Origin of the sequence: Rhizobium sp. 62_C5_N11_2, assembly GCF_051811185.1 — a bacterium.
Classification (GTDB): Bacteria; Pseudomonadota; Alphaproteobacteria; order Rhizobiales; family Rhizobiaceae; genus Rhizobium; species Rhizobium leguminosarum.
On the sequence record NZ_JBPWPW010000001.1, the window covers coordinates 4,324,534 to 4,439,876 of the forward strand.

General features: G+C 60.6%; 99 protein-coding genes, 1 tRNA gene and 2 pseudogenes (2 of these 102 only partly in view). 49 read left to right on the forward strand and 53 right to left on the reverse strand.

The annotated features are described in order from the left end of the window. From AB8B31_RS21225 to AB8B31_RS21235, 3 genes are all read left to right on the forward strand, one after another. Window positions 1–1,321 carry the 3' portion of a glucan ABC transporter ATP-binding protein/ permease gene (locus tag AB8B31_RS21225; protein WP_113542554.1) on the forward strand. Its footprint begins 443 nt before the window's first position, so only the last 1,321 of its 1,764 coding nucleotides appear in the window; its start codon lies off the left edge, out of view; its stop codon occupies window positions 1,319–1,321. Between the two features lie 119 nt (window positions 1,322–1,440). Beyond that, window positions 1,441–1,770: a hypothetical protein gene (locus tag AB8B31_RS21230; protein ID WP_245510121.1), complete on the forward strand. Its 330-nt coding sequence runs from the start codon at window positions 1,441–1,443 to the stop codon at window positions 1,768–1,770. A gap of 222 nt (window positions 1,771–1,992) precedes the next feature. Next, window positions 1,993–2,346 carry a VOC family protein gene (locus tag AB8B31_RS21235; RefSeq protein ID WP_026230974.1) on the forward strand — a complete coding sequence of 118 codons (354 nt, stop codon included), beginning with the start codon at window positions 1,993–1,995 and terminating at the stop codon, window positions 2,344–2,346. Window positions 2,347–2,383: 37 nt separating this feature from the next. Here the strand turns inward: AB8B31_RS21235 and AB8B31_RS21240 are convergent, their stop codons facing one another. The 13 genes and pseudogenes from AB8B31_RS21240 to AB8B31_RS21300 all read right to left on the reverse strand — a co-directional run bounded on the left by AB8B31_RS21240 (window position 2,384) and on the right by AB8B31_RS21300 (window position 23,657). Beyond that, on the reverse strand, window positions 2,384–3,622 hold the full coding sequence (locus AB8B31_RS21240) for an OpgC family protein (protein WP_131605700.1): 1,239 nt from the start codon (window positions 3,620–3,622) through the stop codon (window positions 2,384–2,386). 100 nt (window positions 3,623–3,722) lie between these two features. Next, window positions 3,723–12,243 (reverse strand): annotated as a pseudogene (locus tag AB8B31_RS21245) (GH36-type glycosyl hydrolase domain-containing protein). A 567-nt stretch (window positions 12,244–12,810) separates the two neighbouring features. After that, on the reverse strand, window positions 12,811–12,975 hold the full coding sequence (locus AB8B31_RS21250; protein WP_018244083.1) for a hypothetical protein: 165 nt from the start codon (window positions 12,973–12,975) through the stop codon (window positions 12,811–12,813). 127 nt (window positions 12,976–13,102) lie between these two features. Beyond that, window positions 13,103–13,291 (reverse strand): hypothetical protein, encoded by a 189-nt coding sequence (locus AB8B31_RS21255; protein ID WP_018244084.1) that lies wholly within the window; start codon window positions 13,289–13,291, stop codon window positions 13,103–13,105. 162 nt (window positions 13,292–13,453) lie between these two features. Continuing rightward, entirely contained in the window at window positions 13,454–14,203 is a 750-nt protein-coding gene (locus tag AB8B31_RS21260; RefSeq protein WP_028733603.1) for an ABC transporter ATP-binding protein, read from the reverse strand. After that, window positions 14,200–15,033 carry an ABC transporter ATP-binding protein gene (locus AB8B31_RS21265; protein ID WP_018244086.1) on the reverse strand — a complete coding sequence of 278 codons (834 nt, stop codon included), beginning with the start codon at window positions 15,031–15,033 and terminating at the stop codon, window positions 14,200–14,202. The genes AB8B31_RS21260 and AB8B31_RS21265 overlap by 4 nt, the downstream gene beginning before the upstream one ends. Next, a complete protein-coding gene (locus tag AB8B31_RS21270; RefSeq protein WP_112905542.1) occupies window positions 15,030–15,965 on the reverse strand; it encodes an ABC transporter permease in 936 nt (311 codons plus the stop codon). Before AB8B31_RS21270 ends, AB8B31_RS21265 begins: the two co-directional genes overlap by 4 nt. Next, window positions 15,962–17,029, reverse strand: coding sequence for an ABC transporter permease (locus AB8B31_RS21275; RefSeq protein ID WP_131605702.1), 1,068 nt, complete (start codon window positions 17,027–17,029; stop codon window positions 15,962–15,964). Before AB8B31_RS21275 ends, AB8B31_RS21270 begins: the two co-directional genes overlap by 4 nt. 19 nt (window positions 17,030–17,048) lie before the next feature. Next, window positions 17,049–18,692, reverse strand: coding sequence for an ABC transporter substrate-binding protein (locus tag AB8B31_RS21280; RefSeq protein WP_131605703.1), 1,644 nt, complete (start codon window positions 18,690–18,692; stop codon window positions 17,049–17,051). A gap of 38 nt (window positions 18,693–18,730) precedes the next feature. Continuing rightward, on the reverse strand, window positions 18,731–19,789 hold the full coding sequence (locus AB8B31_RS21285) for a dipeptidase (RefSeq protein WP_131605704.1): 1,059 nt from the start codon (window positions 19,787–19,789) through the stop codon (window positions 18,731–18,733). 267 nt (window positions 19,790–20,056) lie between these two features. Further along, window positions 20,057–21,082, reverse strand: coding sequence for an ABC transporter permease (locus tag AB8B31_RS21290; RefSeq protein WP_018244091.1), 1,026 nt, complete (start codon window positions 21,080–21,082; stop codon window positions 20,057–20,059). 34 nt (window positions 21,083–21,116) lie between these two features. Beyond that, window positions 21,117–22,658, reverse strand: coding sequence for a sugar ABC transporter ATP-binding protein (locus tag AB8B31_RS21295; RefSeq protein WP_028733608.1), 1,542 nt, complete (start codon window positions 22,656–22,658; stop codon window positions 21,117–21,119). 69 nt (window positions 22,659–22,727) lie between these two features. Further along, a complete protein-coding gene (locus tag AB8B31_RS21300; RefSeq protein ID WP_018244093.1) occupies window positions 22,728–23,657 on the reverse strand; it encodes a sugar ABC transporter substrate-binding protein in 930 nt (309 codons plus the stop codon). Between the two features lie 374 nt (window positions 23,658–24,031). Between AB8B31_RS21300 and AB8B31_RS21305 the strand changes: the two genes are divergently transcribed. Then, on the forward strand, window positions 24,032–24,529 hold the full coding sequence (locus AB8B31_RS21305; protein WP_131605705.1) for a DUF1993 domain-containing protein: 498 nt from the start codon (window positions 24,032–24,034) through the stop codon (window positions 24,527–24,529). Window positions 24,530–24,557: 28 nt separating this feature from the next. On the opposite strand, the gene AB8B31_RS21310 is transcribed toward AB8B31_RS21305, so the two are convergent. After that, on the reverse strand, window positions 24,558–26,102 hold the full coding sequence (locus AB8B31_RS21310) for an alkaline phosphatase family protein (protein ID WP_131605706.1): 1,545 nt from the start codon (window positions 26,100–26,102) through the stop codon (window positions 24,558–24,560). After that, a complete protein-coding gene (gene galE, locus AB8B31_RS21315) occupies window positions 26,080–27,063 on the reverse strand; it encodes a UDP-glucose 4-epimerase GalE (RefSeq protein WP_018517028.1) in 984 nt (327 codons plus the stop codon). Before galE ends, AB8B31_RS21310 begins: the two co-directional genes overlap by 23 nt. 246 nt (window positions 27,064–27,309) lie before the next feature. Between galE and AB8B31_RS21320 the strand changes: the two genes are divergently transcribed. Both AB8B31_RS21320 and AB8B31_RS21325 read left to right on the forward strand, forming a co-directional pair. Continuing rightward, window positions 27,310–27,954, forward strand: coding sequence for a ThuA domain-containing protein (locus AB8B31_RS21320; RefSeq protein ID WP_028734124.1), 645 nt, complete (start codon window positions 27,310–27,312; stop codon window positions 27,952–27,954). 161 nt (window positions 27,955–28,115) lie between these two features. Further along, a complete protein-coding gene (locus tag AB8B31_RS21325) occupies window positions 28,116–28,685 on the forward strand; it encodes a GNAT family N-acetyltransferase (protein WP_131605707.1) in 570 nt (189 codons plus the stop codon). Window positions 28,686–28,719: 34 nt separating this feature from the next. Here AB8B31_RS21325 and AB8B31_RS21330 read toward each other — a convergent pair whose 3' ends face one another. Next, complete coding sequence (locus tag AB8B31_RS21330) at window positions 28,720–28,974, reverse strand: DUF2934 domain-containing protein (RefSeq protein ID WP_018448355.1); 255 nt, start codon at window positions 28,972–28,974, stop codon at window positions 28,720–28,722. A 198-nt stretch (window positions 28,975–29,172) separates the two neighbouring features. Here AB8B31_RS21330 and AB8B31_RS21335 point away from each other — a divergent pair, with 198 nt between their 5' ends. Together AB8B31_RS21335 and AB8B31_RS21340 are read left to right on the forward strand one after the other, a co-directional pair. Beyond that, the gene (locus tag AB8B31_RS21335; protein WP_131605708.1) at window positions 29,173–30,609 is read left to right on the forward strand and encodes a DUF6880 family protein; all 1,437 of its coding nucleotides are present in this window, start codon (window positions 29,173–29,175) and stop codon (window positions 30,607–30,609) included. A gap of 34 nt (window positions 30,610–30,643) precedes the next feature. Next, complete coding sequence (locus tag AB8B31_RS21340) at window positions 30,644–31,204, forward strand: DsbA family protein (protein ID WP_131605709.1); 561 nt, start codon at window positions 30,644–30,646, stop codon at window positions 31,202–31,204. A 201-nt stretch (window positions 31,205–31,405) separates the two neighbouring features. Here the strand turns inward: AB8B31_RS21340 and AB8B31_RS21345 are convergent. Continuing rightward, window positions 31,406–31,495, reverse strand: a tRNA-Ser gene (locus AB8B31_RS21345). A gap of 307 nt (window positions 31,496–31,802) precedes the next feature. Between AB8B31_RS21345 and rplU the strand changes: the two genes are divergently transcribed. The 4 genes from rplU to AB8B31_RS21365 all read left to right on the forward strand — a co-directional run bounded on the left by rplU (window position 31,803) and on the right by AB8B31_RS21365 (window position 33,789). Next, window positions 31,803–32,120: a 50S ribosomal protein L21 gene (rplU, locus tag AB8B31_RS21350; RefSeq protein ID WP_003543907.1), complete on the forward strand. Its 318-nt coding sequence runs from the start codon at window positions 31,803–31,805 to the stop codon at window positions 32,118–32,120. Between the two features lie 33 nt (window positions 32,121–32,153). Further along, window positions 32,154–32,423: a 50S ribosomal protein L27 gene (rpmA, locus tag AB8B31_RS21355; RefSeq protein WP_003567620.1), complete on the forward strand. Its 270-nt coding sequence runs from the start codon at window positions 32,154–32,156 to the stop codon at window positions 32,421–32,423. A 125-nt stretch (window positions 32,424–32,548) separates the two neighbouring features. Further along, entirely contained in the window at window positions 32,549–33,205 is a 657-nt protein-coding gene (locus tag AB8B31_RS21360; RefSeq protein ID WP_017966066.1) for a GNAT family N-acetyltransferase, read from the forward strand. Further along, window positions 33,202–33,789, forward strand: coding sequence for a GNAT family N-acetyltransferase (locus tag AB8B31_RS21365; RefSeq protein WP_018244103.1), 588 nt, complete (start codon window positions 33,202–33,204; stop codon window positions 33,787–33,789). Before AB8B31_RS21360 ends, AB8B31_RS21365 begins: the two co-directional genes overlap by 4 nt. 33 nt (window positions 33,790–33,822) lie before the next feature. On the opposite strand, the gene AB8B31_RS21370 is transcribed toward AB8B31_RS21365, so the two are convergent. Further along, complete coding sequence (locus tag AB8B31_RS21370; RefSeq protein WP_131605722.1) at window positions 33,823–34,689, reverse strand: endonuclease/exonuclease/phosphatase family protein; 867 nt, start codon at window positions 34,687–34,689, stop codon at window positions 33,823–33,825. 84 nt (window positions 34,690–34,773) lie between these two features. Between AB8B31_RS21370 and obgE the strand changes: the two genes are divergently transcribed. The 7 genes from obgE (at window position 34,774) to modC (ending at window position 42,129) form a co-directional block, all read left to right on the forward strand. Then, on the forward strand, window positions 34,774–35,850 hold the full coding sequence (gene obgE, locus AB8B31_RS21375) for a GTPase ObgE (protein WP_131605723.1): 1,077 nt from the start codon (window positions 34,774–34,776) through the stop codon (window positions 35,848–35,850). Then, window positions 35,837–37,006 carry a glutamate 5-kinase gene (proB, locus tag AB8B31_RS21380; RefSeq protein ID WP_131605724.1) on the forward strand — a complete coding sequence of 390 codons (1,170 nt, stop codon included), beginning with the start codon at window positions 35,837–35,839 and terminating at the stop codon, window positions 37,004–37,006. The genes obgE and proB overlap by 14 nt, the downstream gene beginning before the upstream one ends. After that, window positions 36,999–38,282 carry a glutamate-5-semialdehyde dehydrogenase gene (locus AB8B31_RS21385; RefSeq protein WP_131605725.1) on the forward strand — a complete coding sequence of 428 codons (1,284 nt, stop codon included), beginning with the start codon at window positions 36,999–37,001 and terminating at the stop codon, window positions 38,280–38,282. Before proB ends, AB8B31_RS21385 begins: the two co-directional genes overlap by 8 nt. After that, window positions 38,257–38,919 (forward strand): nicotinate-nucleotide adenylyltransferase, encoded by a 663-nt coding sequence (locus tag AB8B31_RS21390; protein ID WP_028734117.1) that lies wholly within the window; start codon window positions 38,257–38,259, stop codon window positions 38,917–38,919. Before AB8B31_RS21385 ends, AB8B31_RS21390 begins: the two co-directional genes overlap by 26 nt. A gap of 527 nt (window positions 38,920–39,446) precedes the next feature. Then, a complete protein-coding gene (gene modA, locus AB8B31_RS21395) occupies window positions 39,447–40,238 on the forward strand; it encodes a molybdate ABC transporter substrate-binding protein (protein WP_131605726.1) in 792 nt (263 codons plus the stop codon). A gap of 125 nt (window positions 40,239–40,363) precedes the next feature. Next, window positions 40,364–41,065: a molybdate ABC transporter permease subunit gene (gene modB, locus AB8B31_RS21400; protein ID WP_131605727.1), complete on the forward strand. Its 702-nt coding sequence runs from the start codon at window positions 40,364–40,366 to the stop codon at window positions 41,063–41,065. Continuing rightward, a complete protein-coding gene (gene modC, locus AB8B31_RS21405; RefSeq protein WP_131605728.1) occupies window positions 41,062–42,129 on the forward strand; it encodes a molybdenum ABC transporter ATP-binding protein in 1,068 nt (355 codons plus the stop codon). The genes modB and modC overlap by 4 nt, the downstream gene beginning before the upstream one ends. Here the strand turns inward: modC and AB8B31_RS21410 are convergent, their stop codons facing one another. Continuing rightward, a complete protein-coding gene (locus AB8B31_RS21410; RefSeq protein ID WP_130718339.1) occupies window positions 42,130–42,507 on the reverse strand; it encodes a winged helix-turn-helix domain-containing protein in 378 nt (125 codons plus the stop codon). It lies immediately after the preceding gene. Between the two features lie 204 nt (window positions 42,508–42,711). Between AB8B31_RS21410 and rsfS the strand changes: the two genes are divergently transcribed. The 6 genes from rsfS (at window position 42,712) to AB8B31_RS21440 (ending at window position 48,506) form a co-directional block, all read left to right on the forward strand. Then, window positions 42,712–43,161, forward strand: coding sequence for a ribosome silencing factor (gene rsfS, locus AB8B31_RS21415; RefSeq protein WP_018244113.1), 450 nt, complete (start codon window positions 42,712–42,714; stop codon window positions 43,159–43,161). Window positions 43,162–43,278: 117 nt separating this feature from the next. Further along, window positions 43,279–43,761, forward strand: a complete 483-nt coding sequence (gene rlmH / locus AB8B31_RS21420; protein ID WP_112905560.1) for a 23S rRNA (pseudouridine(1915)-N(3))-methyltransferase RlmH — start codon at window positions 43,279–43,281, stop codon at window positions 43,759–43,761. Between the two features lie 187 nt (window positions 43,762–43,948). Continuing rightward, complete coding sequence (locus AB8B31_RS21425) at window positions 43,949–45,349, forward strand: murein hydrolase activator EnvC family protein (protein WP_130718341.1); 1,401 nt, start codon at window positions 43,949–43,951, stop codon at window positions 45,347–45,349. Further along, window positions 45,339–46,661, forward strand: a complete 1,323-nt coding sequence (locus AB8B31_RS21430; protein ID WP_439007505.1) for a S41 family peptidase — start codon at window positions 45,339–45,341, stop codon at window positions 46,659–46,661. Before AB8B31_RS21425 ends, AB8B31_RS21430 begins: the two co-directional genes overlap by 11 nt. A 77-nt stretch (window positions 46,662–46,738) precedes the next feature. Continuing rightward, on the forward strand, window positions 46,739–47,935 hold the full coding sequence (locus AB8B31_RS21435) for a divergent polysaccharide deacetylase family protein (protein ID WP_047622489.1): 1,197 nt from the start codon (window positions 46,739–46,741) through the stop codon (window positions 47,933–47,935). A gap of 37 nt (window positions 47,936–47,972) precedes the next feature. Next, a complete protein-coding gene (locus AB8B31_RS21440; RefSeq protein ID WP_018244117.1) occupies window positions 47,973–48,506 on the forward strand; it encodes an RNA pyrophosphohydrolase in 534 nt (177 codons plus the stop codon). An 86-nt stretch (window positions 48,507–48,592) separates the two neighbouring features. Here AB8B31_RS21440 and bfr read toward each other — a convergent pair whose 3' ends face one another. The 5 genes from bfr to AB8B31_RS21465 form a co-directional block, all read right to left on the reverse strand. Continuing rightward, entirely contained in the window at window positions 48,593–49,078 is a 486-nt protein-coding gene (gene bfr / locus AB8B31_RS21445; RefSeq protein ID WP_017966050.1) for a bacterioferritin, read from the reverse strand. Further along, entirely contained in the window at window positions 49,044–49,442 is a 399-nt protein-coding gene (locus AB8B31_RS21450; protein ID WP_018244118.1) for a (2Fe-2S)-binding protein, read from the reverse strand. Before AB8B31_RS21450 ends, bfr begins: the two co-directional genes overlap by 35 nt. A 122-nt stretch (window positions 49,443–49,564) precedes the next feature. Next, window positions 49,565–53,029, reverse strand: a complete 3,465-nt coding sequence (locus AB8B31_RS21455) for an error-prone DNA polymerase (protein WP_131605729.1) — start codon at window positions 53,027–53,029, stop codon at window positions 49,565–49,567. After that, window positions 53,026–54,570 carry a Y-family DNA polymerase gene (locus AB8B31_RS21460; protein ID WP_281040552.1) on the reverse strand — a complete coding sequence of 515 codons (1,545 nt, stop codon included), beginning with the start codon at window positions 54,568–54,570 and terminating at the stop codon, window positions 53,026–53,028. Before AB8B31_RS21460 ends, AB8B31_RS21455 begins: the two co-directional genes overlap by 4 nt. After that, entirely contained in the window at window positions 54,482–55,426 is a 945-nt protein-coding gene (locus AB8B31_RS21465) for an ImuA family protein (RefSeq protein ID WP_245510120.1), read from the reverse strand. Before AB8B31_RS21465 ends, AB8B31_RS21460 begins: the two co-directional genes overlap by 89 nt. A 161-nt stretch (window positions 55,427–55,587) precedes the next feature. On the opposite strand from AB8B31_RS21465, the gene AB8B31_RS21470 reads away from it, so the two are divergent. Next, the gene (locus AB8B31_RS21470) at window positions 55,588–56,025 is read left to right on the forward strand and encodes a metallopeptidase family protein (protein ID WP_003589582.1); all 438 of its coding nucleotides are present in this window, start codon (window positions 55,588–55,590) and stop codon (window positions 56,023–56,025) included. A gap of 102 nt (window positions 56,026–56,127) precedes the next feature. Here the strand turns inward: AB8B31_RS21470 and AB8B31_RS21475 are convergent, their stop codons facing one another. After that, window positions 56,128–56,334 (reverse strand): DUF1737 domain-containing protein, encoded by a 207-nt coding sequence (locus AB8B31_RS21475; protein WP_018244122.1) that lies wholly within the window; start codon window positions 56,332–56,334, stop codon window positions 56,128–56,130. Then, the gene (locus tag AB8B31_RS21480) at window positions 56,334–57,254 is read right to left on the reverse strand and encodes an HpcH/HpaI aldolase/citrate lyase family protein (protein WP_131605731.1); all 921 of its coding nucleotides are present in this window, start codon (window positions 57,252–57,254) and stop codon (window positions 56,334–56,336) included. Before AB8B31_RS21480 ends, AB8B31_RS21475 begins: the two co-directional genes overlap by 1 nt. Window positions 57,255–57,392: 138 nt before the next feature. On the opposite strand from AB8B31_RS21480, the gene AB8B31_RS21485 reads away from it, so the two are divergent. From AB8B31_RS21485 to leuD, 3 genes and pseudogenes are all read left to right on the forward strand, one after another. Next, on the forward strand, window positions 57,393–57,626 hold the full coding sequence (locus AB8B31_RS21485; protein ID WP_018244124.1) for a hypothetical protein: 234 nt from the start codon (window positions 57,393–57,395) through the stop codon (window positions 57,624–57,626). Window positions 57,627–57,738: 112 nt separating this feature from the next. Continuing rightward, a pseudogene (locus tag AB8B31_RS21490) lies at window positions 57,739–58,163 on the forward strand (VOC family protein). Between the two features lie 134 nt (window positions 58,164–58,297). Continuing rightward, window positions 58,298–58,906, forward strand: a complete 609-nt coding sequence (gene leuD / locus AB8B31_RS21495) for a 3-isopropylmalate dehydratase small subunit (protein WP_003543984.1) — start codon at window positions 58,298–58,300, stop codon at window positions 58,904–58,906. 61 nt (window positions 58,907–58,967) lie between these two features. On the opposite strand, the gene AB8B31_RS21500 is transcribed toward leuD, so the two are convergent. After that, on the reverse strand, window positions 58,968–59,900 hold the full coding sequence (locus AB8B31_RS21500; RefSeq protein ID WP_026188559.1) for a pyridoxal-phosphate dependent enzyme: 933 nt from the start codon (window positions 59,898–59,900) through the stop codon (window positions 58,968–58,970). 170 nt (window positions 59,901–60,070) lie between these two features. Here AB8B31_RS21500 and leuB point away from each other — a divergent pair, with 170 nt between their 5' ends. Beyond that, the gene (gene leuB / locus AB8B31_RS21505; protein WP_018244127.1) at window positions 60,071–61,183 is read left to right on the forward strand and encodes a 3-isopropylmalate dehydrogenase; all 1,113 of its coding nucleotides are present in this window, start codon (window positions 60,071–60,073) and stop codon (window positions 61,181–61,183) included. A 263-nt stretch (window positions 61,184–61,446) separates the two neighbouring features. Continuing rightward, a complete protein-coding gene (gene lpxE / locus AB8B31_RS21510; RefSeq protein ID WP_131605732.1) occupies window positions 61,447–62,181 on the forward strand; it encodes a lipid A 1-phosphatase LpxE in 735 nt (244 codons plus the stop codon). Between the two features lie 166 nt (window positions 62,182–62,347). Here lpxE and AB8B31_RS21515 read toward each other — a convergent pair whose 3' ends face one another. The 5 genes from AB8B31_RS21515 to AB8B31_RS21535 all read right to left on the reverse strand — a co-directional run bounded on the left by AB8B31_RS21515 (window position 62,348) and on the right by AB8B31_RS21535 (window position 68,909). Continuing rightward, window positions 62,348–64,234: an MFS transporter gene (locus AB8B31_RS21515; protein WP_131605734.1), complete on the reverse strand. Its 1,887-nt coding sequence runs from the start codon at window positions 64,232–64,234 to the stop codon at window positions 62,348–62,350. Window positions 64,235–64,472: 238 nt separating this feature from the next. Next, window positions 64,473–65,780 carry an ABC transporter permease gene (locus tag AB8B31_RS21520; protein ID WP_131605735.1) on the reverse strand — a complete coding sequence of 436 codons (1,308 nt, stop codon included), beginning with the start codon at window positions 65,778–65,780 and terminating at the stop codon, window positions 64,473–64,475. Then, window positions 65,777–66,469 carry an ABC transporter ATP-binding protein gene (locus tag AB8B31_RS21525; protein ID WP_131605736.1) on the reverse strand — a complete coding sequence of 231 codons (693 nt, stop codon included), beginning with the start codon at window positions 66,467–66,469 and terminating at the stop codon, window positions 65,777–65,779. Before AB8B31_RS21525 ends, AB8B31_RS21520 begins: the two co-directional genes overlap by 4 nt. A gap of 6 nt (window positions 66,470–66,475) precedes the next feature. Next, entirely contained in the window at window positions 66,476–66,943 is a 468-nt protein-coding gene (locus AB8B31_RS21530) for a hypothetical protein (RefSeq protein WP_131605737.1), read from the reverse strand. 211 nt (window positions 66,944–67,154) lie between these two features. After that, window positions 67,155–68,909 (reverse strand): alkaline phosphatase, encoded by a 1,755-nt coding sequence (locus AB8B31_RS21535; RefSeq protein WP_131605738.1) that lies wholly within the window; start codon window positions 68,907–68,909, stop codon window positions 67,155–67,157. Between the two features lie 87 nt (window positions 68,910–68,996). On the opposite strand from AB8B31_RS21535, the gene AB8B31_RS21540 reads away from it, so the two are divergent. The 3 genes from AB8B31_RS21540 (at window position 68,997) to AB8B31_RS21550 (ending at window position 71,451) form a co-directional block, all read left to right on the forward strand. Beyond that, on the forward strand, window positions 68,997–69,209 hold the full coding sequence (locus AB8B31_RS21540) for a hypothetical protein (protein ID WP_047622475.1): 213 nt from the start codon (window positions 68,997–68,999) through the stop codon (window positions 69,207–69,209). Window positions 69,210–69,320: 111 nt separating this feature from the next. Further along, window positions 69,321–70,355, forward strand: a complete 1,035-nt coding sequence (locus tag AB8B31_RS21545) for an aspartate-semialdehyde dehydrogenase (protein WP_012759513.1) — start codon at window positions 69,321–69,323, stop codon at window positions 70,353–70,355. Between the two features lie 274 nt (window positions 70,356–70,629). Continuing rightward, the gene (locus AB8B31_RS21550) at window positions 70,630–71,451 is read left to right on the forward strand and encodes a lytic murein transglycosylase (RefSeq protein WP_026188561.1); all 822 of its coding nucleotides are present in this window, start codon (window positions 70,630–70,632) and stop codon (window positions 71,449–71,451) included. A gap of 68 nt (window positions 71,452–71,519) precedes the next feature. Here the strand turns inward: AB8B31_RS21550 and AB8B31_RS21555 are convergent, their stop codons facing one another. From AB8B31_RS21555 to pdxY, 3 genes are all read right to left on the reverse strand, one after another. Beyond that, complete coding sequence (locus AB8B31_RS21555) at window positions 71,520–73,139, reverse strand: GGDEF domain-containing protein (RefSeq protein ID WP_131605739.1); 1,620 nt, start codon at window positions 73,137–73,139, stop codon at window positions 71,520–71,522. 96 nt (window positions 73,140–73,235) lie between these two features. Next, on the reverse strand, window positions 73,236–73,877 hold the full coding sequence (locus AB8B31_RS21560) for a carbonic anhydrase (protein ID WP_018244137.1): 642 nt from the start codon (window positions 73,875–73,877) through the stop codon (window positions 73,236–73,238). A gap of 71 nt (window positions 73,878–73,948) precedes the next feature. Continuing rightward, a complete protein-coding gene (gene pdxY, locus AB8B31_RS21565; protein ID WP_026188562.1) occupies window positions 73,949–74,824 on the reverse strand; it encodes a pyridoxal kinase PdxY in 876 nt (291 codons plus the stop codon). A 276-nt stretch (window positions 74,825–75,100) separates the two neighbouring features. Between pdxY and AB8B31_RS21570 the strand changes: the two genes are divergently transcribed. Then, complete coding sequence (locus AB8B31_RS21570) at window positions 75,101–79,876, forward strand: NAD-glutamate dehydrogenase (protein WP_131605740.1); 4,776 nt, start codon at window positions 75,101–75,103, stop codon at window positions 79,874–79,876. 27 nt (window positions 79,877–79,903) lie between these two features. Then, window positions 79,904–81,292: an MFS transporter gene (locus AB8B31_RS21575; protein WP_018448388.1), complete on the forward strand. Its 1,389-nt coding sequence runs from the start codon at window positions 79,904–79,906 to the stop codon at window positions 81,290–81,292. A gap of 140 nt (window positions 81,293–81,432) precedes the next feature. On the opposite strand, the gene purH is transcribed toward AB8B31_RS21575, so the two are convergent. The 4 genes from purH to htpX form a co-directional block, all read right to left on the reverse strand. Further along, window positions 81,433–83,049 carry a bifunctional phosphoribosylaminoimidazolecarboxamide formyltransferase/IMP cyclohydrolase gene (purH, locus tag AB8B31_RS21580; RefSeq protein WP_018244141.1) on the reverse strand — a complete coding sequence of 539 codons (1,617 nt, stop codon included), beginning with the start codon at window positions 83,047–83,049 and terminating at the stop codon, window positions 81,433–81,435. A gap of 206 nt (window positions 83,050–83,255) precedes the next feature. Next, window positions 83,256–84,929, reverse strand: coding sequence for a heparinase II/III family protein (locus AB8B31_RS21585; protein ID WP_018244142.1), 1,674 nt, complete (start codon window positions 84,927–84,929; stop codon window positions 83,256–83,258). A gap of 216 nt (window positions 84,930–85,145) precedes the next feature. After that, window positions 85,146–86,534 carry an RsmB/NOP family class I SAM-dependent RNA methyltransferase gene (locus AB8B31_RS21590; RefSeq protein WP_131605741.1) on the reverse strand — a complete coding sequence of 463 codons (1,389 nt, stop codon included), beginning with the start codon at window positions 86,532–86,534 and terminating at the stop codon, window positions 85,146–85,148. Continuing rightward, on the reverse strand, window positions 86,525–87,487 hold the full coding sequence (gene htpX, locus AB8B31_RS21595; protein WP_018448392.1) for a zinc metalloprotease HtpX: 963 nt from the start codon (window positions 87,485–87,487) through the stop codon (window positions 86,525–86,527). Before htpX ends, AB8B31_RS21590 begins: the two co-directional genes overlap by 10 nt. Before the next feature lie 110 nt (window positions 87,488–87,597). Here htpX and AB8B31_RS21600 point away from each other — a divergent pair, with 110 nt between their 5' ends. Continuing rightward, window positions 87,598–87,822, forward strand: coding sequence for a DUF1674 domain-containing protein (locus AB8B31_RS21600; protein WP_018448393.1), 225 nt, complete (start codon window positions 87,598–87,600; stop codon window positions 87,820–87,822). A gap of 96 nt (window positions 87,823–87,918) precedes the next feature. Here the strand turns inward: AB8B31_RS21600 and acs are convergent, their stop codons facing one another. Then, window positions 87,919–89,874, reverse strand: a complete 1,956-nt coding sequence (gene acs, locus AB8B31_RS21605) for an acetate--CoA ligase (RefSeq protein ID WP_047622470.1) — start codon at window positions 89,872–89,874, stop codon at window positions 87,919–87,921. Window positions 89,875–90,106: 232 nt separating this feature from the next. On the opposite strand from acs, the gene AB8B31_RS21610 reads away from it, so the two are divergent. After that, window positions 90,107–90,811: a DUF1013 domain-containing protein gene (locus tag AB8B31_RS21610; protein ID WP_007632151.1), complete on the forward strand. Its 705-nt coding sequence runs from the start codon at window positions 90,107–90,109 to the stop codon at window positions 90,809–90,811. 79 nt (window positions 90,812–90,890) lie between these two features. Here the strand turns inward: AB8B31_RS21610 and AB8B31_RS21615 are convergent, their stop codons facing one another. The 3 genes from AB8B31_RS21615 to AB8B31_RS21625 all read right to left on the reverse strand — a co-directional run bounded on the left by AB8B31_RS21615 (window position 90,891) and on the right by AB8B31_RS21625 (window position 94,634). After that, the gene (locus AB8B31_RS21615) at window positions 90,891–91,826 is read right to left on the reverse strand and encodes a flagellin N-terminal helical domain-containing protein (protein WP_018244147.1); all 936 of its coding nucleotides are present in this window, start codon (window positions 91,824–91,826) and stop codon (window positions 90,891–90,893) included. 155 nt (window positions 91,827–91,981) lie between these two features. After that, on the reverse strand, window positions 91,982–93,892 hold the full coding sequence (locus AB8B31_RS21620) for a propionyl-CoA synthetase (RefSeq protein ID WP_131605742.1): 1,911 nt from the start codon (window positions 93,890–93,892) through the stop codon (window positions 91,982–91,984). Window positions 93,893–93,974: 82 nt separating this feature from the next. After that, window positions 93,975–94,634 carry a YggS family pyridoxal phosphate-dependent enzyme gene (locus AB8B31_RS21625; RefSeq protein ID WP_131605743.1) on the reverse strand — a complete coding sequence of 220 codons (660 nt, stop codon included), beginning with the start codon at window positions 94,632–94,634 and terminating at the stop codon, window positions 93,975–93,977. A 200-nt stretch (window positions 94,635–94,834) separates the two neighbouring features. Between AB8B31_RS21625 and leuS the strand changes: the two genes are divergently transcribed. Genes leuS through holA form a run of 3 tightly spaced genes read left to right on the forward strand, consistent with a single transcriptional unit; the run spans window position 94,835 to window position 99,027 of the window. After that, the gene (leuS, locus tag AB8B31_RS21630) at window positions 94,835–97,465 is read left to right on the forward strand and encodes a leucine--tRNA ligase (RefSeq protein ID WP_130653329.1); all 2,631 of its coding nucleotides are present in this window, start codon (window positions 94,835–94,837) and stop codon (window positions 97,463–97,465) included. After that, window positions 97,455–97,976, forward strand: coding sequence for an LPS assembly lipoprotein LptE (gene lptE / locus AB8B31_RS21635; RefSeq protein ID WP_018244151.1), 522 nt, complete (start codon window positions 97,455–97,457; stop codon window positions 97,974–97,976). The genes leuS and lptE overlap by 11 nt, the downstream gene beginning before the upstream one ends. Before the next feature lie 10 nt (window positions 97,977–97,986). Next, a complete protein-coding gene (gene holA, locus AB8B31_RS21640) occupies window positions 97,987–99,027 on the forward strand; it encodes a DNA polymerase III subunit delta (protein ID WP_130653330.1) in 1,041 nt (346 codons plus the stop codon). Between the two features lie 104 nt (window positions 99,028–99,131). Here holA and AB8B31_RS21645 read toward each other — a convergent pair whose 3' ends face one another. The 8 genes from AB8B31_RS21645 to hemE all read right to left on the reverse strand — a co-directional run bounded on the left by AB8B31_RS21645 (window position 99,132) and on the right by hemE (window position 107,926). After that, window positions 99,132–100,013, reverse strand: a complete 882-nt coding sequence (locus AB8B31_RS21645) for a ParB/RepB/Spo0J family partition protein (protein WP_018244153.1) — start codon at window positions 100,011–100,013, stop codon at window positions 99,132–99,134. Between the two features lie 32 nt (window positions 100,014–100,045). Next, window positions 100,046–100,840: a ParA family protein gene (locus AB8B31_RS21650; RefSeq protein ID WP_130653331.1), complete on the reverse strand. Its 795-nt coding sequence runs from the start codon at window positions 100,838–100,840 to the stop codon at window positions 100,046–100,048. Between the two features lie 19 nt (window positions 100,841–100,859). Further along, window positions 100,860–101,477, reverse strand: coding sequence for a 16S rRNA (guanine(527)-N(7))-methyltransferase RsmG (gene rsmG / locus AB8B31_RS21655; protein ID WP_131605744.1), 618 nt, complete (start codon window positions 101,475–101,477; stop codon window positions 100,860–100,862). Between the two features lie 25 nt (window positions 101,478–101,502). After that, window positions 101,503–103,380 carry a tRNA uridine-5-carboxymethylaminomethyl(34) synthesis enzyme MnmG gene (gene mnmG, locus AB8B31_RS21660; RefSeq protein ID WP_439007506.1) on the reverse strand — a complete coding sequence of 626 codons (1,878 nt, stop codon included), beginning with the start codon at window positions 103,378–103,380 and terminating at the stop codon, window positions 101,503–101,505. Between the two features lie 70 nt (window positions 103,381–103,450). Next, window positions 103,451–104,770, reverse strand: coding sequence for a tRNA uridine-5-carboxymethylaminomethyl(34) synthesis GTPase MnmE (gene mnmE / locus AB8B31_RS21665; protein ID WP_112905589.1), 1,320 nt, complete (start codon window positions 104,768–104,770; stop codon window positions 103,451–103,453). Between the two features lie 106 nt (window positions 104,771–104,876). Further along, window positions 104,877–106,142, reverse strand: a complete 1,266-nt coding sequence (gene rho / locus AB8B31_RS21670) for a transcription termination factor Rho (RefSeq protein ID WP_011654069.1) — start codon at window positions 106,140–106,142, stop codon at window positions 104,877–104,879. Window positions 106,143–106,340: 198 nt separating this feature from the next. Beyond that, window positions 106,341–106,877, reverse strand: a complete 537-nt coding sequence (hemJ, locus tag AB8B31_RS21675) for a protoporphyrinogen oxidase HemJ (protein WP_032994780.1) — start codon at window positions 106,875–106,877, stop codon at window positions 106,341–106,343. 2 nt (window positions 106,878–106,879) lie between these two features. Then, window positions 106,880–107,926 carry a uroporphyrinogen decarboxylase gene (gene hemE / locus AB8B31_RS21680; RefSeq protein WP_131605746.1) on the reverse strand — a complete coding sequence of 349 codons (1,047 nt, stop codon included), beginning with the start codon at window positions 107,924–107,926 and terminating at the stop codon, window positions 106,880–106,882. A 401-nt stretch (window positions 107,927–108,327) separates the two neighbouring features. Here hemE and AB8B31_RS21685 point away from each other — a divergent pair, with 401 nt between their 5' ends. The 5 genes from AB8B31_RS21685 to dnaQ are packed head-to-tail and all read left to right on the forward strand — an operon-like array spanning window position 108,328 to window position 111,958. Next, a complete protein-coding gene (locus AB8B31_RS21685; RefSeq protein ID WP_011649834.1) occupies window positions 108,328–109,149 on the forward strand; it encodes a pyruvate, water dikinase regulatory protein in 822 nt (273 codons plus the stop codon). A 33-nt stretch (window positions 109,150–109,182) separates the two neighbouring features. Beyond that, window positions 109,183–109,782 (forward strand): Maf-like protein, encoded by a 600-nt coding sequence (locus AB8B31_RS21690; protein WP_131605747.1) that lies wholly within the window; start codon window positions 109,183–109,185, stop codon window positions 109,780–109,782. Next, window positions 109,775–110,632 (forward strand): shikimate dehydrogenase, encoded by an 858-nt coding sequence (locus AB8B31_RS21695; RefSeq protein ID WP_130653335.1) that lies wholly within the window; start codon window positions 109,775–109,777, stop codon window positions 110,630–110,632. Before AB8B31_RS21690 ends, AB8B31_RS21695 begins: the two co-directional genes overlap by 8 nt. After that, the gene (gene coaE, locus AB8B31_RS21700; RefSeq protein ID WP_131605748.1) at window positions 110,632–111,243 is read left to right on the forward strand and encodes a dephospho-CoA kinase; all 612 of its coding nucleotides are present in this window, start codon (window positions 110,632–110,634) and stop codon (window positions 111,241–111,243) included. Before AB8B31_RS21695 ends, coaE begins: the two co-directional genes overlap by 1 nt. Further along, window positions 111,236–111,958, forward strand: a complete 723-nt coding sequence (dnaQ, locus tag AB8B31_RS21705; protein WP_131605749.1) for a DNA polymerase III subunit epsilon — start codon at window positions 111,236–111,238, stop codon at window positions 111,956–111,958. Before coaE ends, dnaQ begins: the two co-directional genes overlap by 8 nt. Before the next feature lie 67 nt (window positions 111,959–112,025). Here the strand turns inward: dnaQ and secB are convergent, their stop codons facing one another. Next, entirely contained in the window at window positions 112,026–112,508 is a 483-nt protein-coding gene (gene secB, locus AB8B31_RS21710) for a protein-export chaperone SecB (RefSeq protein ID WP_017995590.1), read from the reverse strand. A 101-nt stretch (window positions 112,509–112,609) separates the two neighbouring features. Continuing rightward, entirely contained in the window at window positions 112,610–113,116 is a 507-nt protein-coding gene (locus tag AB8B31_RS21715; RefSeq protein ID WP_032980783.1) for an FxsA family protein, read from the reverse strand. Window positions 113,117–113,247: 131 nt separating this feature from the next. On the opposite strand from AB8B31_RS21715, the gene AB8B31_RS21720 reads away from it, so the two are divergent. The 3 genes in view from AB8B31_RS21720 to AB8B31_RS21730 are tightly spaced (each overlapping or abutting the next) and all read left to right on the forward strand, a layout consistent with a single transcriptional unit that may run on beyond the window. Continuing rightward, window positions 113,248–113,952 carry a Tim44/TimA family putative adaptor protein gene (locus AB8B31_RS21720; protein WP_131605750.1) on the forward strand — a complete coding sequence of 235 codons (705 nt, stop codon included), beginning with the start codon at window positions 113,248–113,250 and terminating at the stop codon, window positions 113,950–113,952. Next, the gene (gene mltA, locus AB8B31_RS21725) at window positions 113,945–115,063 is read left to right on the forward strand and encodes a murein transglycosylase A (protein ID WP_131605751.1); all 1,119 of its coding nucleotides are present in this window, start codon (window positions 113,945–113,947) and stop codon (window positions 115,061–115,063) included. Before AB8B31_RS21720 ends, mltA begins: the two co-directional genes overlap by 8 nt. Beyond that, a protein-coding gene (locus AB8B31_RS21730; RefSeq protein ID WP_131605752.1) for a Smr/MutS family protein crosses the window boundary here: on the forward strand, window positions 115,063–115,343 show its start. It continues 286 nt past the right edge of the window; only the first 281 of its 567 coding nucleotides appear in the window; the start codon lies at window positions 115,063–115,065; the stop codon falls past the right edge of the window. Before mltA ends, AB8B31_RS21730 begins: the two co-directional genes overlap by 1 nt.

Below are 115,343 nucleotides of genomic sequence, written 5' to 3' on the forward strand. Positions count from 1 at the left end.
ACCGACCGCAATGTCGATGGACCTGCGCCTTTCCGCCGTACTCATGGTGCTCGCCATCGCCTACTGGCTGATCGGCCGCGTCGTCATGAGCCGCACCAAGGACGGCCAGGCTTCGGTCGAGAACCATTATCACACCGTCTTCTCGCATGTCAGCGACTCGATCAGCAACGTTTCTGTCCTGCACAGCTATAACCGCATCGAGGCCGAAACCAGGGCGCTGAAATCCTTCGCCGACCGTCTGCTCGAAGCGCAGTATCCGGTGCTCGACTGGTGGGCGATCGCCAGTGCACTGAACCGTATGGCGTCGACGATCGCGATGATGGTGGTCCTGATCATCGGCACCATGCTCGTCCAGGCCGGCCAGCTGCGCGTCGGCGACGTCATCGCCTTTATCGGCTTCGCCAACCTGTTGATCGGCCGCCTCGACCTGATGCGCCAGTTCGCCACGCAGATTTTCGAGGCCCGTTCCAAGCTCGAGGAATTCTATGCGCTGGAAGACTCGGTGCGTGAACGTGAAGAGCCGGCCGGCAACGGCGAAATCAAGGACGTCAGGGGTTCGATCGAATTCCGCGACGTCTCCTTCGGCTTCGGCAACAGCTCGCAGGGCCTGCATAACGTCTCCTTCTCGGTGAAGGCAGGCCAGACGGTTGCGATCGTCGGCCCGACCGGCGCCGGCAAGACGACGCTCGTCAACCTGCTGCAGCGTGTCTATGATGCCCAGGGCGGCAAGATTCTCGTCGACGGCACCGACATTACCAAGGTGACCCGCAAGTCGCTGCGTCGCCACATCGCCACCGTCTTCCAGGATGCGGGCCTGCTGAACCGTTCGATCAGCGACAATATCCGCCTTGGTCGCGAAGGCGCCAGCGAAGAGGAAATGCGCCGTGCGGCCGAAGCCGCCGCCGCCGCCGACTTCATCGAGACCCGTGAGGAGCGCTACGATACGCATGTCGGTGAACGCGGCAACAAGCTCTCCGGCGGCGAGCGCCAGCGTATCGCGATTGCCCGCGCCATTCTGAAGGACGCGCCAATCCTGGTGCTCGACGAGGCGACCTCGGCGCTCGACGTTGAAACCGAAGCCCGCGTCAAGGCCGCAATCGACAACCTGCGCCAGAACCGCACCACCTTCATCATCGCCCACCGCCTGTCGACGGTCCGCGAAGCCGATATGGTGCTCTTCCTGGATGACGGCCGTGTCGTCGAACAGGGCAGCTTCGACGAACTCAGCCACAGCAACGGCCGCTTCGCCGCCCTGCTGCGCGCCAGCGGCATCCTGACGGACGAAGAAGTCCGCAAGGCCCATACCACCGAAGCCGCCTGATCGGTTCGGGTTTCAAGATAAAGGCCGGAAGGGTAGCTCCTTCCGGCCTTTCTGTTTGCTCTGAGACCTGGCAGGCTTTCCTGGTCAGATTGAAGTATTCTTGGTCCAAAAGGAGCCGGATGATTGAGCGGCCGACGCCCGTCGCCGACGGCGGCAAAGGTCCAGAGATCCTGCGGCCGGCGGGCGATCTTGCGAGCCCCCAGGCCGAATGCTCGTCACAGATATCAAGCAACCGCATGTTCGAGATCGGCTCCCGTGCGCCATGGGCTGGCACGCGGCCGGCGGGAGCAGTCCTCCACCGGCTCGCCCGCCCGCAGGCGCCGCAGCCAGACGTAGCCGGTCTGTCGGCTGATGCAGTGGCGCTGGCAAAGCTCAGATCGTTCTCCCCCTCAAGCTCTGCCAGCCGGCAGAATTCCAAATATTCGTCCGCAATCGACCTCGGCCGCTAGAGCCTTTCCTGGTCAGATTGAAGCATTCTGCCGGAGCAGGTTTTCGTCAGGGCAAAGGCGATTGGCGAAGGGCATACCACTTGGTACGTCCGAGCCGATCGCCTCTGCCCTGGCGGAAAGATGCCCGGCCCTTCGGGTTGGCTCAAACGGAGTCGGAATGCTTCAATCTAACCCGGAAAGGCTCTAACCTCCGCCAGTCGAAGAGCAACGGGGAGCGAAGCCATGAAGGTCCTGCGCATCGTCGCGAATATTCAGGCACCGGATATCACTCTGGCCCGGCGCTTCTATCAGGATATCCTCGGTCTCGACGTCATCATGGATCACGGCTGGATCACGACGTTCGGCGCCCCGCGCTCGATGAACGTTCAGCTCAGCATCGCCAGCGAAGGCGGTTCCGGAACGGAGGTGCCCGCCCTCTCGATCGAGGTCGACGACCTCGATGCTGCTTTCGCGGCGATGTCGGCCTCAGGCTTTCCGATCGAGTACGGCCCGGCCGACGAGCCTTGGGGCGTCAGGCGCTTCTATGTGCGCGATCCCTTCGGCAAGCTGGTGAATATCCTCGTTCATAAAAATTGAGCCGGCGGCCATCGGTCATGTCGGGCAAATCCGAGCTCTATTTCCGATCGTTCTGGCGATAGACATTTGCCGTTCTGCCAATGCGGACAGGAACGGGGATGGTGGCGGTATCGGCGACAAGTTTCCCCTTGAGCCTGCCCTGCTGGCGCTTGCGTTCGAGATAATAGGCATAGGCGAATTGTGTCGCGACCCCAGCGATCACGAAGAGCGGACCGATCAGTTGGTCCTTATTGGTGATGTAGAGCACCACCTGACCGATCATGGCGAGGATCGTGCCGGCGACGAAGATGTTCAGCGAGTGGCGGCCGAGGATCGTCAGCGGATGGTCCGCAGGACGGCGCAGGATACGCGACAGTGCCGGGATGCTGATAACGAGATAGGTCAGCGCCAGCACATGCAGCAGCCGCGGCAGCGACAGGAAGGTCTTGTCGAAACCGGTGATGACAGGCGGCAGGCCAAGTGCTGCCAGCGAGTTGCCGAAAATCCAGAGATGGCCGGTCACCCAGATGAAGGACAGCATGACGTAACCGGCAGCAACCGTCAGCAGCAGCGGATGCTGCGGGACCGTGCCGCCGCGCTTGATATGCAGCATCGAGACGATGCCGATCGTAAACAGGAACTGCCAGGAGAGCGGATTGAGGAACCAATAGCCCTCGATCAGCATGTTGTGCGGCGCCACTTCGTAGATGCCCGCAAGCAGCCAGACCGTGCCCGAGACACCGAGCGCCAGCCAAGGGCTTCGCGCATTCAAGAGCAGGATGACCGGCACCATCAGCATCAGCGCCCCGTACATCGGCAGGATATTATTGTAGCCGATCTGGTGGCCGAGCAGCAGCAGCGCTGGAATGCCTTCCTTCAGGTTCATCAAAACCGCCAGGATATTGATCTCGACCAGCAACCCCGGCCTATGAAACAGCCACGCACCGCAGAGAAAGAGCGCCAGCGTCATGAAGGTGGTGATCATATGGGCGAGATAGAGCGTGAAGGCGCGCTTTGCCGACTTGATCGCCACCGTGAGCCGGTTGCCCGGCTGGAAGCGGCCCCCATAGGCAAGGCCGACGGCAATGCCGGAGATCAGCACGAAGGCCTCGGCGGCATCGGAGAAACCGAAATTCTTCGTCGTCACATATTCGAAAATCTGTCCGGGAACATGATTGATGAAGATCATGATCAGGGCCACGCCACGCAAGACGTCGAGCCTCGTGTCACGCACTGACGCAGCTGCGGATAGGGAACTGCGCCCCGTGACGATGGCTTGGGTCGGCGTGCTTGCCATTGGTCTCTCCTTATTATCCGATTTGCAAACGCGACGACGGCCAAAAGGGTTCCCTTTTGGCCGTCGCGAATCGCCGTCTTTTTCAGCGTGGAGAACGCTGTTATCCGAGCGGATATCCCTCTTCGGGATCGGTGACTTCGCAGCCGTTGATTGACAGAGTGTAGCCGCTGTCATTGGACGCTTTTGAGACCGAAATGCGGTATTTGCCGCCGCCTTGCTCCACCTCTGCCGCAAAACCGTCCCATTCCGAAGGGAGCGACGGGCGCACGTAAATCCGGCCGTCCTTCAGCCGGATACCGAGGATGCCCTCGACGGCGGCGCGATAGAGCCAGCCGGCTGACCCGGTATACCAAGTCCAGCCGCCGCGCGACGTATAAGGCTCGTTTCCGTAGACGTCGGCCGCAACGACATAGGGTTCGACGCGGTATTGCTCCGCTGAAGCCTTGTCGAGCGCATGGGTGATCGGGTTGAGGATCTGGAAGCAGCGGAAGGCATCGTCGCCCCGCTTCAGCTCCGCCAGCGCCATCACGACCCAGGTCGCGGCATGGGTATATTGCCCGCCGTTTTCGCGCACGCCCGGCGGATAGGCCTTGATATAGCCGGGATCCCTGGCGGAATTGACGAAAGGCGGCGTGAACAGCCGGATGATGCGGGCATCCTCGTCGACCAGCTGATCGAGCACCGCATCCATCGCCGTGACGGCGCGGGCTGGATCGCCCTCGCCCGACAGCACGCTCCAGGACTGCGCGATCGAATCGATCCGGCATTCGGGGCTTTCCCTGGAGCCGAGCAGCGCACCGTCGTCGAACGTGCCGCGGCGATAGTAGCCGCCATCCCAGGCCGCAGTTTCCAGCGCCTTCTTCAGCTCGGTGAGATGCGCCGACCAGCGCCCTGCACGGGCCGTGTCGCCGCGCTCTTCGGCATAGGGAATGAAGGAGCGCAATGCCCCCGCCAGGAACCAGCCGAGCCAGACGCTGGTGCCGCGCCCGCCGACGCCGACGCGGTTCATGCCGTCGTTCCAGTCGCCGCCAAGGAACAGCGGCAGGCCGTTGGCCCCCTTGCGAGCGATGGCGAGATCGAGCGCCAGCGCCGCGTGTTCGTAGACGCTCGCCTTGTTCTCGGAGATCTCCGGCTTGTAGAACGAGTCGTGCTGGCCTTCGAGCAGTGCCGGCCCTTCCAGGAAGGCGATCTCCTCGTCGAGCACGTTTTTGTCGCCGGTGACGCTGCAATAGTGGTGGATCGCGTAAGCGAGCCAGACGACGTCGTCGGAGATCAGCGTACGCACGCCCGCACCCGTTCCCGGCAGCCACCAATGCTGTACATCGCCTTCGCGGAATTGCCGCGAAGCGGCATTCAGGATCTGGCGGCGGGCAAGCGAGGGCTCGTGCAGCACGAAGGCCAGCGTGTCCTGCAGCTGGTCGCGGAAGCCGAAGGCGCCGCTTGCCTGGTAGAAGGCGGTGCGGGCCATGATGCGGCAGCCGAGGCTCTGATAGGGCAGCCAGGTGTTGACGAGATTGTTCATCCCGCGATCTGGAGTCGATATCTGCAGCCTGCCGGTGAAATCCCGCCAGAAGGCGCGGTTTGCCTCGACGGTCTCGTCGAACGAAACCTTGCGGATATCGGCGATGACAGTGCGCGCTTCTTCTTCCGTCGACGTATCGCCGAGGAAGAATGTGAAGTCGCGCTCTTCGCCGGCGCCGAGCTCGATGTCGATTGCAAGCGCCGCGGCCGGATCACCATCGAGTTCCGTCGCGCCGGAAAGAGCGGCGGCGGAAGTGACGGCCTGCGGTGCCTGGATCGTCCCCGCCTTACCGATGAATTCGCGCCGGCTTGCCGAGAAACTCGAAAGTGTCTCGCTCGCAGCGAAGAATGCAGTGCGGTTCGAAAAATCGATGCTGTAGGGATTGGTGGCAAACAGCGCCCCCGTCTCCTCATCATGGCTCGACAGGATGAAAGGCACCGTGCGTCCCGGATTGCTGCCGAGAATCCATTCGACATAACCGTAGAGACGCAGCTTGCGGCCAGTCGAACCGGTGTTGCGCAGGCGCAGGCGTTGCAGTTTCACCGGCTTTTCGCGGTCGATCGTCTGCGTCAGCTCAAGCGCGATATCGTGCTGAACGCTGGAGAAGACGGAATAACCGAGCCCGTGGCGGGCTTCGAAACGGATGTCCGGCCGGCGGGAAAGTGCTGCGAACGGCGTCATGACGGCACCGCTGTCCAGATCGGTGAGATAGAACGCCTCTCCCGAACGGTTGACCACCGCATCGTTCGACCAGGAGGTCAGCTGATAGTCGCGCGAATTGACGCTCCAGGTGAAACCCGAGCCCTCGGCCGAAACGTGGAATCCGAAGCTGTCGTTGGAAATGACATTGATCCAGGGCTGCGGCGTCGCATGACCTCCAGGCAGCCGAACGACATATTCGCGTCCGTCGCGGGCAAAGCCGCCGATGCCGTTCCAGAAGTCGAGATCGCCTTCCTCCTCGATGATGACGGCGGGCACGACAGGTGGCGGCACCGGCGCAACACGCTTGACGGGGGCCTTGTTGCGCTCGACCCGTTCCATCTCCTGCAGTTCCTCCTTGGAGGGTGCAAACAGCGCGACGGCGCGATTGATCTGGTCGACCACCTTGCCGTTCTTGGTGTGCAGCGTGACGCGGGAAGCCGCGATCAGCGCATGATAAGTGGCTTCTTCCATCAGATCCCTGCGAACCGCAAAGATATGCTGGCGCAACCCGTCGGCCTGGCCCATGCGGCGGACGTTTTCGCACATGGCGTCGAGCGCATGCTGCATGTCCTGCGCATAGGACGAAGCGCGTTCGTTCATGATGACGAGATCGGCGGTGACGCCGCGCGAGCGCAGATATTCCTGCGCCAGCAGCGCCTCGCGGGCGATGTCGAGATCCATGTCGTCGTTGATGCGCAGCGTGAAGATCGGGAAGTCGCCGGAGATCGCCAGCGGCCAGAGCGCCGATTGCGACTGTAGGCCGGCCTCGACGGTCGCCTCGTCCTTGCGCAGTTGCATGTCGGGATAGACGAGATAGCGCCCGAGATGCTGGAAGGCGGCCGCCTGCTGGGAGGTGACGCCGACATGGCGCATCTGCACCTGCGTGCGTGTCCAGGCCTGGACGAGCTCGTGGGTGAAGGCATCGGGATGACGGTAGCGATTGACCGCCTTGTCGACTTCCTCGCGGCTTGGCGCCGCAATCGTCCAGAAGATCACGCTGACTTTCTTGCCGGCCGGTACGCGGACGGTGCGACGCAGCGACATGACGGCATCGAGCATGAAGCCGTCGCTGCCGGAAAGCGTGGCACCCGGATCGAAGGCCGCCGCATCGGCGAGGCTGCGGCCGCGGCCGATGAACTTGCGCCGGTCGGTCTCGAATTCGGTATGGCGGGTGTCGCCGGCATTGTCGACGATCAGATGTGCGATGCTGATATTCGGCTCGTTCGGGTCGCGCTTGTTGCGTTCGGCGCGGATGACGTCGCCGCGCTTGCCGATCTCTGTCTTGACGAACATGCGGGCGAATGCCGGATGCGCATTGTCGGTATCGTCGGAGGTAATCACCGGTTCGAGATAGGAGGTGACCTCGATGAAACGGTCTTCCGTGCCCATGTTGAGCAGCGTGACGCGACGGGCCTCGGCATCATGCTCGGTCGCGACGATGCATTCCACCTCGCTTGTGAGGTCGCCGACCATCTTGGTGAACTGCGCCTTCTCGTCGGCGAATTCGACCTTGATCTTTTCGCCTTCGACACCCTTCGGCTCTGATGTCGCCGACCACCATTCGTTGGTGGCAGTATCGCGCAGGAAGATGAAGCTGCCCCAGCGGTCTTCAGTCGGATCAGGCTTCCAGCGGGAAACGGAAAGATTGTTCCAGCGGGAATAACCGGCGCCCGTCGCCGTCAGCATCACCGAATAATGACCGTTCGACAGGAAGACGAGTTCGCGGTCACGGGAAGCCGGATCGCTGATCTTCCTGAGCTCGGGCCGCAGGAGATCGTCCTGGATGCTGGCCGGTGTGTCGGATTCATGCTTGCCGCTCATGACGGGAATGTCGCGCGGCGCCTTTTCCTGCAGCAGCAACTCCGCCGCCTCGATGACGGGATCGGCGTGGAAGAGCTCGCGCAGATGACCGTTGAAGGCGACGTTGGCGACCGCCGCGATCGACATGCCGTGGTGATGGGCATAATAATTGTAGACCACCGCGCATTTCTTGCCTTCCGGCACGCGCGTCGGCGTGAAATCGACGGCGTCGTGGAAGCCGAATTTGCCGAGTGCGCCGAGCTTGCGCAGCTTCTGCAGGTTTTCCAGCGCGGCTGGCGGATCGTACTGGCTGGCGAGCAGCGAGGCATAGGGCGCGATGACGGCATTATGGCCGAGGCCGCGCTTCAGGCCGAGCGTGGGCACGCCGAAATTCGTGTACTGATAATTGAGGTTATGGTCGCGGGCATTGAAGGCCGCTTCCGAAATACCCCAGGGAATACCGAGCTTGCGGGCGTAATTCATCTGCTCGACGACGACCAGATTGTTGGTCTGGTTGAGAATACCCCCGCCGCGCTCCTGCATGACGAGCGGCGGCATCAGATATTCGAACATCGAGCCGGACCAGGAAACCAACGCACCGCGCGACCCCACAGGCACGACCTGGCGGCCGAGGCGGTACCAGTGTTCCGTCGGCAGGTCACCCTTGGCGATGCCGAAGAGGCTGGTCAGGCGGCATTCCGAGGCGAGAAGGTCATAACAAGCCTGATCGAGTTCACCACTTTCGACGCGATAGCCGATCGACAGCAGACGCCGTTCCGGCCGGAACAGGAAGCCGAAATCCATCGAGAAGGCGAGATCGCGCGCCTTGTCGCGCAGCGCCACCAGGCGCGGCCGCAGCGCATCGACTTTGGAAAGGTCGAAGGTGCTGTCGGAAATATGCGCCTCGCAGACCTTCACCAGGGATGCCGCCCATTGGGTGACCTCTTCGCTCTGCTTCGACTTGACCTCATGGTCGAGATTGGCGGCGAGCTTCTCGATGTCGCGCGCGAGAACCGCAAGGTTGATGATGCGGATCGAGGCGAATTCGTGCTCGCGTTTGACGGCGGCAAGCGCGTTCTGGAAGCCGACGATGCGCTCCTCCAGGCGCCGGCGCAGCGGGCGCACGGTCTTGCGGTCATCGGGCAGATCCGCCAACACTTCTCGGAGAATGCCGGCCGTGTCGCCGACGCCGTCAAGATTGCCCTGCATATGGGCGGACGGCGCCTCGGCCCAGTTGCGGCAGGCCGACGAAATGGCGATCAGATGGCCGGCGAGATTGCCGCTGTCGACGGCCGAGACGTAACGGGGGCCCAGCGTCTGCAGCGTATCGGTGTGATACCAGTTGAACAGATGGCCGCGGAATTTCTCCATTCTGTCGATCGTCGCGATCGTCTGCTCCAGCCGTTCGAGCGTCTCCTCGAAGGAGAACCAGCCGAAATGCCGGCCGGAAACGACGGAAAGCAGATAGACGCCGATATTGGTCGGCGAGGTGCGCGCCGCGACAATCACATGCGGCGTTTCCTGGATATTGTCCGGCGGCAGATAGTTCTGCTCGGCCGTCGTGAAGGTCTCGAAATAACGCCAGGTGCGCCGGGCGATCTTGCGCAGTTCGCTCGACACGGAATCGGCGACCTCGAGCCGGTCCTCGGTCTCCGCCGACTGGCTGACATACCAGGCGACGACAGGCGAGAGGATCCACAGCAGCGCGAAGGGAATGCCGACGAGAAAGGCGTTGTCACCGGGAAGGGCTGCGAAACCGAGCGCCAGCAGCGCCAGCGCCGGCGCATGCCACATCGCCTTGTAATAGGAGATCAGCGTGCCCTGGCCACCGGCCTGAACGCTGGCGGCGGTCCGCCACTGCAGCATCAGCTTGCGGCTGACGAACAGGCGATAGAGCGAACGGCCGATCGCATCCGCCATCATGCAAGCCGAATCGGCGATGAAGACGATGCGCAGCGCAACCTGCGCATTGGCGGCCGTGATATCGGACCAGACCGTATAGAGATGGGCGCGGGCGATGATATCGCTGGTGCGCGGGATGATGCCGTTGATGAGCGACAGCGTCGGCGCGACGAAGAGGCAGAAGATCAGCAGAATCTGCCAGATCAGCGCCCCGAGCGGACCCATGAAATACCAGCCGAGCACGGAGGCGAAGAACCAGGCGATCGGCGTCAGCGACGCGGCGCAGATTGTCGAACATCTTCCAACGGCCGAGTGCCGTGACGCCGTATTTCGGATTGAACATGTAGGGGAGAAGCTGCCAGTCGCCGCGTGCCCAGCGATGCTGGCGCGAGGTTTCCACCTCGTAGCGGATCGGGAAATCCTCCACCAGTTCGAGATCGGTGACGAGCGCGCAACGCGCCATCGAGCCTTCGAGAAGATCGTGGCTGAGCACGGAGTTCTCGTCGATCCGGCCCTTCAACGACGCTTCGAAGGCATCGACATGGTAAAGGCCCTTGCCGGTGAAGGTGCCTTCGCCGGCGAGATCCTGATAGACGTCGGAAACGGTGAAGACGTAAGGATCGAGGCCACGGTTGATTGAAAAGACGCGCTGGAAGACCGACGCGTCCTTGCCCGTCGTCAGCGACGGGGTGACACGCGGCTGCAAGACGCCATAGCCGCTTTCGACGCGGCCGGTTTTCGGATTGATGACCGGGCGGTTGATCGGATGATAGAGCTTGCCGACGAGCTTGGTGACGGCATCGCGCATCAGGCGCGTATCGGCATCGAGCGTCATGACATATTGCACATTGGCCGGCACGGTATTGGCGCCCGGCAGATAGGTCGTGTCGCGGTCGCCGCGCAGAAGCATGTTCAGCTCGTGCAGCTTGCCGCGCTTGCGCTCCCAGCCCATCCAGACGCCTTCCGCGGGATTGTAGAGGCGGCGGCGATGCAACAGATAGAAACGCGTCTTGCCGTCATAGGCATAGCGGGCGGAGAGATTGGCGATCTCGCGCCTGGCATAATCGAGAACCTCGAGATCGGCAGGCGTTTCCTCGACCTCGCTGTCCGGCCAGTCGCTGAGCATCGCGAAATAGATCTCACCGCGCGGATTGGCGAGATAATGAACCTCGAGATTGCGAACGTGATCGTCGACGCTGTCGCGGTTCGAGATCAGGCAGGGCACGACGAGCAGCGTGCGCGCATCTTCCGGAATGCCTTCCTTGAACTCGTAGCCGACGAGGCGCGCCGGCGTCACGAAGAAGGATAGCAAGGTGTTGAAGAGACCTGTCGCCCCCTCCGACGCCGGCACCGAGAACATGATCAGCAGCAAGGCGATTTCAAACGCACCCATGCCGGCATTCGCCATGAATTTGCCGACGATCGCCATGGCGATGATGGTCAGCAGCATGACGGGCACGGCAATCGCCAGCCAGTTGAACCGGCGCACGGCGCGCACAAAATGCTGGATGATCGTCGGGCGATAGTTCGCCCGCGCCTCGAGCTTCGGCCGCTGCGCGCCCGACAGGAAGCCGCCGACATTCGGTTCGTGCGGCTGCGGCTCGTCGGAGGCCTTGGCGGCGTCAGTCATGTCGAGCGCCAGCTGGGCGATTTCCATTTCCGTCAGCGGCGAGCGCTTGGCCAGCTTCTCGATCTGTTTGCGATATTTGTTGCGCGAGCCGGAATCGAGGATGCCGTAATCCGAATGCTCCCAGAGCAGCTTGTCGACATGGCTGACCTGCTCGACCCAGACCGACCATTCGGCGTCATCGATCTCGCGAAGGCTGCGGATGATGTTGCCCATCGTCACGTTGCCGGAAGAGAGTCGGCTGTGTTCGGCCGTCGTCGTCTCTTCGGTGTTGCGGCCGAGCTCTTCCAGCCGCGCATCGAGCCAGGTGATCGCCAGGCTCGACGTCTGCGAGCCGTCGCGCAGGCGATAGAGGAACTGCGTCGAGAAGGTATTGTCCTCGGCAAGCGATTCCAGCGTCTTCAGATACGCGGTCGCCCCGGCTGGATCCGTTAGGCGCACCAATTCATCGGCCGCCTCGTTGGCGCGGCGGCGCAGGCGGCGGCTTGCTTCGACACGGCTCGAAATGCGGCGAAGGTTTTCGACGAGCACATAGCGCACGAGGGAGGGCAACGCCCAGAGTTCGCCGATCCTGAGCGTCTCGCTGGCCTGGAAGCCATCGACCAGCGCCGTCAGGCTTTCCTGCGAGATCGTGCTATGGGTATGAGCGACATAGAGCCAGGCAAGCACGAGGGTGCGCGGCACCTCGACGCCGCCGACGACCATGGTCGGCAATTCGCGATAGAAGCGGCGAGGGAAGTCGCGCCGCACCTCCTGGATCGCCTCTTCGACGATATAATGATTGTCCAGCAGCCATTCTGCCGCCGGCGTGATCGTCTCGCCGGCTTCGACGTCGGTCGCCGTGGTCCGGTAGACACGCAGAATTTCCTTCTCGTTTTCCTTATGGCGGGCGAAGAAATCGAAGGGAGCGAAAGCCGGCAGCTTGTCGACGCCGTTGCGGGCGACCGCATCGCCCATCGCCTTGATGTCCTCGATGGAAAGATAGGTCGAGCGGATCGAATCGTTATGATCGATCTGCTTCGTCTCGGGTTCGCGCGAAAGGCTCGGAGAAAGATTGGAAATAGACATGGGTTCGGTTCTGGATCCAAACGAAGTTATGGCTGTTTTGCTCAGCCTTTTGCACTGCTTATCATGACTGCTACATGAACGGAGCCCTATTCTTCAAAGATCGATGAAGTGGGGGTGAACGACACTTGGCAAGCGATGCAGACGGGCTAAGCCCTGGTTCAGGACGCGGCCCGACAGGATCGAGACCATCGATACCTCTCCGCGAAAGCCATGTCGAAAATTTGGACACTATCGGGATAATTCAAGTCAAGAGGCGTTCACCGCTTGCCCGCCGAGCTTGTCTGGGCGGTGGGAATGACGAAAATGCCGGCCCCTGGTCCCGGCGATCAACAGCTTCGATTTCAGAAAAAGAAAAGAAGACGATCGCCAGATCCTACGCCTGACAGCGATTTGGGCGAGCCTGCACCCCGCGCATGAGCAAGTTCGCCGTGGCGCGCTTTGGATGGCGTGAAAAGAATAGAAGAATGACGATGAGTGAGAAAGCCGAGACAAATTAATGTTCGGAATTCAATAAGGGCGGAAACCGCCGCAGCGCCGGCATCTGCCGACGCTCAATCTTCCACCGGATTACCCGACGACGCCGCAAACCATGGCCACGACGAACAGGAACGCCGCGGTGAAGATCGCTCCATGAAGCACCGTCTGAAGCCTGTGGCGTGTGGTGAGCGGCTTCTTGGTCGGTACGGAACCATACTGGTTCACGTGAGCATGCGAAATACCCAGATCTGCCATATGTCGCCTCCGTTGTTCTCGTGCGGCCGGTTGTGCGGCTCGCGCTTATATTCTTATTTTCTCTATCAAGTAGGTAGAGATAAAATTCCGTCTAGAGCGAACGGAAGAGAAAATTCAACCAGCCCTTTTAGCAGAGCGTGCGCCATGCCCAGATCAACGAGCGCTCGACGGCACTCTCCTTCTCAGGCGGGTTGGAGGAAGCCTCGATCAGCCGGCGGTCCTTTTCCGCGGGAAGGGATACCGAAATCTGTTCCCGGCGATCGGTTTTAACCGGAGGATCGAGGTAGCCCATGGTCATCCCACCGAGAAAGAACATGCTTCAACCTCCATCGATCACGAAAGCTAACAAACGTTAACGGGATCATGACAGAAGCAAGGCAGCTGTCAATAGTCTAGTCGAATGGTCGTCTTTTAGGAAAACATTATCCTTAACAGCGCCGCCGATCTTTTCTTTTCAAAGGTTTGAAAAGATTGGCTTTCAGGCTTTGACGAAACCCTTGCTCGCGATCATCAAATTTCTCGTATAGTCCTCATGAACCGCACCCGTCGCCAGCTCTTGCGAGCTCAACCGCTCGACGACGGCGCCGTTGCGCATCACGGCGAGCCGCTCACACATATGGGTGACGACACCGAGATCGTGGCTCACCATCACGAAGGTGAGCTTGCGGTCGCGTCGGATCTGCTCCAGCAGGTTCAGCACCTCGGCCTGCACCGAGGCGTCGAGTGCCGATGTCGGCTCATCGAGCAGCAGGATTGACGGTTCCACGATCAGCGCCCGGGCGATCGCCACGCGCTGGCGCTGGCCGCCGGAGAGCTGGTGCGGGTAGCGGAAACGGAAACCATTGCCGAGGCCGACCTCGTCGAGCGCCCGGGCGATGCGCTTGTCGCTGTCGGCGATGCCGTGGATTGCAAGCGGTTCGAGCAGAAGCCGGTCGATGGTCTGGCGCGGATGCAGCGAACCATAAGGATCCTGGAAGACCATTTGCACGCGCCGGTAGAAGACTTTGCTGCGCTTCGAACCTTTCAACACTTCGTCGTCGATGTGGATCGCGCCGCCGCTGATCGGCGCAAGCCCTGCAACGGCCCGCAGCAAGGTCGATTTTCCCGAGCCGGACTCACCGACGAGGCCAAAGGATTCGCCGTGTTGGACGGCGATGCTGACATCCTTCAGCGCATGAAAATGGTCGTAGACGACGCTGAGATTGTCGACTTGGAGAGCTGCACTCATGCCGCCCACTCCGGCTTGCGGTCGAGCACCGGCAGCGGATGGCGGTTTGCACCGATCTCGGGCATGCAATTCAGCAGTCCTTGCGTATAGGGATGCTGCGCATGTTTGAGATCGGCCGCCGCCAGTTCCTCGACGATCTTTCCGGCATACATGACGATGACGCGGTCGCAGAAGGAAGAGACCAGCCTCAGATCGTGGGAGACGAAGATCAGCCCCATGCCGCGCTCGGACACCAGCTTGTCCATGATCCTCAGCACGTCGAGTTGCACCGTCACGTCGAGCGCCGAGGTCGGCTCGTCGGCAATCAGCAGCTCAGGCCCGGCAATGAGCATCATGGCGATCATCGCCCGCTGCCCCATGCCGCCCGAAACTTCGTGCGGATGCAGGTCGAAGACACGCTTCGGGTCGCGGATCTGCACCGCTTCCAGCATGGCGAGCGCGCGCTCGCGCGCCTCCGCCTTGCCGACCTTCTCATGTGTGCGCAGTGTCTCGCAGATCTGCCGTCCGATCGACATGACGGGATCGAGCGAATATTTCGGATCCTGCAGGATCATGGCGATGCGCTTGCCCCGCAGCCTGCGCCTTTCGCCGGCAGACGCATTGATCAGATCGATGCCGTTGAAATTAAGCCTGTCGGCCGTGACGATGCCGTGTTTCGGCGTCAGGCCCATGATCGCCCGTCCGGTCTGCGACTTGCCGGAACCGGATTCGCCGACGATGCCGAGCCTTTCCTTGCCGAGCGTGAAGGAGACGCCGCGCACGGCCTCGATCACGCCCGTGCGCGTGGGGTAGCTGACCTTGAGCTTGTCCACCGTCAGAAGTGTCGTCATTGGCCGCTCTCCTTCGGATCGAGCGCGTCGCGCAGGCCGTCGCCGAGGAGATTGAAGCCGAGGCTGACGATGAGGATGGCGATGCCGGGCATCGCCGCGACCCACCATTGATCGAGGATGAAGCGCCGGCCCGAGGCGATCATCGCACCCCACTCCGGCAATGGTGGCTGCGCGCCCAAGCCGAGGAAACCGAGACCGGCCGCCGTCAGGATGATGCCCGCCATGTCGAGCGTCACGCGCACGATCAGCGAGGAAATGCAGAGCGGCATGACATGGCGCACGACAATGCGAAGCGGCGAGGCACCCATCAGCTTCACCGCCGAAATATAGTCGGAACGCCGGACCGCCAGCGTCTCGGCACGAGCGATGCGCGCATAGGGCGGCCAGGAGGTGATGGCGATGGCGATGATCGCGTTCTGGATGCCGGGACCGAGAGCGGCGACGAAGGCAAGCGCCAGCACCAGCTTCGGAAAGGCAAGGAAGATATCGGTGATGCGCATCAGCGTCGCATCCACCCAGCCTCCGGCATAACCGGAGACGGTGCCGACGATCAACCCGATCGGTGCCGAGATGACGGCAACGAGCGCGACGACAAGGAGCGTCAATCGCGATCCGTAGATCAGCCGGGAATAAATATCACGGCCCTGGTCATCCGAACCGAGCCAGAATTCCCCCGTGCCGGGCGGCAGCAGGCGGGCGTTGCGCAGATCGCCGACAACGGGATTATGCGTGGCGATCACATCGGCAAAGGCGGCGATAAAAAGCAGCGCCACGATGATCAGCAGGCCGACGACAGCGAGCCTGTTTGCCGTGAACTGCCGCCAGGTGACATAGGTGCGGCCGAGGCGGGCCTGCATGCGCGATTGCGGCCGGTCGGAGAGCAGCCATTCGCGGCGGCTCATCGCAGGAGATGGGCTGGCATTGGCCGTCATCGATTTCGCGTCCTCGGGTCGAGCGTCCGGTAGAGAAGATCGGACAGAAGATTGATGCCGATGAAGACCGTACCGATGACGATCGTGCCGCCGAGCACGGCGTTCATGTCGGCGTTCTGCAGCGAATTGGTGATGTAGAGCCCGATGCCTGGCCAGGAAAAGACGGTCTCGGTCAGTACCGATCCCTCGAGCAGGCCGGCATAGGAAAGCGCAATGACGGTAACGAGCGGCACGGCGGCATTGCGCAGTGCATGGCCCCAGATCACCCGCGTTTCCGAAAGCCCCTTGGCACGTACGGCGACGATATATTCCTGGGAAAGCTCGTTCAGCATGAAGCTGCGCGTCATCCGGCTGATATAGGCGAGCGAGAAATATCCGAGCAAGGAGGCAGGCAGGATGATGTGGCGGAAGACATCATAGAAGACATCCCACTGCCCCTGCCAGGCACTGTCCAGCAGGTAGAAGCCGGTGATCGGCGTGAACGTGTATTCGAAGACGATGTCGATGCGGCCGGGAAAGGCCACCCAGCGCAGTTGCGCATAGAAGATCACAAGCGAGATCAGCGCCAGCCAGAAGATCGGCACCGAATAACCGATCAAGCCAATGACCCGCACCACCTGGTCGACGATGCTGCCGCGGCGCACCGCGGCGAGAACCCCGAGCGGCACGCCGACGAAAGCGCCGATCAGCGTTCCGAGCGTCGCGAGCTCCACTGTCGCCGGAAATGCACGGCGAATATCGACCATCACCGGATTGGTCGTCAGGACCGAATTGCCGAAATCGCCGGACAGGATGCCTTTGATATAGATGAAGAACTGCTGGTAGAGCGGCAGGTTGAAGCCCATCTCCTGGCGCACGCGCTCGACGACATGGTTGGGTGCGCGATCGCCAAGGATGGCGAGCACGGGATCGATCGGCACGACGCGGCCGATGAAGAAGGTGACGGCCAGCAGGCCGAGATAGGTGGTGACGGCGGCAAACAAAAACCGCCCTAACGCCTTTGCAAAGGCGCCGGCACGGCCCTTTCGGGGCCGCGCCTCCTGTGTTGTTTCGATGGTGCTCAAGCCACTCAATCCCGCCGGATTATTCCTTGGCGATCGGACCGACGAAATTGGTGTCGAAGCTCGGACCCAGCTTGAAGTCCTTCACGCTTTTGCGGTAGCCAGCCACCTCGGTCTGCTGGAAGATGAAGACGAAGGGGCTGTTTGCCAGGTACTTCTTCTGGATGTCCTGATATATGGCGGCGCGCTTGGCTGCGTCGCGTTCGAGAAGTGCGGCCTTGGCTTGCTTGTCGAGTTCCGGCGCTTCCCAGGTGTTGCGCCATGCGAGCGTCTTCACCGTGCCGGCATCGGAATTGTCGGGGTTGCCGGTGAAGGTGTCGGCATTGGAATTCGGGTCGAAATAATCAGAACCCCACTGGCCGATATACATGTCGTGGGTGCGGGCACGATATTTGGTCAGCGTTTGCTTGCCGTCGCCGGGGATGATTTCCATCTTGACGCCGGCCTGTGCCAGCGTCTGCTGCATGGATTCGGCAATGCCCGTCACCGGCTGCGTGTTACGCACGTCCATGGTGATCGAGAAACCATCAGGCACGCCGGCCTTGGCGAGCAGTTCCTTGGCCTTGGCGACATCGAGCTTGTAGGGATTCTCGTCGAGCTCACCGAGCTGTCCCTTCGGCAGGAAAGTCTGGTGGATTTCGCCGATCCCTTTGATCAAAGTCGCACCGATCGCGTCGTAGTCGACCAGATACTTAAAAGCTTCCTGGACTTCCGGCTTCTTCAGGTTCTCGTTCTTGTTGTTCAGGCTGACATAATAGATCGTGCTTTTCGGCGCACTCGTCGTCGCCAGATCGGCATTCTTCGCAACGGCATCGAGGTCGCCCGGCTCGAGATTGCGGGCGATATCGATGTCGCCAGCTTCGAGCGCCAGCCGCTGCGCCGAACTTTCCTTCATGTAGCGGTAGATGACGCGGTTGAGCTTTGGCTTGTCGCCGTAATAATTGTCATTGCGCTCCAGCACGACGACTTCGTTGGCGCGCCATTCGCGCATCTTGTAGGCGCCGGAACCGGCATAGCCGGTCTTCAGCCACTCATTGCCGAAATCATTGTCGTATTTGTGCTCGGCATCCGGCGTCACCGCCTTCGTATGCTCCAGCACCAGCTTCTTGTCGACGACGGAAGCGACGGTTGCCGTCAGGCAGTTGAGCACGAAGCTCGGCGCATAGGCCTTGTCGACCGTGAAGACGAAAGTGCCGGCATCGGCAGCCTTGGCTTTTTCCGTGACGTTGTCGCCGGTCAGGCCGAACTGGGTGAGGATGAAGGCCGGGCTCTTGTCGAGCTTGACGGCGCGTTCGAAGGACCAGGCGACATCTTCGGCGGTGACCGGGTTGCCGGAGGCAAATTTCAGGCCTGACTTGAGCTTGAACGTATAGGTGAGGCCATCATCGGAAACGCTCCAGCTCTCGGCGAGATCGCCCTTCACCTTCGACGTATCGTCCATGTCGAGACGAACAAGCAGGCTGTAGCTGTTGGTGGTGATTTCAGCCGTCGAAAGCTCGAAAGCCTCGCCCGGATCCATCGTGATGATATCGTCGATGGCAACTCCTTCGACCAGCGTATCCTTCGGCGTCTCGGCGAAGGCGGCGGGTGCCGCCATCATCAGGAGCGAAAGCGCGGCTCCGGCGGAAAGCATGCGAAAATTGCGGCTGAGTTTGGTCATCATCATGGTCTGTTCCCCTGTTTTTTGATTGGATTAGGAAAGGCTTAGGCGCGGTCCTCCCGCCAAGCTTGGGCCAGAATGCGAAGCCAGTTTTCACGGGCAAGTTTTGCGAGGTCGGCATCAGCATAGCCAACCTCTCTGAGAGCGGCAATCAGCTTCTGATTGCCGGCTGCATCACCGATTTCCTCAGGAATGGTGGCCCCGTCGAAGTCCGATCCGAGCGCCACGCAATCGATGCCGATGCGGTTCACGAGATAGTCGATATGGCGGATCATGTCGGCAAGCGGCGTATCGCTGTCCGAGCGGCCGTCGGCACGCAGCATGGCGGTGGCATAATTGATGCCGACGAGCCCGCGGCTTTCGCGGATCGCATCGAGCTGCCTGTCTGTCAGGTTGCGCGCGACCGGCGTCAGGGCGTGGGCATTGGAATGAGTGGCGACCAACGGCTGATCCGTCGTCTTCGCCACGTCCCAGAAACCCTTCTCGGTGATATGAGCAAGGTCGATCAGGACGCCGAGGCGATTGCATTCCCTGACCAGCGCGAAGCCGGCATCGGTCAGGCCGGGCGCCGTGTCCGGCGACATTGGGAAGGCGAAGGGCACGCCGTGACCGAAGACATTGTGCCGGCTCCAGACCGGCCCGAGCGACCGCAGCCCCGCCGCGTAGAATACCTCGAGCGCCGAGAGATCGGCGCCGATCGCCTCGCAACCTTCCATATGCAAGACGGCGGCAAAAATGTTATCCGCCATGGCGCCGCGGATATCTTTCACCGTCCGGCAGAGCCGCCAGGCGCCAGCTTGGTCGAGCCGCAGCGCGATCGCCGCCATTTCATTGGCGATGGCAAGGGAAGGCAGCGGATCAAGAGGTGCCGCCATCGGCGTGATATAGCGACCGTTAGCATCCGGATCGGCAAAGACGAGATCGCCCGAGGGAATGTAGATGGCGCAGAGACCGCCCGAAAGACCGCCCTCTCTGGCGCGACGCGCATCGATATGGCCGACCGTCGTGCCGTCTGCGAATTCCGCGATCGGGTCGCTGCCGTCTTTTGAATGTGTCCAGAGTCGAAGGAGAACGTCGTTGTGACCGTCAAATACGAATTGCATCTGTCTTCCTGCGCTGCCCGAGCGGGCGAATGAAGCGGCAGAATAGAAAAGCTGACGGAATTCGCCACCTCTTTTTTTAAAAATCCGTCATCGACGCTGGAACAGGATGATTTTCGGCCAGTTCGGCTTAAAATCTGAATGCTCTTCTAAGTTAAATAGTTAGAGCGTGATGTCGTCCGAAAACCGCTCACATTCTTCGGCATCATGCTCTCAAAACGGAACGGGGGCCGAGGCCCCCGCAAAACTATCGGATCACGCTGCCGGAAATTAGTGCTTGCGGCGTTTCTTCTGTCTGTAGACGTCGATGACAACAGCCGCGACGATGATGAGGCCCTTGACGATCTCCTGGTAGTAGGCGTCGATCCTGAGGAAGGTGAAGCCGGAGGTCATGACGCCGAGAATGATGGTGCCGATGACTGTGCCGGTGATGCGCCCGACACCGCCGGTGAGCGAGGTGCCGCCGATGACGGTCGCGGCGATCGCGTCAAGTTCATATCCGACACCCATGCTGGCCTGTGCGGTTTCCGCACGTGCCGCAGTGACGATACCGGCAAGGCCGGCAAGCAATCCCGCAATCACATAGACCTTGACGAGATGAGCCTCGATGTTGATGCCGGAAACACGCGCGGCCTGCGGATTCGCGCCGATGGCATAGGTGAACTTGCCGTAGCGGGTGTAGCGCAGCGCGATATGAAAGATCAGTGCAACGACCAGGAAGACGACAACCGGCCAGGCTTTCGTTCCGATGAAATGAAACTGCTCGGTGATTCCGGAAACCGGCTGTCCCTTCGTATACCACTTCGCCACGCCTCTGGCCGAAACGAACATGCCAAGTGTGGCAATGAACGGCGGGATCTTGGTGTAGGCGATGAGCGCGCCGTTCGCGAGGCCGGCCGCCGCCCCGATCAGCAGACCGACGACGATGGGCACGAAAGCCGGCAGGTCGGTCAGCGAGGGAAAGACGGCCCGTCCCCAGGTCGAGGACTGGGCAAAGCTCGTTGCGATCATCGCCGTCATGCCGACGACCGAACCCGACGAAAGGTCGATGCCGCCGGTGATGATGACCTGCGTGACGCCGACGGCGATGATGCCGATGACGGAGACCTGCAGGATCATGATCGTCAGACGCTGCGAATTCATCAGGAAGCTTTGGCCGATGAACATCCAGCCGAGCACTTCGTAGATGAGTGCGATGCCGACGAGCACGAGGAAAATGCTGAGTTCCGTCGGTATGCGCCGCCGCCTTTGCCGGGTTGCGAGCGGAGCCGCGCTCTCTGCTGCCTTGGTAGTCATGTCAAACCTCCCTTGGACGATCGCCGTCGACGCATCACTGCGCAGCCAGCTCCATCACCTTTATCTGCGTTGCTTCGTCGCGATTGAGGAAACCGGTCACGCGTCCCTCGTGCATGACCATGATGCGGTCGCTCATGCCGAGAACCTCGGGCATCTCGGACGAGATCATCACCACCGCCACGCCGTTTCGCGCCATCTCCACGACCAACCGGTGGATTTCCGCCTTGGCGCCGACATCGATGCCGCGCGTCGGCTCGTCAAGGATGAGGATGCGCGGATTGGTGAGCAGCCAGCGGCCGATCAGCACCTTCTGTTGATTGCCGCCCGAAAGATTTTCCACCCGCTCGTAAAGATTGGGCGTTTTCACGCGCAGCTTTTTTGCCATGTCTTCGCAGGTTGCCTCGACTGCGCCCTGCTGCACGAAGCCGCCCTTGACGTATCTGTCCTGCAGAACGGCGATCTGCATGTTCTCGAGAATATCGAGGATCAACAGGCAGCCGGTATCTTTCCGGTCTTCGGTCAGGAACGCCATGCGATTGCGGATGGCCTCGGTCGGCGAAGAAATGGTCACCGGCTTGCCGTAGAGCTCGATCGAGCCGGAACTTGCCGGCGTCACGCCAAACAGCGTTTCAGCGACGTTCGACCGGCCGGAGCCGACCAGGCCGGCCACACCGAGGATTTCGCCGGCCCTGACCTCGAAGGAGACGTTCTTGAAAACGCCGTTGAGACACAGATCCTTGACGGAGAGCACGACCTCGCCGATCGGCACCTCTTCCTTGGGAAACATCTGGGTGATCTCGCGCCCGACCATCATCCGGATGATGTCGTCGCGGGTGACGTCGGTTGAGGCATGCGTGCCGATATATCGGCCGTCGCGGAAGACGGAAAACTCGTCGGCAATCTCGAAGAGCTCGTTCATCTTGTGGGTGATGTAGACGATACCGATGCCTTGGGCCCTGAGGTCGCGGATGATACGGAAAAGATGCTCGACCTCGCGCTCCGTCAGCGCCGAAGTCGGCTCGTCCATGATCAACACGTCGGAATTATAGGAAACCGCCTTGGCGATCTCGACCATCTGCCGGTTGGCGACAGACAGGAACCGGACCTCGATATCAGGATCAATTGCGATATTGAGCCGGGTAAACAACTCCTCGGTCATGCGGTGCATCACGCCGTGATCGATGAAACCGAGGCGGTTCTTCGGTTCGCGGCGAATCCAGATATTTTCGGCAACCGTCATGAACGGCATCAGGTTCAGTTCCTGATGGATCATGGCAATGCCGTTCTCCAGCGCGTCGAGCGGAGATTTCAGCTGGATTTCGATCCCCTTCAGGCGAATATCGCCCTTGTCGGGCGTGTAGATACCGGCGAGGATCTTCATCAACGTCGATTTGCCGGCGCCGTTTTCGCCCATCAGCGCATGCACGGAGGCGCGCTTCAGTCGGAACTGCACGTCGTCGAGGGCGACGACACCGGGAAATTCCTTGCGGACACCCTCGGCGCTCAAGAGATATTCCGCATTCGGAACTGCGCCGCTCGCGCGCACGGCGGCCATGGTTGTCGGGCTGACGGCCATATCATCTCCTCCGGATACGGGTAGGCGAAAAGGATGCGGGCTTTGCCCGCATCCTGCTTGGCCTTCCCCTCAGTTCTTGGTGACGAAGTCCTTGACGTTGGCAGGCGTCACGAGCTGGAAGGGAATGTAGACCTTCTTGTCGATCTTTTCGCCCTTGGCGAGCTTGAGCGCTGCATCGAGCGAGCCCTTGCCCTGGCCGGCGGCATCCTGGAACACCGTGACGTCGAGATCACCCGCCTGCATGGCGGCAAGCGCGTCCTGCGTGGCGTCGACACCGCCGACGACAACCTTGGTCATATCCTTGCCGGCCGCCTTCAGCGCCTGGATGGCGCCAATCGCCATTTCGTCGTTGTTGGAGATCACGGCGTCGAATTCGATGCCGCTGGAGAGCCAGTTGGTCATCAGGTCGGCGCCCTGGGTGCGGTCCCAGTTCGCCGTCTGCTCTTCGACGATCTCCAGGCCCTTGCATTCATCCGTCTTGATGACGTCGTGGACGTCCTGGGTCCGCATGCGCGCAGCCTGGTTGGAGAGCTCGCCCATGATCACGACGGCCTTGCCCTTGCCGCCGAGAATGCGGCAGATTTCCTTGGTTTCCAGCGTGCCGGATTCCTGCTCGTTGGAAGCGACGAAGGCCTGCTTGTCCGGCAGCGTGTCGACGTTGACCGGCTGACGGTTGACGTAAACCAGCGGAATGCCGGCATCGGCCGCGAGCTTCGACATTGCCGTGGTTGCATCGGTATCGACAGGGTTGACGATGATTGCATCGACCTTGGAGGCGATGAAATTCTGGATCTGGCTCTGCTGCTTGGAAACGTCGTTCTGTGCGTCTTCGACCTGCAGCGTCACACCGCTGAGTGTCTTTGCATAATCGGTCATGCCGTTGCGCAGAACCGTCAGGAAATTGTCGTCGAATTTCGCCATCGAGACGCCGACAGTTTCCGCGTGAGCCGCCGTCGACATGACGAGCGCCATCGCAGTGCCCAGGATAAACTTTTTCATTTTACTTCCTCCACAAAGCGGTGCCCGGCTGCACCCTCCTCACGCCGGAGCCCCAGGCATTTGCTCTGAAGCCGCAATTCCCCGCGCCACCTCTCCCGCGGCGCTCCACAAAAACGGAACAAACAAACCGTCAAATCCGCTCTGCGGAATATTCATTCCATTTTCTGGGAGCGGCGTCAAGTATCTTTAGCGGCGTCAAGATATGGATGAGAGCGCAATGCCATGCGGGCTTCAGGACCGAGGCCCGCATTGTCGGTGTTGTGAAAGACGAAACGAGCATCCATCTATGCAGGGTCGAAGACAGGCTCACGGCCGCAGACGCCTTCGACCTCTCGCCGCGACCCAATCATTTGAAGATTTTGGAGACAGGACAGATGTCCATTTCGATGTATCGCCTCACCGTTCCGATGTTCCAGCGCGGTCTCGCCAGCCTGAAAACCTACCTCGACAAGGCCGAAGCCTATGCGAAGGAAAAGAATATTGATCCCCTCATATTGGTCACCGCTCGCCTTGCGCCCGACATGCTGCCGCTCTCCGGCCAGTATCAGCGCGCCAGCGACACCGCCAAATTTGCGCTCGCCCGCCTGACGGCGACCGACGCCCCGAAGTTCGAGGATAACGAAACGACGTTCGACGACCTGCGTGAGCGCCTGGCAAAGACCGAAGCCTATCTCGCCGGCTTCTCGGCGGAAGCACTGGAAGGCACGCAAACCCGCCAGATCACCCTGCCGGGAAAGAGTGGTATCGTGCTGCCGGGCGACGAATACATCGCCACCTTCGCCCTGCCGAACTTCTACTTCCACGTCGCGACGGCCCACGCCATCCTGCGTAGCCAGGGTGCTCCGATCGGCAAGCGCGATTATCTCGGCTGAACCCTAGTTCGGCTCGGCTAGACTAACATCAGGGCCGGTGGGTCACCGGCCCTCTTTCCGTCAGTTCGGTATAAGCGAGCGTCTGATCGAGATGCCGTGCTCGGAGCGACAGCAGCTTCTCGGCATAGTCGAGCCTTATCGCCGCATAGGCCGGATCCGCCGCGACATTGTCGAGCTCCATCGGATCATCGGCAAGATTAAAGAGGAGCGGCGGCAATGCGGTAAAATGCACATATTTGAACCGCGCGTCGCGGATCACCGCGAGATTGCATTCATTGGACCGCAGCCGGAAATGCCGCTCGGCCTCGCCATGCGCAATGTCGCGGAAATCGAACTCCCAGAATGCCGCGTCCCGCCAGTTCTGTCCGCTGCCACCCTTGACAAACGGCATGAGCGACCGGCCATCGAGCCCGTTCTTCGCGTCGACGCCGAGCCTTTGGCAAAGTGTCGGAAAAATATCGGCAGCGCTGGTGAATTTGTCGACGACCCCACCCGCAGCACTGCTTGCGGGATCGCGAATGACAAGCGGAATATGGTAGCTGCCGTCGAAGTAACCGCCCTTGCCGAGCGTCCAGTGATCGCCCGCCATCTCGGCGTGGTCGGAGGTGAAGACAACAAGCGTATCGTCCCAGGCATCCGCATCCTTGAGGGCCTGCCAGATACGGCCGAGCTGCGCATCGACCTCTGATATCATGCCGTAATAGATCGCCCGGATCGCAGCGAAATCCTCACCGTTCCAGTCGCTGAGCGGCCCCGTTGCACCGTGAATGAAGCTGCCCTTGTCGGAGCGTGGCATGGCATAGGCGAGGTAGGGATGACCGTCCTGTTCGGCTTCGCAGTTTGCCGTGCGTGTAAAAACCGGTCCGTCCCCCGGCTTGAACATTCGGTTGAACGGCTCCGGCACGGAGAACGGCGGATGCGGACGCAAGAAAGAGACATGCGCAAACCACGGCCTGTCCTGTTCGCCCACCCAGCGAATGAACTCGCCGGCCAGGAAAGCCGTCTGGGTCTCGTCGCGCGAATAGGCCGGCGCTGCATCTGAGATTTCTCCCGCTTCCGCACCGACGGGAATGTGAATATCGCGGCTGACGGCATCGGCATGGCCGCGGGACCGTAGCCAGGAGAGCCATTGTCTTTCGTGCTCGGGCAGAAGCTGGCGGGCCGTAAAACCCGGCAGCACGCCTTCGTAGGTCGTCAGATGCGGATCGCCGGCATCCATCCCGCGCGGATCGGGCGCCGTATCCGTGTAACCGAACAGCGTCGGGTCATATCCCGCCCGCCGGGCGGCCAGCGCCAGATTGTCAAAGCGGGCATCGAGCGGCGAACCGTTACGGCAGACGCGGTGGTTCATTTGATAGAGGCCGGTATAGAGCGTGGCCCGCGCCGGCGAGCAGGGTGCCGCGCCGGCATAGTGCCGCCGGAAGAGCGTGCCTTCCCGCGCCAGCGCATCGACACCAGGCGTCTTTACACAGGCGTGACCGACGGCTGACAGGCAATCGCCGCGCCACTGATCCGCCGTGATCAGCAGGACGTTCGGCCGGCGCGCCTTCTCAATGCTGGTTGGATTTTGCATGCCAATCCCAGGCGGAGCGGATGATCTCAGACAGATCATACTGCGGCACCCAGCCGAGCACGTCGCGCGCCTTGTCGTTATTGGCGACCAGCGTGTGCGAATCGCCTTCGCGCCGGCCGATATATTCGACCGGGAAAGGCCGGTTCGACACTTCTTCGATCGCGCCGAGCAATTCCTTCACCGTCGTGCCGGTGCCGGTGCCGAGGTTGAGCGCAACGGAATCGCCGCCCTTCAGCAGATATTCGACGGCGCGCACATGCGCATCGGCGAGATCCAGCACATGGATATAGTCGCGCACACAGGTGCCGTCGCGTGTCTCGTAATCGCTGCCGAACACCTTGAAGCCTTGGCGGCGGCCGAGTGCCGCGTCGATCGCCAGGGGTATCGCATGCGTTTCCGGCTGGTGCCATTCGCCGATCCGGCCCTCAAAATCGGCGCCGGCCGCATTGAAATAGCGCAGCACCACCGAGCGCAGGCTCCTGTACTGGTCGTAATCGGCAAGCGCCTGTTCGACGATATATTTCGTTCGCCCGTAGGGATTGATCGGCACCTGCCGATGCGTCTCGTCGAGCGGCACGCTCTGCGGCAGGCCGTAGGTCGCGCAGGTCGAGGAGAAGACGAAGGCATTGATGCCGGCCGCCTGTGCCGCCGAAAGCAGCGTCAACGTGCCGATCACATTGTTCTCGTAGAAGGAAACCGGATCCTTGACCGATTCGCCGACCTCGATCAGCGCCGCGAAATGCAGGATCGCCGCCGGCTTGTGCTTGGCCAGCACCTCATCCAGCCGGGCGCGATCGCGAATATCGCCCTCTTCGGCCGGCCCCCATCTGACAAACTCGCGATGACCGTTCGAAAAATTGTCGAAGACGACAGGCCTATAGCCCTTGTTCGCCAGGTCGAGGCACGTATGCGAGCCGATATAGCCGGCGCCGCCGACGACAAGAACCGTTTCACCTGCCATACACCACCCTATTGTTCACGAGAGATGGGAGAAGCCTAAACGAGATACACGTCAATAAAAAGAAGGAACTGCGATCGGCACAAACGGACAATACGTCAAATGCCGAAGCCGCCCGTCCGGGCGATGTGTGCCGGACCCGCAATATTCATGAATTATTCGCGTGATTTGCATAACCGCGCGATCTAAGGGGCTTCTACCACCATGTGATGATCAACGGTCTGCAGCCATCAGGCAGGGAGAGCGCGAATGAGGAAGGCATTGGTCGTTTGGGGCGGCTGGCAAGGTCATGAACCGGAGCAATGCGCTCATATCGTCGCCGACCTTCTGCGCGAGGACGATTTTGCGGTCGAGGTAACCGGCGATCTCGGCATTTTCGGATCTCCGACGCTGGCGAAGGCCGATCTGCTGGTGCCCATCATTACCGGCGAAACGCTCGAAAAGCCTCATGCTAGCGCCCTCGTCGAAGCGGTGCGCGGCGGACTGGGGCTTGCCGGCCATCACGGTGCACTCGCCACGTCCTTCAAGGAAAGCGCCCCTTTCCGTTATGTCTCCGGCGTCACCTGGGTCGCCCATCCCGGCAATATCATCGACTTCCGCGTCGCCGTCACCCGCCAGGACGATCCCGTCATGGAGGGCATTCCCGACTTCGACTATCGTTCGGAGCAATATTATCTCCACTATGATCCCACAGTCGAAATCCTTGCGACCACCACCTTCACCGGCGCCTACGATCCGGCAGCCCGCAATGTCGTGATGCCCGTCGCCTTCAAGCGCCATTTCGGTGCCGGCCGCATCTTCTATTCCGCCCTCGGCCATGTCGCAGCCGAATTCGACCATCCCTACATGCCCCTCATCCTGCGACGTGGCCTGAGCTGGGCCGCACGCCAGTAGCGGCAGGACGAGCCGCCCGCCCGCGAATGCCAATCGGCGGCGATAGCCAAACGACATCGGCCGCTAAAGAATGAGCACCTCAAGCTGGAGGGCCGCGCCGGCTGATCGGCCGGCACGGGCGACCGCTTGCCGATCGTCCGCCCGCGCCATAATTTGCCCGGATGCAGGAACGCTTCTCTTTCTTCCCCGCCACCGCCGACCGCCTGGCCGATATCGAAGCGGTCTTCGACGATTGCGCAGGCGGTCGGAATTGCCGCTGCGCCTACTGGTATCGTCCGAATGCCGACTACAAGGCGGAATGGGGCGAGGGAAATCGCAATTGGTTCCGAAGCCTCGTCGCCGAACGGCGTGCACCCGGCATTCTCGGCTATCATGAGAACGAGCCGGCCGGATGGTGCGGTGTCGCGCCACGCGCCGTATTCGATCGGCTGCGCCGCTCAAAACCCTTTGCGCCGGTGGATGACAAGCCGGTCTGGTCGATCAATTGCTTCATCGTCCGCAAGCCGTTCCGGCGGCAGGGTCTGTCGCGATTGTTATTGAAACACGCCGTCGAATTCGCAAGCGCGAACGGCGCCGAATGTGTCGAAGCCTACCCTGTCGATCAGGCAGCCCGTGCTTCGAACGGAGCCGAGCTCTATCCGGGAACGCTGTCGATGTTTCTGGATGCCGGTTTCGTCGAGGTGGCAAGACGCCTGCCGGCAAGGCCGATCGTCCGCCTGGAATGCCGCTGAATATTTCGGCAACCCAGGGATTGAAAAATACGGCCTAGCGAGCCGCCTTGATCTGCCGGTCGTTCTCAACGGCGGGCGCCGCCTCGTCATAGATCCGCATCAGCCGCCCGGCTGCCTTCAGCTTCTCGATGAGATCGTTTCCATCAGGCGAGGCCTTCGTCAGCTCCAGCTGCTCGAACTCCCTCAGCGCCTGCGCCCAATGGCTTTCCCCACGCCCATCCGGCCTGCCTTCCGATTCCCATAGTGAATAAGCGCGCTGGCTGACCCAGGCGTCTTTATTATGACTCATAATCAACCCCAGCGAGAAATTTGGAAGCAATATTCGACAGGCAACAAGGTGCCAAAACCGGCTTTAGGAGTCGTTACGAGGCAGCGTTAGTTTTTAGCTAATAGCGAGGCACAGAGGATTATCCCTGTGCACATTCCCGGACCTTGGCCTCGTACCGCCTGCAGGGTAGGGTCATCGCAGAAACGATAGCGATGACCGATGGCAGCCAAGACAACACTCAATGCGAAGAATCTTGAATCCCTTGGTGCGCAGCGCCTTGCCGAGCTGCTGGTCGAGATCAGCATGGGCAGTGCTGCCCACAAGCGACGGCTTCGAATGGAGCTTGCCGGCAATCACGGCAGCGCCGAGGTGGCGCGTGAGGTGCGAAAACGGCTTGCCAGCATCGCCCGGGCTCGAACCCTCATCAACTGGCGCAAAGTGAAGGCGCTGAAGAGCGACCTGGAAACGCAGCGCAAGACGATCACAGAGACGGTTGCCGCCGATGATCCCCAGGAGGCTTTCGAACTGATATGGCAGTTCCTCGCCCTGGCGAATTCGATCTTTGAGAGATCCAACGAGAGCAGCGGTTCTGTCATCCAAAGTTTTCATCAGGCTTGCGAGGATGCTGCCGCAATCGCCGCGTCCGCCAGGATCGACGCCAATGTCCTGGCCGAGAAGGTGTTCAAAGCCGTGCAAGACGATGGTTACGGCCAGTATGACAACCTGATTGCGGCGATGGCGCCAGCTCTCGGCAAGGATGGTCTCGATTGCCTGAAAACCCTCTTCATCCAATGGTCCAAGGAGCCGAAAGACAAGCCGGCGGAGGACAAGCGCGAGATCATCGGCTGGGGCAGCGCGGGCCCCCTTTACGAAGATGAGATCGACGGCACTCAGCGAGATCTGACGGTGCGCATAGCCTTGCAGGAAATTGCCGACGCCCAGGGCGATGTTGATGCCTACATTGGCCAACACCCCGAGGACGCGCGCAAGGCGCCGATGATAGCTGCCGACATCGCCAATCGTCTGCTCTCGGCCGGTCGGGCGAAGGAAGCGCTTGAGACGTTGGATGAGGCCGACAGGAGAGGCTGGGCCGACATGCCATTCGAATGGCAGCGCGCGCGCGTCGAGACGCTCGAGGCCCTGGGGCGTGCAGCGGAGGCACAGACCTATAGATGGACATGTTTCGAGCAGTCGCTGCATGGCGAGCACCTCAAGGCTTTCCTCAAGCGGCTGCCTGATTTCGACGATCTTGAGGCCGAGGAGAAGGCATTTGTCCATGCCCGGGCTTTTCCTGACGTCCACCAGGCACTTGCGTTTTTTCTCAATTGGCCGACGCCTGCCGAGGCGGCAAAACTTGTAGTGAGCAGGAAGGCGGAACTGGATGGCAATCTCTATGAGCTGATGACGCTGGCAGCCGAAGCTCTGGCGGAGAAACATCCGCTCGCGGCAACCATTGCCTTGCGCTCCATGATCGATTTCGCGCTCGATAGCGGCCGGTCCGGCCGCTATAAGCATGCGGCGAGGCATCTGGCGGACTGTGCATCCTTTGCGCCTCATATCGATGACTTCGGCAACACCAGGTCCCATGACCACTATGTCGCGGAACTGAAACGTCGGCACGGCAAGAAGCATGGCTTCTGGAGCCTGGCGACCTAAGTCGCTTCAGATATCTCACCTTCGGAGGAATTCCATGACGACCACCGCCTGGCACGCCGATCCGCTGACTTGGGGCAATGGACCGCGCATTTTCGAGGCCTTTCTGGAGCCGACTTGCCCTTACTCGGTCAGAGCGTTCAACAAGCTCGACGAACTGCTGAGCCAGGCAGGCGAAGACAAGATCACCGTGAAGATCCGCCTGCAGTCGCAACCCTGGCATATGTATTCGGGTGTCCTCGTCCGCTGCATCATCGCAGCCTCAACGCTGGAAGGCGGCAAGCAGACAGCAAGGAAAGTGATGGCCGCCATTGCCGCCCATCGCGAGGAGTTCGAGTTTGAACGCCATGCCGGCGGCCCGAATATGGATGTGACGCCGAACCAGATCATCGAGCGCCTCGAACGCTACAGCGGCGTCAAGCTGAAAGAAGCCTTCGCAATCCCGGATCTCGACCGGGAAATCAAATGGCACTGCAAATATGCCCGGCAGAACGGCATCCACGTCTCGCCAACCTTCATGATCGACGGGCTGGTGCAGCCCGACATGAGCAGCGGCGATGAGGTTGGCGTCTGGGTGAAGAAGGCGCTGGGTAACTGACGAGATCCCGCACCAAGAGCCACCCGTATATTTGTCTCCTGCCTGTTTCGCTCAATGGATATCGGGCAGAATCAGCGCAAGCAAAGCGCGATGTTTTGATTCGGGAACGGCTCTGGTGCGGCCTTGGAATGCATGCGATTCTGACCGCCGGTCACGGCAATCTCCCGGTAATCTCAAACGTTAATAATCCCGGGAAATTGATGGCGGAGAGGGTGGGATTTGAACCCACGATACCCTTGCAGGTATGCCGCATTTCGAGTGCGGTGCATTCGACCACTCTGCCACCTCTCCGCGGTCTGGTCGGCGCTTGTTCGGCGCGGGCGTTCTCATAACGGGCAAATGACAGGCTGGCAAGCCGAAAAGTCGAACCATTCCATCCTTTTGCCTTGACAGCTTTTTGTCACTCGCGTATCTCGGCTGCGCAATAGGTTTGGAGAAATCCGTGCCTAGCTGGTCCTGCGTTTGCGTGGGGCGCTTCACCGGCAGGAAGAGTTCGAGGATTAGACCTCTGAAATCCCTGCTTAACTTCGACTGATAAAAAGACGGCCACCTTGCTCAATCGGCGAGGAGAGCTGGAACGAACATGAAAGGATAAAAAATGTTCGCAGTCATCAAGACCGGCGGTAAACAGTACCGTGTGGCAGCCAACGACGTGCTGACCATCGAAAAGCTGGAAGCCACCGCTGGCGATTCCATTGAATTCACCGAAGTGCTCGTGATCGGCGAAGGCGCCGACGCTGCGATCGGTGCGCCCTTCGTTACCGGCGCCTCTGTCAAGGCAGAAGTCGTCGAACAGAACCGCGGCAAGAAGGTCATCGCCTTCAAGAAGCGCCGCCGTCAGAATTCGAAGCGTTCGCGCGGCCATCGTCAGCATCACACGGTCGTCCGTATCACGGACATCGTGGCTGCCAAGTAAGATCAACGGGACAAGGTTTAAAGGAGAACTCCAATGGCACACAAAAAAGCTGGCGGTTCCTCGCGCAACGGTCGCGATTCCGAATCCAAGCGCCTTGGCGTGAAGAAGTTCGGCGGCGAAGCCGTCATCGCAGGCAACATCCTCGTGCGTCAGCGCGGGACGCAGTGGCATCCGGGTTCCAACGTCGGCCTCGGCAAGGATCACACGATTTTTGCACTTACCGCCGGCAATGTGAACTACCGAACGAAGGCCAACGGTCGCGTCTACGTGTCTGTCATGCCGAAAGCGGAAGCAGCGGAATAAGCCGGTAGCGCTCAAAAACAGCCGGCGTCTCATCGACCCGGCTGGCCGTATCAGGTTCAGTCTAGAAAACAGGGGAGATGGGGCGCCATCTCCCTTTTTCTTTACCCCTCAAGGAGGACTGAACCATGCAAGGCGAATTGTTAAGGGCAGACCAATCACGGTCTCCCCGGGAAGACCAGCGGTCTTCCGAAGAACGGCTGAGGCCGGAACGGTTAAGGACCGATTGCCCTGTCTTGTTATCGGAAAGGCTCGTCATGCGCGCGCCCCACGAAGAAGACATCGACGCCCTTGCCCATCTCGCCAACAACGCCAAAGTCGCCACCATGGTATCGCGTATGCCGCACCCTTATACCGCCGATGATGCTGCTGACTTCGTGCGTCGCACGAAAAATGGCGATATTGGCAAGTGCGTCTATGCGATCACCAAGGCCGAAAACGGCGCTTTTATCGGCTGCTGCGGCGTCGAGCCGCATGCGGACGGCAGAACCGTCGAGATCGGCTACTGGCTGGGCGAGCCCTATTGGAACAAGGGTTATACGACCGAGGCCTGCCATGCCCTGGTCGATATGGTGTTCAGGACCCGCCAGGACGTCGATCAGATCGATGCCCGCTGCCGGGTAATGAATGTCGCCTCGCGCCGCGTCATCCAGAAGTGCGGCTTCCAGTTCCAGGGATCGGGGCTCGCCGCCTCGCTGGCGCTGGGCAGTAACGTGCCGGTCGAATGGTACAGGCTCGACCGCAAGACCTGGATGTCCCTCCGAAGCTGGGGGAACATCGCATGAGCACGACTGCGCTGCAAAGGCCTGAGGTCAAGCCGATGATGCCCGGCCCCGCGCCTGTTATCTCGACCGCCCGGCTGACGCTCCGCCCCCACAGGCTGAGCGATGCGCCTGCGATCGCGGAATCGCTTTCCGATTTCGCGGTCACGCGCATGCTGTCCCGCGTACCGGCGCCGTTCGACCGGCAGGATGCGCTGGACTGGCTGATCCCGGTCACCTCGGGCACCCTGCCCGACTGGCCGCTGGCGATCACCGATAAGGACGATGTCCATATCGGCAACGTCTCGATCGAGCTGCGCCACGGCCGCTGGCACCTCGGCTACTGGCTGAACCGCTATTACTGGCGGCGCGGCTATATGAGCGAGGCGGTAGCGGCGATCATCGAGCGCTTCTCGCGCCGCATGCCGGAGACGCCGATCCATTCCGGCGTCTTCGCCGACAACCCCGCTTCGCTGCGACTGCAGGAGAAGCTCGGTTTCCACATGACGGGTTGCGGCGAAATCTATTGTTTCTCTCGCAACACGATGGTGTCGCACATCGAAACCGTGCTGCAGCCGGGCATGCTGCAGCCGCGGAAGGTTGCCTGATCAAACTCGAGACGTCGCCACTCGGGCGGCGTCTCAATCAACGATTTCCACCCATAGTGGGAAATGGTCGGAACCGACGGATTGCGTATCGATCCGGGCGGATTTCAACCGGCCCTCGAGGCCGCAACTGACGAAGCAATAATCGAGATGCATGCGTTTGCCGTGATCTTCGGGATCCATCCAGCTGTAGCTCCCCGGGCGATAGGCCTCGAGCGCCGCAAAGGCGTCCATCGGCGTGCCGATCCTGGCGACACGTCCATAATATCCGCCGCCAGCACCGGCAAGCGCGCAATATTCCGGCGATTCCGGCTCCATGTTGAAATCACCCATGATAATATAATCCTCCGGCAGCGGCGGCTCCGGCAGGTCGAATTCACCACCCCCCGTCAGCGACCCACCCTCCTGGACGAAGGCATTGATATGCGCGTTCAAGAATTGCAGTTGGCGGATGCGCTCGTCGGCGGAGACATGGTCGAGATGGACGGAGTAGACGCGGATCGCCCCGCCGGGGGCTGCGATTACCGCTTCGGTTGCGCCGCGCTGCGGGTTGATCTTGCCGATCGTCCGGCTGCGCGGCAGAAGCAGCGTCCGGGTCGAGACAACAGGCCAGCGCGACAGCACCATGTTGCCGAACTGGAAACGGGTGCCCGGCACCGGCTGGAGCCCGCCTTCATCAGCTTCGACATGCATGTCGCAGGCTGGCCCATACACCCAGAAATAGTCGGGAAAGAAGGCTGCAACATCGGCCACCATGTCGGCAAAACCGTTGCGGGAGAAACCGCGAGTCACCTCCTGCAGCGCGATGACATCGGCTCCCTCGAGGCTCCGGGCAATACGCGCCAGATCGTATCTGCCGTCGAGACCGAAGCCGTACTGTATGTTATAGCTCGCAAAATTCACGATAATCTTTGACCTCCGTCGGAACCGCCTATATCGAATGGGCCAAGACGGGCCGTCCAACTGCCACTGAATATTGGAAGTAAAATGAAATTTCTCGACGAAGCAAAGGTCTATATCAAGTCCGGGGACGGCGGCGGCGGCAGCGTTTCCTTCCGACGTGAGAAATTCATTGAGTTCGGCGGCCCGGATGGCGGTGATGGCGGACGCGGCGGCGACGTCTGGGTCGAGGCCGTCAACGGCCTGAACACGCTGATCGATTTCCGCTATCAGCAGCATTTCAAGGCGACGATCGGCACCCATGGCATGGGCAGAAACCGCACCGGCGCCAATGGCAGCGACGTGACGCTCAAGGTTCCGGTCGGCACCCAGATCTTCGAGGAAGATCAGGAAACGCTGATCTGCGACCTGACTGTCGAAGGCCAGCGTTACTGTCTCGCCCATGGCGGCAATGGCGGCTTCGGCAACGCCCATTTCAAGACTTCGGTCAATCAGGCGCCGGATTGGGCCAATCCCGGTCTGCCCGGCGAGGAAAAGACCATCTGGCTGCGCCTGAAGCTGATTGCCGATGCCGGCCTCGTCGGCCTGCCCAATGCCGGCAAGTCGACCTTCCTGGCTGCCGTCACCCGCGCCCGGCCGAAGATCGCCAACTATCCCTTCACCACGCTGCATCCCAATCTTGGCGTCGCCACCATCGACGAGCGCGAATTCATCCTTGCCGACATTCCGGGCCTGATCGAAGGCGCCCATGAGGGGGTCGGCATCGGCGACCGTTTCCTCGGCCATGTCGAGCGCACCCGCGTGCTGCTCCACCTCATCTCCGCCCAGGAGGAAAAGGTCGGCAAGGCGTATAAGACGGTCAAGCACGAGCTCGAAGCCTACGGAAACGAGCTGGCCGACAAGGCTGAGATCGTGGCGCTGTCGCAGATTGACGTGCTCGACGATGCCGAACTGAAGAAGAAGACCAAGGAATTGGCCAAGGCCTGCGGCAAGACGCCGTTCCAGATTTCGGCCGTCACCGGCAAGGGCATGACCGAGGTGCTGCGCGCGCTGCGCGACATCATCGTCGAGGCCAATACCGAAGAGAAGCCGGCCAAGGTGCCGAAGCTGCGCCATCGCGACATGGTCGTCACCGATGAGGGCGAGGACGATGACCAGCCGTAAGCCGCTTGGCCGCTACCGCCGCATCGTCATCAAGATCGGCTCTGCGCTTCTGGTCGACCGCAAGGCCGGGCTGAAGAAGGCTTGGCTCGATGCCATGTGCGCCGATATCTCCAGCCTGAAGGCCAAGGGCATCGACGTGCTCGTCGTCTCCTCGGGCGCAATCGCGCTCGGCCGCTCGGTGCTCGACCTGCCCTCGGGCGCGCTGAAGCTGGAGGAAAGCCAGGCTGCGGCTGCCGTCGGCCAGATCGCGCTGGCGCGCGCCTGGTCGGAAAGCCTGTCGCGCGACGAGATCGTCGCCGGCCAGATCCTGCTGACGCTCGGTGATACCGAGGAGCGCCGCCGCTATCTCAATGCGCGCGCCACCATCAATCAGCTCCTGAAGATCGGCGCCGTGCCGATCATCAACGAGAACGACACCGTCGCCACCAGCGAGATCCGCTATGGTGACAACGACCGGCTGGCCGCCCGCGTTGCGACGATGACCGGCGCCGATCTGCTCATCCTTCTCTCCGATATCGACGGCCTCTACACCGCACCACCGCATCTCGATCCGAACGCGACGTTCCTCGAGACGATTGCCGAAATCACCCCCGAGATCGAGGCGATGGCCGGCGGAGCCGCTTCGGAACTTTCGCGCGGCGGCATGCGCACCAAGATCGATGCCGGCAAGATTGCGACGGCATCAGGCTGCGCGATGATCATCGCCTCCGGCAAGACCGACAATCCGCTGTCGGCGATCGAAAACGGCGCGCGTTCCTCCTGGTTCGCGCCGTCGGGCACCCCCGTTACCGCCCGCAAGACCTGGATTGCCGGGCAGTTGCAGCCGGCCGGCGAACTGCATGTCGATGACGGCGCCGTCGTTGCCCTCGGGGCCGGCAAAAGCCTGCTTCCAGCCGGCGTGCGCAGCGTTTCCGGCCTCTTCAGCCGCGGCGATACGGTGGCGATCATCGGCCCGGCCGGCCGCGAGATCGCCCGCGGCCTGGTAAGCTACGATGCCGACGACGCCCGTCGGATTGCCGGCCGCAAGTCGGCGGAGATCGCGGCCATTCTCGGTTATGCCGGGCGCGCCGCCATGGTCCATCGCGACGACATGGTAATGACCGCGCAGGTCGGTTCGAAATCGGAAAGGCAGAAGAAGGACGCGAGCTATGCTTGATACCGTTGCGCCAAGCCCTGACATTGACGCGCTGATGAACGACATCGGCCGCAAGGCAAGGGCTGCAGCACGACCACTGAGCTTTGCGTCCACTGAGGCCAAGAACAGCGCATTGAATGCCATGGCCGATGCGATCCTGGCGAACAAGGCGCATATTCTTGCCGAGAACGCCAAGGACCTGAAGGACATCGAAGGCACCGAGATGCTCGCTTCCTTCATCGACCGGCTGACGCTGAATGACAAGCGCGTTGCCGAAATGGCCGAGGGAATCCGCGCCATCGCAGCCCTTGCCGATCCGGTCGGCGAAGTCATTGCTGCCTGGGACCGGCCGAACGGGCTGAAGATCGAACGCGTCCGCACCCCCCTCGGCGTCATCGGCGTGATCTTCGAAAGCCGGCCGAACGTCACCGCGGATGCCGGCGCCCTCTGCCTCAAGGCGGGTAATGCCGTCATTCTGCGTTGCGGCTCGGATTCGCGCCGTTCATCGCAGGCTATCCATGCCTGCCTGGTCGAGGGTCTGAAGGCGGCGGGACTTGCAGAGCATGCTATCCAGCTCGTGCCGGTCACCGACCGCGCTGCAGTCGGCGCCATGCTGCGCGGCCTCGACGGCGCGATCGACGTCATCGTGCCGCGCGGCGGCAAGAGCCTGGTCGCCCGCGTGCAGAGCGAGGCCCGCGTGCCGGTTTTTGCCCATCTCGAAGGCCTTTGCCACATCTATGTCGATGCCTCGGCCGATATCGAAATGGCGAAGAAGATCGTCGTCAACGCCAAGATGCGGCGCACCGGCATCTGCGGCGCGGCCGAAACCCTGCTCGTCGATGGCGCCGCGATCGGCACGCATCTGACGCCGCTGCTCGAGGTTCTGACCGAGGCCGGCTGCGAGATCCGCGCTTCGCCGACGGTGCTGAAGGTCGCGCCCGGCATGAAGCCCGCGACCGAAGAGGACTGGTCGACGGAATATCTCGACGCGATCATTTCGGTTGCCGTCGTCGACGGCATATCGGGCGCCATCGCCCATATCCAGACATATTCCTCCAACCACACCGAGGCGGTTATCGCCGAGGACCCTGAGGTCGTCGCGCGTTTCTTCACCGAGGTCGATTCGGCGATCCTGCTGCACAACGCCTCGACGCAATTTGCCGATGGCGGCGAGTTCGGCATGGGTGCAGAAATCGGCATCGCCACCGGCAAGATGCATGCCCGTGGGCCTGTCGGTGTCGAACAGCTCACCTCTTTCAAATATCGGGTGCATGGTGCCGGACAGACGCGGCCCTGACGTGACGACCGAGAATGTGGACCGGCACTATCTCCGCATGCCGCACAGCGAGCGCGGCATGGTCGTCGGTCTGTTCGGTGGTTCGTTCAATCCGCCGCATCAGGGCCACGCGCTTGTCGCCGAAATCGCCATCAAGCGGCTTGGCCTCGACCAGCTCTGGTGGATGGTCACCCCCGGCAATCCGCTGAAGAGCCGCAACCAGCTCGCCCCGCTTGCCGAGCGCATCGCCGAAAGCGAGCGTGTTGCCGCCGATCCCCGCGTCAAGGTCACCGCCTTCGAACAGACGTTCGGCGTCAGCTACACAGCCAACACGCTTGCCCGCGTCAAGGCGCGTAATCCGCATGTGCATTTCATCTGGATCATGGGCGCAGACAGCCTGCAGACCTTTCACAAGTGGCAGAAATGGCAGGAGATTGCCCGCACTTTCCCGATCGCGGTGATCGATCGGCCGGGCGCGACGCTTTCTTTCCTCTCCTCGAAAATGGCCAGGACCTTCGATTTCGCCCGTGTTGATGAGGATGACGCGCGTGTTCTCTGGAAGAAGCGTGCACCGGCCTGGACTTTCATCCACGGGCCGCGCTCCGGCCTGAGTTCGACGGCAATCCGCAACGGCTCGTCGCACGCCGACGCAGAATAGAGCGCCGCGCGCCCGGCAAGACGCACGCGCCGGCCTGATTTTAGAAGATCCCGAAAACGAGAAAGCCCGACGGGGGAGGAGATCCGTCGGGCTTATAAACTCGATCGACAACTGGGAGGAGGAGTGTTGTCGACCCTATCGAACGGCTATGGGAGGAGGAGAAGCCGTGTCGATGAGTATGTTTTATCATATTCGACAAAAAGGTGAATATCGATTGGTGCATTGCAGCAATGCATAGGATGCAAATCTCGAGGTGAATTTGGCTTCCCCATTGCCGTTTTTATTAGCAAAAATTAAGGAACTGGTCCCGGCCGCCGGGAGTCCTTGCGGTTTGCAAACTGACTCCCAGGTATTTTCACCCTGCTGATCTCAGTTTCGGCGGAAGCCATGCACCTCACGAATGCGTGAACATTGCGCCGCTGCGAACGCGAGCGCCGGATACGGTTATATTTTCTTGGATATATCCCTAGCCAAGACGTGCGGCTCGTTATATTCGTCGCAATATTTCGAACGCTGGGGAATAAATCATGCAAAACCGCCGCCAATGGATGAAGCTGGCAACCGCCGCGATCTCTGCCCTCTGGCTTGGCGCGACAGCGCTTTCAACGCCTGCCGCCGCAGCCGAAAAGCTCACTATCTTTGCGGCAGCGAGCCTCAAGAATGCGCTCGACGCCGCCAATGCCGCTTGGACGAAGGAAAGCGGCAAGGACGCCGTCGCTTCCTATGCCGCGAGCGGCGCGCTGGCCAAGCAGATCGAAAACGCCGCCCCTGCCGATGTATTCATCTCGGCGGACCTCGACTGGATGGAGTATCTCGCCAAGAAGAACCTGATCAAGGCCGACACCCGCTCCAACCTGCTCGGCAATAAGATTGTGCTCGTGGCGGAAAAGGACAAGGCAAAGCCAGTCGAGATCAAGCAGGGCTTCGATCTCGCAGGACTCCTCGGTGGCGGCAAGCTTGCCATGGGTGAGCCGAAATCGGTTCCGGCCGGTAAATACGGCATGGCCGCGCTCGAAAAGCTCGGCGTCTGGAAATCAGTGGAAAGCAAGGTCGCCGGCGCCGAAAGTGTGCGCGCCGCCCTTGCCCTCGTCTCGCGCGGCGAAGCGCCTTATGGCATCGTCTATCAGACGGATGCCGCGGCCGATAAGGGTGTCGCCATCGTCGGCACATTCCCCGCCGATTCCCACCCGCCGATCATCTATCCGATCGCAATCCTCGCCGAGAGCAAGAACCCGGATGCATCCGCCTATCTCGACTTCCTGAAATCCGACAAGGCGGCCGCCTTCTTCACGGCGCAGGGTTTCACCATCCTGAAGTGATATGGGCCTGAAATGATCTGGGCTTCAAGTGATTGAGGGCTGAAATGATTGCGGAATCGTCGGCCGCAGCTTAGCGTGAGGGCTCGCCTCGGCGAGCCTTCGATTTTCCGGGGAGACCGTAGCATTTGGACATGTTGGGCTTGAGCGATGAGGAATGGACGGCGATCCTGCTCAGCCTGCGCGTCTCGATTGTCGCCATGCTGGCGAGCCTGCCCTTCGGCATCCTCGTCGCCCTGCTGCTTGCACGCGGCCGCTTCTGGGGTAAATCGGTGCTGAACGGCGTCGTTCACTTGCCGCTGATCCTGCCCCCGGTCGTCACCGGTTTTCTTCTCCTCATCCTGTTTGGCCGCCGCGGTCCGATCGGCCGCCTGCTCGACCAGTATTTCGGCATCGTCTTGTCTTTCCGCTGGACGGGTGCTGCACTGGCCTGCGCCATCATGGCCTTTCCGCTGATGGTGCGCAGCATCCGCCTGTCGATCGAGGCGGTCGACCGCAAGCTGGAAGAGGCGGCTGGAACGCTCGGCGCCGGCCCTCTCTGGGTCTTCCTGACGATCACTTTGCCGCTGACCCTGCCCGGCATCATCGCCGGCATGATCCTTTCCTTCGCCAAGGCGATGGGCGAATTCGGCGCGACGATCACCTTCGTCTCCAACATTCCAGGCGAAACCCAGACGCTGTCGTCGGCGATCTACACCTTCACCCAGGTGCCTGGCGGCGATGCCGGCGCGCTCCGCCTGACGCTCGTCGCCATCGTCATTTCCATGGCTGCCCTGCTCGCCTCCGAATTCCTTGCCCGTCTCGCCGGCCGGAGGATCGATCCGGAATGACGCTGATCGTCGAGGCAAAACAGAGGCTCGGCGACTTTTCGCTCGATGCCGCCTTCACCTCCGAGCGCGGCGTCACCGCGCTGTTCGGCCGCTCCGGCTCCGGCAAGACCTCGATGATCCGCATCATCGCCGGCCTCGCCCGCCCGGACGAAGGCCGCGTCGTCCTGGACGGCGAACCCCTGACCGAAACCGCAACCGGTATCTTCGTCCCGAAACATCGCCGCCGCTTCGGTTATGTCTTCCAGGAGGCCCGGCTTTTCCCGCATCTCAGCATTCGCGCCAATCTCTCCTATGGCCGCTGGTTCGCGGCGAGACCGGCACACGGCGAGAGCTTCGACCACATCGTCGACCTGCTCGGCATCGAGACGCTGCTGGAGCGCAGCCCCGCGAAACTCTCAGGCGGCGAGAAGCAGCGCGTCGCCATCGGCCGCGCACTTCTCTCCTCGCCCCGCCTGCTGTTGATGGACGAGCCGCTCGCCGCCCTCGATGATGCGCGCAAGGCCGAGATCCTGCCTTATCTCCAGCGATTGCGCGACGAAACCGACATCCCGATCGTCTATGTCAGCCATTCGATCGCCGAGGTGGCGCGGCTGGCAAACCAGGTCGTCGTCATGCGCGACGGCAAGGTAGAGGCGACGGGCCCCGCTATCGACATATTGAGCCGCCCCTCCGCCGCCTCCGAGCGGCGCGAGGCGGGCGCGCTGCTGGAAGGCACGGTGGAAAGCTTCGATGGGCTTCACCGCCTGTCGACTATCGCGCTGAAATCCTGCCAGCTCCATATTCCCGGTGCCGCCCTTGCGCCCGGCAAATCGGTCCGCATCCGCATTCCCTCCCGAGATGTCATGCTAGCGACCGCAAGGCCCGAGGGGCTCAGCGCGCTGAATATCCTGGAAGCACGGATAGAAGCGATGTCGTCGACCGAGGACGGAACGGTGGAAATCCGGCTCGATTGCGGCGGCGATATCATTCTTTCCCGGATCACCACACTGTCCTGCGAGCGTCTGGATCTTCGACTGGGAAGGGCGGTCTTCGCCGTCATCAAGACAGTTGCCCTGGAGGCCTGATCAGCCGCGCTCGCCCTGCTGCAGGTTACGCTTGCCCTCGAGCCAGGCGAGATCTTCGGCAAGGCTGGTGCGCATCGTCCTTTCCATCCGGCGGAAACGCGCCAGCAATTCCTCGCCGAACGGCGTCAGCGCCGCGCCGCCGCCCTTCTGCCCGCCGCGCTGCGATTCCACCACCCGTTCAGAGAACATCCGGTTCATCTCGCTGACCAGCAGCCATGCCCGGCGATAAGACATGTCCATCGCCCGCCCCGCCGCCGAGATCGATCCGGTCTGGCGGATATGCTCCAGCAGTTCCATCTTGCCATGGCCGAGGCGATCCTCATCCGGGAAGCTGATTCGCAGGACGGGCACGAGTGTTTTTGCGGCTGAGTCGGTCATTGAATCTGGAGATCGTGGAATTTGCCGCACTTTACGCTGCGGCATGGAAACTGTACACCGCCCGCACGAGGCCGCCCCGAGCAGCCAAATACTTCAATTCGAACGGCAGATCGGTTTTTCGGCCGTTCCGTACCTTAGCATGTCTTGAAACATTAATCGTTTGATGCCTATCTTAACCATGATCCGGTCTCGATCGGATCTGTGTTGTGCCTAGTTTGTCATTCCAGGAAAGGGAAAGCACTGACAACAGTACACGCCAAGGGAAAAACGTTCGCCGTTATCCCGAAGAGTGCGGAACGTGGCGCCGATGCCGCTGCCCGTGCCCTAGAAACCGTCCTCGCCAGCCTCGAGGACTCCAAAGCTGAAGATATCGTCACCATCGACATTGCCGGAAAATCGGCGCTGGGAGACTACATGATCGTCGTCTCCGGCCGTTCGAACAGGCATGTCATGGCGATCTCCGATCATCTGCTCACCGATCTTAAGGACGACGGCCTCGGTACGGCCCGCGTCGAAGGTCAGGAAGGCGGCGATTGGGTCCTGATCGACACTGGTGACATTATCGTGCACGTGTTCCGTCCCGAAATCCGCGAGTTCTACAACATCGAAAAGATGTGGGCGGCTCCGGATATGGATGAAGAAACACGGCACTGACAGGCGTGCCGGCATCTGTCCGGCGCCTGAGACGTGGCATTGGCTGGCCGGAAAACATCACAAGCCGGCCGGTGGCGTAGTGTGCGCCCGAAGTGCCGCATGAGCGGGAGCGGATGAATGCGAATAGGTCTTTTTGCGGTGGGACGGCTGAAGTCCGGCCCCGAAAAGGATCTTGCCGCCCGTTATTTCGACCGTTTCGCCAAGGCCGGCCCTGCCGTCGGCCTCGAACTTACCCGCGTTGCCGAAGTTGGCGAAAGCCGTGCCTCCAATGCGGAAACCCGCAAACGTGAAGAGGCGGCGATGCTTTTGAAATCGCTTGCCGATGGCAGCATCCTCATCCTTCTCGATGAACGCGGCAAGGCGCTTGATAGCGAAGCCTTCGCAAACCTGCTCGGCTCCTATCGCGACCAGGGCAAACGCGAGCTGACCATCGCGATCGGCGGCGCCGACGGCCTCGATCCTTCGCTGTACGACCGTGCCGACGCCACGCTGTGCCTGGGCAAGATGACCTGGCCGCACCAGCTCGTGCGCACGCTGATCGCCGAGCAACTCTATCGTGCCGTCACCATCCTGTCTGGTCACCCCTATCACCGCGTCTGATGCCGCATCGGCCCGATGTGTCGGCAAAGCGTTGGCCAATGCGTCGCAATGTCACGCAGCCGTGTTTGCTTGGCCACCCCTTCTCCTGCAAACGTTATGGCAAAGCGCATCAAATCAGCTTAGTCTCCGCGCGATTTGTGAAAGTGCCCCAACACGCATGACGAGAGCATCCACCAGGCGACACCGCATGATCCTCCCGGCTATCGCGGCCGGCGTCGGTGTAGCGGTGATTGTCGTGTCGGCAAATCCGTTCATCGTCCGGGCGCAGGATGCCGTGCCCGAGGTGGTACAATCTGCACCGCAGCCGGCAGCCGAGCCGGCGCCACCCGATCCGGCCGCCGAACTTGCCGCCAAGCGTGATCAGACCCGTGCCGAACTCGAAACCCTGTCGAAGACGATCAGCCTCTCCACCGACAAGGTGAGCGCGCTTCAGCAGAGCATCGCCGATCTCGAAAAGAGCACCGAAAGCATCCGCCAGGCGCTGATCGATTCCGCCGCCCGCCGCAAGGCGCTCGAAAAGCAGATCCTCGAAAGCGAGAAGAAGCTTGCCGATCTCGGCGTCAAGGAGGATGGCATCCGCCGTTCCCTGCACGAGCGCCGCGGCCTGCTGGCCGAGGTGTTGGCAGCGCTCCAGCGCATGGGCCGCAACCCGCCGCCCGCTTTGCTCGTCACCCCCGATGACGCGCTCGCCTCCGTGCGCAGCGCCATTCTGCTCGGCGCCGTCGTGCCTGGCATCCGCAAGGAGACCGACAAGCTTGCCGCAGACCTCGCAAGCCTCGCCGCATTGCAGACTGCAAGCGCCGCCGAGAAGGCCTCCCTGACCGGGACGATGACTGATGGCATCGAGGAAGAGCGGCGCATGGACCTGCTGCTTGCCGAAAACGACAAGCTCAGCCGCAGCAATGCCGCCGAACTCGCGGCCGAAAGGAAACGTTCCGAGGAGCTGGCAGGCAAGGCGACCAGCCTTGAAGGCCTCGTCGCCTCGATGGAATCCGAGATCGCTTCGGTGCGGGATGCTGCCGCTGCCGCCCGCCGGGCGGAGGAGAACCGCAAGCTTATGACGGACGAGCAACGCGCTCAGGCCAAGGCTCTCGCCGACAGCGGTGTGCCCGATAAAAACCGCATTGCGCCCGCATATCCCTTCGGAGAATTGAAGGCGAAATTGGAGGTGCCCGTAGCGGGCGATATCCTGCGCCAGTTCGGCGATGCCGACGGCACCGGACACGAGGCCATGGGAATGACGGTCGCCACCAATCCGGAGACGGTGGTGACGGCGCCTGCGGATGGCCTGGTGGTTTTCGCCGGCGCATTTCGCAGTTACGGCCAGATGATCATCCTCGACGCGGGCGATGGGTACCACCTGGTTCTCTCGGGAATGGATACGATCAATACCCGTCAGGGAAAATTCGTTTTCTCCGGCGAGCCACTTGCCGTGATGGGCGCGAAAAGAGTGGCAAGCGCAACTGCATTGGCGCTGGAAACGAACCGGCCAACGCTTTACATTGAATTTCGAAAGGACGGTAAACCGGTCGATTCCCGGCCGTGGTGGACCGCCAAAGACACTGGAAAGGCACGCAATGATTCGTAGGGCTTCTCTTGTTCTGGTCGGCGCATTGATGGGTGCGACCGCAATGAGCGTCATTTACTCGGCGGGTGTGCCGGCAGAAGCGGCCGGATCCTCGACCTACAAGGAACTGTCTGTTTTCGGAGATGTCTTCGAGCGTGTGCGTGCGCAATATGTGACGCCGCCTGCGGAAGACAAGCTGATCGAGAACGCCATCAACGGCATGCTTTCCTCGCTCGATCCGCATTCGAGCTACATGAATGCGAAGGACGCCGAGGACATGTGCACCCAGACCAAGGGTGAGTTCGGCGGCCTCGGCATCGAAGTCACGATGGAAGATGAACTCGTCAAGGTCATCACCCCGATCGACGATACGCCCGCCGCCAAAGCCGGCGTTCTCGCCGGCGACTACATCTCCGAGATCGACGGCCAGTCCGTGCGCGGCCTGAAGCTGGAAGACGCCGTCGAGAAGATGCGTGGCGCCGTCAACACGCCGATCAAGCTGACGCTGATCCGCAAGGGTGCCGACAAGCCGATCGAGCTGACGATCGTCCGCGACGTCGTCGCCGTTCAGGCAGTCAAGTCGCGTGTCGAGGACGATGTCGGTTATCTCCGCATCATCTCCTTCACCGAGAAGACCTATCCTGACATGGAAAAGGCGATCAAGAAGATCAAGGACACCGTTCCGGCCGACAAGCTGAAGGGTTATGTTCTCGACCTGCGCCTCAATCCGGGCGGTCTGCTCGACCAGGCGATCAACGTCTCCGATGCCCTGCTGCAGCGCGGCGAAGTCGTTTCGACTCGCGGCCGCAATCCGGATGAAACCCGCCGCTTCAATGCCGGCCCGGGCGACCTGACGGATGGCAAGCCGGTGATCGTGCTGATCAACGGCGGCTCGGCTTCCGCATCGGAAATCGTCGCCGGCGCGCTTCAGGATCTGCGCCGTGCCACCGTTCTCGGCACGCGCTCCTTCGGCAAGGGTTCCGTCCAGACGATCATCCCGCTCGGCGAAAACGGCGCGCTGCGCCTGACCACGGCGCTCTATTACACGCCGTCGGGCCGCTCGATCCAGGGTACCGGCATCACTCCCGACATCAAGGTCGAGGAGCCGCTGCCGCAGGAACTGCAGGGCAAAATGGTGACCGAAGGCGAATCCAGCCTGCGCGGCCACATCAAGGGTCAGAGCGAGACCGACGAAGGTTCGGGCTCGGTCGCCTATGTCCCGCCGGACCCGAAGGACGACGTTCAGCTGAACTACGCGCTCGACCTTCTGCGCGGCAAGAAGACCGATCCGGCCTTCCCGCCGAACCCAGACAAGGCCGTCGTCGCCAAGTAGTCGATCACATCAAGGCCGGGCACCTCGCCCGGCCTTGACCCTTTCTGCTGTTTCCCGGTTTTGGAGCGGGCGAAAAATTGGGAACGGACCTGCATACGCCCCTGGGCCGCAACCGCAAAGCCGGCCGCAAGCGTCCGGGTTTTCTGCGCCTGGGCCGCATCGCCGCCAGTCTTTGTCTTTTCGCCATAGGCGGCTTTTCCCTCTATACGGCATTTCGCGGCGATGGGCTCGAACGCACCAAACCGCCGGCCGCCGAACAAGCCGCAACGCCCCCTGCCAATACGCCTCAGCCGCCGACGGCCACAGCGGGCCAAGCGGCCGACGGCATGCCACGCGCCGACCCGCGCTCGGGCGCCAATGTCGAGCAGATGGTCACCGGCGACGGCTCGGTCGTCACCAAATACAGCCCCCGCCCGCGCGACGGCGGCGGGCCGGTGCTGGTCGACGCCATGCAGATCGGCCAGGATCCGCGCATGGCAGCCCAGCCCAATGATGCGCTGCTCGAAGAAACGCCTTTTGGCAGGCTGCCGATCGTCGGCCCCGATGGCCGGCGGCCAATGGATCAATATGCGCGTCCCTCGTCCGGCGCGCGCGGTGTCCGCATCGCCATCGTCGTCAGCGGCCTCGGGCTCAGCCAGACCGGAACGCAGCGCGCCATCGCCGAACTGCCGGAAGAGATCACCTTCGCTTTCGCCGCAAGCGGCAACAGCCTGCAGCGCTGGATGCAGGAGGCCCGCCGCGGCGGTCACGAGATCCTTCTGCAAGTACCGCTCGAACCTTTTGATTACCCGGCGAACGATCCGGGCCCCGAAACCCTGCTGACCACGAAGTCGGCCGCCCGCAACATCGAGAACCTGCACAAGGCGATGGGCGAGATCACCAACTATACCGGCGTCATGAATTATCTCGGCGGCCGTTTCTTGTCTGATCCCGCCGCCATGGAGCCTGTCATGCGCGACATCGGCAAGCGCGGGTTGCTGTTTCTCGACGATGGCACATCAGCGCAGTCGAAGACGGCGGCGATCGCCAAGGGAACCGAACTGCCCTATGCCTTCGCCGACCTGCAGCTCGACGGCCAGCTTGATATCAATGCCGTCCTGAAGAAGCTCGACGAACTCGAGCGCATTGCCCGCAAGAACGGCCAGGCGATCGGCGTCGCCGCCGCTTTCGATGAGAGCGTTGACGCCATCGCCAAATGGAGCGAGGAGGCTGCGATGCGCGGCATCGAGATTGTCGGCGTTGCCGCCCTTTCCAACGACCCCAGGAATCCTTGAGAGAATCCCTGAGAAGAATCCCAGAACGGAGAAGAAGATGAGCCAGGCGACCGTGAAAGCCGAGGATCTGCCCTACCGCCCCTGCGTCGGCGTGATGATCCTGAACCGCGATGGCCTCGTCTGGGCCGGGCGGCGCATCTCCGACGGCAATTCCGAATATGACGGCTCGCCGCAGCTCTGGCAGATGCCGCAGGGGGGCATCGACAAGGGCGAGGATCCATTGGACGCCGCCTACCGCGAGCTTTACGAGGAGACCGGCATCAAGACGGTGACCCTGCTTGCCGAAGCGAGAGACTGGATCAACTATGATCTGCCGCCGGCACTGATCGGCATAGGGCTGAGAGGAAAATTCCGCGGCCAGACTCAGCGCTGGTTCGCTTTCCGCTTCGACGGCGACGACAGCGAAATCGCCATCAACCCGCCGCCTGGCGGCCATGAACCGGAATTCGATGCCTGGGAATGGAAGCCGATGCAGCAACTGCCGGAGCTGATCGTGCCCTTCAAGCGCGCCGTCTATGACCAGGTGGTGGCCGAGTTCCAGCACTTGGAGACACTTCAATCGGAAGATTGATCACGGCAGGATGACTGCCTCCGTTTGTCTCGGCGGCAGGAATAGGATCACCGGCCGCCATCGGCGGCCGGCATCTCGTTCGAATCTTATTCGGCTTCGTTGGCGGAATCGGCGTTGAGCTGGCCGTATTTGCTCTCGCCGATTTTCTCGAGCAGGTCGATCTGTGTTTCGAGGAAGTCGATATGACCTTCCTCGTCCGCCAGCAGCTCCTCGAAAAGTTTCATGGAAACGTAGTCGCCGGCGTCATGACAGATATCGCGCGACTTCTTGTAGGCCGTGCGGGCGTCGTACTCGCCGGCAAGATCGGCTTCTAGAACTTCCTTGACGTTCTGGCCGATGCGCAGAGGTGCGAGGGTCTGCAGATTGGGATGGCCTTCGAGGAAGATGATGCGTGCAACTAGCCGGTCGGCATGGTGCATCTCTTCGATGGATTCGGCGCGCTCCTTCTTGGCGAGCTTGGTGTAGCCCCAGTCCTCAAGAAGACGATAGTGAACCCAATATTGGTTGACCGCACCGAGTTCGAGGAACAACGCCTCGTTAAGCCGCTCGATGACCTTTTTGTCGCCTTTCAATGTCCGCTCTCCTGTTTTCCTCATGGAATTGTTTCAAGCGGGACATGAAATCAAATATTTCGGTCTCCGTCGAGTGGCGACGGGCGTGATATTCCTCGGTCGTCTGGATAATGATGTCGACGACGTTGGGGAAACAACCGCAGCAGCGGCCGCGTTTTTCCATGGCGTGGTAGACCTTCGCAGGCACGATAAGCTGCCAACAATCTTCATCGAGAAGATTGGTGATAACCTCCCGGATTTCCTTATCGGTTATATAATTGCAGCTGCAGACAAGCACGTCTTCATTCCAAACATGACACTGACTATCGTGTTTTCTGCTAAAGAAGATGGTGGCTGTCAAGAAAAAATTCGAGTCCCGCAGCATTGAACAACGGTGTGCGAATGAGGCCTCATGCATATCGTCCGGGATTATGCAGCGGTTTCAGGATGATGACGCCATAAGGCAAATGAAGACAACCTGCATGGTCCTGATCGCTGCGACGTACTTCAATGGAAGTTGCGTCCGCGCGGCATCACCTCAGCGGTTTCCCCCGCGCCGGCATGGCGGCCTGTGGCAACCATCCGTTTTTCCAGCTCCGCCCGCTCCTGCGCATTCGCAGGCTTTTTCTGCCGCTGATCGACACCCGGCCTCAGCACCTCGTCTGCCCGCTCGCAGACGCCGAAACGCCGGGCCTCACGTTGCAGGATACCGAGCGCCGGCGTCATATCCTCGATATGCTCGACGACGGTATGGATCACTCCGCTCTGGCTTTGCAGCCTGCCGCGGATTTTCACCAGCCGGGCGCCCATCACAACTGAGCGGTATTTGTCGAATATCTTGTTCCAGACGATCGCATTGGCCACCCCGGTCTCGTCCTCCAGCGTCATGAAGATCACACCTTTTGCCGAACCAGGTCGCTGGCGCACCAGCACGAGGCCCGCAATCGTCACCCTCTGCCCGTTCGCGACCTTCAACAGATCGACATTGCGCGTCACACCCGCCTTGCGCAATTCCTCACGCAGGAAGGAGACGGGATGCGCCTTCAGCGACAGTGAGAGATAACGGTAGTCCTCGATGACCTGCTCTCCCGGCAGCATTTCCGGCAGCTTCGCTACAGGCTCGATCTGGAGGTCGACATGACGGACCTGCTCGAAGAGCGGCAGCTCCTCGGCCGCGCTCCTCACATCCAGCGCCCGCACCGCCCAAAGCGCGTCGCGTCGTGACAGTTTGAGGGACTGGAACGCATCGGCATCCGCCAGTCGCTCGATGACGGATTTCTGCAGACCGGACCGCAGCCAGAGATCGCGTACCGAACCGTAGCCTTCGCCTCGATTGCTGACGAGCCGCTCCATATCGCCTGTCGAAAGGCCCTTGATCTGCCGGAAACCCAACCGCACCGCATGCCGGGTCTTGATGATATCGCGCATCTTGTCATGCCGGAAATCGATGGCATTCCAATCGAAGACAGCCTCTTCCAGACCGCAATCCCAGTTCGATTCATTGATGTCGACCGGCAGGATCTTTACCCCGTGCTCGCGTGCGTCCCGCACCAGCTGCGCCGGCGCATAAAATCCCATCGGCTGGGAATTCAGCATCGCTGCGCAGAAGATGTCGGGATAATAGGCCTTGAGCCATGAGGAAGCATAAACGAGCAGCGCGAAGGAGGCGGCATGGCTTTCCGGGAAACCGTATTCCCCGAAACCTTTGATTTGGTTGAAGCATTGCTTCGCGAACTCCGGATCATAGTCCTTTGAGACCATTCCTTCGATGAACCGCTTTTCGAAGTTACCGATCGTACCCGTTCTCTTGAATGTCGCCATCGCTCTGCGAAGCTTGTCGGCTTCCGCCGGTTTGAAGCCGGCGGCGGTAATGGCGATCTGCATGGCCTGTTCCTGGAACAAGGGCACGCCGAGGGTTCTTTCCAGAACCGTTTCCAGCTCCTTGCTCGGATATTTGATCGGAATGTTTTTGGCCCGCTGCTCCCGGCGCTTCAGATAGGGATGCACCATATCGCCCTGGATCGGTCCTGGCCGCACGATCGCCACCTCGATGACGAGATCGTAGAACACCTTCGGCTTCAGACGCGGCAGCATGCTCATCTGCGCCCGGCTTTCGATCTGGAAGACACCGAGCGTATCGGCCCGGCCCATCATCTCGTAAACCGGCTCGCCTTCGTTCCCATGTTCCTTGTTGCCGAGGTCTGCGAGCGTCTTCTTCACGTCGTAATGCAATTCAAGCAGCGAAAAGGCCTTCCGCAGGCAGGTCAGCATGCCGAGCGCCAGCACATCCACCTTGAGGATCTTGACGTTATCGAGATCGTCCTTGTCCCACTCGATCATGTAGCGATCCGGCATCGCCGTCTTCATGATCGGCACCACCTCGTCGAGCCTATCGCGCGTGATGACGAAGCCACCGACATGCTGGGTGAGGTGGCGCGGGAAGCCGAGAAGTTCGGACGCATACTGAAGAACGTTTCGGGTCACCGGATCCTTGACGTCGAGACCCGCCGCCTTCGCGTCCCGCTCCGAGAGATTATCCTCCGACCAGCCCCAGACGAGGCTGCTGATCGCCGACTGGACATCCTCCGAAAGCCCAAAGGCCTTGGAGACCTCACGGCCAGCCGAGCGCGTACGGTAGGTCGTCACCCCCGCCGTCAGCCCAGCATGTTCTATGCCGTATCTTTTATAGATGAACTGGATGACCTCTTCGCGCCGGTCATGCTCGAAATCGACATCGATATCCGGCGGTTCGTCGCGATCCATCGAAATGAAGCGGTCGAAGAGCAGTGTGCTTTTTTGAGGATCGACTTCCGTTATTTCAAGGCAATAACAGATGACCGAATTTGCCGCCGATCCGCGCCCCTGGCACAAGACCTTAAGTTCATAGCGGGCGTGCTGGATGATCCTGTGAACCGTCAGGAAATAAGAGGCATATTTCTTTTTTTTAATGAGATCGAGTTCATACTCGATCTGTGGCGCCACCTTGGGCGGGATACCCTTGGGATAGCGTCTTGCCGCTCCCGCTCTCGTCAGCCTTTCGAGAGTCTCCTGCGGCGTTTCACCAGGATCGTTTTCCGGCGGATAATTGTGCTCCAGTTCCTTCAGCGAAAAGGTCAATTTGCCGAAAAGGGCCTGCGTATTGTCGATCGCACCAGGATAGTCCCGGAATATCCGGGCCATTTCACGTGAATCCTTGAGGTAACGCTCGGCATTCGGCGCCAGAAGGAATCCGGCTTGCGATATCTGTACATGCTCCCGAATCGCGATCACGATATCCGAAAGCGGCCGGCGTTCAGGATGATGGTAAAGCGGCTGGTTTGTTGCAACCAGCCGCACACGGTTTCGAGCGGCAAGCATGGCATGCACCGCAAAGACCTGCCTGTCTCGGCCATCATAGGCTGGCGCCAGCGCCATATAAAAAGCCTTGCGGAAGCGCCTGCGAAACCGTTCCAGATAATCTTCCAGCGTCGGCTGACCCGCCTGACGATCGACAAGGGTGCGATCGGGAACGAGAGCAAGCATCATCTCATCCCCCCATTCCATGAGTTCCGCTTCCGTCAGAATGCAGCATCCCTTGACCGCTTCTTCTTTCAGGTTGCCGGCGCTCAGAAGACGGCAAAGGTTCGCCCAGCCCCGCCGGTTACGGGGATAGGCGAGAATATCAGGCGTTCCGTCGGAAAAAACGAGACGAGCGCCCGGCTGAATCCGGATGGGATCGAGGATCTCCTCCTCTTTTCCTTCCTTCTTCGCTTGGGCTATAATTTCATCCCTGTTCTTATATCTCTCCTCAAGCTGCTCCGCCTGCGCATGCGCCCTGACCACACCGGCAACCGAATTCCGGTCCGCAATGCCGAGACCGCCGAGCCGTAGACGAGCAGCCTGCACGACCATCTCCTCGGGGCCAGAGGCGCCTTCAAGAAACGAGAAGTTCGTCCTTGTGCCAATCTCGAAGAATGCGCGCGCGATTGTCATGCGAACACGCCATGCATGAACCAGCGAGGATCAAGCGCCTGACCATAAAAGCCCCGCCGATAGATCCAGAAGCGATGTCCGGTCTCATCCTCGATGCGAAAATAGTCACGCGCCTCGGCGTCATCCCCATCGATCCACCACTCCATCGCAATCCGTTCCGGCCCTTCGCTTCTTGCCACCTGATGCTGCATGCGCCGCCAGCGAAAGATCTGCGGCGGACCATCGGGCACTTCGGCAAGTATGGTCTCGACGGGCTCCGGCGTTGCAAAGAGCCGCAGCGGGCGCTCTTCGCGGAAAGGAAGCTGGATGTCCTGCGCTGCCTTCCGCCTGGGAAGGCTCTCCATCACAGGAACCGTGATGACGGCGCGTTCCGGAACATGGCTCTCGCGGAGCTGGAAGCTTTGCAGGCAATCCGCACCAAGTCGGGCCGAGACCCGGTCGACGAAGGCCGAAAGCGAGATCTCTCCCTGCCGGTCGCCCTCGAAATCACCCTGCGCCTCGTTGAAGGGATCGTGCCGCAACACATTCAACCGCAGGATCTCGAAACCATAGCCGGCATCGAGATCGTCATAGACCGCCTGCAATCGCTCGGAAAAAAGCCCGGCAATGAATTTTGGTTCGCGAAGCGGCTGCGAAGCACCGACGGAGATGCGAAAGACCCTGCCGTCGACGCGGAACAGGACCAGTTCGAACACCCGTCCGCCAGCCCCCCGCGCCTCCAGCGACGGCTGCAGCGATAAGGCGACCTGCCTGGTGACGGCAAGGATCTGCTCTTCCGTCCCGATGGGCTCGATCAGACGGCTTTCGGCCGAGAGGCTGGCAACAGGACGCCGGGGCGAGACCGGCTCCTCTTCACGTCCCAGCGCCTGGTCGAGACGCAGAAGCAGTTCCGGGCCGAACCGGCGGGTCAGCGGCGCGCGCGGTGCATCGATGACGTCGCCGATATATTTCAGACCGAGCTTGTTCAGGGCAGCGACGGTTTGTCCCTCCAGCCGCAGGGCTGCGACCGGCAAGGACATCAGCACATGTTCCGTCTCTTCGTCCTCGATCACGCCGCCCTGCCCGAAGCGGGACGCGGCCCAGGAAAGGCCGGGCGACGATGAGACTGCGCCTCGCGCATCGAACCCCATATGGAAAAGCCGCGACAGCACATCCCGAAGAAGCGCCTTTTCACCGCCGAAGAGATGGGCGCAGCCGCTAATGTCGAGAAACAGGCCGTCCTTGCCGTCGAACGCCACCAGCGGCGTATAACGGTCGCACCAGTCGGCAATTGCCTCCAGCAACCGGCGGTCGGCCGCCGGATCTTCTTCCGCGACCTCGAGCATGGGGTACATGGCGCGCGCTTCGGCAACGCCCAGCTCCTTCCTCAACCCCAGCCTCTCGGCCAACTCGTCCAGTGCCGTCAGCCGCATGGCATTGTTGAGCTTGCCGGAACAGACGATAGGCGGCGTCTCAGGACGCCCTTTCGAACGCCAGGAGAGCCCCCATCGCTTGCGGGCGATGCGGTCCGTTGGCAGATGCGGGAAGCTGAGCGCCAGAATGCGCTGACTGTTCGCCTGGAGGACGAACGAGGTTTGGTTCGGCGATAGGGAGAAATTCGCGTTCATGGGGGTTCCACTCCAGAAGAAAGGAGAGCGGGGCCGGATTGCGGCTCTTCTCCAGCGTGAGACGGAAAATGGGATTGCCGATGCTGCCGGAAAGTTTCGATCCATCCGGCAACGGCCGCAGACCGGACGGGACTGGTTCGACATGCAGACGGAAGGCCGCACTGCTTGCCTCCTCCGCCCCGGCCTGGCGGACAAGAAAAAGCGGACGGCGGGCAGCATGCGCCCTGAGACTGAGCCTGCGGCTTTCGGTCAGGCCGAAATGGGCGGGATTGCCTCGCACTTCGAAAATGACGGCCGAGAAGGCAGCGCTTTCCACCGCCACCTCCGCCAGCCAGAGCGCCTCGTCCAGCTTGCGCGGCGCCGCATGGAGAAACCGCTCCGGGCTCAGCCCGAAATCCCGAAGCCCGGGGGCATAGGGACGACCGGCCTCCAGCGTGCCGACGGCATCGCCGATCCAGAGCAACGGCAGAAGCCTGCCGGCATCCGCTTCCCGTTTTTGCAGTCGCGCGGCAACAGCCATCGCCAGCCCGCTTGCAGCACCTGCATCGCGAGACAGAGCCGAGCGGAATTCGGTGATCGCATCGAGCGGCAAGCCGCCTTCCAGCGCCCCGTCGAGAAACTCCACCCCAAACGGCAGGGGCGGCAGAATGCGCTCCTGGCGGGTCTTGCGTCCTTCCGCCAGGGCTTCCTGCTCCGCTGCGGCAAGCGCCGGCGCGGGCCTTCCCTCCAGTCGGGCAATGGTTTCGCGGAGCGCAAAAAGCCGCTCGCGCGCCAGGGCGTGCTGCGCCATGGCGTTCTCCGATCCGTCTTGTTCCTGTTATGTTCTTATAGATTCCAGAGAGCTAATGAAGAGTCAACGGGCATTTTCTATGAATTTATTCCTGCCTTTGATTCCGCACTCGAAAATCGGCGCTAAAGGTTCTATATGGGCCCGCAAAGGAAGGAATATTCATGGCCCGCATAGACCAGAGCGATGATTGGCGGGACCGCCATGCGCCGACGATCAGCACCTTCGAGTCGCTGGCCATGGAGGCCTATAGCCATCTGCCGGATGAATTCCGCCAGCTGACGACCAACCTCACGATCGAGATCGAAGATTTCCCCGATGACGACGTTTTCGAGGACATGGCGCTGGAAACCCCTTTCGATCTGCTCGGCCTTTTCGAGGGCAGGGGCATTTCCGAACGTTTCACGCTGGAAACCGGCGAGATGCCGAACCGCATCCGCCTCTACCGCCGCCCCATTCTCGATTACTGGGCTGAGAACGACGAGACGCTCGGCGATATCATCACCCACGTCCTGATCCACGAGATCGGCCACCATTTCGGGCTGAGCGACGATGACATGGAGCGGATCGAGGCAAGCGCCGAGGAAGCCGCCGAGCGCTAGAGCGCCGCGCGTCCAAAGGACGCGCTAAGGACGCTCCATCACTTTCAATCACGCATAATCCTCCGAAAATCGATTACGATTTTCGGGGTTATGCGCTGAGCCTCACTGCTCGGAGAGCTTCATCTCAGGATGGTAATCCTTGCCTTCGACATGCTTGACGACGGCCTGACCACACTGCATCGCGCCGGTTGCGGCATTGAAGGCATAGGTCGGCGAGCCCTCCAGCGACCAGCCCTTGTTGAGGGCGGCAGTGACCTTGTGGCAGAAGGAAGCATCGTCGGGACCGGTCAGGAAGCGGTAGAGTTTCATCACATCGTCTTTCGTGCTGCAGCCTGGCGGGCTGCGATCAGGCGGGCTTTATGGACCAGACTTTCCGCCTGGACAAGATGCAACCGCTCGACCATCCGCCCGCCTGCGTTGATGACGTTCAGCCCGTCGGAGGCGGGATCGGCAAAGGCCGCGATGATCGCCTCCGCTTCTGCAATCGCTGCCGGATCCGGGCCGAAATGATGGTTGGCGGGCTCGATCTGCGCCGGATGGATCAGCATCTTGCCGGCAAAGCCCATCGCCCGGCCCTGCAGACATTCGGCATCAAAACCCTGTTCGTCCCTGAAATCGTTGAAGACGCTGTCGATCGCATCGAGCCCGTAGGCGCTGACCGCAAGGACGACCTGCATCAGCCACGGCACGAGATAGTTCCGCCCCGGCTGTGGCAGCACGCCGGTTTCCTTGCGCAGGTCGTTGAGCCCGACGACGAGGCAATCGAGCCGCGAGCCCGGCGTGCGCCCGGCTTCGGCGATAACAGCCGCATTCAGGATGCCGCGCGGCGTCTCGATCATCGCCCAGATACGCAGATCTTCCGGTGCATCCGCCTCGGAGAGAAGGTCGCCGACCGCCATTATATCCTGCGGTTCGTCGACCTTCGGCAGCAGCACGGCGTCGGGATTGAGCGCGATTACCAGTTCCATGTCCGCCAGGCCGAAATTGGTCGACAGGTCATTGATGCGAATGATCCGTTCCTTGCCTTGGAGCGGCCGAGCCGAAAAGAAATTCCTCAGATTTTCCCGCGCTTCCGCCTTCCTTTCCGGCGCCACGGAATCCTCGAGATCGAAGATCACCGCATCGCAATCGACCGCATGGGTTTTTTCGAGGGCGCGGGGATTGATGGCAGGCACGCTCAGCACCGAACGGCGCAGGCGGGCGGAGCGGGTCGCGGGGTTTCGGCTCATGGCGAATTAGTGCCAAGCTTTGAAAGCCGAAGCAAGCAGCCCACTCCAGAACATCGAGCAGAACAACAAAAAGCCACGCTTGCCTTGCAGAGAGGAAAGAGAAGGACCACATTCCTTTCCGAAGAAAGGTCTCTAACCATGCAGAACATTCGCTCCATCTTCCTCATGCTTGCCGGCGCCACCGTTTTCGTGGCCATGCTGCTTCTCACCTTTTCGGTGACGCTCGCCGTCGGCGGCATCCTGACCGTGCTCATGGTCGGACGCGCGCTTTCGATGAAGATGAAGCCCGCTCCGGTCCGCGCCAAGGCGAACAATGGTAAGCCGGAGATGCGCGTGTGGAACGACGGCCGCGGTACGATCATCGATCTCTGATCACCGGATTTTCCAAAAATTTTGACCGACACTGTCGGCTCCAGATTCCATCATGCGTCCTTGAAACAGCCAGGCATTCTGCCGGCTCGTGAAAAACGTATGGAGGACGAGCATGGATACGACGACAGAGAGAGCAACCCGACGAAGATGCCACCGGTCAAGAATGGCCTGCTGCCCTATCTGACGGTCGACGGCGCGGTGAAAGCTGCGGAATTCTACAAGAAGGCTTTCGGCGCCGAAGAGGCATATCTCGTGCCGGTCGACGAGAGCGGCCGAACGATGCATGTGCATCTCTACATCAACGGCAGCTCCCTCATGCTGTCGGATGCCTATCCCGAATACGGCCATCCTTTCAAAGGCCATGAAGGCTTCGCCATCCAGCTGGTTATCGACGATATCGATTTCTGGTGGGATCGCGCGGTTGCTGCCGGCGCCGAAGTCGTCATGCCGGTCGAACTGATGTTCTGGGGCGACCGCTACGGCCAGCTTCGCGATCCGTTCGGCGTCCTCTGGGGCCTGAACGCACCGTCCAAATAAGGGGACAGGCGCAATCGGCGGATCGCGCGAAACGTCGCGTGGCCGCCGTCTGTGAAAGATTCTCCTTCATTTCGGCGAAAAACTGGACTAGATGCAAATTCAGAAAGTAGATTTGCTGAAATGGAGCATGGATCATGGATAAATTCGTGAAGCTCACGGGCGTTGCAGCACCGCTGCCGGTCGTCAACGTCGACACCGACATGATCATTCCGAAGGATTATCTGAAGACGATCAAGCGCACCGGCCTCGGCACCGGCCTCTTCGCGGAAGCCCGCTACAATGAGGACGGCTCAGAAAACCCGGATTTCGTGCTGAACAAGCCGGCCTATCGCGATGCCAAGATCCTCGTTGCCGGCGACAATTTCGGCTGCGGCTCCTCGCGCGAGCACGCCCCCTGGGCGCTTCTGGATTTCGGCATCCGCTGCGTCATCTCGACCAGCTTCGCCGATATTTTCTACAACAACTGCTTCAAGAACGGCATCCTGCCGATCAAGGTCAGCCAGGAAGATCTCGACAAGCTGATGGACGACGCCTCGCGCGGCTCCAACGCCATCCTGACCGTCGATCTTGAGAATCTCGAGATCACCGGCCCCGATGGTGGCTTGATCAAGTTCGATCTCGACGAATTCAAGCGCCACTGCCTGCTGAACGGTCTCGACGATATCGGCCTGACCCTGGAAAAGGGCAAGGCGATCGACAGCTTCGAAAAGAAGAACGCCGCTTCGCACCCCTGGGCAGCCTGAGCCTCTCCAATCGGTTACCGATCAAGCCGGGTTTTTGCCCGGCTTTTTCTTATGCGGCACATCAGAGAAATTTCTCTTTCCAGGCCTCAAGCTTTTCGAGCGACACGCCGATGCCGCCGCAGACTTCGATAAGCGGATTGTCGAAGCGCTGAAGCAGCCCGGCATGCACATCGGCAACGGCAAGGGCCGCACCGCAAGCCGGCTCGACCAGAATGCGCTGCGCATCGGCAAATTTCAGGCAGGCGGCAACGGCATCGGCGTCGCTGACGACAACACTTTCGATCGGATGCTGCTTCGGCAGGTCGAAGACATGCTGCGCCACCTGCCGCGCCCCGAGCGAATTGGCAATCGAGGTAATGGCGGGAAGGGTGATACGCTCACTCGCCTTGAGGCTGGCATTCAGCGAGGCCGCCCCTTCAGTTTCGACGGCGATAACAGGCACATCGGAAAGCCCGTTTCGCTTCAATCCCTCGACAATGCCGGCAAGCAGCCCGCCGCCGCCGACGCTGGTGACGACGCAATCGAATTTTGCACCTTTCGCCACCACCTCGTCGATCAGCGTGGCATGGCCATCCCACAGAAGCGGATGGTCGAAGGGGTGAACATAAGTCGCCTTTCGGCTCCGGGCGAGGTCGACTGCATGGGCATTGGCCTCATCGAAAACCGAACCGTGAACGAGGACATTCGCGCCCGTCGCGGCAATCGTCTGCCGCACATCGGCCGCCGTCGTCTCCGGCACGACGATCGTGACCGGCACACCAAGCGCCCGGCCGGCATAAGCCGCGGCAATGCCGGCATTGCCGCCGGAAGCACAGAAGATCTCGCGCGCCCCATTTTCCACCTCGTGCTGGCAAAGCCGTCCGACGCCGCGCAGCTTGAAGCTGCCGGAAGGCTGCAGCGCATCGAGCTTCAGCCAGAGCGGTTTGCCGCTGACGCTGTAGCCAGGTGCCGTCTGGACCAAGGGCGTGTCGAGATGGAGAGGCGCGAAAGGCATGGGAACCATCCAGGGAAATAAAGGTCGGGGCTGCCGTTCTAATCTGTTTGCGGGCGCAGGAGCAACCATCGCTGCTCAGAGCGAAGCGTACCGATTCACCGCTTCCGTCGCTTGAAATGCCCATTTCCGGGGTCTAAGAAGCCGCAACTAGTTTTTCCCAGGAGGGTTTCATGACAGCGCGCAATCTTTTCCTGTTGCCGGGTGACGGCATCGGTCCCGAGGCCATGGGCGAGGTCCGCAAGATCATCGCCTATATGAACGAGGCGATGAATGCCGGTTTCGTCACCGACGAAGGCCTTGTCGGCGGTTGCGCCTATGATGCACATGGCGCTGCGATCTCGGAAGCCGACATGCAGAAGGCACTTGCCGCCGATGCCGTTCTCTTTGGCGCCGTCGGCGGCCCGAAATGGGATAGCGTGCCTTACGAAGTGCGCCCGGAAGCCGGTCTGCTGCGCCTGCGCAAGGATCTGCAGCTCTTTGCGAACCTGCGTCCTGCCATCTGCTACCCGGCCCTTTCTGCGGCCTCGTCGCTGAAGCCGGAGCTGGTCGAAGGCCTCGACATCCTCATCATCCGCGAGCTGACGGGCGGCGTCTATTTCGGCGAACCGAAGGAGATCATCGACCTCGGCAATGGCCAGAAACGCGGCATCGACACGCAGGTCTACGATACCTACGAGATCGAGCGCATCGCCGGTGTCGCCTTCGAAATGGCCCGCACGCGGCAGAATCGCGTCTGCTCCATGGAAAAGCGCAACGTCATGAAGTCGGGCGTGCTTTGGAACCAGGTGGTGACCGAGACGCACAAGGCGAAATATTCCGACGTCCAGCTCGAACACATGCTGGCCGATGCCGGCGGCATGCAGCTGGTGCGCCAGCCCAAGCAGTTCGACGTGATTGTCACCGACAACCTCTTCGGCGACATGCTTTCCGACGTCGCCGCCATGCTGACCGGCTCGCTCGGCATGCTGCCGTCGGCCTCGCTCGGCGCGCCTGACGGCAAGACCGGCAAGCGCAAGGCGCTCTACGAACCGGTACACGGCTCGGCCCCCGATATCGCCGGCAAGGGCATCGCCAATCCGATCGCCATGATCGCCTCCTTTGCCATGTGCCTGCGTTACTCCTTCAATCTGGTGAAGGAAGCCGACGATCTGGAAAAGGCGATCGCCAACGTGCTCGACAAGGGCATCCGCACCGGTGATATCATGGCCGATGGCGCAAGGCAGGTCGGCACCGTCGAGATGGGCGATGCGATCCTCGCCGAGTTCAAGACGCTTTCCGCCTGATATTTCACGTGAAACAGTTCTGGCCTTTCGCAGGAACCTTGCGGAGGGCTTTTTTCTCAAGGCCGCGAGCCGCATCGGCTTGGTCGAATTATCCCAAACCGACTATCCTCGGCCACAATCTCGTGTATTTTTGCGCCGGATTTTAACGAGCGCATAACCTCGACATTGGAAACGATCTTCCAATGGATTATGCGCCAATTCAAAATAATAGAGCGTCCTTAGCGCGTCGTGGCACTTTAGGGCAAATTCGAACGGACGACGGAATGCGGGCATTTTGGGCTTCCCTGAACAGGCGCTGGCGCCGGAGTAGCGCCGGCATGCCGCCTTTGCGTTGGCAGGCCTGCCTCTTCATCACGCTCAATGCGGTGATCCTCTCCATGCTGCTCTTCGACGCGCCGATCGGCGCCAGCGAAGCTCCCGCGCCGGTGAAGCACCTCGGCGAGATGCTGACCGGTTTCGGCGATTCCGCTTGGCTGATCTACACCAGCATCTTGCTGTTCTTTCAGGGCCGGGCAGGCTACAAGCTTGTGAAGACGGCGCGCTCCAAGGCGCAAGCGCTTTATGTCAGCTGGATCGGCGCTTATCTCTTCATCACGGTTGTCTTCTCTGGGCTTCTCGCCAATCTGCTGAAGCGGGCGATAGGCAGGGCGCGTCCCGATCATTTTCATGACTACGGCATGTTTTCCTTCACGCCCTTTTCGGGCCATTCCGCTTTCGAAAGTTTCCCGTCCGGCCATTCCACCACGGTCGGCGCCTTCTTCGCCGCCTTTGCCCTGCTGTTTCCGCGCTATCGCGTTGCCTTCATCGCTTGCGCCATCTGGCTCGGCATGACGCGTGTCATGGTCGGCGCCCATTATCCGAGCGACGTGATCGCCGGCCTTGCCTTCGGCGCCTGGTTCTCACTGCTGACGGCGATCGTCTTTGCCCGCTGCGGCTTGCTCTTCAAGCTGGCACCGGACGGCTGGCCGCTCTCGAAGCGCCTGTTTCGCACTGCATAATTCCTTAGATCGGAATCGATTTAAGGATAAAATTATGCAGCAATTCAAAATGTTACAGCGTCCTTTGCGCGTCCGAAAAGACGTGCGGCGCTGTAATATGGAAAAGCCCGGCGCCTTGTGAGCGCCGGGCCTTTTTCTCAAGCGCGGATTGGCCTCAATCCGCCGCTCAATCCATGGCGTGGATATCCCTGTTCTTCGTTTCCGGCAGGAAGATCAGGCCGATCACCAGTGTGATCGACGCAAAGATGATCGGGTACCAGAGACCGTAATATATATCACCCGCGGCAGCGCTCATCGCGAAGGCTGTCGCCGGCAGCAGGCCGCCGAACCAGCCGTTGCCGATGTGATAGGGCAGCGACATGCCGGTATAGCGGATGCGGGTCGGGAAAAGCTCGACCAGCAGAGCGGCGATCGGGCCGTAGACCATCGTCACATAGAGGACGAGGACGAACAGCACGGCGATCGTGCCGATCCAGTTGACCCGGGCCGGATCGGCAACCATGGCGAAAGTGCCGCCATTGGCGATGTTGTAGACCGCCATGTCGGTGACGCCATTGGCCTCATCCGCCGTCAGCAGCTTGGTCTCGACCAGCTTGGCCGCTGGTACGGTTTCCTTCTCGCCGGCGCGCACGGCATCGGCATTGAGCGACAGTTCCGGATTGGCTGCGATGAAGGCATCGAGCTTGGCATCCGGCACCTTGACGGCGCCGCGGTTCAGCGGGTAGCCGGCATCATGGAGCGCGATGTTGACGCCCTTTTCGAAGGCGGCGGTCATGCCCTTGGCCTTGTCGCCGGCAGCGACGACGTCAAAGCTTGGGATCGTCGCGTTGCCGACCTTCACCGTTGCCGGCTGTCCGGCGGTACCGGGCACGACGTCGTAAGGGACCGAATTCCTCGTCAGGAACGCCGTTGCCACGTCGCAGGAACTGGTGAACTTCGCGGTACCGGTCGGATTGAACTGGAACCTGCAATCGGCCGGATCAGCCGTCACCGTTGCCCGGATCGAAGCCTGCGCTTCGGCCAGCGCCGGGTTCGCCGTCCAGGTCATCGCCTTGAACAGCGGATTATAGGTCACCGCCGCAATGAGAAGGCCTGCCATGATGATCGGCTTGCGGCCGATCTTGTCGGAGAGACCGCCGAAGATGACGAAGAACGGCGTGCCGAGGAGAAGTGCGATGGCGACCATGACGTTGGCCGAGAACAAGTCCACCTTCAGCACGTTCTGCAGGAAGAACAGCGCATAGAACTGGCCGCCGTACCAGACGACTGCCTGGCCCATGGTAGCGCCGAGAAGCGCGATGATCGCGATCTTGGCATTTTTCCATGTCCCGAAGGCCTCGGTAAGCGGCGCCTTGGAGCCTTTGCCTTCCGCCTTCATGCGCTGGAACGCCGGCGATTCGTTCATCTTCAGGCGGATCCAGACGGAAATGCCGAGCAGGACGACCGAGACCAGGAACGGAATGCGCCAGCCCCAGGCGGCGAACTGGGCCGCACCCATCAGATATTGAACAAAGACGATGACGATGAGCGACAGGAACAGGCCGAGCGTCGCCGTCGTCTGGATCCATGAGGTGAAATAGCCGCGGCGCCCGTTCGGCGCATGTTCGGCGACGTAAGTTGCCGCACCGCCATATTCACCGCCCAGCGCCAGACCCTGGAGCAGGCGCAGCCCGATCAGGATGATCGGGGCTGCGATGCCGATGGTGGCGGCACCCGGCAGGACGCCGACGAGGAAGGTCGACAGACCCATGATCATGATCGTCATCAGGAAGGTGTATTTACGGCCGACGAGATCGCCGAGACGGCCGAACACCAGCGCGCCGAAGGGGCGCACCAGAAAGCCGGCGGCAAAGGCGAGCAGCGTGAAGATGTTGCGCGTTGCCTCGGGATATTGGGTGAAATAGGTCGCGCCGATATAGGTGGCGAGCGAGCCATAGAGATAGAAATCGTACCATTCGAAAACGGTGCCGAGCGAAGAGGCGAAGATGACCTTCTTCTCCTCGCCGGTCATCGGACCGGCCTTCGCGCCGTCGATGCTTGCGACATTTGCCATTGTCTGTCCTCCACAGAGTGATGATCACGCGCGCGACCTACTCTCCTCAAAGCATACCCCTGGCCGCGACACGCCTGACGAGAGTGTGCCAGAAACGACAGATCAAAAAGAGAGATGCTTTGGGATTATGACTTTAGTCTAAGATTGGCGCGGTTCTCACGCACATCAGGCCGTCCGTGACGATTGAGCTGCCGGAGGTTTGAAAGCAGGTTTCACTGCGGTTTGCGACGTGGATCCGTTATGCTCTCAGCGCCTGCGCCGGCGATTGCCGATAAGCGAGCACTGCCGGCAGTGCAGCGAGAATTGCGGCAAAGGCAAGCAGCACTGCTGCAAGCCCGACGTCTTCACGAGTGAAGACGACCGGCATGGCGACCCCGCTCGTTTGCGAGAACATACCGGACAAGATGAGAGCCGCGACATAACCGAGCGCGAATCCGAGTGCGATGCCAACCGCCACCAGGAAGAAGAATTCCAGCCAGACGATGCCGAAAATCGCGCCGCGCGGGGCGCCGAAGGCCCTCAGTGCGCCGATCTGACGGCGGCGCTGGCCGATATGGATGACCGTGACCAGTACCAGCGAGGCTCCGACGAGAGCTTGCGCGCCTGAGGCGACCGCGACGAGGATCTGCTTGGCATCGCCGAGCGTGGCGTAGAGATTGGTCAGCACCTCGCCGGGAAAGACAGCGACGGTATTGCCGCTGCGATATTCCTGCCGCAGCTTGTAGGCATCGGCGATCGTCTTCGGCTTGACGAGAATGGCGGGAAGGCCGGGAGCGCCCGCAGTCAAGGTCTCATCAAGCGCGGCATCCGGATCGGCTTTCCCGTGATGCCCATGCCCATCGTGATCAGCGCCGGCCTTCTCATGTTCATGGCCATGTTCAACGCTATCCGTTCCGGACGCCGCTTCATGTTCGTGCCCACTGTCCTCCTCATGTTCCTCCGCCTCCATGCCATGAATGTGCCAGACGGCTTGGATGGGAACGAGAATGGCTCGGTCCCAGGCGGTGCCGGTCGGCCGCAAGCGGCCGGCGATGTGATAGACGAGCTCGGTATGAGTCTCGCCGCCCTCTTCCAGCGACCCATGCATCGGCTTGATCTCGCCGCCGAGCGACAGCTTGACGGCAGCGCCGATCACCGCCTCGCCCTCGCGCGCGAAAATCTTGCCTTCGGCTAAGCCGCCGGACAGGTTCTGCGTCAGCGTGGTCGTTGTGCCGATGATCGGATAGCCGGAGAAGGAATCGCCGAAGCCGATCGGGGCTGCCCAATCGACCCGCGGATCTGCGGCAAGCTTGCCGAGCACCTCGCCCGGCATCAGCGGCAGCGGCGAAGGCTGCAGGAAGACGGAGGACAGCACGAGCTGCGTCTCGCTGCCGCCAGCGCCGATGACAAGATCGAACTTGTCAGCGGCGCGCGCGCTGCCGAGACGAAGCGCCCGCTCCTGCAGGACGACGCAAACGCCGAGCGCGGTCGCAAGCGCCACCAGCAGCACGACCACCAGCGATCCCGCCCAGAGGCGACGAAGATCGGAAAGGATGAAGCGGATCATGCAGCCTCTCCCGCCGCTGCTGCGGAATCTTCGCTGATCCGGCCGGAGCCGAAGGTGATGCGCCGGTCGAGGCGGCCCACCAAGCGCTGGTCGTGCGAAACGACAATCAGCGTGCTGCCTTCGGCAATGGCAAGATCGAGGAGGAGATCGCCGACCGCCTCGCCGCTTTCGGCATCGAGGCTTGCAGTCGGCTCGTCGGCGATGATGACGCCGGGCTTGCGCAGCAGCGCCCGGCCGATCGCCACGCGCTGCATCTCGCCGCGCGACATGGTTTCGATTTTCTGGCCGGGTCGGGAAAGACCGACCGTGCCCAAAAGCGCATGCCCCCGCTCGATGACATCGACTGTGGCAGCGCCGGCAAGCCGCGCCGGCAGGAGTACGTTCTCCAGCGCCGACAGGCCGTGGAAGAGATGGAACTCCTGCATGACCAGGCCGATATTGGCGGCACGGAACCGGTCACGCCGGCTTTCTGAAAAACTCGCTATATCCTCGCCGTTCCAGCGGATACGGCCTTGCCGTGTGCGCTCCAGTCCGGCAACGATATTGACGAAGGTGCTCTTGCCGGAGCCGGACGCCCCGGTGATGGCGACCCTGCTGCCTGCATCGATCGACAGGCGGCCGATCGCCAGTGCCGGCGAGGACAGGCCCGGGAAGGCAACGGTCAGGTTTTCGATATCGAGAGAGAGCATATCGGTTTAGACGGCGGAATATTCGGCCTGGCGGATCCGCAGCAGGCTGACGAAGCCAGTGTCCGGATCCGTCCACGAACCGTATTCCAGCGTGCCGCGCACTTCGATCGTCTGGCGCGGCTGCACGAAGGTCTGTTTCTCCAAGAGATAGACGACGACGATATTGTCCGGCCAGTCCGCATCCGAGGAGCAGAAGGGGCAGAGGGACATCGGCACCTCGGTGAGCACGAAGAACCGGGCCTCAGCCTTCAATGGCGGCGCCATGAAACCTTTCATGCTGACGTCTTTGCCGGCAAGGCGCTTCACCTTGTCTGAAAATTCGAGGCCGAGCACGCCGAACTTGCCGTAAAGCTCATCGAAGCTGATCAAGGAATCCGCAGCAAAACCCGGGCGAGCAATAGCGGCGAAGGCCAGCGTACCGATGGCGCCGATCAGGCCGCGGCGGCTGAGATGCAGCGAAGGGAGCTTTTCCATGGCGATCTCCAAGAATGAAATCCCGGCCGCTAACGGCCGGGACCATGATCGGTGAAAGAGGCAAGGCCGGCAAGCGGCCTAGCCGGATGGGCCAGAGCATGATGCCGAAAAGTGTGCGCGGTTTTCGGACGACATCATGCGCTATTTCTTTGATTTAGATGCGAATTCAGATTTTAGGCCGAGCCGGCCTAAAATCATCCGCATCTAGAGATCAGTTCGTCTGCTTGGCGCCGAGAGCGAAGGTGTCGGCGAGCACGCGATAGACGTCGCTCTGTTCCATGTAACCATGGAAGCCTTCAGCGCCCGGACCAGCCGACTGCAGGACGACGTCGTCGACGGCGTGGACGCCACTATCGCCGCTCTTCGGAATATTGCCCTGAACGAAGACCGCGCCGGGAACATCCTTATACTGCTCGTTGGCGACATATTCCTTCTTTTCGTTCTGGACAGCCGGAACGAACGGACCATCGAGCTTCGGACGGAAGGTCTCGTAGTGATCGGGGCCGTTATTGGCGCTCAGGAACAGCCGGCGGCTGACGTCGACCTTATCGGGATAGCCGTCGCCGTTTTCGTCCTTGTAGTTCGGGAAGCCGGCCTCGGCATAGGTCCCGACCTTTTCGCGCATTTCCGTGCCGGGCTTCTCATCATCGACGGTGCCGATGATGGATACGCCATGCGTGTGGTCGCCGGTGACGACGATCAGCGTGTCCGGATGGGCCTTCTGGAATTCGCGGGCAACGCCGATGGCCTGGTCGAATTCGATGGTTTCGATGACGGCACGATCCCAATCGAGCGGATGGGACATTTTGTCGATCGAGGAGCCTTCGACCATCAGGAAGAAGCCATCGGGATTCTTGGAAAGGCGGTCGAGCGCAACCTTGGTCATGGCGACGAGGCCCGGCTGGTTCGGGAACTTGTCGACGGTGCCCTTCTTCAGGAACTCGCGATCAAGCGTGACGTCCATATTGCCGGTGTGGAAGAGGCCGAGGAGATTGCCTTCAGCCGATGCATTGGCTGCGAGCTCGTTCTTGTCGGTCGCAAGCTTGTAGCCGGCATCCTGGAACTGCTTGATGTAGTCCTGGTTGTCCTTGCGCTTGGAGCCGGGGACTTCCTTGCCGAGGAAATAGGCCGAGCCACCGCCAAGGAGGACTTCCGGCTTGACGTCGAGCAGCATGCCGACGACGTCGGCCTTGTCGTTGCGGTTGCGGGTGTGGGAAACAACCGCCGCCGGCGTGGCGTCCTCAACCTCGGCCGTTGCAACGATGCCGATCGACTTCTTGGTCAGGCGGCGAACGGCTTCTGCGAAGGTTTCAACACGCGGGTCATCGAGCGAGGCCGGCGTACGGTCCGCGTAAACGCCGATCGCGTTGACGGCCGTCTTGTGACCCGTCATGTAGGCCGACATGGTGTTGGCCGAATCCGTATCGACGGCATTCGTCGCCGACGTGCCGATAAAAGCCATACGCTCGAGATCGTCCATATTCAGGCGGCCATTCGCCTTCCCTTCAGTCATGCCCTTGGACATGATGCGGGCAGCGGTGCGATGCGCAACGGAAAGCCCGTCACCCAGCAGGAAAATGATGTTCTTGGCCTTCGGCTGGGCTGCTGTTTCGTAAACGTTCCAAGTGACGGACTTCGCTTCGTCTCCGGTCGCGACTTCGATCTTGTAGTCGCCCGGAGCGGAAATCTTCAGGCCGCGCAGCAGGATAGCGGAGCCGAGGGCCTTGTCATCCTTGCCTTTTTCCAGTTCGACGAACTGCGCCTCGCCCCCAAGCACGGTCTTGTAGTCCTGGCCATTGACCGTGATCTTTACGTCTTCAGGCTTGACCTGCTTGTTGAGCTCGACCTTGAAATCAAACGGTGAACCGGCAAGAATCGTGGCGCGATCAAGCGGATAGACCGTCGTCGCCTGAGCGGCGCCCGCAAGGATGGTGGTGGCCGCAAAGGCGGCAAGAAGCGTACGCATGGAAAACCCCCGTTTTCGTTGCAGACATTAACAACCGGGCCGGGATACCTCCCGAGGATGACAGCGGCATGACAAAACGTCGCAGCATTGCGGCGGCCGCTTTCGTCTGCGGGCTCTAAGCGCAAAAACCTTGACTCCTGTGGAAAACCTTCTAAGAGCAACATCGGAAAAGGAATCTCCATGGTTCGCGACGAACACGCCATTGCCGAATGCAATGACCGGGCACGGGTTGCCGGGGTGGACATTGCCGTTCCGGTTTCTGCCAAAACCAAGGCCAAAACGACGACGAAAACCGTCTGACGTCTCTGGCCTGCCGCTCTCTCCCCGGCTCGGCTGGGGACAGGAAGACGCGATTAATCGCGCCTTTCCCCTCACCGGACAAGAGGAGAGAAGAGAAAGAGAGCTTGAGAAATGGGTTTCAAAGTAGCAGTTGCGGGAGCGACCGGAAATGTCGGCCGGGAGATGCTCAACATCCTCTCCGAGCGAGGCTTCCCCGCCGATGAGGTCGTGGCACTCGCCTCCTCGCGTTCGCAGGGCACCGAGGTTTCCTACGGTGACCGGACGCTGAAGGTCTCCAATCTGGAGAATTACGATTTCTCCGATACCGACATCTGCCTGATGTCGGCCGGCGGCGAGGTCTCCAAGAAGTTCTCGCCGAAGATCGGCCAGCAGGGCTGCATCGTCATCGACAATTCCTCGGCTTGGCGCTACGACGCCGACGTGCCGCTGATCGTGCCGGAAGTGAACCCGGATGCCATCAGCCAGTTCACCAAGCGCAACATCATCGCCAATCCGAATTGCTCGACCGCCCAGCTGGTGGTGGCGCTGAAGCCGTTGCACGACTTCGCCAAGATCAAGCGTGTCGTCATCTCGACCTACCAGTCGGTCTCCGGCGCCGGCAAGGACGGCATGGACGAGCTGTTCAACCAGACGCGCGCCGTCTTCGTGGCCGATCCGATCGAGAACAAGAAGTTCACCAAGCGTATCGCCTTTAACGTCATCCCGCACATCGACGTCTTCATGGAGGACGGCTACACCAAGGAAGAATGGAAGGTGCTGGCCGAGACGAAGAAGATGCTCGACCCGAAGATCAAGGTCACCTGCACGGCGGTGCGTGTGCCGGTTTTCATCGGTCATTCGGAATCGGTCAACATCGAATTCGAAAACGAGATCACTGCCGACCAGGCCCGCGACATCCTGCGCGATGCACCAGGCTGCCTCGTCATCGACAAGCGCGAGGACGGCGGCTACATCACGCCATATGAATCGGCGGGCGAGGATGCGACTTACATCTCGCGCATCCGCGAGGATGCAACGGTCGAAAACGGCCTCAATATCTGGGTAGTCTCCGACAACCTGCGCAAGGGTGCTGCGTTGAACGCCATTCAGATCGCCGAGCTGCTCGTCAATCGCGGCCTTGTCAAGCCGCGCAAGCAGGCCGCCTGATACCATTTGTAAACCATAATATGCTAAAGCCCTGCTGATGAAGGCAGGGCTTTTTGCCGAGCCGTAGGCGCCCTCTATCCATAAGCGCTTACTAAAAGGTGATCGTGACAAAATCGCCTTCGGCTGGCATTCTGCCCGGCGTCAAGCCAAGCTATGCCGCCCGAGACCGTGTAGCGGTTTTGGGGCAACGACATGAACAGAACGAAGATTTAAAGCGCGTCGCATGGTCCCGATCGGCCGCGGCGCGCTTCAGCAGACCGGAGCGGGGTTCCTCATGCGCATGACAACATTCCTTCTGGCGGCGTTTACGGCAGCCGGCGTTCTCCACGCGCTGCCGGCAGCGGCCCAGAGCGCCCAATGCGGCAATAATAGCAGCGGCTTCACTGCCTGGGTCGCCGATTTCAAGCAGGAAGCGGCGGCAAACGGCGTCAGCCGCTCGGTCCTCGACCGCGCCTTCGCCAACGTCAATTACAACAAGCCGACGATCGCCGCCGACCGCGGCCAGAAGAGCTTCAAGCTCTCCTTCGACGCTTTCATGCAGAAACGCGGCGGCGCCACGGTCATCTCCCGCGGCCGCAGCATGAAGGCCGCCAACCAGGCGCTTTTTGCCTCGATAGAGCGTCGTTTCGGCGTTCCGGCCGGCCCGCTAATTGCGATCTGGGGCATGGAGACCGGTTTTGGCAGCTATATGGGCAACCAGCATACGCTATCGGCTGTTTCGACCCTGGCCTATGACTGCCGCCGTTCTGAATATTTCACCGACCAGCTCTATGCCGCGCTCCAACTCGTCTCCGAGGGGTATCTGAGCCCTCAGGCCAAGGGTGCCGCCCATGGTGAAATCGGCCAGACGCAGTTTCTGCCGCGCAATGTCGTGCGCTTCGGCGCCGACGGCGACGGCGACGGCCGCGTCGACATGGTCGGTTCCCGCGCCGACGCGCTAGCCTCGACAGCGAATTTCCTCAAGGGCCATGGCTGGCGCGCCGGCGCCGGCTATCAGCCTGGAGAGCCCAATTTCGTCGCCATCCAGGGCTGGAACGCCGCCAGCGTCTACCAGCAGGCGATCGCCTATATCGGCCAGGAGATCGACGGCAGGTAGGCCTTCTCGGTAGATAAGCCTTCATCGACACCCATACCCGAAAACGCCGCTGCGACATGCGGCGTTTTTCATTTGCGGAAATCAAAGCCGCCGCCCGACGCCGCCTTGCGTCGCTCCTCCTGGGCCGGGGCCGGCAGGGTCGGTCCCGAGATGACGCAGTTGCGGCCGGAGGCCTTGGCGGCATAAAGCGCCAGATCGGCACGTTTGACCAGATCCTCGAAGTTCCGGTTGGAGGCTTCATTTGGCCGTCCGGCGCACCCGAAACTCGCCGTCACCTTGAGAACATCGCCGCTCGGCAGCGGGATTTCCGCCGCCTCGATTGCCAGCCGCACGCGCTCGGCAACGATTGCGGCATCGTCAGGCGTCGAATCCGGCAGAAGCGCCAGGAACTCCTCGCCGCCATGGCGCACCAAGAGATCGAAGGAACGAAAATTCTCACGTGCAACGCCCGCGACCTGCCGGAGTACGGCATCGCCGGCGTCATGCCCGTTGATATCGTTGATCTTTTTGAAATGATCGAGGTCGAAGAGCACAACGGAAATCCAGCGTGATCCATGCTCGGCCTGTGTGAGAAGCGCAGATGCAGCGACCTCGAAGCCGCGCCTGTTGTAAAGACCGGTCAGAAGATCGGTCTGGGCGGCGCTACGCAACTCGCCCACCAGCGCCTCCCTATCCTGCGTCAGCCGGTCGATCAGCCGCAGCCCCTTTGCCGCCAGCACCATCACCAATGTGGCGAGAATCAGCAGGCCGGCACACAGCGCCAGGATCCGCGTCAGGTGAATGTGCGAGCGCATGGAAAGATTTTCGCCGGTCTCGTGAATATCTTTTGCGGCCTCGATCATCTTCTGCTGCAGGAAGGTCATGCGTTCGCTCTGCGCAGCGGCCCAGACGTCATGCACGGCGCCTGTCGGCCGCGATCCGGCGAGAATGGCATCGGTGATCGCATTCGCCTTCACCTGGTTGCTGCGGCCGAGATAGGCAACGATGTCGCGCACGATCGGCGCGGAGGAATGGAAGACCATATGATCCATGCCCTCGCCGAGCATGACCTTGCCCTGCACGAAGAGCTCTACCGGCAATCTGGCGGAAACACCGTGATCGAGGTAGCGGGTGCCAACGCCGGTAATTAGCCTTTCGCCGTAATAGGTGAGCAGGATGCCCATCAGCTGGTTGGATTTCTCAAGCAGCACCGGATCGCTGATCAGCGGTGAGAGCGCATCGACGACAGCAAGCTGCTTGAGAGCCGCATACCAGTAGATGGAACCGGGATCGCTGCCGGTATAACGCCCCTGGTCGACGGCGCTGCGCGCAGCGATGATGCGGCTGTAGGCAAGGCTGAGAATCGATAATTCGCCGACGAGCCCCTCGTCGAGCGCATCGCGGGAGGGCAGGCTGGCATAAAAAGCGCGGCGCTCCCGATCGAGCGTCACCCGGCTTTGCAACATGTCGGCGGCAGTCCGGCTGTTTGGACGTGCGAGGTAGCGGCGGGTGGCGCCGATTTCACTCAGGATCTCGGTGGCGGCGATGGACCCGCCACGGGCAAGCACATCGGCGAACTGCCGGTCCTTTTCAAGGTTCCTGTATTGTGTGACCGAAGAACGTATGACGACGACGCCTTCGATGAGCATGAAGACGAAGGGCAGCATGATAGCGGCCAGGATAACCTTTTTGATGGTTTCGAACTTCATCGCCAATCGCCACGGTGATCAAAACCTCGGTCGTACCCGACCAATTGACGGCGAGCTTAACAACAATCCTTAAAAAAGTGATAAACTGGCATGTCCCTAGATTTCGGGACGAATGAAGTCGCGTGTCTCGGCGTCCATGACCCACAGTTCACCGGTAGAAATGTCGAACCAGGCGCCGTGGAGATGAAGGTTTCCCGCCTCCTCGAGAGCCTTGATATCGGGGAAGCTTCTGAGATTGTTGATTGAATTGCGGATGGAGACACGCTCCAGCGCCGTCTGCCGCTCGGCGGCCGTCATCACGTCGTTGCTCTGGATCTGCTCGGCGGCAGGTTTGACCAGCGACATCCAGCGGCCGATGAAGTCACCGGGCGACAATGGCTCGGCATTCGGATCGAGCGCAGCGCGGATGCCACCGCAGCGGCCGTGACCCATCACGACGATATCCGAGACCTTCAGCACCTGCACGGCAAATTCGAGTGCGGCCGACGTCGAATGAAAATGGCCATCCGGCTCGTAGGGCGGCACCATGTTGGCGACGTTGCGGATGACGAAGAGCTCGCCCGGGCCGGCATCGAAGATCAGCTCCGGTGCCGCGCGAGAATCCGAACAGGCAATGACAAGCGTATGGGGACTTTGACCGTTTTCGGCAAGCTGCCGATACCTGTCGCGGGCGTCGGAATAGCGCCCGTTCATGAAGTTGCGATAGCCGTCCAGAAGAGGGTTTGGAAAACGCTGCATGCTTCTGGATTAGCGCGCGCGGACGACAAGATCAACTGCTGCACCGCAAAATGAACATATTGGCAGATGCGTCACTTTTTCCGCCGCTGCGCCGGGTGCACGAGCCGGCGCATCTGCACCATGGCCATCGGCGTTGAAAGGCTGGAAGCATCGCTTGCCAGCATCAACTCGTTGCTGCCGCGCTTGACGGCCCGCGCAAGCACCTCGAAGACGCTGGCGGTGGCAAGCTGCAGCGCCTTTTCGTCCTCGAGCCCGGAAAGCAGGCGCGACAGGAAGACGGCGGCGAGCAGGTCGCCGAGACCATTCGGCGGGTTTTCGACGACACGGTGCTCGGCAAGAAGCGCGTGGCGACCGGAAAGATAAAGATTGCCGGTACCGCCCGCCATCATCGGCACGGCTGAAGTGACGAGCATGCGCGATGGTCCGAGCGCGAGCGCCGCCTCCATGATCGTACTGTTGTCTTCGAGGGCCGCCCCCGAAAGCCATGCAAGCTCGTACCGGTTCGGCGTCGCGAGCGAGGCAAGCGGAATGAGATGATCGCGAATAGCCTCTGCAGTTGCTTCCGGCACGTAAAGGCCGCCGAGATCGCCCATGACGGGATCGCAGACATAGAGCAGCTCGGGATTGTTTTGCCGGAGCGCACCGATCAGCCGAGCGACGGAGCGCGCCTGGGCGGCATTGCCGAAATAGCCCGAAAGCACCGCCTTGACTTCGCCGATCCAGGGCGCGCGGATCAGATCGTCGATCGCCGCGTCGAAATCCGTTTCCGCAAAAGTCAGCCGCGTCGAGCGGCCGTGGCCGGGATGCCAGGGCAGCACGATGGTCGGCATGGCCCAGACCGGATGACCGAGCGTCTCCAATGCAAAGACGGCTGCCCGGTTTCCGACCGAGCCACGCACCACATGGCTGGAAATGACGATGACTGCGCCCGCTGCATTTTCCGACATGATACCCAAGATCCGAATGATGACCGCGTTTGATGATCTTTTTGACGCCACGCTGTCAACCATTCTTCATGCGAGCGTGGAAATGTTCGCCGGGACGAAAAACCGGGAGACGGGACTTTCCCTTTCGTTTGGCGACGAAAGCGGAAAATCTCTTACAATTTCTCATTTCCAGCGCCAAAAAAGCATCAAAACAATCCTTCGGTCCGCTCTTTTAGAGATTTTTTCGAAGAATCTTCTGCTAGCTTGCGAAAAATCAGACATTGAGGGAGGCGATCCATGGCTGCCAGAAACAATCCGAAACGGGAAAAGCAGATCGAAAGCGCGCGCAAGATCGCCAAGGCGACGGGTGACGCGCATCTCGATCCGGAAATTCTCTTCGGCCGGGCAAGCAATGACGATCTCGAACTCTACACGCCGGAGATGCTGGCACTCTCCGCCGTGCATTCGGCAAAGGAGCTCGCCGCCTGGAACGGTAAGGTGCCTCGTGTCGGCATCGACACCATTGCCGATGTGACGCCTGACGGCATCGCGGTCTCGGTGCTTTCGGTCACCGACCAGAACATGCCTTTTCTTTTTGAATCGGTCATGGGCGAAGTGACGAGCACCTATCGCGACCTGTTCATGGCCGTGCATCCCATCCTGATCATGGAGAAGGGCAAGGCGCCGGCGCTTTATTCCGCCGATCACCCAAGCGATCCGGCCAACCGCGTCAGCCATATCCAGCTTCATATTGCGCCCCTCAATTCCGCCCAGGCCGCCGATCTCGTCAAACGCATCGAAAAAGTGCTCGAACAGGTCCGCCTGTCGGTTTCCGACTGGAAGCCGATGCTTTCCAAGATTGACGGAGTGATCGCAGAGCTTGCGGCCAATGGCGCCAGCCGGAAGAAGGCCGATCGCGACGAAGCCGTCGCTTTCCTGACCTGGCTGCGCGATGAAAATTTCACGTTCCTCGGCATGCGGGAATATGTCTATTCCGGCAAGGGGAGCAATGCCAAGGTCGAGCGCGACAAGGGTGCTGGCCTCGGCATCCTTTCCAATCCCGATGTATTGGTGCTGCGCACCGGCAAGGACGCCGTAACGACAACGCCTGAGATCCTTGCCTTCCTCGACGGCCCCGACTTCCTGATCGTCACCAAGGCGAATGTGAAATCGATCGTCCATCGCCGGGCCTATATGGACTACGTCGGCGTCAAGCGCTTCGACGCTGAGGGCAACGTCACCGGCGAACTGCGCATCGTCGGCCTCTTCACCTCGACGGCCTATACCTCGCTCGCCTCCGAAATCCCGCTGCTACGTTCCAAGATCGAGAAGGTGAAGGAACATTTCGGCTTCGACCCGATGAGCCATTCCGGCCGCATGCTCGACAACACGCTTGAGTCCTATCCGCGCGACGACCTTTTCCAGATCGACACGACGCTACTTGCAAGTTTTGCTGAACAGATCAATGACTTGGCCGATCGGCCGCGCGTGCGCGTCCTGCCGCGAATCGACCATTTCGACCGCTTCGTCTCGGTGATCATCTACGTGCCGCGCGAGGAATATGACTCGATCGTACGCGAACGGATCGGCACCTATCTGAAGACTGTTTATGACGGCCGTGTCTCTGCCTATTACCCGGCTTTCCCGGAAGGGGGCGTGGCGCGCGTGCATTTCATCATCGGCCGCTCGGGCGGCAAGACGCCGCGCATTCCGCAGGCAAAGCTCGAGCAGGCGATCCGCGAAATCACGGCCCGCTGGGACGACCGTTTCGAGGCGTTGGCCGGGGCCAAGGCGCCGAAGATATCCGTCGACCAAGCCTTCCAGGATTCCTTCACCCCGGAGGAAACCGTGGCCGACCTCGCCGATATCGGCGCCTGCGCCGCCGGCGAGCCGCTTCGCATCCAGTTCTACCATCGCCAGGAGGAACAGGGACGCACCCTTTCCTTGAAGATCTTTCACGCCGGCGGCCAGCTGGCGCTGTCGCGCCGAGTGCCGCTCCTCGAGAATCTCGGCTTCAATGTCGTCAGCGAACGCACCTTCGACATCGGGGTGCCTGCCGCTGATGGAGAAACCAAACTCGTCGTGTTGCACGACATGGAGCTCGAGGCCCGCAACGGCGGCGAAATCGACTTGCAGCGTTACGGCGCCGCCCTCGAGGAAGCCTTCGTCGCCGCCTTCGCCGGCACGATCGACAATGACAGCTTCAACCGGCTGATCCTTTCGGCCGGGCTCTCGGCGCGCGAGACGAATGTTCTGCGCGCCTATGCGCGTTATCTCCGGCAGGCCGGCATCGCCTATTCGCAGGATTATATCGCGACGACTCTCGACAAATATCCCGGTGTCGCCGCTGCTATCTTCCGTCTCTTCCATGACACGCTCGACACCAGGCTTTCGGAGAAGGCTCGCGTGAAGAAGCTTGCCGAATTGCATCAGGCGATCGAGACCGAGCTTGCAAACGTGCCGAGCCTTGACGACGATCGCATCCTGCGCCGCTACGTCAATATCGTCGATGCGACGCTGCGCACCAATTATTTCCAGAAGAACCCGGACGGCTCGCCGAAGCCGATGCTGGCCTTCAAGCTCGATCCGCATCTGGTGGACGGATTGCCGCAGCCGAAACCCTTCCGCGAGATGTTCGTCTATGGCGTCGAGGTCGAAGGCGTTCACCTGCGCTTCGGCAAGGTGGCGCGCGGCGGCCTTCGCTGGTCGGATCGCGCCGAGGATTACCGCACCGAAGTGCTCGGCCTCGTCAAGGCCCAGCAGGTCAAGAACGCGGTGATCGTGCCGGTCGGCGCCAAGGGTGGTTTTTATCCGAAGAAGCTTCCTGTCGGCGGCAGCCGCGACGAGATCTTCAATGCCGGCCGTGAAGCTTACAAGACCTACATCCGCACGCTGCTTTCGATCACCGATAATATATCGGGCGCCGATATCGTGCCGCCGAAGGATACGGTCAGGCTCGATGGTGATGACCCCTATTTCGTCGTCGCCGCCGACAAGGGCACTGCGACCTTCTCCGACACCGCCAATGCCTTGGCGCAGGAAGCCGGCTTCTGGCTGGACGACGCCTTTGCCTCCGGCGGCTCGGCCGGTTACGACCATAAGAAGATGGGCATCACTGCCCGCGGCGCCTGGGAAACCGTGAAACGCCATTTCCGAGAAATGGACACCGATATCCAGACGACGCCCTTCACCGTCGCCGGCGTCGGCGACATGTCGGGCGACGTCTTCGGCAACGGCATGCTGCTCTCTCCCAAAATCCGGCTCATATCAGCCTTCGATCACCGCGACATCATCATCGATCCCGACCCCGATATGGAAAAGACGCTGGCCGAACGCCAGCGGCTCTTCGACCTGCCGCGTTCAAGCTGGCAGGATTTCGACAAGAGCGTGCTGTCGAAGGGTGCGATGATCATTTCCCGCGCCGCGAAATCGGTCACGCTGACGCCGGAAGCGGTTGCCGCGATCGGCATCGACAAGGCCGTAGCCACGCCCTTCGAGATCATGATGGCGATCCTGAAGAGCCCGGTCGACCTGCTCTGGTTCGGCGGCATCGGCACCTATGTGAAAGCGCCGTCCGAAACCGACACCGAAGTCGGCGACCGCGCCAACGACCCGATCCGCATCACCGCGGTGGAAGTGCGTGCCAAGGTGATCGGCGAAGGCGCAAACCTCGGCGTTACCCAGAAGGGCCGCATCGCCTACGGTCTGAAGGGCGGGCGCTGCAACTCCGACGCCATCGACAACTCGGCCGGCGTCAACACCTCGGACGTCGAGGTCAACATCAAGATCGCGTTGGCAGCCGCCATGCATGACGGGCGCCTGACGCGCGCAAAACGCGACCAGCTTCTTTCTTCGATGACCGGCGAAGTGGCGACCCTGGTGCTGCGCAACAACTACCTGCAGTCCCTGGCGATCTCACTGACCGAACGCAAGGGCACGGCAAACGGTCTGCAGCTCGGCCGCTTCATGACTGTGCTCGAGGGCGCCGGCCAGCTGAACCGCAAGGTCGAGACGCTGCCGGACGACCAGACCCTGGCCGAACGCTATACGGCCGGCAAGCCGCTGACGCGGCCGGAAATCGGTGTGCTGGTATCTTATGCCAAGATCGTGCTCTTCGACGCGCTGGCCGCAAGCGATCTGCCGGACGATCCCTATTTCATCGCGACGCTTTTGAATTATTTCCCTGTGAAGATGCAGAAGTCGAATGCCGGAGATATCACCACTCACCGCCTGAAGCGCGAAATCGTCGCGACCGTGCTTGCCAACGAAGCGATCAACCGTGGCGGACCAAGCTTCACCGTCGCCATGATGGACGCGACGGCAGCTTCGGCACCGGAAGTGGTGCGCGCCGCAATCGTTGCCCGCGACGGTTTCGACCTGACCCGGCTCTGGGCCGAAACCGACGCTCTCGACGGCAAGGTTTCCGGCGATATGCAGAACCGGATCTACGAGGAGATCAGCCATAGCTTTACCGTTCTGACGCGGCTGCTCTTGAAGACCGGCATGACCAAGGCGGATATGGCAGAAGTGATTAGCCGGCTGCAGGCCGCTCTGAAGAAACTGAAGCCAGCCTTCGCCGAACAGTCGGCCGGCGATGCCGCCCCGCGCCAAGCGGAATATAGCCAGGCGGGCGTGCCCGAGAAACTCGCGGCCGAGATCGCCAACCTGCAGAGCTTCGCGCTGGTGCCTGAGATCATGCAGATTGCCGAACGCACCGGCGAGCCCCTGGTGCGCGCCGCCGAAAACTACTTCGCGGTGTCGCAGACCTTCCGTATCGGCAGATTGCTGGCGGCTGGCGGGCGGATCCTCACCTCGGACCATTACGAGAATTTGGCGCTTGCCCGCAGCATCGACCAGATCGCCAGCGCAAGGCGCGACATCGTCATCTCGGCCCTTTCCGATCACGGCAAGGAAAAGCTTCCGGTTCAAGCCTGGCACGCGCAGGATCGCATCCGCATCAACCGCATCCTCGAGGAGCTTTCAACCCTCAGCGACGGCGGCGATCCCAATCTTGCGCGTATTACCGTTGCTGCAGGTATCCTGACCGATCTTGCGCGCGACCGGGCGAGGTGAGACAGTCCGCGTCAAAAGAAGGAGCGGATGTTGAATCGCATTGACTGGACAGGAACGCAACCGCCGAAGGCCACGGAGAAGGGCATCTGGGGGTGGATGTTCTTCGATTGGGCAGCACAACCCTTCTTCACCGTGGTCACAACCTTTATCTTCGGACCCTATTTCGTGTCCCGCCTGACCGATGACCCGGTTTCCGCGCAGACGACGTGGAGCAATATGGCGACGATCTCCTCGGTGATCATCGCCCTGCTCTCACCCGTCCTCGGCTCGATCGCCGACCAGTCCGGCGCACGCAAACCCTGGATCGGCTTCTTCGCGATCATCAAGATCGCCAGCCTCTTCTGCCTGTGGTTCGCAGCCCCCGGTTCGCCTGTTGTCTATCCCGTCATTTTCATGATCCTCGCCTCGATCTCGGCTGAGTTCTCGATCGTCTTCAACGATTCGATGATGCCGCGCCTGGTCGGCAAGCACGAGGTCGGCAAGCTCTCCAACACCGCCTGGGGGCTCGGTTACCTCGGCGGCATAATCGTGCTCATTGCCGTCGTGACGCTTTTGGCGGCGAGCCCCGAGACCGGCAAGACCATCCTCGGTCTCGATCCGCTATTCGGTCTTAATCCTGAGACCGGCCAGGATGCACGTATCACCGGGCCGATCTCGGCCGTCTGGTATCTGATCTTCATCCTGCCGATGTTCTTCTTCACGCCGGACGTCGGCAGGGGTCTTCCCTTCGGCATCGCCGTCCGCTCCGGCTTGCGAGAACTCAGAAACACGCTTGGCGAACTCAGAGAACGCCGCGGCATCCTGACATTCCTCATCGCCCGCATGATCTATCAAGACGGCGTCAACGGCCTGCTGATCCTTGGTGGTATCTTCGCGGCCGGCATGTTCGGCTGGGCGACGATCGAGATCGGTATCTACGGTATCATCCTAAATGTAGTCGCGATCTTCGGCTGCCTGATCGCCGGCCGCGTCGATAAGAGCGTCGGTTCGAAGGTGACTGTCGTCATCAGCCTCACCATGCTGCTTCTCGCCACCATCGGCATCATCTCGACAGGACCGGGTTACACCCTGTTCGGACTGATGCCGCTGCCGACCGCCGATTCCGGCGGCCTTTTCGGTACTGCGGCGGAAAAGGCCTATATCCTTTACGGTCTGCTGATCGGGCTCGCCTTCGGGCCGGTGCAAGCCTCGTCGCGCTCCTATCTCGCCCGCAGCGTCAGTCCGGAGGAAGCCGGCCGCTACTTCGGCATCTATGCACTTTCGGGCCGCGCCACGAGTTTCATGGCGACGCTGCTCTTCTCGCTGATGACCTATATGAGCGGATCACCGCGGCTCGGGATGGCAACGCTGATCCTGTTTCTTGCCGGCGGACTGGTGCTCTTGTTCCGCACACCCTATCCGGCCGATCGGGCATAGCAATCAGCTCTGCCCTGGCCGGCGGCTACAGCGCCGCGCGTCTTTTAAGACGCGCAAAGGACGCTGTAGCACTTTGAGTTGCTGCATAATTTCATCCTTAAATCGATTTCGATTTAAAGGAATTATGCAGTCGCAATCACTCAGTGCCGGAAATGGCGCATGCCGGTAAAGACCATTGCGACGCCGTGTTCGTTGGCGGCATCGATGACTTCCTGGTCGCGCATCGAGCCGCCCGGCTGGATAACCGCTGTCGCCCCTGCGGCGATCATCGACAGAAGACCGTCGGCAAAAGGCAGGAAGGCCTCGGAGGCGACCGCCGAGCCGTGTGTCATCGGCACTGCAAGGCCAAGCGCCTTGGCTGCCTCTTCGGCCTTCAGCGCGGCGATGCGGGCGGAATCGACGCGGCTCATCTGGCCGGCGCCGATACCGGCGGTCTGGCCGTCCTTGGCATAGACCACGGCATTCGATTTCACATGTTTGCCGACCTTGAAGGCAAACTTCATGTCATCAAGTTCCCGTGCCGTCGGCGCGCGTTTGGTGACGACCTTGAGTTCCAGATCCTCGACCATGCCGTTGTCGCGGCTCTGGACGAGCAGGCCGCCGGAAACGGTCTTCGCCGTCAGGCCCGCCGCACGCGGATCGGGCAGGCCACCAGCGGACAATAGCCGCAGGTTCGGCTTACGGGCGACGATCGCCTTTGCCTCTTCCGTGACATCGGGCGCGATGATCACTTCGGTGAAGAGCTTGACGATCTCCTCAGCCGTTTCGGCATCCAGCGTCCGGTTGAGCGCGATAATGCCGCCGAAGGCGGAAACGGAATCGCAGGCGAGCGCCCGCTGATAGGCCTCGACCAGGCTGGATCCGGTGGCGACGCCGCAGGGATTGGCGTGCTTGATGATCGCGCAGGCCGGCGCCTTCTCAGGCAGGAACTCGGCGACGAGTTCGTAGGCGGCATCCGTATCGTTGATGTTGTTGTAGGAGAGCTGCTTGCCCTGGAGAAGAGCGGCCGTCGAAACACCCGGACGCTTCTCGCCGGTCACATAGAAGGCAGCCTTCTGATGCGGGTTTTCGCCGTAGCGCATCTCTTCCTTCAGCGCGCCGCCGATCACCCGGTGACGCGGCGTGTCGATCGACAGCGCCTCAGCGAACCAGTTGGAGATCATTGCATCATAGGCGGCGGTGCGGGCATAGGCCTTGGCGGCCATACGCTGGCGGAAGGCATAGGCGGTCTTGCCGTCATCTGCGGAAAGCTGCTCCAGCAGCTCGGCATAATCGGCCGGATCGGTCAAGGTCGTCACATAGGCATGGTTCTTGGCCGATGCGCGGATCATCGCCGGACCGCCGATGTCGATATTCTCGACCGTCGTCGGATAGTCGCCGCCGGCCGCGCGCACCTCCTCGAAGGGATAGAGGTTGATGACGGCGAGGTCGATGCCCTCGATGCCGTGTGTTTTCATCGCATCCTGGTGTTCGCCGTCGTCACGGATCGCCAGCAGGCCGCCATGCACCATTGGGTGCAACGTCTTGACGCGTCCGTCCATGATCTCGGGAAAACCGGTGATTTCGGAGACATCGGTGACGGCAAGACCGGCCGCAGCGATCGCTTTATAGGTGCCGCCGGTCGAAAGCAGGCGCACACCTCTGGCAGACAAGGCGTGGGCGAGTTCGACGATCCCGGTCTTGTCGAAGACGGAGATGAGCGCGGTCTTGATTTCGACCTTGTCGGGGGCGGGGATCTTCTTGGAAATGACGGCCATGAAACCTTCTCCGTTCGGGCTTCGGGAGGACATCCGCAAGGGATGTTCGCATGCTGGCGCCGCGTTAGCACAGGTTTGCCGCCGCGCAAACAGGCGTCAGAGCAGATGACGAAAAGCACGAGCCATTTTTGGATGGCATCATACCTTGCTTCCTTGCTGTGGATGCGATCCCAATCTTTGGCCACTCGGCCTAAAATCCTCCGCCTCTAGCTTTTACGAGATAGGAACCAGCGGATTTCCGTCTTTTCGGCAAGATCGAAGTCGATTTCGATCTGGTCCGAACCGCAGATGCCGGAGCTGTCGGCAAAGAAGATGTCCTCAGCGATCAGCACCTCATTGCCGGGCGCCGAAAACAGCCAGCTTTCGCCGTCCGGCGCTGTCAGCAGCACGGACTCCCCGTCACTCTGATGCAGGACGATCGAGGGATGGATATGAAAACGGGCGACAGCCTTCAGAGGTTCGTCATGCTCATATCCTTCGCGGACAACGAGCCGGTCGCGGCCTGTCACGATCGAGCCTGCGGCATTGAGTGTCAGCTCACGCTCGTGCAGCACCCCGAACACCCTGAGATAGCCGTCATGGCTGAGCTTGATGCCGTCGCGTCCGTCCTCGGTTTCGGCGCGCTCGACAGTGATGGTTCTCACCGGTTCGGTGATGGCGTGACTAAGGAAGGGTGAGGGCGAAAAACGGCTGGACGACGTGTCGTTGAGGATGACGGTGGAATGCGCCGCCGTCGTGCGCGCCATCTGGACATAACGATGCCCGGCAAATTTCGGCGAACCGGAATTGACGATGAAGCGATGACGGCCGGACGACATCTCGAAGGAGAGGCTGCCGGCATGCACGGTCCGAAGTGCGCCTCCCGAAGGCGGCGTGCCGGTATCGGCAATAATCACCGTCTTTCCCCCGGAAAGCCGCTGATAGCGCGACTGCGGCAAAGCCTTGAACGGCTGGCCGGCGGTCTCGTCATATCGCAGCACCGACATCAGCTCGTTTGCGAGCGTCGAGGTTGCCCCGTTGAACAGCGCAAGGTCTCCGTCCTGATGGCGAAAGAACCGCAATGCCGGATACATCCGGTCTATGCCGGAGATCAGCTTCTGCGGCAGGTCATGGCCGAGATTGACATAGGTCTGCCTGAGCGGCAGCAGATCGAGCAGCAATTCCAGCCCGACGCGCGGATTGCGCGAGACATGGCCGCCATCTGATAGAATCTGGCTATCGAATTCGCGGTCGAGTGCCTGCGCCGCCCTTCTCAGCGTGGAGGCGCGCGCCGGCATGGCGACGGAGGCCATGGCGAGCGCGATACGCAGCCGAAACAGCTCCAACCCGCCGAGGGTGAACGGCGCCATGCGGTGCAGGAACCTCACCTGGAACGCCAGCGACTTCATGAAGCGGCGATAGAAGCCGCGGTCGGCGTTCTGCAGCACCACCGGCGAATGCGACAGCCAGGCGATAACGCGTTGGGCGGTGACGTCGATCTCCCAGGCAATCCCCTCCATGCGACCGGCATGGATGGAAAGCCAGCTGTCGACGATCGCGCGGGCCGCAGCCGAACTACGCTCCGTCTTGTTCGCCCGCATATGCCGCAGCCAGCCGAAGCTGTGAAGACGCGTCGCGAAGGGGCGCGAGGGCAGGGTGAAGGTGAAGGGCGACTTTCCGTTCGTTTCCAGCATGCGCCCGGCCAGGAGAAACCGTCCGTTGAGGATTTCGTCGGCCACATGTGGATCGATGCTGCGGAGATCGGTCGGCGCGACGATCAGACGCTCGGGCACCTTGATCGAATGACGAAAGAGCTTCAGGCGCAGCAACGCGACGCGGCGCAAGGCGCGCCGCCAAGCCTCCCGAACATACATGCTCGCAAAACGCCGACCGGACTGCATATTCTATTGTCTATTGACCCTCGTGGTTAAGAATAGGTGAAAAGCGGCCGATTTCATCGTCCACAATGAATTAATTCGTGACAAGGTTCGAATATACGCAAATTAACGCGTTTCGCCTGAAATCGTGGGGACGGTTTTGGAAAAGGGCATGCGTGACCCGAGGCTATGAAGCACCTCGTATAATGCAGGCTCGCCGCGCGCGCTCAAGCCTTGCAATCAGGCCACGCGCCGCAGCACAACCGCATAGAAGCCGTCGAGGCCGGAGCCGATGCCATCAGGCATTTTCAGCATGGTGGGAAGCGTACGGAATTCGCCGAGCGGCGTAATCGCCGCCTCAAGGCCGGGCCAGTCGCCGGCGCCGATCGGAACGCGCTCGACCGCATCCGTATCGGAAAGAACACGGGCGACGACTTCCTCACCCTCGACAGGATCGAGCGAACAATTCGAAAAAACCAGTGTGCCGCCCGGCTGCAGCAATGTCAGCGCATGACGCAGCAACCGCTCCTGCAGCGCCGCCAGCCGGGCGATATCCTCAGGCCCCTTGGTCCACAACACGTCAGGGTGCCGGCGTGTCGTGCCGGTGGAAGAGCAGGGAGCGTCGAGCAGGATCGCATCGAAGCGTTCCGCCGGCTCGAATGTCGTCAGGTCTGCCGCAATCGTCTCCGCCTTGAGGCCGAGCCGGTCGAGATTCGAGCGCAGCCGTCTCAGCCGGCTTTCCGACTGGTCGAGTGCGGTGACTGCGCCGCCGGCCAGGATGAGCTGCGCCGTCTTGCCGCCGGGCGCAGCACAGAGATCGGCGGTGCGTTTGCCGGAGAGATCGCCGAACAGCTTGGCCGGGATGCTTGCTGCCGCATCCTGCACCCACCACGCGCCCTCATCGAAGCCTTCGAGCGAAGGAATGCCGCCGTCGAAGGCGGCGAGCCGCACGCCGCCCGTGGGCAGGACGACGCCGGTAAGCCGCTTCGCCCAGCCTTCCGGGTCGGACTTGACGGTCAGATCGATTGCGGCCGGTTCGAGCTGGGATTCCGAAATCGCCAGCGCCGCGTCCCGGCCATAGGCCTTTTCCAACCTGGCGATGAACCAGGCCGGCATCGGCGCGACCTTGCCGATCGCATCAAGCACCTGCTCCTTCTCGCGGCCGAGCCGGCGGAGGATGGCATTGACGAGCTTGGCGAAACGGCGATTGCGTGGATCCAGATTGGCCTGCTCGACGGCAAGATCGACAGCCGAATGATCCGGCACATCGAGATAGAGGATCTGCGCCGCCCCGATGGCGAGCACGTGATGCAGCGCCCTTGCCCCCTCCGGCAGCGGCGAATCCAGCAACGCGGCAATCGCGGCATCGATGCGCGGCAGATGGCGCAGCGTCGTGTTCAGGATGGCGCGGACGAGCGCCCGGTCGCTTTCGCCGAGCGCCCTATAGGCTGGATTGCCGTGTTCATGATCGAGAGCGCCGTCGAGCGGCAGCTTGCGGTCGACGACGGCTGCAAGAATTTTTGCCGCCGCTGCCCGGGCCTGCAAGCCTGGCTTATCAGGCGCAGATCGCTCAGTGGAGGGCTTATGCTTGCGGAATGGCTTCTTCGTGCCGTCTGAATTCAAGACCACGGACCTTTTGGCGGTTGCGAACCACCGCGACCGAGGCCCGTATCCGGAACAGAGCGCGATTTGCGCGACGGATTAGCAGTACGAGCCGGCGACGTCGAGACATTCATGCCGCCTTGCGCCATGTCGTGCAGCGCAGCGATGCGGTTTTCCGTATTCGGATGGGTGGAAAACAGATTGTCCATGCGCTCGCCGGACAGTGGATTGATGATGAACATATGCGCCGTCGCCGGGTTGCGCTCGGCATCTTCGTTCGGCACGTGAGCAGCGCCGCGCGCGATCTTGCCGAGCGCCGAAGCGAGCCAGAGCGGATTGCCGCAGATCTCGGCGCCGCGGCGGTCTGCCGAATATTCGCGCGTGCGGCTGATCGCCATCTGCACCAGCATGGCAGCGAGCGGCGCCACGATCATCGCGACGATGACGCCGACGAAGCCGAGGGGATTGTTGTTGTTCTCACGGTTGCCGCCGAAGAAGAAGGCGAAGTTGCCGAGCATAGAGATCGCGCCGGCAAGCGTTGCCGTGATCGTCATCGTCAGCGTGTCGCGGTTCTGAATGTGCGCTAGTTCGTGCGCCATCACGCCTGCGACTTCCTCGGGAGACAAGGCGCTGAGCAGGCCGGTCGAGGCGGCGACGGCTGAGTTATCGGGATTGCGGCCGGTGGCGAAGGCATTCGGCTGCGGGCTGTCGTAGAGATAGACCTTCGGCATCGGCAGGCCGGCATTGCGGGCGAGATCGCGCACGATCCGGAAGAATTCCGGCGCATTGCGCTCGTCGACCTCCTGCGCGCGATAGGCCGAAAGCACCATCCGGTCGGAATTCCAGTAGGAGAAGAAATTCATGCCGGCGGCAATGACGAATGCGATCATCATGCCGGCCCGACCGCCGATCAGGAAGCCGACAAACATGAAAAGCGCCGTCATGAAGGCAAGCAACATGGCAGTGCGAACGAGGTTCATTGCGGATCTCCATCTCCGATTTCGGCGTCACAAGCTTTTAATCCCGGCACCGGCGCATTATGATTTGGTTATTCACCAGCCATTTTCAATATTTCCGGCAGGAGACGGCCATGCAGGACGCCGATAACGACAATAGCGAAACGCCGATGGCCGAGGGAACGGAGCCACCGCGTAAGATGCTGTCCCCGGCTGCCAGACGCGCCCTTGCCGAAGCCGAGGAGCGGCGAAAGAGCCAGAAGCCGCTGGAACTACCGCCGGAGATCGGCGGCCGCGGCGGAGCCGAGCCGGCGCGCTTCGGCGATTACGAAATCAATGGCCGAGCGATTGATTTCTAAGTCAATATTCCAATTGGCGTCTTACGATCGGAATAGCCGAGAATCCGGCTAACTAACGAGCGAGCCGCTCCGGGCGGGCCGGAGCGGCTCGATATGTCAGACGGTGGCCTTGTTTTGCCGGTTGGCGATCAGATCGTCGACGACGGCCGGATCGGCAAGTGTGGAGGTGTCGCCGAGAGCACCGAAATCGTCTTCGGCGATCTTGCGCAGGATGCGGCGCATGATCTTGCCGGAGCGGGTCTTCGGCAGGCCGGGCGCAAACTGGATCTTGTCAGGCGCGGCGATCGGGCCGATTTCAGCACGAACATGTTTCACCAGTTCCTGGCGAAGCGTATCCGATCCCTCGTGACCGGACATCAGCGTCACGTAGCAATAAATGCCCTGGCCCTTGATCGGATGCGGATAACCGACGACTGCGGCTTCCGAAACCAGGTTGTGAGAGACAAGCGCGGATTCCACCTCTGCCGTACCGAGCCGGTGGCCAGAGACGTTCAGCACGTCGTCGACGCGGCCGGTGATCCAATAATACCCGTCCGCATCGCGCCGGCAGCCGTCGCCGGTGAAATACTTGCCCTTGTAGGTGGAGAAATAGGTCTGAATGAAGCGCTCGTGATCGCCATAGACCGTGCGCATCTGACCTGGCCAGCTGTCGGTGATGCAGAGATTGCCGTCGGCCGGGCCTTCCAGCACCTTGCCCTCATTGTCGACCAGCTGCGGCTTGATGCCGAAGAACGGGGTCGTCGCCGAACCGGGTTTCAGATCGGTGGCGCCAGGCAGCGGCGTGATCATATGGCCGCCGGTTTCCGTCTGCCACCACGTATCGATGACAGGGCAGCGCTTGTCGCCGACGACATTGTAATACCACTCCCAGGCCTCGGGATTGATCGGTTCGCCGACCGTGCCGAGCAGGCGCAGCGAAGAACGCGTGGAGCGCGTGACGAATTCGTCACCGGCACCCATCAGCGAGCGGATTGCCGTCGGCGCAGTGTAGAAGATGTTGACCTTATGCTTGTCGATGACTTCCCAGAAACGGCCCTGATCCGGGAAATTCGGCACGCCCTCGAACATCAGCGTCGTCGCGCAGTTCGCGAGCGGCCCGTAAACGATATAGGAGTGGCCGGTGACCCAGCCGACATCTGCCGTACACCAGTAGACGTCACCGTCGTGATAGTCGAAGACATATTCATGCGTCATCGCCGCATAGACGAGGTAACCGCCCGTCGTATGCAGCACGCCCTTCGGCTTGCCGGTCGAGCCTGACGTATAAAGAATGAAGAGCGGATCTTCCGCCTTCATCTTCACCGGCGGGCATTCCGCCTTCACCGTGGCGATCTCCTGATGATGCCAGAGATCGCGGCCCGGCGCCCAGCCGGTCTTGCCGCCGGTGCGGCGAACGACCAGCACCTTGCTGACCCTGACATGCTGTCGAGCGGCGATATCGATCGCCGTATCGGTATTGTCCTTCAGCGGCACCGGCTTGCCGCCGCGCACGCCTTCGTCGCAGGTGATGACGAAGGTGGATTCGCAGTCGACGATGCGCCCCGCCAGCGCCTCCGGCGAGAAGCCGCCGAAGACGACCGAATGCACCGCCCCGATGCGGGCGCAGGCAAGCATCGCATAGGCCGCTTCCGGGATCATCGGCATGTAGATGGTGACGCGATCGCCCTTCTTGACGCCGTGCTTCTTCAACACGTTCGCCATCCGGCAGACATGCTCGTAGAGCTCGTTATAGGTGACCTTCTTGTCGATATAGGGGTTGTCGCCCTCCCAGATGATCGCCACTTGGTCGCCATTCGTTTTCAGATGACGGTCGATGCAGTTGTAGGAGACGTTCGTCTGACCGTCCTCGAACCACTTGATCGAAACCTTGCCGGTAAAGGAAGTGTTCTTGACCTTGGTATAGGGCTTGAACCAGTCGATCCGCTTGCCGTGCTTGCCCCAGAACTTGTCCGGGTTCTCGACGCTTTCCTCGTACCATTTCAGGTACTTTTCCTTATCGATCAGGGCGCGCGCCTTCACCGGCTTCGTGACCGGATAGATCTTCTCGGACATGCAACTCCTCCTCATGGGACATGCGACGGGCCGCGTGAGCTAGGAAGGGCCCGGACTTGAAATCACGGCAATTCATAGCAGTTCGCATCGCCACGGCAATTAGACAAAGGTCATTTCATTTCGGAAGAATTGCAATTATGCGACAGTGCGGTTATATAGCGGCATATTTCCCGGACATTGTGGTGACAATCCACGGACCGCGACCGGCGCGGACGATAGAAGGACTATATCCATGGCTCAAACACTGCTCATGCCGAAGGCGACCGCCATCTGGCTCGTCGACAATACGGCACTGTCTTTCGATCAGATCGCGCAGTTCTGCAAACTGCATCCGCTCGAAGTCAAGGCGATCGCCGACGGCGAAGCGGCGCAGGGCATCAAGGGCCTCGACCCGATCTCGACAGGACAGCTTTCCCGCGACGAGATTGCCCGCGCCGAGGCCAATCCGAACCACAAGCTGAAGCTTTCCGAACCGAAGGTGCGCGTGCCGGAATCCAAGCGCCGTGGTCCGCGTTATACGCCGGTTTCCAAGCGCCAGGACCGCCCGAACGCCATTCTCTGGCTCGTTCGCAACCATCCGGAGCTGAAGGACGCGCAGATTTCCCGCCTGGTCGGCACGACCAAGTCGACCATCGAGCAAATCCGCGAGCGCACCCACTGGAACTCCGCCAACCTGGCGCCGATGGATCCAGTAACGCTCGGCCTCTGCAGCCAGATCGATCTCGACATGGAAGTGGAAAAGGCCTCCAAGGGCCGTCCGCTGCCGACCGCCGCCGAGCTTGGCGCGACGCTGCAATCGGCACAGGAGACCGAGCGCCTGACCCCGAGCTACGAGCGCGAGGAGGAAAAGGAAAAGGAAATCGACGCCGATGCCGTCTTCCGCAAGCTGAGTTCGCTGCGCTCGGCCCCGAAGGACGAGGACGACGATCAGTACTGAGATATCAGCGATTTCATGAAAAACCCCGCCGGTATGAGCTGACCGGCGGGGTTTTTTATTGCGAATTGCCTGTTTCGAATTAGCTGCGGAACAGGGTGAGAATGTTCTGCGCCGAACTGTTGGCGATCGAGAGCGACTGGACGGCGAGCTGCTGCTGCGTTTGCAACGCCGAGAGCTTGCTTGATTCCTCTTCCATATCGGCATCGACCAGGCGGCCGACGCCGGAGTCGATCGAATCGTGAAGGCCGCTGACGAAAGTTTCCTGCAGCTGAATACGGGTCGAGATCGAGCCCAATGCCGAGCCCGCGGCGGTCATAGCGCCGAGAACCAGTTCGACACCGGTCAGGGCTGCGTCAAGCTGACCCTGGGTGAAACCGGTGATGTCGAGATCATATATTGACGCCATGACGATGACGGTGCCGCCATAGGTTCCGTTGAAGGCCGTGCCGATGATGCCGCTTGATGTCTCGATTGCACCGGTGCTCGTCATGCCGAAAAGCACGTTTCCAAGCGAGCCTGAATCGAGCACGTAGTCCGTCATCTTGACGGAGACAGCATTGCTGCCGTCGCGGACGAAGGACGAAACGACGCTCTTCGTGCCGGAGGCGCCGGCAACCCAGTTTTCGCCGGAGAAGGACGCCGATTGTGCGATGCTGAGCAGCTGCTCCTGCAGCTGGTCGAGTTCTTGCTGGATCTTCGTCTTGTCGACGCCCTTTTCCGTGGCGGCGACGATCTTGGCCTTGATGTCGCTGACGACATCGAGCGCGCTGTCCATGGCCGAATAGGCCGTGTCGACCTTGGCCGCGCCGAGACCGAGCGCGTCGGAGACGGCCGAAAGCGCCTTGTTGTCAGAACGCATGGTCGTAGCAATCGACCAGTAAGCGGCATTGTCAGCCGCCTTTTCGACACGATAACCCGATGAAACGCGACCCTGGGTGTCCTTGAGGCTATCGTTTACGCCGCGCAAAGTCTGCAGCGCTGCCATGGCAGCGTTGTTGGTAAGGATGCTTGTCATGATCCGTTCCACAATCGTTGAGAAAGGGGCAATCCGGACTAGGCCGGTAACGGCGACCGCGTCATGCAAAGCCTGCTATGCAAGCCATTGCCGTTAACAAATGCTTGCATCAACATGGTTAACAATTCCTCAATTAGGCTTACCGAAAGTTTAATTCACATCGGCAGGGAGCCTAAACCACGCCCACGCAGCGCCTCGGCAATTTCCTCTAAAATCGTTGGATCATCAATGGTTGCAGGCATTTTCCAGGGTATGCCGTCGGCGATCTTCTGCATCGTGCCGCGCAGGATTTTGCCGGAGCGTGTCTTCGGCAACCGGTTAACGATGATGGCCGTCTTGAAGGCAGCAACAGGCCCGATCGAATCACGAATCATCGCCACGACCTCTGATTCGATCGCCGTTGCGTCACGGGAAACATGTCGTTTCAGCACCAGGAAACCGCAGGGCGCCTGACCCTTCAGCACATCGATCACGCCGATGACAGCGCATTCGGCGACATCGGGATGGCGCGCACAGACCTCCTCCATCGCCCCGGTAGAGAGCCGATGACCGGCGCAATTGATGATGTCGTCGGTGCGCGACATGATGAAGAGATAGCCATCCTCATCGACGTAGCCCGCATCGGCCGTCTTGTAGTAACCGGGAAACTCATCGAGATAGGCCGATCGGAAGCGTTCGTCCGCGTTCCAGAGGGTCGGCAGGCAGCCGGGCGGCAAGGGCAACTTGACGACAATATTGCCGAGCGTTCCCGCCTCGATCGGATGACCGGCATCATCGAGCACCGCCATATCATAGCCGGGCATCGGCAGTGCCGGCGAACCGTGCTTGATGGGAAGGGCGCCGAGGCCAAGCGGATTTGCGGCAATCGGCCAGCCGGTCTCCGTCTGCCACCAATGATCGATGACGGGTATGCCAAGCATACGCTCCGCCCATTTCAGCGTCTCCGGATCCGCTCTCTCGCCGGCCAGAAAGAGCGCGCGTAGATCCGGCATGGGATACTTGTGCATCAACTCGCCGTCACCATCCTCCCGCCGGATGGCGCGAAATGCCGTCGGCGCCGTGAACAGCACCCGCACCTTATACTCCGAAACGATGCGCCAGAATGTGCCCGCATCCGGAGTGCCGACCGGTTTTCCCTCGAAGATCAAAGTGGTTACGCCGGCGAGCAGCGGGGCATAGACGATATAGGAATGTCCGACGACCCAGCCGATATCCGAAGCCGTCCAGAAGACCTCTCCCGGCTTCAAGCCGTAGATATTCCGCATCGACCAGTTGAGCGCGACCATATGGCCGCCATTGTCGCGCACGACGCCCTTCGGCTGGCCCGTTGTGCCCGATGTATAGAGGATGTAGAGCGGATCGGTCGCCTTGACGGAGACACAGGCGATCTCGGCGCCACGGTGCTGCGCCACCGCCGCCTCGAAATCCTGATCGCGGCCGCTGACGAGATCTGCCCGAAGCTCCGGTCGCTGCAGCACCAGACAGCGCCCCGGTTTCGAACGTGCGATCTCGATCGCCTGGTCGACCAGGGGCTTGTAGGCGACGATGCGACCAGGCTCGAGCCCGCAGCTCGCGGTGATTACCAGCTTCGCACCGCAATCGTCGATGCGCGCCGCAAGTTCGCTGGCGGCAAACCCGCCGAAAACGACGGAGTGAACCGCACCGATGCGGGCGCAGGCGAGCATGGAAAAGACCGCCTGCGGCACCATCGGCATATAAAGGATGACACGATCACCTTTGCCGATGCCGCGCTCGACCAACTCTGCTGCGATGGCCATCACTTCCCGAAGCACCTCATCATAGGTAAAATGGCGCTTCTCGCCGTTCATTGCGCTGTCGAAGATGACTGCAGTCTCGCCGCCGCGGCCGGCGGCCACATGCCGGTCCAGGCAATTGTGGCAGGTATTGGTTTCCGCGCCGGAGAACCAGCGGCCATAGACGCCCTCATTGGGCGAGAAAATCCGCTCCGGCGGCTTGAACCAGTCGATGTCATTGGCCGCTTCGCGCCAGAAGGCTTCGGGATCACCTTTCCAGGCCGCATAGGTCTGATGATAGCCGTTCTGCATCTGCTCCTCCCCAGGACATGCAAACCTCGATATCAATCTAGGCGGCATTAAGGGGAACAGGAAGCCCGACCAAAGCAGCGTTTCAGCGCGTGCCGAAAATTGCGGATCCCACACGCACGCTGGTGGCGCCGAAGGCGATTGCCGTCCCGTAGTCACCCGACATGCCCATGGAAAGTTTTCCGACGCCGCATTTGAGCGCGAGCTTTGCCAGCAGGGCGAAATGCGGTCCGGGATTTTCCTCGGCCGGCGGAATGCACATCAAACCTTCGATGGAAAGGCCGAGCTCGTCGCGGCAAAGGGCAACGAAGGCCGGCGTGTCGTCAGGAGCGATACCCGCTTTCTGCGGTTCGAGCCCGGTATTGACCTGGACATAGAGCCGCGGCGTCTTGCCCTGCCGCTTCATCTCATCGGCAAGCGCGCGGGCGATCTTTTCCCGGTCCACCGTCTCGATGACGTCGAAAAGCGCTACCGCATCCGCCGCTTTGTTCGATTGCAGCGGCCCGATCAGATGCAATTCGATGTCCGGACGCTCGACTTTCAGCGCCGGCCACTTGCCCTGGCTTTCCTGCACCCGGTTCTCGCCGAAGACGCGCTGTCCGGCTTCGATGGCCGGACCGATCGCGTCCGCCTCGAAAGTCTTCGACACCGCGACCAGCTGAACGGAACTCGCCGGACGACCTGCCGCGCGTTCCCCGGCCGCAATCCGTGATCGCACGTCGTTCAACCGCTCTTGAAGTTCCATTGTTCTGCCTCGACATACCAGCATGAAAGGATTGGCAATGAACTAACCAGCCAACCTGTGCTTGCCAAGACCCGCCTTCGCGAAATCGCTTGTGCGTGATCAAGATCAGACGCTTGCAGCGCCTGCAAAACTTGACGCTACGGTGGTTTCATGGTGAAGGTCTCGACCAACTCCCCTGATTTTCCGGAAATACGAATACTATGGCCACCGAACGTTATAATCCGCGCGATGCCGAGCCCCGCTGGCAGCAGAAATGGAATGAAGACAAGGTCTTCGAGACCGACAATGCCGATCCGCGCGAAAAATATTACGTCCTCGAAATGTTCCCCTATCCGTCGGGGCGCATCCATATGGGCCATGTCCGCAATTACGCCATGGGCGATGTCGTCGCCCGCTATAAGCGCGCCCGCGGCTACAACGTGCTGCATCCGATGGGCTGGGACGCCTTCGGCATGCCGGCAGAGAATGCCGCCATGGAGCGTGGTGTTCACCCCGCCTCCTGGACCTACCAGAATATCGGCTCAATGAAGGCGCAGCTGAAGGCCATGGGGCTTTCACTGGACTGGAGCCGAGAATTCGCCACCTGCGACGTTGAATATTACCAGCAGCAGCAGCATCTCTTCCTGGATTTCCTGGAGAAGGGCCTGGTCTATCGCAAACAGTCGAAGGTCAACTGGGATCCTGTCGATAACACCGTGCTGGCCAACGAACAGGTGATCGATGGCCGCGGCTGGCGTTCCGGTGCGCTCGTCGAGCAGCGCGAACTGACGCAATGGTTCTTCAAGATCACCGACTTCAGCCAGGATCTGCTGGACGCGCTGGATACGCTCGATCAGTGGCCGGAAAAAGTGCGCCTGATGCAGAAGAACTGGATCGGCCGTTCGGAAGGCCTGACGATCCGCTGGGAGATCGTGCCGGAAACGGCACCGGCCGGCGAGAGCGAAGTCACCGTCTATACCACCCGACCGGACACGCTCTTCGGCGCCTCCTTCCTGGCGATCGCCGCCGATCATCCGCTGGCAAAGGATGCCGCCGCGAAGAACCCGGCTATCGAAGCTTTCTGCGAGGAGTGCCGCCGCGCCGGCACGTCGCTCGCAGCACTCGAGACCGCCGAAAAGAAGGGCATGGATACCGGTATCCGCGTCAGGCACCCGCTCGATCCCTCCTGGGAGCTGCCGGTCTATATCGCCAATTTCGTCCTGATGGATTATGGCACGGGCGCGATCTTCGGCTGCCCCTCGGGCGACCAACGCGACCTTGATTTTGCTCGGAAATATGGCTTGCCGGTGGTGCCCGTCGTCATGCCGAGGGATGGCGATGCCGCAAACTTTTCCGTCGTCGACACCGCCTATGACGGTGATGGCGTGATGATCAACTCCCGCTTCCTCGACGGCAAGACGACCGAGGAAGCCTTCAATATCGTCGCCGACCGGCTGTCGGCCGCTTCGCTCGGCAATGCGCCGCAGGGCGAGCGCAAGGTCAATTTCCGTCTGCGCGACTGGGGCATTTCCCGCCAGCGTTATTGGGGCTGCCCGATCCCGGTCATTCATTGCGATGATTGCGGTGTCGTGCCGGTGCCGAAGGAGGATCTGCCGGTCAAGCTGCCCGATGATGTCACCTTCGACCAGCCGGGCAATCCGCTTGACCGTCATCCGACCTGGCGCCATGTCTCCTGCCCGAACTGTGGCAAGGATGCACGCCGCGAGACGGATACGATGGACACCTTCGTCGATTCGAGTTGGTATTTCACCCGCTTCACCGCGCCCTGGGAGGAAAAGCCGACCGATCCGCAGGCGGCAAACCGCTGGCTGCCGGTCGACCAGTATATTGGCGGCATCGAGCACGCGATCCTGCACCTGCTCTATTCCCGCTTCTTCACCCGCGCCATGCGCGAGACCGGTCACGTGGCCGCCACCGAACCTTTCAAGGGTCTCTTCACCCAGGGCATGGTGGTCCACGAAACCTATAGCCGCGGCGCAGGCGCCAGCCGCGAATGGGTGGCACCCGCCGATATCCGCATCGACGAACTCGACGGCAAACGCCGGGCTTTCTTGCTGACGAACAACGAGGAAGTCGCGATCGGCTCGATCGAGAAAATGTCGAAATCGAAAAAGAACGTCGTCGATCCCGACGATATCATCGCCTCCTACGGCGCCGATACCGCTCGTTTCTTCGTTCTGTCCGACTCCCCGCCGGAGCGTGATGTCATCTGGTCCGAGGCAGGCGTCGAGGGCGCTCATCGCTTTACCCAGCGTCTGTGGCGCCTGATTTCCGAAGCCGCGGACGCGCTCTCCGCCGTCGCACCGGCGCCGGCAATCGATGGGGACGCGTTGTCAATCTCCCAGGCTGCCCACAAGACGCTGAAGGCGGTCCAGAACGACTATGACAAGCTCTGGTTCAACAAAGCCGTTGCCCGAATTTATGAACTCGTCAACGCGCTGGCCGCACCGATGACGAGGGTTGCAGCAGGCGAGGGTGATGCCACCTATCGCGCGGCCGTACGCGATGCCGCCGAGATCCTGATTCAGCTCGTCTCTCCGATGACGCCGCATCTGGCTGAGGAATGCTGGGCCGCGCTCGGCAATGCAGGACTGCTTGCCCGGGCAAGCTGGCCGCAATACGACGAAACACTCGTCATCGAAAACGATGTCGTCCTGCCGGTACAGATCAACGGCAAGAAGCGCGCTGAATTGACAATTTCTCGCGATGCAGATCAGAATGCCGTCACCGACGCCGTGCTGGATCTGGATGCGGTGAAGAACGCGTTGAACGGACAGGCACCGAAGAAGATCATCGTGGTTCCCCAAAGGATTGTAAACATTGTCGTCTGATATCGCTTGCAAGCTGGCTCGCAATGCCGGCATCGCCATGATCCTTGCCTCCGCGGCTTTTCTCTCCGCCTGCCAGGTTCGCCCGCTCTACTCCGAGAATTCCGGTGTCACTGAAAAGCTTTCCTCGGTCGGCTTTTCCCCGGCAGGCAGCCGCATCGAGCAGCAGGTTCGTAACCACTTGATCTTCCTTGCGTCGCGTGGGGCCGGCGAGCCTGAAAAACCGGAATATCAGGTCGAAATGCACGCCTCATCCACCGTTGCCGATACGCTGCTTACGGAATCCGCCGATACTTCGCGAGCCGGTCGTGTGACCGTCAGCGTCACCTACACGCTGCGCGCGGCGACCGACAATCACGTCATCAAGGCCGGCAGCCGGGCGACCACGGCGCTGGTGGATTTCCCTGACCAGGAATTTGCCAAGCAGCGGGCAATCCGCGATGCCGAAAACCGAGCGGCGGATCAGGTGGCGGAATTCGTAGGAGCCGATATCGCCGCTGCTCTCAGCCGCTGAGGGCGGAGATGTGGCAGAGATAAAATCCCACGAATTCGAGACTTTCCTGCAGAAATCGGCGCGGAACTATCGGATTTTCGTCATCTACGGGCCGGATCGCGGCCTCATTTCCGAACGAGCAGGCTTGCTCGCCGGTAAGACTGGTGTCGCGCTCAATGATCCTTTCTCGCTGACGAAACTCGATATCGGCGACCTGCAGAAGGATCCCGGGCGGTTGGTCGACGAGGTCCAGTCGATCGGGCTGTTCGGCGGTGAGAAATTGATCTGGATCCGCGGCGCCGCCAACGAGAAATACCTCGTCGATTCCCTGGCGCTGCTGGCCGAAAAACCACTCGAAGCCGCCTATCTGATCATCGAGGCCGGCGACCTGAAGAAGGGCGCGTTGCTGCGGAAGACCGCCGAAGCCGCGCGATCTGTCATGACGATCCCGTCCTACGCCGATGACAGCCGCGCTCTCAATGCCTTGATCGATACTGAGCTCGGGGCAGAGAAGCTCGGCATTACGCCGGCCGCGCGCCAGGCGCTCATAGCCTTGATCGGCGGTGACAGGATCGCTTCCCGAAACGAGGTTCGCAAGCTTGCTCTATACTGCCGCGGCTTCGATACAGTCGAAGAACATCACGTTACCGAAATAATCGGCGACGCCAGCGCCATCTCGGTTGACGACGCCGTCGATGCCATTCTCGGCGGCGATCTCAACGCCTTTTTGCACGCCATGCAAAAAATCAGCAGCTCGAAAACCGCGATCTTTCTCGTTCTGCAGGCATGCCTGAAGCAATTCCAGCTTCTGGATTCGATGCGCGCCGAGATGGATGAAAAACGGCTGCAGCCGCCTCAGATCATGCAGACGATGGGGCGGCATCTGCATTTTCGCCGCAAACCGATCATCGAACAGGCATTACGCCAATGGACCGCGGAAAGCATCGCGCGGGAATCCAATCGGCTGCAGGCCGCTATTCTGCAAAGCCGACGGAGACAGGTGCTAGAGGACAGCGTCGCAATGCAAACGCTTCTGTCCACCACCCTTCAATCCGGCCGGAAATCCGCCTGAGTAGCATCAGGCCGAGAATCGGAACCGATTTTCGGCCTGCACGATGCGAGGATTGAAAGAGTGGTGAGTGCGTCCTTTGCGCGTCCGAAAGGACGCACAGCGTTTTAGCGCCTTTCGAGCAAACGGCAGATTTCCTCCAGCTGCTCCAGTGACTTATAGGAAATTTTGATCTGGCCACCGCCCGCCTTGTGATTGATCGCAACCTCAAGACCGAGTGCATCGGAAAGTGTCCGCTCCAGCGCCAGTGTGTCGGAATCCTTCTGATCCCGTCGTAAGGCCGCCTGCTGTGGTTCCGACTGAGCCTTTATATTGTTCTGTGCCAGCTTTTCCGCGTCACGCACCGACATGCCCTTGGCAACGATCGTACGGGCAAGACTTGCCGGGTCAGATGTCGAAACCAGCGCACGCGCGTGCCCAGCCGATAGGCTGCCAGCGGCCAGCAGATCGCGAACCGGATCCGGCAGCTTCAACAAGCGCAAAGAGTTGGCAACGTGGCTGCGGCTTTTGCCAATGATTTCCCCAAGGTCGTTCTGGGTGTAACCATATTCAGCAATAAGCTGCTCATAGCCCAATGCCTCTTCGAGGGCATTGAGATCCGCGCGCTGCACGTTTTCGACAATAGCGATTTCGAGCGCCGTCTTATCATCCACGTCACGGACGATGACAGGAATCTCGATCAGCCCGGCAAGCTGAGCTGCGCGCCAACGTCGCTCGCCGGCGATGATTTCATATCGATCCCGCGACATAGTCCGCACAACAATTGGCTGAACGATACCGTGTTGGCGAATGGAACTTGCGAGATCATGCAGCTCAGCATCATCGAAGAAACGACGAGGATTGCGGGGATTACGGCTAACGAACTCGATCGGGATCATCCTGTCGGCACTGATAATCCGCTCGGCTTCCACCGGGACAGGCTGATCCATTTCACCAATCAGCGCCGCAAGGCCACGGCCCAATCGCCTCTTCGATACATCGTCATTCATGATCTACACTCACCTACACCCCGAAAATGATATTACGCGGCCAGCCTTTGGCGCTCTCGCTGGATGACCTCGGAGGCCAGCTGCAGATAGGCCTGACTGCCCGCGCACTTCAAGTCATAGAGAATAGCCGGCTTGCCGTAGGACGGAGCTTCAGAAACCCGAACATTGCGCGGAATTAACGTGTGGTAAACCTTGTCGCCGAGATGCGTGCGCACGTCATTGACAACCTGCTGTGCCAGATTGTTGCGCGCATCGAACATCGTCAGGACGATCCCCTGAATATCCAGACGCGGGTTAACCGTCCGCCGAACCTGGCTGACGGTCTCAAGCAACTGACTCAACCCCTCCAGCGCAAAGAATTCACATTGCAGCGGAACCAAGACCGAATGAGCTGCTGCCATGGCATTCATCGTCAGCAGATTGAACGACGGCGGGCAGTCCAGAAGAACATAAGAAAACGCCATGGCTTCGGGCGAAGACAACGCTTTCCGCAGTTTGAAGACCCGATCGCTTTGCTGCGAGATCTCCATCTCGATGCCGAGCAGGTCCATCGTCGACGGGACGATAAAGAGGTTGGGAACCGCTGTCTCGAGAGTTACGTCGGGGATCCCACGATCACCAACCATCAGATCATAGGAGGAAAGCTTGCGATCACGACGATCGATACCGAGGCCGGTGCTGGCATTGCCCTGCGGATCGAGATCAACGATCAACACACGCTCACCAATAGCCGCGAGCGCCGTTGCCAGATTGATTGCTGTGGTCGTTTTACCAACGCCACCCTTCTGATTTGCGATGGTGATAATCCGATGTCGTTCGCCAGCCATTGCCGCAATATCCCATCTGTTAAACCAAGCGCCGGAGATTTGATACTTCCAAGATAACGGATTCCTGCTCGACGGCGCTCTTATGTTCTAACAGATCGAATTCCCACCGACCACGTGCTTTGTCGATTTCCCTCAGGTAATCCCGGCCTTTGTGAAAAAAGCCACGACAATTTTCCTTGCCAAGCATCCAAGGGGCTGAATAGCCGAGGAGCCCGTCAAGATCGGCAAGGGCGCGCGCTGAAATCGCATCACATTCGCCAATCTTCGGATAGGCATCTTCGATTCGAAGGATATGCACGCTGCCGCGCGCATTGGTCTCCCGCAACGCTGTCCGCAGAAACGCCGCCTTTTTATGGTTGCTTTCGACCAGATGTACCCATCCGTCCTGCAATTCGGCCAGAAAAATCGCCGTAATGACGCCGGGAAAGCCACCGCCACTTCCGAGGTCGACCCAGCTTATCGGTTGCGGATGAATCTGAAAAACCTGGCTGCTATCAGCGATGTGCCGGTCCCATAAGTCTTCAAGGGTCGACGGCGCCACCAGATTAATAGCTTTCGCCCACTTCTGAAACAGCGCAGCGAAGTGTCGAAGCCGTTCCTGTGTTTCACGTGAAACACGCAAGCCGTTTAATTCCATTCTGAAAGACTCTCAAATCTTGTAATCAGGCCCGATGACGCTCAGGCGAGGGGAGGCGACGCAAGTGCACAAGAAGCAATGCGATTGCCGCGGGCGTCATTCCTTCAACGATTGCAGCCTGGGCAATATTGAAAGGGCGAGCAGCATTGAGCTTTGCCTTAAGCTCGTTGGAGAGTCCGGAAAGTGCGTCATAATTGAAAGTAAGTGGGATCTGTCGGTCTTCGTCGCGCTGCTGATCAGCAATCGCCGTCGCTTGCCGATCCAGATAAACCGAATAGCCCGCCTCGATTTCCAACGCTTCCGCAACTTTCGGCCTCATCGCGCCAAGCGTCTCTGGCCAGACATGCCGGAGCGCGGAAAAATCGTAATTTGGATAAGATAGCAAATCATAGGCGGTTCGGCGCTGCCCATCCAGATTGATATTTAGGCCGGCGCGTCGCGCCTCATTCGGTGTAATCGTCAGCGACTGCAACAGCGCCCGACCACTTTCAATTTCTGACTGATAGGATGTGAATCGCTGCGCCCGCTCGCCACTTACACATCCAAGCCGCATGGCCAGGGGCGTTAAACGCATATCGGCATTGTCAGCGCGCAAAGTCAGTCGATACTCTGCACGCGATGTAAACATACGATACGGCTCCGTAACGCCGCGTGACGTGAGATCGTCAATCATGACGCCGATGTAGGAGCTTGTCCGACTAAAATGAAACGGATCCGAATCATTGCTTCGCAAAGCAGCATTCAACCCGGCTGCGAGCCCCTGAGCGGCTGCCTCTTCATATCCGGTGGTGCCATTGATCTGGCCGGCGAGAAACAGGCCTCTCAGCCGCTTGACCTCCAACGATGGCGTCAACTCTCTCGGATCGACATGATCATATTCGATCGCATAGCCCGGTTGCAGTATTCTTGCCACTTCCAGACCCGGGATCGTTTTAATGAATTCGGCCTGTACTTCCGCCGGCAAGGAGGTTGAAATCCCGTTGGGATAAACTGTGTCATCGTCCAGCCCCTCGGGCTCGAGAAAGACCTGATGTCCATCCCGCTCTCCAAATTTCACCAGCTTGTCTTCGATAGACGGGCAATAACGGGGCCCGACGCCTTCGATCTGCCCAGAATACATTGCCGAGCGCATAATATTGTCGACGATGATGCGATGGGTCGCTTCGGTCGTTCTGGTGACGCCGCATTCGATCTGTGGGGTGGTAATCGCATCGGTCATGAAGGAGAAAGGAACAAGCTCCTCGTCAGCCCCTTGTTCACCGACGGATTGCCAGTCGATCGTCTTTCCATCCAACCGCGCTGGTGTTCCGGTCTTCAGACGTCCCAACTGCAATCCCAAGCGGCCGAGGGTAGCAGACAAGCCGATCGACGGTGGTTCACCGACACGCCCGGCCGGTGTCTTTTCCGAACCGATATGAATAAGGCCGCGCAGAAAGGTACCAGTGGTCAAAACCACCGCTGGCGCTTTCAAGATCCGACCATCCTTCATGATCACGCCAGCGACGCGACCATCGACAACTTCTAGATCAAACGCATCGCCTTCGATGATATCCAGGCCAGGCGTCGCTTCGATCGCCGCCAGCATTGCCAAGCGATAAAGCTTTCGATCGGCCTGGGTCCGCGGTCCTCGGACAGCGGCCCCTTTCTTCTTGTTCAGCATCCTGAACTGAATGCCCGCGGCATCGGCGACGCGTCCCATCAGACCGTCCATCGCGTCGATTTCCCGAACCAGATGGCCCTTGCCAAGCCCGCCGATCGCCGGATTACACGACATGACGCCGATCGTGTCTCGTCTATGCGTAATCAGGCCGGTTTTCGCCCCGAGGCGCGCAGCTGCGCTGGCAGCCTCCGAGCCCGCATGGCCGCCACCTATCACAATCACATCGAAGGCATTATCCGTCATTCAAGACTCCACATCCGGCGGACGTTTCACGTGAAACCAAGGCAAGCTGACGCCCAGGGTTTCACGTGAATCATTTGCCGATACAAAACTCCGAGAAGATCACCCCGAGCAGATGTTCGACATCCACTCTTCCGGTAATTCTGCCCAAATACTCTGCGGCAATTCGCAGCTGCTCGGTCCGCAGTTCGAGATTCACATCTGTCTGCGATAACGCCGCCTCGAGCGCTGCTAAACATTTCGTTAGCGAATCTTTATGCCGCTGCCGGCTGGGAATCGCCATGGACAGACCGGCGAAACGTTTCTCGACAATATTGCCGATCAACCGTCGCAGTTCCGGCAAACCGACACCCGTCGCCGTCGAAATCTCCAGATCATACCGATCCGTGGAAATATCGATGAGATCCCTCTTTGTCCCGACAGTAACATGTGGAGAGGTCTGCTCCAAGTCATCGGGTATCTGAGGCTTCGCCATGTCAACCAGCAGCAGAACAAGATCGGCATCGCGAAGCGCAATACGCGCCCGCCGCACGCCTTCCATTTCGACACGGTCGTCCGCCTGCCGAAGTCCAGCAGTGTCATAAAGCTTAATCAGATAGCCATCAATATCGAGATCAACCTGCAGGACGTCGCGGGTGGTTCCGGCAATCTCCGTCACGATTGCGACGTCACGACGCGCCAAGGCGTTCAACAGGCTTGATTTCCCGGCGTTCGGAGCCCCGGCGATGACCACCTTGAAGCCATCCCTGATAATTTCGCCCGCCGAAGCTGCGGCCAGGTGATGCTGGATATCGTTGCGCAGCTTCTCCATATCGGCCCAGACCATATCCGATACTGACCCCGGAACGTCATCCTCGTCGGGGAAATCAAGTTCGGCCTCAATCAGCGCCCGAGCGCGCGTTAATCGTTCCGCCCACGAATCGTAAATTGTGGAAAGCCCGCCTGCGCTATGTTCGACCGCAAGGCGTCGCTGCATTTCAGTCTCGGCACCAATGAGGTCTGCCAGCCCCTCTACCTCGACGAGATCAAGTTTGCCGTTCTCAAAAGCCCGGCGGGAGAACTCACCCTCAACCGCCATCCGAACACCTGGAATTTCGCCAAGCGCGTGAAACAGCGCCGCCAATACGGCTTTGCTGCCATGGATCTGCAGCTCAGCGACATCCTCACCGGTAAACGAATGAGGGGCAGGAAAAAACAGCACCAGGCCGCTATCGATCGGCTGGTTGTTACGAGTCCGAATCGTTCGGTGAGATACGTGCCGGGCTGCCGGAACTGATCCGACAAGCCTCGCCAATATATCTCTGGTCAGGGGACCGCTGATTCGAATGACTGACACGCCCGAAGGTGGAGCACCGCTCGATAGCGCATATATGGTATCATTCAACATGGCCATATCGCCTGGTCCGTCGGTTGGAATCGAACGTGATTCCTCTCAAATAGAAAAGCTGGCGACATCATGACGATGCCCCCAGCTCTTATAGAATGAATCCGGCTAAGGATTACGTATTCATCGAATCGAAGAAGTCGGAATTGTTCTTCGTCTGCTTCAGCTTGTCGATAAGGAATTCGATCGCATCGGTCGTGCCCATTGGAGCAAGGATGCGGCGGAGCACAAAGATCTTCTGCAGATCCTGGCGTGGAACGAGAAGATCTTCCTTGCGCGTGCCGGACTTCAGAATGTCCATAGCGGGGAAGATGCGCTTATCGGCGACCTTGCGATCGAGGACGATTTCCGAGTTGCCCGTACCCTTGAATTCTTCGAAGATCACTTCGTCCATGCGGCTACCAGTATCGATCAGCGCGGTCGCGATGATCGTCAACGAGCCGCCTTCCTCGATATTGCGCGCCGCACCGAAGAAACGCTTCGGCCGCTGCAGAGCGTTAGCGTCCACACCGCCGGTCAGGACCTTGCCTGACGAGGGAACGACGGTGTTATAGGCACGGCCCAGGCGCGTGATCGAATCGAGCAGGATGACAACGTCGCGTCCGTGTTCGACAAGACGCTTGGCTTTCTCGATGACCATCTCGGCCACCTGCACGTGACGCACGGCCGGTTCGTCGAAGGTCGAGGAGATAACCTCGCCGCGAACCGAACGCTGCATATCGGTCACTTCTTCGGGGCGTTCATCGATCAGCAGGACGATGAGATAGCACTCCGGATGGTTGGCGGTGATCGAATGCGCGATGTTCTGCAGCAACACGGTTTTACCGGTACGCGGCGGCGCGACGATCAATCCACGCTGGCCCTTGCCGAGCGGCGCCACCAGGTCGATCACGCGCGGCGACAGATCCTTGGTGGTGGGAATATCAAGTTCCATCTTGAAGCGCTCGTTCGGATAGAGCGGCGTCAGATTGTCGAAGTGAACCTTGTGACGGATCTTTTCCGGATCGTCGAAATTGATGGTGTTGACCTTGAGCAGCGCGAAATAGCGCTCGCCTTCCTTCGGTCCACGGATCGGGCCCTCGACCGTATCGCCGGTTTTCAGCGAAAACCGGCGGATCTGCGATGGGGAGATGTAAATATCGTCCGGGCCCGGCAGGTAGTTCGCATTGGCCGAACGCAGGAAGCCGAAACCGTCCTGCAGCACTTCGACGACGCCTTCACCGATGATTTCGACATCCTGGCTGGCAAGCATCTTGAGGATCGCAAACATCAGCTCCTGCTTGCGCATCGTGCTTGCATTCTCGACCTCGAGCGATTCGGCAAATGCCAGCAGATCCGTCGGGGATTTACTCTTAAGTTCCTGAAGCTTCATTTCAGCCATGAAGTGACCAATACTCTTTTCAATTTCAAAGGGGAAAGGCGATGTTGGGTCGTATTCGGTACCGCGAAAGGGCTCGCAGACGACTGAACTCTACACACATGCCACGTAGATGAGATGCGCGGAAAATAGCGACTCGCAATCGCTGCCGCAAGAGGGCTGCTTAAAATGAAGCAAATTTAACCCAGAGGGCGATTTTCTTCAGAACGGCTTCACCACGACGAGGATGACGATCACGATCATCAGCACGGTCGGCGCCTCGTTCATGAACCGCCAATAGCGCGCCGAGCGGCGATTTTCATCCCGCTCGAACGCTCTGACGGCGCGGCTGAAGAACATATGAACACCGGTGAGCAACACAACGAGACCGATCTTGGCATGCAGCCAGCCGCCCTGGAATCCATAAACCGACCAGGCGAGATAGAGGCCGAAAATCCACGTCAACATCATCGCCGGGGTCATGATGATTCGAAGTAGCCGGCGCTCCATCACCTTGAAGGTTTCCGATTGCACCGAGCCGGGCTCGGCATCGGTGTGATAGATGAACAGCCGCGGCATGTAGAACAATCCGGCCATCCAGGAAATGACCGCGATAATGTGCAGTGCCTTGATCCAGAGGTAGAGATTATCGGGGTTCCAGGCAAAAAGCCCGATCGCCATCAGCGCGAAGAAAACCAGCGCAAAATGAGCCCGACGCCGGGCGTAAGCGCCAGATCTCCGGTCGGTCTGTTTTTCCATCGTCACGCCCCGCCTCGTACGCGCCCACTTCGCACGCGATCGACCAGCAGACGCACATGCTCGGGGTCAGCCTGCGGCGTAATGCCATGACCGAGATTGAAAATCAGCGGACCATTGCCGAGCTGCTGCAGAATATCGTCGATGCCGTCTTCCAACGCCCGGCCGCCGGCAACGACGCGCATCGGATCGAGGTTGCCCTGAACCGGTCCATCCTTTTGAAGTTCGGCTGCAAAGGCCAGCGGGACCGACCAGTCGAGGCCGATTGCATCTGCGCCCGTCTTCTGGCGATAGGTTTTCAGCTGATAACCGGCGCCCTTGGCAAAAGCGATGATGCGAGCATGTGGCCGTTGCGATTTGACCGAAGCGATCATCCGCGCAACCGGCCTGATCGCAAACGCCTCGAATTCCTTCTCTCCGAGAACACCAGCCCAGGAATCGAAGATCTGCACGGCATCGGCGCCGGCATCGATCTGGGCGACGAGATAATCGGCCGATACGTCGGCAAGCAGCATCAGCAGATGCTCGAAGGCGCGGGGATGCCTGTAGGCGAAAAGACGGGCAGGGGCCTGATCCGGCGTGCCGTGACCGGCAATCATGTAGGTCGCAACCGTCCATGGCGCGCCACAGAAGCCGAGCAGCGTCGTCTCGACTGGCAACTCCTCCCGCAGCCGCCGCACCGTTTCCAGAACCGGCCTGAGATAATCGACAACCTCTTCGCCATTCAATCTGCCGATACCGGCTTCATCGATGGGATCCATCTCCGGACCACGGCCCTCGGTGAACCGGACATTCCGCTTCATTGCATCGGGAATGACCAGGATATCGGAAAACAGAATGGCGGCATCGAAGCCATAGCGGCGGATCGGCTGCAATGTCACTTCGACGGCGTGGTCAGGCGTGTAGCAGAGATCGAGAAAACTCCCGGCCTTTGCCCGCGTCTCCCGATATTCCGGGAGATAACGTCCTGCCTGTCTCATCAGCCAGAGAGGAGGAGGGGAGAGGCTCTCGCCACTCAAAACCCTCATGATCTTTCGGCGCGTATCGCTCAAGCGCTTCTTCCCTATAAAAAAACAAAGATATTTTAAAAGGTTTCTATTTCTTAGAGTCGGTGACTATCAAGGATTAAAATCCATCCACCGCCGATGCCATTTGTCGCGCGGCTGCAAAAGAACATCGGAAAGATTGGTCGATCTCGTCCAAATTTCGGGGAGAAGCCGAATCCGAAAATGATTCCAAATCCTTCCAGCTCGGCAATTTTTTTCATAGCTGTGGATAGGCTGTGGACGAGCATTCAAGAAGCCTAGCCCTTCCCCGTCGTCCACAGGGCCAACCAAAACCGATCGGCAGAATCCGAAATGTGGATAAAGAGGCATGTTTTCCCTTGCCGGAGACTGCCTCGCCGCCGTAGCTCTGTTTCATCCAGTCTTTTCAACAGGCAGCGGAAAATAGCGTGGAGAACAGAACGAACTTCTTTCATCTGCATCTGATTTCTGACTCAACGGGAGAGACTCTGATCTCCGCCGGGCGCGCCGCGTCAGCGCAATTCAGATCGGCGCAACCGATCGAGCATGTCTATCCGCTGATCCGCAATCGCAAGCAGCTGCTGCCGGTTCTGCAGGCGATCGATGACGCCCCCGGCATCGTGCTCTACACCATTGTCGACCGGGAGCTTGCAAGCCTGATCGATGAGCGCTGCATCGAGATGGGCGTCGCCTCCGTGAATGTGCTGGAGCCGGTGATGAATGCCTTCCAGATCTACCTCGGGGCCCCGTCGCGCCGTCGGGTCGGCGCCCAGCATGTGATGAATGCCGGCTACTTCGCGCGCATCGAAGCGCTGAATTTCACCATGGATCACGATGACGGTCAGATGCCCGACGACTACAATGACGCCGATGTCGTGATCATCGGAATCAGCCGTACGTCGAAAACACCGACCAGCATCTACCTCGCCAACCGAGGCATCAAGACCGCGAACATTCCGATCGTCTATGGCGTGCCATTGCCGGAGAGCCTCTTCGTCGCGAGCAAACCGCTGATCGTCTGCCTGATCGCCACCACCGACCGCATTTCCCAGGTGCGGGAAAATCGTGTGCTCGGGGTGACGCAGGGTTTCGACCGCGAACACTACACCGATCGTGCCGCGATCTCGGAGGAGCTGAAATATGCCCGCTCGCTTTGCGCCCGTCACAACTGGCCGCTGATCGACGTCACCCGCCGCTCAATCGAGGAAACAGCCGCGGCGATCGTTGCCCTGCGCCCGAAGCTGCGCTAAGCGCTGACGAAAAGCCGGCACTCCGAGGAACCCATGACGCCAAAACTCATCCTTGCATCGTCGAGTCCCTTTCGCCGGATGCTGATGCAAAATGCAGGTCTGGCCTTCGAGGCGCATGCCGCAAGGATCGATGAACGAGCCGTCGAAGCGCCGCTGGAAAGAGCCGGCGTTAGGCCTGATGCCGTGGCCCTCGTTCTGGCCAGGGCCAAGGCCGAGGAAGTGAGTAGCCGTTTTCCGGATAGCCTGGTCATCGGTTCGGATCAAACGATGTCGCTCGGTGACCGCGTCTTCCATAAGCCGAAGGACATGGCCGACGCAGCCAGTCATCTTCAAGCCCTTTCGGGTGTAACCCATCGGTTGAACAGCGCTGTCGCCATCGTCAGCGATGGCGTGGTCTTGTGGGAACATCTCGCCCATGCGGAACTGACGATGCGGCCGCTGACGGCGGAGTTCATCGCCAGACATCTGGCGCGGGTTGGCGAAAAGGCGCTTTCCAGCGTCGGCGCCTATCAATTGGAGGGGCAGGGCATCCAGCTCTTCGAAAAGATCGAGGGTGACTATTTCACCATTCTTGGCCTGCCGATGCTGCCGTTGTTACAAAAATTGCGAGAACTCGGAGCGATCGATGGGTGATTCACGTGAAACATTCGGGCCGAAAGCGTTTGTCACGGGCTTTCCCATCAAGCATTCGCGCTCGCCGTTGATCCACGGACATTGGCTGAAGACGCTCGGCCTGCCAGGCAGCTACCGCGCTCATGAAGTGGCACCCGAGGCCTTTTCCGATTTCATTCAGTCGCTGAAGGACGGCAGTTCCGGCTTTGCCGGAGGCAACGTCACCATTCCCCACAAGGAATTGGCGTTCCGGCTCGCCGACAAACCGGACGCGTTATCGCACGAGCTCGGCGCCGCGAACACGCTCTGGCTGGAGGATGGTGCGCTACATGCGACGAATACCGACGGTCGCGGCTTCATCGCCAATCTCGACGAACGCCATCCGGGCTGGGACCGGCATGGCACGGCCGTCGTCTTTGGCGCCGGCGGCGCCAGCCGGGCGATCATCCAGGCGGTCCGCGATCGTGGTTTCAAGGAGATCCATGTCGTCAATCGTACCGTCGAACGCGCGCGTGAACTCGCGGATCGCTTTGGCCCGCGTGTTCAGGCCCACCCGGCCGGGGCGCTTACTGAAGTGATGAAAGGCGCCGGCCTCTTCATCAATACCACCTCGCTTGGCATGGACGGCGAGACGGCGCCGCAACTCGATTTCTCGCCTCTGGCGGCCGATGCCGTCGTCACCGATATTGTCTATGTGCCCTTGAAGACGCCGATCCTGGCACAGGCGGAAGAGCAAGGATTTCCGATCGTCGATGGTCTCGGCATGCTGCTTCATCAGGCCGTGCCCGGATTCGAGAGATGGTTCGGCCAGCGTCCCATCGTCGACGCGGCGCTGCGCGCCCTCATCATCGCGGATATGGAAGCACACTGATGCTGAAGATCGGTCTCACCGGCTCCATCGGAATGGGAAAATCGACGGCGGCAAAGCTCTTCGCCGATGCCGGAATCCCGGTGAACGATTCGGATGCCGTGGTCCACGATCTCTATGCCGGCGAGGCTGCACCCCTGGTGAATGCCGCCTTCCCCGGCACGATGAAGGATGGAGCAGTCGACCGACATGAACTTGGCCGCCAGCTTGCTCTTCATCCTGACGGCTTCAAACGCCTGGAAGCGATCGTCCATCCGCTGGTTCGCAAACGCGAGAGGGAATTTGTGAAGCGACAGCGCGCCACCGGCGCCGACATGGTATTGCTCGATATTCCATTGCTTTTCGAAACCGGCGCCGAGGCAAGAGTGGATATCGTCGTCGTCGTCAGCACTGATCCACAGATTCAGCGCCAGAGGGTGCTTGCGCGCCCAGACATGAGCGAGGAAAAATTCAACATGATTCTGTCCCGCCAGACGCCGGACGCAGAAAAACGGCGGCGGGCCGATTATCTGATCGACACCAGTCATAGTGTCGCGGTGACGAGGGAACGGGTGCTCGATATCGTCGCCGACCTGAAAACGCGGATTGCCAAAGGAGATTTCCGGAATGCGTGAGATCATCTTCGATACGGAAACCACCGGCCTCGACAACCGCGCCGACCGCATTATCGAAATCGGCGGCATCGAGCTCTTCAATCATTTTCCCACAGGCAACACGATCCATATCTTCATCAATCCTGGAGATCAGAAAGTTCATCCGGATGCGCTCGCCGTGCACGGCATCACCGATGAATTCCTGAAGGACAAGAAGCCTTTCGGGGAGGTTGCCGAACAAATCCTTACCTTCTTCGGCGATGCGAAGTGGATTGCGCATAACGCCACCTTCGATATGGGCTTCATCAACGCGGAATTCGCGCGAATCGGTTTGCCGCCAATCCTGCCGGAAAGGGTGCTCGACACCCTGTCGATGGCGCGGCGCAAACACCCGATGGGACCGAATTCGCTCGATGCGCTCTGCCGGCGCTACGGCATCGATAACTCGCACCGCACCAAACACGGCGCGCTGCTCGACTCCGAATTGCTTGCCGAAGTCTATATCGAGATGATCGGTGGCAGACAGGCAGCCCTCGGACTCGGCATGGCCGGCAAATCCAACCAGGCAGCTCGCGGTGACATGGCGATGGAAGACGATGTGGTGATTGCCGCAGTGCTCGATCGGCCCCGGTCGCTCGCGCCGCGCCTTAGCCAAATCGAGGAGCAGGCGCATGAGGCGCTCGTCGCCAAGCTCGGTGAAAAAAGCGTCTGGGCGAAATACGCCAACCTCGATTAAACCGGTCCTCAATTGAAAATGCCCGGGACCAGCCCGGGCATCCGCATTTCAGACAAGAAAGAGCCGATCAGTTCGGAACGGCCTGAACCTTGGCGCGGGCCTGTTCTTCGGCAACGCGCTGAGCGAACATTTGCGTGAAGTCGATCGGGTCGATCATCAGCGGCGGGAAACCACCGTTGCGGGTGACGTCGGCAATGATCTGACGGGCGAAGGGGAAGAGCATGCGCGGGCACTCGATGAAGAGAACCGGCAGCATGTGTTCTTGCGGGAAACCGGCAACGCGGAAGACGCCGCCATAGGTGAGTTCGGTATGGAAAACCGTCTTGTCGCCGTCCTTGGCCTCGGCATTCAGCGACAGCACGACATCGAAATCCGTATCGGAAAGCGGGTTGGCGTTGACGTTCACATTGATGTTGATCGTCGGTGCCTTGTCGCGGGCCTGCAGCGAACGCGGCGCACCCGGATTTTCGAAGGAAAGATCCTTGGTATATTGCGCAAGGATCGAAAGGGTGGGGTTGGTCGCACCGTTGCTGTTGTTATCGTCTGCCATTGGCTTTTCCTCGAGGGGCATGGGAATGGTGCCGCCATCTAACATTTCAGGGAAGGGCTTACAACCCTGGGCGCTTGGCGCGGTTGATCAGCCGCAGTGCCTCAATCGCCGAGATGTTTGCCGGACCACGGCGAGTTGCGATCCGGCTCTCTATGATAGTCCTCTTCGTCGAGATCGACCACCTTCGAATTCGGCTTGCGGTCGCGGAAATCGGGTTGCGGAGCGGAGGAAAAACCGCCCTTGGCATTGACGACGACGAAGCGTTTGGCGATCGCCCGCCAGACGAGATCGCGCACCGGCGGAATGAGAATAAGGATCGCAATGATATCCGTGAGGAAGCCGGGAATGATCAGGAGCAGCGAGGCGATGACATTCATGGCCGGCCGCAGCAGGTCGCGGCCCGGCATCACCCCGTTTCGTCCTTCACTCGACATGCGGCGCAAAATACCAATGCCCTGCCGGCGCAGCAGGACCACGCCGATAACGAAACCCAGCATGACGAGCGCGAGCGTCAGCCACAATCCGATAGCCCGGCCGACGACGACGAAACCGGCAATTTCGGCGAGCGGCAGCAGCAGAATGAAGGCTGGCAGGATCGAAAAACGCATGTCGGTCATGTCCCGGGCTCGCCGGTCTCCTCTTGGCGCTGGCGAAGATGCCAGCCATCATTTGAATCATCTGTATAGGCAGACTATATGGGAGTACAAATCAGAGATGTTAACGGCGGCTGCGATACGATATGAGTTCGAACGACTTCATCACATTATTTTTCCTGGTGGCGGCTGTGCTGATTTTCTTTCAGCTCCGCTCCGTGCTCGGGCGCCGCACAGGAAATGAGAAGCCGCCGCGCGATCTCTATACGCCGCGGGATGCGGCTCCGGCTGAAGCCGCCGATGCCGGCAAGGTCGTGACTCTGCCGCGGCGCGATGCGACGACGGAGGACGAGGATCGCTTCGCCGCCATCGATGCTTTCGCGGCACCCGGAACGCCGCTCAACGAATCGCTGCGCGCGCTGAACAAGGCCGATCCCGCCTTCAGCCCGAAGGAGTTTCTGAACGGCGCCCGCATGGCTTACGAGATGATCGTCATGGCCTATGCCGATGGCGACCGGAAAACGCTGAAGAACTTGCTGTCTCGCGAAGTCTATGACGGGTTCGATGCGGCGATCGGCGAGCGCGAAGCCCGGGGCGAGAAGGTGAAGTCCACTTTCGTCGGCATCGACAAGGCCGAAATCATCCATGCGGAGACGAAGGGAAGCGAAGCGCAGATCACCGTGCGCATCGTCAGCCAACTGATATCGGCCACCTACGACAAGGCGGATGTGCTGATCGAAGGCGACGCCGAAAACGTCGCCGAGGTCAACGACCTCTGGACCTTTGCCCGCGACACACGTTCGCGCGATCCGAACTGGAAACTCGTGGCGACCGAATCGGAACATGAGTGACCACGCATCGGACTTCGTCCTGCAGGCCATAAACTTCGACACTTTGGAAGGCTGGAAGGATGATGATCCCTGCGGCCTTTTTGAAGTCATGCGAAGCTGCCGGCGGCAGATCACCGATGTCAAACCGTACCGCACCGGATCGCTTGGCCTGAGCTCGGAAGACCTGCTTCCGCTTCTCGCCGCCGCCGAAGATTTCACGCCGTCATCTCCGGCATCGGCGCGCGCCTTTTTCGAGACGCACTGTCGGCCCTTTCTGATTCGCCGCAAGGATGGCAATTCCGGCTTCGTCACCGCCTTCTACGAACCTGATATCGACGTGTCGGAGCGGCCGGACGAAATTTTCCGTTTTCCTTTCTACAGGCGCCCGGACGATCTGATCGATCTCGACGACGCCAATCGTCCCGTCGAGTTGGACAAGGCCTATGCTTTTGGCCGTCTGCATGACGGCCGCGTCGCGGCCTATCCGGACCGCCGCGCCATCGATCAGGGTTTTCTCGAAGGCCGCGGCCTCGAAATTGCCTGGGCGAAGTCGAAGGTCGATGTCTTCTTCGTTCATGTGCAGGGTGCTGCCCGCCTGCGTTATAAGGATGGTCGTATCGGCCGCATCACCTATGCGGCGAAGGCCGGCCATGCTTTCTCGGCGATCGGTAAGCTGCTGATCGAGCGCGGGGAGATGGACCGGGCGGAGATTTCGATGCAGGCGATCCGTGCCTGGCTGGCGCGCAATCCCGAGCGCGTCGACGAGGTGTTATGGCATAACCGCTCTTATATTTTTTTCCGTGAAGCGCCGGTTGCCGATCCGCAGGCAGGTCCGATCGCGGCCGCCAAGGTGCCGCTTCTCGCCGGGCGCTCGCTTGCGGTCGACCGGATGATCCATACCTTCGGCTTTCCGTTTTTCATTCACGCCAAAAGCCTCACCCATCTCGACCAGGGCCGGCCGTTCAGCCGGCTGATGCTGGCGCTCGATACCGGCTCGGCGATCATCGGGCCGGCGCGGGGTGATATCTTCACCGGCTCGGGGGATATGGCCGGAGAAAGTGCCGGCACCGTTCGCAATGACGCCGATTTCGCCATCCTCATTCCCAATGCCGCCGCCGGAAGATTCGACTGATGGCCAGGGATCGCAAGCTGAGCGCGGATGAGAGGATCCTCTGGGGCAAGGTTGCCCGCAGCACGCGGCCGATGCCCGGCAAGGCGGGGGCGTTGACCGAACTTGATGCTTTTCTTGCCGAAGCCGAAGCGGCGGCTGAACGGGAACAGGAAAAGCAGACGCCCGCCACACTCATGCCGCCACAGCCGACAGCACCGTCAACGGCGAAGCCATCGGCCGGGGTGCATCATCCGCTGGAAAAGCCGGTCAAGCGTAAGATCGCCAAGGGCCGGCTGGCGCT

What these genes read in the sequence shown, in the direction of transcription:
- purH (WP_018244141.1), bottom strand. Translation starts at nt 83,049, where the DNA reads ATGGCCGTCATTTCCAAGAAGATCCCCGCCCCCGACAAGGTCGAAATC.
- AB8B31_RS21290 (WP_018244091.1), bottom strand. Translation starts at nt 21,082, where the DNA reads ATGACTACCAAGGCAGCAGAGAGCGCGGCTCCGCTCGCAACCCGGCAA.
- acs (WP_047622470.1), bottom strand. Translation starts at nt 89,874, where the DNA reads ATGTCCGAGAAGATCTATCCGGTCACGAAGCCGGTGAAGGCGCGCGCC.
- AB8B31_RS21715 (WP_032980783.1), bottom strand. Translation starts at nt 113,116, where the DNA reads ATGCGTTTTTCGATCCTGCCAGCCTTCATTCTGCTGCTGCCGCTCGCC.
- AB8B31_RS21285 (WP_131605704.1), bottom strand. Translation starts at nt 19,789, where the DNA reads ATGCAATTCGTATTTGACGGTCACAACGACGTTCTCCTTCGACTCTGG.
- AB8B31_RS21695 (WP_130653335.1), top strand. Translation starts at nt 109,775, where the DNA reads ATGGGTGATTCACGTGAAACATTCGGGCCGAAAGCGTTTGTCACGGGC.
- AB8B31_RS21530 (WP_131605737.1), bottom strand. Translation starts at nt 66,943, where the DNA reads ATGGAAAAGCTCCCTTCGCTGCATCTCAGCCGCCGCGGCCTGATCGGC.
- AB8B31_RS21555 (WP_131605739.1), bottom strand. Translation starts at nt 73,139, where the DNA reads ATGAAGTTCGAAACCATCAAAAAGGTTATCCTGGCCGCTATCATGCTG.
- AB8B31_RS21625 (WP_131605743.1), bottom strand. Translation starts at nt 94,634, where the DNA reads ATGGAACTTCAAGAGCGGTTGAACGACGTGCGATCACGGATTGCGGCC.
- AB8B31_RS21720 (WP_131605750.1), top strand. Translation starts at nt 113,248, where the DNA reads ATGAGTTCGAACGACTTCATCACATTATTTTTCCTGGTGGCGGCTGTG.
- AB8B31_RS21645 (WP_018244153.1), bottom strand. Translation starts at nt 100,013, where the DNA reads ATGAATGACGATGTATCGAAGAGGCGATTGGGCCGTGGCCTTGCGGCG.
- AB8B31_RS21570 (WP_131605740.1), top strand. Translation starts at nt 75,101, where the DNA reads ATGGCTGCCAGAAACAATCCGAAACGGGAAAAGCAGATCGAAAGCGCG.
- AB8B31_RS21690 (WP_131605747.1), top strand. Translation starts at nt 109,183, where the DNA reads ATGACGCCAAAACTCATCCTTGCATCGTCGAGTCCCTTTCGCCGGATG.
- AB8B31_RS21550 (WP_026188561.1), top strand. Translation starts at nt 70,630, where the DNA reads ATGCGCATGACAACATTCCTTCTGGCGGCGTTTACGGCAGCCGGCGTT.
- AB8B31_RS21265 (WP_018244086.1), bottom strand. Translation starts at nt 15,033, where the DNA reads ATGACGACACTTCTGACGGTGGACAAGCTCAAGGTCAGCTACCCCACG.
- mltA (WP_131605751.1), top strand. Translation starts at nt 113,945, where the DNA reads ATGAGTGACCACGCATCGGACTTCGTCCTGCAGGCCATAAACTTCGAC.
- rpmA (WP_003567620.1), top strand. Translation starts at nt 32,154, where the DNA reads ATGGCACACAAAAAAGCTGGCGGTTCCTCGCGCAACGGTCGCGATTCC.
- AB8B31_RS21390 (WP_028734117.1), top strand. Translation starts at nt 38,257, where the DNA reads ATGGTGCCGGACAGACGCGGCCCTGACGTGACGACCGAGAATGTGGAC.
- AB8B31_RS21450 (WP_018244118.1), bottom strand. Translation starts at nt 49,442, where the DNA reads ATGCTGCGGGACTCGAATTTTTTCTTGACAGCCACCATCTTCTTTAGC.
- AB8B31_RS21575 (WP_018448388.1), top strand. Translation starts at nt 79,904, where the DNA reads ATGTTGAATCGCATTGACTGGACAGGAACGCAACCGCCGAAGGCCACG.
- AB8B31_RS21240 (WP_131605700.1), bottom strand. Translation starts at nt 3,622, where the DNA reads ATGGCAAGCACGCCGACCCAAGCCATCGTCACGGGGCGCAGTTCCCTA.
- AB8B31_RS21610 (WP_007632151.1), top strand. Translation starts at nt 90,107, where the DNA reads ATGGCTCAAACACTGCTCATGCCGAAGGCGACCGCCATCTGGCTCGTC.
- AB8B31_RS21515 (WP_131605734.1), bottom strand. Translation starts at nt 64,234, where the DNA reads ATGGCAAATGTCGCAAGCATCGACGGCGCGAAGGCCGGTCCGATGACC.
- AB8B31_RS21230 (WP_245510121.1), top strand. Translation starts at nt 1,441, where the DNA reads ATGATTGAGCGGCCGACGCCCGTCGCCGACGGCGGCAAAGGTCCAGAG.
- proB (WP_131605724.1), top strand. Translation starts at nt 35,837, where the DNA reads ATGACCAGCCGTAAGCCGCTTGGCCGCTACCGCCGCATCGTCATCAAG.
- AB8B31_RS21255 (WP_018244084.1), bottom strand. Translation starts at nt 13,291, where the DNA reads ATGTTCTTTCTCGGTGGGATGACCATGGGCTACCTCGATCCTCCGGTT.
- AB8B31_RS21360 (WP_017966066.1), top strand. Translation starts at nt 32,549, where the DNA reads ATGCAAGGCGAATTGTTAAGGGCAGACCAATCACGGTCTCCCCGGGAA.
- dnaQ (WP_131605749.1), top strand. Translation starts at nt 111,236, where the DNA reads ATGCGTGAGATCATCTTCGATACGGAAACCACCGGCCTCGACAACCGC.
- AB8B31_RS21340 (WP_131605709.1), top strand. Translation starts at nt 30,644, where the DNA reads ATGACGACCACCGCCTGGCACGCCGATCCGCTGACTTGGGGCAATGGA.
- AB8B31_RS21475 (WP_018244122.1), bottom strand. Translation starts at nt 56,334, where the DNA reads ATGAAACTCTACCGCTTCCTGACCGGTCCCGACGATGCTTCCTTCTGC.
- AB8B31_RS21325 (WP_131605707.1), top strand. Translation starts at nt 28,116, where the DNA reads ATGCAGGAACGCTTCTCTTTCTTCCCCGCCACCGCCGACCGCCTGGCC.
- secB (WP_017995590.1), bottom strand. Translation starts at nt 112,508, where the DNA reads ATGGCAGACGATAACAACAGCAACGGTGCGACCAACCCCACCCTTTCG.
- AB8B31_RS21335 (WP_131605708.1), top strand. Translation starts at nt 29,173, where the DNA reads ATGGCAGCCAAGACAACACTCAATGCGAAGAATCTTGAATCCCTTGGT.
- AB8B31_RS21585 (WP_018244142.1), bottom strand. Translation starts at nt 84,929, where the DNA reads ATGCAGTCCGGTCGGCGTTTTGCGAGCATGTATGTTCGGGAGGCTTGG.
- rho (WP_011654069.1), bottom strand. Translation starts at nt 106,142, where the DNA reads ATGGCTGAAATGAAGCTTCAGGAACTTAAGAGTAAATCCCCGACGGAT.
- AB8B31_RS21425 (WP_130718341.1), top strand. Translation starts at nt 43,949, where the DNA reads ATGATCCTCCCGGCTATCGCGGCCGGCGTCGGTGTAGCGGTGATTGTC.
- leuD (WP_003543984.1), top strand. Translation starts at nt 58,298, where the DNA reads ATGGATAAATTCGTGAAGCTCACGGGCGTTGCAGCACCGCTGCCGGTC.
- modA (WP_131605726.1), top strand. Translation starts at nt 39,447, where the DNA reads ATGCAAAACCGCCGCCAATGGATGAAGCTGGCAACCGCCGCGATCTCT.
- AB8B31_RS21480 (WP_131605731.1), bottom strand. Translation starts at nt 57,254, where the DNA reads ATGAGCCGAAACCCCGCGACCCGCTCCGCCCGCCTGCGCCGTTCGGTG.
- AB8B31_RS21545 (WP_012759513.1), top strand. Translation starts at nt 69,321, where the DNA reads ATGGGTTTCAAAGTAGCAGTTGCGGGAGCGACCGGAAATGTCGGCCGG.
- rplU (WP_003543907.1), top strand. Translation starts at nt 31,803, where the DNA reads ATGTTCGCAGTCATCAAGACCGGCGGTAAACAGTACCGTGTGGCAGCC.
- mnmE (WP_112905589.1), bottom strand. Translation starts at nt 104,770, where the DNA reads ATGGCCATGTTGAATGATACCATATATGCGCTATCGAGCGGTGCTCCA.
- modC (WP_131605728.1), top strand. Translation starts at nt 41,062, where the DNA reads ATGACGCTGATCGTCGAGGCAAAACAGAGGCTCGGCGACTTTTCGCTC.
- AB8B31_RS21465 (WP_245510120.1), bottom strand. Translation starts at nt 55,426, where the DNA reads ATGGCGCAGCACGCCCTGGCGCGCGAGCGGCTTTTTGCGCTCCGCGAA.
- AB8B31_RS21560 (WP_018244137.1), bottom strand. Translation starts at nt 73,877, where the DNA reads ATGCAGCGTTTTCCAAACCCTCTTCTGGACGGCTATCGCAACTTCATG.
- obgE (WP_131605723.1), top strand. Translation starts at nt 34,774, where the DNA reads ATGAAATTTCTCGACGAAGCAAAGGTCTATATCAAGTCCGGGGACGGC.
- AB8B31_RS21470 (WP_003589582.1), top strand. Translation starts at nt 55,588, where the DNA reads ATGGCCCGCATAGACCAGAGCGATGATTGGCGGGACCGCCATGCGCCG.
- AB8B31_RS21260 (WP_028733603.1), bottom strand. Translation starts at nt 14,203, where the DNA reads ATGAGTGCAGCTCTCCAAGTCGACAATCTCAGCGTCGTCTACGACCAT.
- AB8B31_RS21440 (WP_018244117.1), top strand. Translation starts at nt 47,973, where the DNA reads ATGAGCCAGGCGACCGTGAAAGCCGAGGATCTGCCCTACCGCCCCTGC.
- AB8B31_RS21535 (WP_131605738.1), bottom strand. Translation starts at nt 68,909, where the DNA reads ATGCGTACGCTTCTTGCCGCCTTTGCGGCCACCACCATCCTTGCGGGC.
- AB8B31_RS21280 (WP_131605703.1), bottom strand. Translation starts at nt 18,692, where the DNA reads ATGATGATGACCAAACTCAGCCGCAATTTTCGCATGCTTTCCGCCGGA.
- AB8B31_RS21520 (WP_131605735.1), bottom strand. Translation starts at nt 65,780, where the DNA reads ATGATCCGCTTCATCCTTTCCGATCTTCGTCGCCTCTGGGCGGGATCG.
- coaE (WP_131605748.1), top strand. Translation starts at nt 110,632, where the DNA reads ATGCTGAAGATCGGTCTCACCGGCTCCATCGGAATGGGAAAATCGACG.
- AB8B31_RS21305 (WP_131605705.1), top strand. Translation starts at nt 24,032, where the DNA reads ATGTCCATTTCGATGTATCGCCTCACCGTTCCGATGTTCCAGCGCGGT.
- AB8B31_RS21455 (WP_131605729.1), bottom strand. Translation starts at nt 53,029, where the DNA reads ATGACAATCGCGCGCGCATTCTTCGAGATTGGCACAAGGACGAACTTC.
- AB8B31_RS21615 (WP_018244147.1), bottom strand. Translation starts at nt 91,826, where the DNA reads ATGACAAGCATCCTTACCAACAACGCTGCCATGGCAGCGCTGCAGACT.
- AB8B31_RS21300 (WP_018244093.1), bottom strand. Translation starts at nt 23,657, where the DNA reads ATGAAAAAGTTTATCCTGGGCACTGCGATGGCGCTCGTCATGTCGACG.
- rlmH (WP_112905560.1), top strand. Translation starts at nt 43,279, where the DNA reads ATGCGAATAGGTCTTTTTGCGGTGGGACGGCTGAAGTCCGGCCCCGAA.
- AB8B31_RS21365 (WP_018244103.1), top strand. Translation starts at nt 33,202, where the DNA reads ATGAGCACGACTGCGCTGCAAAGGCCTGAGGTCAAGCCGATGATGCCC.
- rsmG (WP_131605744.1), bottom strand. Translation starts at nt 101,477, where the DNA reads ATGGAATTAAACGGCTTGCGTGTTTCACGTGAAACACAGGAACGGCTT.
- AB8B31_RS21485 (WP_018244124.1), top strand. Translation starts at nt 57,393, where the DNA reads ATGCAGAACATTCGCTCCATCTTCCTCATGCTTGCCGGCGCCACCGTT.
- AB8B31_RS21250 (WP_018244083.1), bottom strand. Translation starts at nt 12,975, where the DNA reads ATGGCAGATCTGGGTATTTCGCATGCTCACGTGAACCAGTATGGTTCC.
- mnmG (WP_439007506.1), bottom strand. Translation starts at nt 103,380, where the DNA reads ATGACGGATAATGCCTTCGATGTGATTGTGATAGGTGGCGGCCATGCG.
- leuS (WP_130653329.1), top strand. Translation starts at nt 94,835, where the DNA reads ATGGCCACCGAACGTTATAATCCGCGCGATGCCGAGCCCCGCTGGCAG.
- AB8B31_RS21410 (WP_130718339.1), bottom strand. Translation starts at nt 42,507, where the DNA reads ATGACCGACTCAGCCGCAAAAACACTCGTGCCCGTCCTGCGAATCAGC.
- lpxE (WP_131605732.1), top strand. Translation starts at nt 61,447, where the DNA reads ATGCGGGCATTTTGGGCTTCCCTGAACAGGCGCTGGCGCCGGAGTAGC.
- AB8B31_RS21295 (WP_028733608.1), bottom strand. Translation starts at nt 22,658, where the DNA reads ATGGCCGTCAGCCCGACAACCATGGCCGCCGTGCGCGCGAGCGGCGCA.
- AB8B31_RS21650 (WP_130653331.1), bottom strand. Translation starts at nt 100,840, where the DNA reads ATGGCTGGCGAACGACATCGGATTATCACCATCGCAAATCAGAAGGGT.
- htpX (WP_018448392.1), bottom strand. Translation starts at nt 87,487, where the DNA reads ATGAACCTCGTTCGCACTGCCATGTTGCTTGCCTTCATGACGGCGCTT.
- AB8B31_RS21600 (WP_018448393.1), top strand. Translation starts at nt 87,598, where the DNA reads ATGCAGGACGCCGATAACGACAATAGCGAAACGCCGATGGCCGAGGGA.
- AB8B31_RS21235 (WP_026230974.1), top strand. Translation starts at nt 1,993, where the DNA reads ATGAAGGTCCTGCGCATCGTCGCGAATATTCAGGCACCGGATATCACT.
- AB8B31_RS21620 (WP_131605742.1), bottom strand. Translation starts at nt 93,892, where the DNA reads ATGCAGAACGGCTATCATCAGACCTATGCGGCCTGGAAAGGTGATCCC.
- AB8B31_RS21500 (WP_026188559.1), bottom strand. Translation starts at nt 59,900, where the DNA reads ATGCCTTTCGCGCCTCTCCATCTCGACACGCCCTTGGTCCAGACGGCA.
- AB8B31_RS21525 (WP_131605736.1), bottom strand. Translation starts at nt 66,469, where the DNA reads ATGCTCTCTCTCGATATCGAAAACCTGACCGTTGCCTTCCCGGGCCTG.
- pdxY (WP_026188562.1), bottom strand. Translation starts at nt 74,824, where the DNA reads ATGTCGGAAAATGCAGCGGGCGCAGTCATCGTCATTTCCAGCCATGTG.
- AB8B31_RS21310 (WP_131605706.1), bottom strand. Translation starts at nt 26,102, where the DNA reads ATGCAAAATCCAACCAGCATTGAGAAGGCGCGCCGGCCGAACGTCCTG.
- galE (WP_018517028.1), bottom strand. Translation starts at nt 27,063, where the DNA reads ATGGCAGGTGAAACGGTTCTTGTCGTCGGCGGCGCCGGCTATATCGGC.
- AB8B31_RS21270 (WP_112905542.1), bottom strand. Translation starts at nt 15,965, where the DNA reads ATGACGGCCAATGCCAGCCCATCTCCTGCGATGAGCCGCCGCGAATGG.
- AB8B31_RS21430 (WP_439007505.1), top strand. Translation starts at nt 45,339, where the DNA reads ATGATTCGTAGGGCTTCTCTTGTTCTGGTCGGCGCATTGATGGGTGCG.
- leuB (WP_018244127.1), top strand. Translation starts at nt 60,071, where the DNA reads ATGACAGCGCGCAATCTTTTCCTGTTGCCGGGTGACGGCATCGGTCCC.
- AB8B31_RS21320 (WP_028734124.1), top strand. Translation starts at nt 27,310, where the DNA reads ATGAGGAAGGCATTGGTCGTTTGGGGCGGCTGGCAAGGTCATGAACCG.
- AB8B31_RS21330 (WP_018448355.1), bottom strand. Translation starts at nt 28,974, where the DNA reads ATGAGTCATAATAAAGACGCCTGGGTCAGCCAGCGCGCTTATTCACTA.
- AB8B31_RS21385 (WP_131605725.1), top strand. Translation starts at nt 36,999, where the DNA reads ATGCTTGATACCGTTGCGCCAAGCCCTGACATTGACGCGCTGATGAAC.
- hemJ (WP_032994780.1), bottom strand. Translation starts at nt 106,877, where the DNA reads ATGGAAAAACAGACCGACCGGAGATCTGGCGCTTACGCCCGGCGTCGG.